The following is a 115,343-nucleotide window of genomic DNA, read 5'->3' as shown; positions in this document are numbered from 1 at the left end:
GGCCACGAACCAGCGGCTGAAGGTCAGCACCATCGGACTGACATGGCCGATGGCGATCTTGCCGGCCACGGCATTGCCGCCCCAGGCGAGGGTGGTGACGATCAGAAAAATATAGGATTTCAGGCGCAAGGGCCGGCTCCTTGGGGTCTCGAGCGACTGCCGTTGATACCGGAAATTTCCGTTCTGTGCGCCTAAATCGGTGCAATGTCACGCAAAAACCCGGATTGTGCGCTGATACGCGATAGCTTTCCCGGAAACAAAACAGTATAGATGCGCGGGTTTGGCGGGGCTTTGGCCCGCTTTTTGGTCTTTGAGGGTACTGAGATATGACGAATGTCGTGGTTGTCGGCTCGCAGTGGGGCGACGAGGGCAAGGGCAAGATCGTGGACTGGCTTTCCGAGCGCGCCGATGTGGTCGTGCGTTTCCAGGGCGGTCATAATGCCGGCCACACGCTTGTGATCGATGGCGTCAGCTACAAGCTCTCCCTCATGCCTTCCGGCGTCGTTCGTCCCGGCAAGCTGGCCGTCATCGGCAATGGCGTGGTGGTGGATCCGCATGCGCTTCTCACCGAAATCGACAAGCTCGCCGCCCAGGGCGTAAAGGTCACGCCGGAAAACCTGCGCATTGCCGACAATGCCACGCTCATTCTGTCCGTTCACCGCGAGCTCGACGGCATGCGCGAGGACGCGGCCGCCGCGACCGGCACCAAGATCGGCACCACCCGCCGCGGCATCGGCCCGGCCTATGAGGACAAGGTCGGCCGCCGCGCCATCCGCCTGATGGATCTCGCCGAACCGGAAGCGCTGGCCGCCAAGGTGGATCGGCTTCTCGCCCACCACAATGCGCTGCGGCGCGGCTTCGGCGTGGCCGAAATCGCCCATGACCAGCTGATGCAGGAACTGACCTCCATTGCCGACCGCGTGCTGCCCTTCCGGGACACGATCTGGCTGCTGCTCGACAAGGAGCGCCGCCGCGGTGCGCGCATCCTGTTCGAAGGCGCGCAGGGCTCGCTGCTCGATATCGATCACGGCACCTATCCCTTCGTCACCTCGTCCAACACGGTGGCCGGCCAGGCGGCGGCGGGTTCCGGCATGGGTCCGGGATCGCTCGGCTATATTCTCGGCATCACCAAGGCCTATACGACCCGCGTCGGCGAAGGCCCGTTCCCGACCGAACTTCACGACGAGGTCGGCCAGTTCCTGGGCGAGCGCGGCCATGAATTCGGCACCGTGACCGGGCGCAAGCGCCGTTGCGGCTGGTTCGATGCGGCGCTGGTGCGCCAGTCGGTTGCCACCAACGGCATCACCGGCATCGCGCTGACCAAGCTCGACGTTCTCGACGGTCTCGACGAGCTGAAAATCTGCGTCGGCTACATGCTGGATGGCGAGCGCATCGACCATCTGCCCGCCTCGCAGGCGCAGCAGGCCCGCGTCGAGCCGGTCTATGTCACGCTGGAAGGCTGGAAGGAATCGACCGTCGGCGCCCGGAAATGGGCGGATTTGCCGGCCCAGGCGATCAAATATGTGCGTCAGGTGGAGGAATTGATCGGTGCGCCGGTCGCTCTCCTGTCCACAAGTCCCGAACGGGACGACACCATACTTGTGACCGACCCGTTTGAGGACTAATGTCGCGGCTTGTTTTAGGTTAGCAAGGTGTAAACCGTGTTCACGAGAAAATACTGATGGCGGATTTTGTAGCAGTCATACGCAGGGCGGTGGACGGTTTGTCCGACAACACGCCGGAACTGCGCGCCAAGGTGTATGAAAAGGCCCGCGGTGCCGTTCTCCGACAGCTGGAGAGCATGAAGCCGCGTCCGCCCGAGGAAATGCTCCGCCGTCAGCTGGAAAAGCTCGAGACTGCCATTCGCGAGGTCGAGGCCGAGCATGCGGAGGCGCTGGCTGCGCCGGAAGAGGTGGAAACGCTGAGCCCCGAGCCGGTATACGAGGATGCCGCCCCGGCGCCCTCCGTTCCGGAACCGCAAGCCGAAGCCCCTTCCGCCGTGGAGCCTGTCCATGCCGCCGAGGCTGTGGTTGCTCCCGACATGGAACCGGTTTCCGCGCCCGCCTTTGAAGCCCCGGCGGCCGCGCCGCAGGACGTGGTGCCCGCTCCGGCCGCAGAGCCGGTCGTCGAGGCCAGCCCCGCGCCGCCGGTCTGGGATCAGGCTCCCGTCAGCGCGCCCGAATCGCCGTCCGTTCCTTCCGCGCCCGTTCCCGAGCCGCAACCCGTTCCCGTGCCTCAGCCCGCCCCCGTTGTCGCGTCGCCGGTCAAGGCGCCGACGCTCTGGGACGACGAGAGCTGGGCCGACGAGGACGTACCGCAGCCGGCCACGCCCGTTGCGCCTGCGCCTCTGCCCGCGGCATCGCCGGTAGCGCCCGAGCCGATCCCGGCCTTCCCGGCCGCCGTCGAGCCGGAGACGGCTCCCGTTCCGGTCGCAGACGAAAAACCGGTCCCGCCGCCCGCTTCGCCCGTCTGGGATGAGGCCGTTCCGGCTCCGGCGGCCGCTTCGCTTCCGGCAAGCACGGCGCTCGAAACCTATCCGGGCTTCGAGATCGAAGATCCCACCGAAAAATATGCCGCCATCGAGCCGGTCCCCGTGGTGGAGCCGCAGCCGGAGCCCCTGTCGCAGCCGGAATGGCCGACGGGTGGCGTGGATGTGGATGCCAATGCGCGCATCGACGCGGAAGAATGGGCGGCAACCGCCCAGTACGAACCGGTCGCCCATGCGGATGCGCCGACCATCGAGCAGGAAACCGGCCTTGCCGTGCTGCCCGATCAGCCCGTGGCCGATCCGCTGGCCTGGTCCGGCGATCTCGACCCGGTCCCGGCCGCGCCTGAAGCGCCGGAGCCCCTTCATGCGGATCTGTCCGCACCTGCGCAGGACTATTTCGACGCGCCCGTTCTGACGGCGCAGGCTGAAAGCACTGCCCCCGTCGAGCCCGAACCGTTGGCACCGGTCGTCCCCGCGACGGTCGCCCCCGTGGCGCAGCCTCCGGTATCCCAGCCCGCAACGGCAAAGCCCGTGGCCAGCCTCGACGACGACTGGGACCTGCTTGGGGCCGATCTGCCGCCGCTGAAGAGCCAGCCTGCGCCCGCCGCGCCCGCCGCCGCTTCGCAGGCCTGGGACGACGGGATCTTCGACGAGGTGCGTCCGGCCGCCCCGGCCGCCAAAAAGCCTGCGGTCGAGGAAGAGCAGTGGGAGCCCTTTGAGGATTTCGATGCCTATGAGGGGCCGGCCGACACATCCCGCGGGGATGAGGACGATACGGACGACCTGCTCTATACCAATGTGGAAAAGCCGGCGCGGTCCTACCGGATCGAGCCCAAGCGCCGCTTCGATTTCACCTCCATCGGGCTTGGTCTCCTGGGCCTTCTGCTCGTCGCCGGCTCCGGCTATGGCGCCTGGGTGTTTCGCGATACACTGAGCGGTCTGGTGACCGGGCTCGTCTCGTCGCCGCCGAACGAGGTGAAGCCGAAGACCGAGACCGGGAAGGCGGACACCGGCAAGACGCCGGCGACCAAGCCGGCCAGCGGCGAAAAGCCGGCGACCGGCAAGACCGCGCCGCAGGAAACCGCGACCGCCGAGCCGGAAATCCAGAAGTTTACCCAGCGTCTGCAGGCGGATGGCTCGGAAGTGGACGAGGGCAAGGCCGCGACGGCCGGAAACGGGGAAGGCAAATCGGTTGCGCAGCAGACCGTCGCCTCCGCAGAGCCGGCAGCGGCAAACGTGCCCGGTGCCGGAACGCCGGCCACCACGACGACGCCCGACGCGACCATTCCCGTCGGCGTGTCGCAGAAGATGTATCTCTATGAGGAGCGGGTGGGCCAGACCTCCCCGGTCGCCATCGAGGGCGCCGTCGTCTGGTCGCTGAAGAAGGAAGCCGGTGCGGACGGCAAGCCGGAAACCACGGTGGAAGCCCAGGTTTCGGCCCCGGAGCGCAATCTTTCGGCGCTGATCACCTTCAAGCGCAATCTCGATCCGTCGCTTCCGGCCAGCCATCTGGTGGAACTGGTCTTCTCGATTCCGAAGGATTTCGAGGGCGGCGCCATCGAGAGCGTGCAGCGCGTGGCGCTGAAGCAGACCGAGCAGGATCGCGGAGACCCGCTGATCGCCGTGCCGGCCAAGATCACTGACGATTTCCACATGATCGCGCTCAACGATTTTGCGGATGCCCGGGCGTTCAATCTCAAGCTTCTGGAAACCCGCGACTGGATCGACATTCCCGTGACCTATCGCAACGGCCGCCGCGCCCTGATCACCATGGAAAAGGGCTCCACCGGCAGCGAAGCGTTCAAGGCCGCGATCCGCGACTGGAATGCGCAGGACGGCACGTCCGCAGGCGGGCAGGCCCCGGCCCAGCCCTGATCGCGGGCGGCTGCGAAGACCCTACGAAAACGGCCCGGATGAACATCCGGGCCGTTTCTTTTTGTATCTCGGGTTTTCGGCGAAGGGGGCTCACGCCTCGACGAGGCGAAGGGCCTTCTGGCGTTCGGCGGCGTCCTTCTGGACCGCTTCCTGCACCTTCTCGAAGGCGCGGACCTCGATCTGGCGGACGCGCTCGCGGCTGATGTCGAACTCGGCGGAGAGATCTTCCAGGGTGGACGGATCTTCCGAGAGGCGACGCGCCTCGAAAATGCGACGTTCGCGATCGTTCAGCACACCCATGGCGCGCGCCAGCATGCTGCGGCGGCTTTCCAGCTCGTCCTGTTCGATCAGCACGGTTTCCTGGCTGTCGTGGTCATCGACCAGCCAGTCCTGCCACTGGCCGGATTCGCCTTCGGAGGCGCGGATCGGCGCGTTCAGCGAGGCGTCGCCCGACAGGCGGCGGTCCATGGAGACCACTTCCTCCGGCGTCACGTTCAGCTTGGTGGCGATCTGCTCGATCTGGTCGGGCTTCAGGTCCCCGTCGTCGATGGCCTGGATGCGGCCCTTGAGGCGGCGGAGGTTGAAGAACAGGCGCTTCTGGTTGGCGGTCGTGCCCATCTTCACCAGCGACCAGGACCGCAGCACATATTCCTGGATCGCGGCCTTGATCCACCACATGGCATAGGTGGCGAGGCGGAAGCCGCGGTCCGGATCGAATTTCTTCACGGCCTGCATCAGGCCGACATTGCCTTCGGAAACCACTTCGCCGATCGGCAGGCCATAGCCGCGATAGCCCATGGCAATCTTGGCCACGAGGCGCAGATGGCTGGTGACGAGCTTGTGGGCGGCGTCGCGGTCCTGATGTTCCTGGTAGCGCTTGGCGAGCATGTACTCTTCCTGCGGCTCCAGCATCGGGAACTTGCGGATTTCATCCAGATAACGGTTCAGACCGGCTTCACCGCCGGAAATGATAGGCATGGAACCACGGGCCATGGAGCACCCCCTCGTCGAGATCCCGGCTCCTGATGGGGATATCCCAAGGCGGCCGAGCGCAGCGGTCTGTTGGAAGCCCCGCCGCGACTTTTTCAGATAATAACCGGCTTATGGCCTTTCAAGGGCAGGACGGCGGAATTTGTTCCCGTTTTTTTCCGGTTACTTTCCGTGCCTAGTCCCGCAGGGCCTCCACGAGGGCTTCCATGTCCTCGAGCATGGGGGCTTCGAAATGCATGACTTCGCCGGTGGACGGGTGTTCGAAGGCGAGCAGGAAGGCGTGCAGCGCCTGGCGGTCGAAGCCGTTCACCACCGCCTTGGCGGCGTCCGGCAGGAGGTTCGCCTTGGTGCGGAAGGCCGAGCCGTAATCCGCATCGCCGATCAGGGGATTGCCCATATGGGCCATGTGCACGCGGATCTGGTGGGTGCGGCCCGTTTCGAGCTGGCATTCCACCAGCGAGGCGAGGCAGGAGGCGTCGGGCTTTTCGTGGAAGCGCTCCACTACCTCGTAATGGGTGATGGCCTCGCGCGCATCCTCGCTCTCCTCGCGCTTGACGCTGCGCTTGGTGCGGTCTCCAGCCCGGCCGAGCGGCGCATCGATGGTGCCGCGCAGCTGGCGCGGGCGGCCCCAGACCACGGCGAGATAGGCGCGCTCCAGCGGGCCGGAACGGCCGTGATCGGCAAATTGGGCGGCGAGATGCCGGTGGGCCTGATCGTTCTTGGCGACCACCATGACGCCCGTCGTGTCCTTGTCGAGCCGGTGGACGATGCCGGGACGGCGCACGCCGCCGATGCCGGACAGCGAACTGCCGCAATGGTGTATCAGCGCGTTGACCAGCGTTCCCGTCCAGTTGCCGGCGCCGGGATGCACGACGAGGCCCGCGGGCTTTACCAGCACGATCAGGTCGTCGTCCTCGTAGAGCACGTCGAGGGGAATATCCTCGCCCTGGGGCACGGGGTCTTCGGGCTCCGGCAGCAGGATCTCGATCCGGTCGCCGAAGCGGATCTTGCGTTTCGGCTCGGTGATGACCGCGCCATTGATCGTCACGGCACCCTGTTCGATGAGCTGCTTGATGCGGTTGCGGGAGAATTCCCCCTCCAGCGTTGCCGTCAGCCACTGGTCCAGCCGGCCTTCGGCGCTTTCGTCAGCCGTCAGCACTTTCCTATTGGCTTCGGCTTCGGTAAAGGGGTCAGTCATCACTCTCGTTCCCGTGCTTGTCAGAAGCATCATGCGAGGCCGGTCGAAACGCTCGATCCATGACGGATCGCCAGCCAGGAAATGCACCTATCATGTCTCATGTGGACGACGACGAACAGGAAGACAAGCCGCTTGATCCGGTGATGGAACGGGTCCGGCGCAAGATGGTGCGGCTCCAGCTGATCTCTGCCGGCGTCATGGTCGTCATGCTTATGGCTGTCCTCGGCACGATTGTCTACAAGCTCACGCGTCCCGATCCGAAAGCGGCCAGCCAGTCGGTGGCGGGGTCGGGCATTCCGGTCGGCGAGAAGATCAAGGCGGTGGCAAGCCTGCCGCCGGGCTTCATCGTGCGGTCTGTCTCGCTTTCGGGCGGGCAGCTGCTGATCCATGGTCTGGCGAACGGCGCCACGGAGCAGGCGCTGGTCTTCGATATCGCGTCGGGCCGGATCGTCGCCGAAATCACCCTGCGCTGAGCGAAAGCCATGGCCGTGCCCGAGCGGATCGATGATCCCGCCGATCCCCGCGTCGCCCCCTTCCGGGATATTCGCGAGCGCGACCTGACCGGCCGGCAGGGCCGGTTCATCGCCGAGGGCACGGTGGTCCTGCGCATGCTTGCGGCCCATCACGGCGGTCCGGAAGGCTTCCTCGCGGAAAGCCTGCTGCTGCTCGAAAACCGCGTCGCAGGCCTTTCCGACATCGTGTCCGCCTTTCCGGAGGAGGTTCCGGTCTACACCGTCTCGCAGGCGGTGATGGACGGGATTGCCGGTTTCCACATGCATCGCGGCGTGCTGGCGCTCGGGCAACGCCGGCCGCGGGCGGATCTCGGCCAAAGGCTGGCGGCCCTGCCCGAAAAGGCGCTGGTGCTGGTGGCCGCCGGTCTTTCCAACCACGACAATATGGGATCCATCTTCCGCAATGCGGCCGCCTTCGGCGTCTCGCTGATCGTGCTCGACGAGACGTGCTGCGATCCGCTCTATCGCAAGGCCCTGCGCGTTTCGGTGGGTTCGGTGCTGTCCGTGCCCTATGCCCGGGGTGGCGATGCGGCCGCCTGTCTGGCGCTGCTGCAGGAAAACGGCTTTGCCGTCTGGGGCCTTTCGCCCTCGGGCGGAGTGGAAATCGGCGCCATACCCGCTGCCGCCCGCATGGCGCTGGTGCTTGGCACGGAAGGGGAGGGCTTGCCTGCCCCCATCCTTCGCCGGTTCCAGACCGCGCGCATTGCGCAAAGCCCCGGTCTCGACAGTCTCAATGTCGCAACCGCGAGCGGCATCGCGCTCTATTCCATCGGCACGCGGGGTGGCTTTGTTCCGGGGGCGTAAGCCGCACTAGGGCATGATCGCGCGGATGCGCTCGGCCAGGCTGCGACCGGCACTGTCATTGGCGGGGGAGGGGGCAGGCTGATCCACCAGCGCGGGGATGGGCGAGGCTTCGCCTTCTTCCGTCGCGGTGATGGCGACCATGCGGGCGGCCAGAGAGGCCAGCTCGTCCCGCAGGGCCGCATCATTGGCCGTATTGCGCGATTTCTGGAACTGCTCGGCCAAGGCGGCGGCCTGATGCCGGGCCTCGTCCTTCATGTCCGCCACGCTTTCCGCCGTGACCGGCGGCTCATCGAGGGAGGCGGAAACCGCCGTGCCGGGCTTTTTGCCGGCCTTGCGCTCGGGAAGGCTCTTCATCTGCCGGCGGGCGTCGCGGCTTTCGGCTGAAATCGCCTTGATCTTGTCGCGCAGGCGCTGGATTTCGCTGGCGCGGCGCTCGATCAGCGTGTCGCGGTCGGCCAGACCCGCCTGCTCGCGCGCGAGACGGTCCGACAGGCGAATGTTCTTGTGCTCTTCCTGCTGCAGGCGCTGCTCGGCCTCCTTGGCGCGGGTGGTGAGCAGCTTGACCTCGCGGCGCAGGCTGTCCCGTTCCTCGCGCAGGGACTGCACGCGGTAGCGGTCGTTCTCGGCCTGGGTGTTGCGCGCGGCGAGGTCGATCTTGGCATTGTCCCTTTCGGCGGCCACGCGCAGCGACTGGCGCTGGATATCCTCGATGGCGGCGACCTGCTCCGCAAGCGAGAGCTCCAGCCCGGAAATCTTTTCCTGGGCCTCCAGCAACTGGTTTTCCTTCTGACGCAGGGCGGAGCGCAGGTCTCCGGCCTCCGTGTTCATCTGGTCCATCTGCATCTTCATGGCCGCATTTTCGGCCCGCAGTTTCTGGGCCTCGCCCGACAGGTTTTCCTGGGCCACCTGCAGGGTGACGCGGCGCTCGCGTTCCTGGTTGAGTTCCTGCTGCGTGCGGGACTGTTCTGCCGCAAAGGCCGCACGCGCCATGTCGCGCTGGGCGCGCACTTCCTGCGGCGAAAGGGGCATGGTCGCCTTCAGGCGGTTTTCCGCATAGATGACGATGCGCTTCTGGATGGCGGGCGCGACCAGCATGGCCAGAAGCGCGGCAGCGAGAAAACCCAGCCCGAAAAGAAGCACGTATTCGATCACGGAAACACCGAAACTTGGGGCGTGCCAGCCGAGGGGGAGCCGTCGGTCTGGCCTGTTGATGTCATTAAGCACTCCCGCCCGGCAACTTCAAGCGGTAACCGCCCGAAGGCCGGGGGTTCCCGGTGCTTCAGAAGGGGTTCCAGGTGGGCTGGGTGGAGAGCTTGAGATAGCCGACATTGATGCCGAGCCGAGCGCCGATGCCGGTGCGGATGGGCACGATGATGACATTGTGGCTCTTCAGCACCGTCATGCCGACGCCGGCCACCACATAGGCCGAGCCGCTGACGCCGCCATAGCGGTTATAGAGGGAATCCAGGTTCGGCAGGTCATAGACCAGCATCATCACCCGGCTGCCCTGACCGCCATAATCGAGGCCGAGCGAGGGGCCTTGCCAGAAGACATCGTGCTGGCCGACATTCTTCGTGTAAAGATTGCCTTCGCCATAGGTCAGGCCGGCGATAAAGGCGCCCGACCCTTCCTGGCCGAGAATATATCCGTTGGGCAGGCCATATTGCTGGAAGGCGTTTTCGACCACCTTGGCGAGGCCGCCGCTGGTGGAGCCGAAGAAATCATGGCCCGCATCGACGATTTCCTGCACGGTGTACTGGCTGGAGCTGGCCGCCCGGGCCTGTGGCCCGGCCAGAATCGCCACGGCCAGGGCCAGTGATGACAGATAAAGAACGCGGGCGAGGCGCGATGCCATCCGCCCGATCCCCGAAAGACGCCGTTTGTGGTGCATCCGTTCCTCCACTAGAAAGGGTTCGTGTCTTGCCGTCGCCCCGTAAATGCATTTTGCGCGGATCGGATTAACAATCGGTTTACCAAATATGGTGTCATTATGGCGGGTCAATTTACCGATCCGCTAAGGTCGCGGTCGGAGGCGGTTCCGGTTCTGCTGACCGAGGGGGAAGCGGGGCCTGAACCGATGTGTTATTTTTTTATCCATTCCGTATGAGGCGGACATCGCCGCGGCGATGCAGATTTCAGGAGGGCTGAATGTCCAGGAATCCCAATCTTACCCTGAGCGGCGCCGATCTCGCCGCCCTGCTGTGCAGCCGGGTCTGCCATGACGTGATCTCGCCGGTCGGTGCGATCAACAACGGCCTGGAGCTGCTGGACGAAAGCGGCAGCGACGCGGATGCGATGGATCTGATCCGCACCAGTGCGCTCAATGCTTCGGTGCGGCTGAAATTCGCCCGCCTTGCCTTCGGCGCGTCCGGCTCGGTCGGCGCCTCGATCGACACGGGCGAGGCGGAAAAGGCGGCCAAGGATTTTGCCGCCGCGGAAAAGAAGACCGAAGTCGTCTGGAACGGCCCGCGCGCCATCATTCCGAAGAACCGGGTCAAGCTGCTGCTCAACCTGTTCCTGGTCGCCTATGGCTCGATCCCGCGCGGCGGCGTCGTGACGGTCACGCTGGAAAATCCGGAATTCGACGCCCGTTTCACCCTGACCGCCAAGGGCCGGATGATGCGCGTGCCGCCGAAATTCATCGAAATCTATGCCGGTACCGTGGAAGAGGCCATCGATGCCCATTCCATCCAGCCCTATTATACGGTGCTGCTGGCAGACGAAACCGGCATGACGCTCAACCATACGGTGACGCCAGAGGAAATCACCTATACGGCAGTCGTTCCGGCCTGAGGCAACAAAGGCCCGATCTGACCCTGTTGCAGTAACGATTCCTTAGTCGCGCGCCGTTACGCTCCTGCATATTGTCGTAGACGCCCGCCATGGGCCGGGAGGCAAGACGATGCAACGTCTGATGATAGCAGACGGATCCGACGTGGTCCGAAAGGTCGGGAAACGGATCCTGACCGAACTGAACTTCATGGTCTTCGAAGCGGGATCTGCGGAGGAGGCTTTGCATCGTTGTGAAGCCGACATGCCGAATATCCTCATCGTCGATGCCGGTCTGGAAGGGGCGATCGAGCTGATCAGCACCCTTCGCACCCTGCCGAACGGCAAGGATGTGCGAATCTATTACTGCGTCGTCGAGGCGGATCTGAAGAAGATGATGATGGGCAAGCGGGCAGGGGCAAACGATTTCCTGCTGAAGCCCTTCGACCGCAAGATCCTGACCCAGGCTTTTGCCGGACTGTCCGTCGCGGCCTGACCGGACCTTCCCCCTTTCTCGCGCAACGAAATTCAGACCGCCGGTTCACCAGCCGGCGGTTTTCGTTTGCAAGGGTATCCCGGGGGAGGGATCGCGCTCGCGCGCGGCCTATGCCGCACAAGAAAATCCCGCCGGTCGGAGACGGGCGGGATCCTTGATCGTTGCAGCTTTTCAGGGAGGCAATCAGGCGGTTTCGAGATAATCCGAACCGTCGGGCTCGCGCAGCACATAGCCACGGCCCCAGACCGTTTCGATGTAGTTCGCACCGCCGGCCGCATTGGCCAGTTTCTTGCGCAGCTTGCAGATGAAGACGTCGATGATCTTCAGTTCGGGCTCGTCCATGCCGCCATAGAGGTGGTTCAGGAACATTTCCTTCGTGAGGGTGGTGCCCTTGCGGAGCGAGAGCAGCTCCAGCATCTGGTATTCCTTGCCGGTCAGGTGAACGCGCTGGCCGCCGACTTCGACCGTCTTGGCATCCAGGTTCACGATCAGGTCGCCGGTGGCAATAACCGACTGCGCATGACCCTTCGAACGGCGCACGATCGCATGAATGCGCGCCACCAGTTCGTCCTTGTGGAAAGGCTTGGTCATGTAATCGTCGGCGCCAAAACCGAGACCGCGGACCTTGTCCTCGATGCCAGCCATGCCGGAGAGGATCAGAATGGGTGTCTTTACCTTTGACAGGCGCAGTGTTCTCAGCACTTCGTAGCCCGACATGTCAGGAAGGTTCAGGTCAAGCAGGATGATGTCATAGTCATACAGCTTGCCGAGATCCACGCCCTCTTCACCGAGGTCTGTGGTATACACGTTGAAACTTTCAGACTTGAGCATCAATTCGATGCTCTGCGCGGTCGCGCTGTCGTCTTCGATGAGTAGAACCCGCATTTTTATCCCCTTTACCGCCGCATTAAGGTCGTCTTGGCCCCCTTACGCGATACGGATCCAGTCGTTGCCTGATTTGGAAGCTGCCACCAAATGGTTAACAAATTCTGATTCCCTCTGACAAGGTGTACCGAACTTATTAAATATTTTTAGCACTCCCCTGATTTCTCATAAGAATCTGACTTCAGGCTTGCTCACGTAAAACATGAGAAAAACCCGCTAACCGATTCTTCTGACTCACCTATGCAGATCATTGTTTTTCTGCATTCAGTGTTTACCTACCCTTAAAACCTCCCCCCTATCATTGACGATGCCCGTAAATGAAAGGTTACCAACGGTAGGTTTTTGTTAACGTCGCCCGATTTTTTTTAACGAAGACGGCGGCGGCAGGGCACTCGGGTTAATGAATTGAGTGGAGCCGGGGTCTCGTATCACGGGAGTATTGCGTATGAAGACGCGTGAGAGCCTAGTGCGCCTGAAAGAATTTCAGGTGAATGAAAAGCGCAGGCAGCTGCAGCAGCTGCAGGTGATGATGTCGGAATTCGAACGGATGGCGAAAGAGCTGGAAGCCCAGATCGCCCTCGAGGAGAAAAAGTCCGGTATTTCGGATCCGAACCATTTTGCCTATCCGACCTTTGCGAAGGCCGCCCGGCAGCGTGCAGACAATCTCCAGGTATCGATCCGGGAGCTGAAGGCACAGCAGGATGCGGCATCCGCAGCGCTGGAGGAAGTTCAGGCGGAATATAGCCGCGCTGCAGCCCTGGAAGAGCGTGACAGCGCGGTGCGTGCTCGCGCCTGACCAGAGGCAGGCAAGCCGTTAACCGGCGCCGGACAGACGAGGTCCGGCGGCAGGGAACCGATTGGTTTTTTTTGAAAGACCGCAGCGAACGGGGTGAGCCGTGCGCCTGCGGTTTTTTGCTTTTTCGGATCGGCGCGCCGCCTCCGGCAAAGACCGGTTCGTCAGGCGCGTTCCAGGCCTCGTCTTCAAGTTTCCGAACGAAGTCAGGTGGTTGCGCCTGTCACGGATAGCCTTCTGCCGGCGTTCAGGGGGCGGAAGACGGCAAACGAAAACCCGGCACGCCGAGGCGTCCGGGTTCTTTTCAGGCGCGGAATGCGGTCCCGATCAGTGACGGTATTGCTGAAGCCGCGTCGTCCGCAGGCCGGCCAGACCGTGATCGTTGATGGAGGCCTGCCAGGAAAGGAATTCCTCGACGGTCAGGGTATAACGCTCGCAGGCTTCTTCCAAGCTCAACAGGCCACCGCGCACCGCTGCAACCACCTCTGCCTTCCGGCGGATCACCCAACGGCGCGTATTGGCCGGGGGAAGATCCGCAATCGTCAGCGGGCTGCCATCGGGACCGATGACATATTTTACTCGGGGTCGAATCATTTCGGTCATTGGACTCTCTACACAAACTCAAGACCACATGAAGCGACTCTAGCCCTGCACCTTTAAAAATTGACTAAGCCGTTCGTGAAAATTTTCAGCATATTCATTGGCCTATGGGAAAACGTTCAAAACTTGATGCATGCCATTCCGTCTGCGTATAGAAAGCCCCGTTTCGCCCAACTGAATAATAATTATAACTGTTTTCAATAATAAACTTTTGTGCGCACCGATTTTTTCTTCCTCTCTCTTTCCCTTTTGTTGTTTTTGTTGAGAAAAAATTTCATCTGGAAGAGGGGACGGGGCCGGAACAGGGGAGAAGTTTGAGAAATTTCATCGCAATACAGTCCATGATGTCGATTATACTCGCGCGATAGCCATGCAAAAATGCAGGGGCATGCCCGGATTTCGCCGGTCCCTCAAAGAAAGTCCAGCATCAGTTCGGTTCTGTTCGGCCCAAAAGCAAGCTGGGCGGCGCCGGTATGCTGGAAATGCAGCGTATCGCCGGCATTCAGGCTGGCGATCGTGCTGAAGGACTGCGGAATGGAAATGAAACTGGCATTGCCCTTGGCGGTGAGTACCGTGATTCCGTCATTTTGTAGCAGCACGACGGCATGGCCTGTGGAGGTGTTGGCCAGCATGTTGACGGTGACGCGGTAAAGGCCGGTGACCGGGACGATGAGCTTCAGCCCCACCTGGGACGGCACGTCACCCCTCAGCACGAACTCACCCTGATTGATGCTAAAGGCTTGAAATCCCGAGAAAGCGCCGCTGGCGATCGACATGTTCTGGATGTTCATATGGGCGCGGCAGACGGGCTTTGCAGGCAGGCTGACCACGCCTTTCGGGTTCACCTGAATGGCGTTTTTCCAGCTTGTCCCGTCCGGAGACACCTTTAAGCCAATGTTAGCATTTCCGAGCAGCCCGAACTCGGCGCGCCCCGAAAAGCCGGTCTGGAAAAGCAGGGAGCCGGTTGCGGCGTCATCGGCCCGGTTGATCTTCATCTGGTGACCGGCGCCGCGATGGTTGAAGAGCGAAGCGGCGGCGCTGACGGCGAGGCGGTTGACGGTGTCGGGCGTTGCCCCCGCACCGATCATGTCCTGCACGAAGGGGGAGGGAAGCGGCAGCGGCTGCCAGCCGGTGCCGGTGAAATACACCGCCCTGCCGGTATCCGCCGCCCAGGCGAGCCAGCCGGTCGCGGGTGTCATGAAGATCCAGTCGCTATCCTGCAGGCAGGCAATATCGCCGGCATGGCCCTGCCAGAGACCGCTGGCCGGGGCGGTGACGGCATAGCATGCGCCCTCTTCGGGGTTGGCGGGCGGCGCGGCGAGCGCACCGGCCAGCACCAATTGCGCCAGCGCATCTAGACGCTGCAAGGCCTCGTTGTGGGTCACGTGTTTCTGCGCCTGATCGGGCATCAGGTAGGGCAGTTGCAGATTGGGGGAATTGTCGCTCATCGGGCACCTCCGGGTTCGGTCCGGATTATGGGTGCCTTTCGGGGGCAGGGGATGAAAAAGGCGGGCTGCCCTTGAAAACCCTGCCCTTTCCCGTTCGATTATCCCCCGTTTTGGCCGGGGTCCCGCTGGTATTGCGGGGGCAGGCGCCCCCAGGCGACGAAATAGGGATTGGCATAGCCCTCATCCGGACCGTCCGGCCTTTCGCCATAGAGAAGCGGGCGTCCGTCGAGTTCCAGCGTCACGCCGCCGGCGGCGCGAAGCACCGCGTCGCCGGCTGCCGTATCCCACTGCATGGTGCGGGTGAAGCGGGGATAGACATCCGCTCCGCCCTCCGCGAGCAGGCAGAATTTCAGCGAGCTGCCGATCGACTGGAAACAATCCGTCCCGAGGCCGCTCAGATATTCGCCGGTGCGCGGGCTGTTATGGGAGCGGCTGGCAATGGCGACCAGCGGCGTTTCCGGTGGGCGCGTGCGGATCGTCTGCCGCTCGAGGGCCTGTCCGTCCGTTCCCACGACGACCGCCTCGGCCTTTCCTCCTTCGGCAAGATAGAGCTTGCGATAGGCGGGGGCATAGACGACGCCGGCCACCGGAATGCCGTTTTCGATCAGGGCGATGTTGACGGTGTAATCGGCCTTGCCGCTGATGAATTCCTTGGTGCCGTCCAGCGCATCCACCAGAAAGAAGCGGCGGGCATGCACATGCGGTATCCGCCCTGCGGCGATTTCCTCTTCCGCGACCACCGGCACATCGGCAAAGGCTGCGGCCAGGTGGCGCAGAATCACCGCCTCGGCCTGCATGTCCGCATCGGTCACGGGGGAAAGGTCGGGCTTGATCGTCACGCCATGGCCGGCGGCGGCCACGTGGAGAATGGCGGCCCCTGCTTCCACGGCAGCCAGCTCGAACAGGCTCCGCATCAGGATTGTCCCGGCGGCAATCGTCCGCCGCATTCGAGCAGATCAGGCATGGAAACCCTTTGTCCTCGTGATTTTCCGCAAGTCTAACGGGGGCGCGGGCGGCTCGCAATCCGTGCTTTCGAAGGGCTTCGGCCAGGGCGCGTCGCCAGCGGAGCGGAGCGGCACTTTTTGTCGCATTTCGCTGATGACGGAACCTGACATAGTTGCGCATATGTATCAGCGGCAGGGCGTTCCGCAGCCATCCCGGGGGTGGTGCGCGGAGGGGCTTGCCGTTTTCCACGGCTGTGCGAATGTGCGGCCCGTTTCATTTTGCCCGGATTTCAAGTCATGCGCTATTCAGCCCTGTCGATCCTCAGGAACGCATTTTCCGGCAATCGCGACTGGCAGCCTGCCTGGCGCGAGCCGGAGCCGAAACCCCACTACGACGTGATCATCGTCGGCGGTGGCGGCCATGGTCTTTCCACCGCCTATTATCTTGCCAAGGAATTCGGCATCACCAATGTGGCGGTGCTGGAGAAATCCTATATCGGCTCGGGCAATGTCGGCCGTAATACGACGATCATCCGGTCCAATTACGTCCTCGAGGGCAATGAGCCCTTTTACGAGCTCTCCCTGAAGCTGTGGGAGGGCCTCGAGCAGGACTTCAACTTCAATGCCATGGTCTCCCAGCGCGGCATCATCAACCTGTTCCACGACGATTCCGGGCGTGACCACTATGCCCGGCGCGGCAATTCCATGATGATCCATGGCGTGGATGCGACGCTTCTGTCGCGGGATGAGGTCAAGGCGCTGGTGCCTTACCTGAATTACGACCATGCCCGCTTCCCCGTCATGGGTGCGCTCTACCAGAAGCGCGCCGGCACGGTGCGGCACGATGCGGTGGCCTGGGGCTATGCCCGCGGGGCCGACATGCGCGGCGTGGACATCATCCAGAATTGCGAAGTAACCGGCATTCGCCGCGATGCGTCGGGCCGGGTGACCGGCGTCGAGACTTCCAGAGGCTTTATCGGCTGCAACCGTCTGGCGCTGGCCGCGGCCGGCAACACGTCCACCGTCGGCCAGATGGCCGGGCTGGAGCTGCCGCTCGAAAGCCATGTCCTGCAGGCCTTCGTGTCCGAAGGGCTGAAGCCGGCGATCCACCACGTGCTCACCTATGGCGGCGGGCATTTCTACATTTCCCAGTCCGACAAGGGCGGTCTCGTCTTCGGGGCCAGCCTCGATTTCTTCGGGTCCTATGCCCAGCGCGGCAATCTCGCGACGGTGGAGGAAACCATCGAGGAGGGCGTGTCGCTGATCCCCGGGCTCTCGCGCTCCCGGGTGCTGCGTTCCTGGGGCGGGGTGATGGACATGTCCATGGACGGCTCGCCGATCATCGACCGCACGGGGATCGAGAACCTCTATCTCAATTGCGGCTGGTGCTATGGCGGTTTCAAGGCCACGCCTGCCTCGGGCTTCTGCTTCGCGCATCTGATCGCGAAGGGGGTGAGCCACGAGGTCAGCCGTTTCATGCGTCTCGACCGGTTCGAGCGCGGATATGCAATCGACGAGGCGGGCAAGGGCCCGCAGCCCAATCTTCATTGAGGCCCGAAACAGATGGCAAGCCTGATCACCTGTCCCCATTGCGGCTCCCGGCCGAAAGAGGAATTCTCCATTCGCGGCGAGGTGCGCAACCGCCCCGATGCCGCCGAAGGATTCGAAACCTGGTACCGTTATGTCTATGTGCGCGACAATCCCAAGGGTCGCCAGAGGGAATACTGGCATCACGTGCTCGGTTGCCGCCGCTGGCTGGTGGTGGAGCGCGATACGCTGACCCACGAGGTCTATGGCGTCACCGATGCGGCGGCCTACAAGGCCGGAGACGTGAAGGAGGCCGCGGAATGACGGCGTCGCGCCTTTCCACCGGCGGTCTCGTCGACCGCTCGAAGCCGGTGAGCTTCACCTTCGACGGCAAGACCCACCAGGGCTTTGCCGGCGATACGCTCGCCTCCGCCCTCATTGCCGAAGACCGGCTGCTGGTCGGCCGCTCCTTCAAGTATCACCGCCCGCGCGGCGTGCTGACGGCAGGCTCGTCCGAGCCCAACGCGCTCGTCACCATCGGCACCGGCGCGCGCTCCGAGCCAAACACGCGGGCGACCGTTGCCGAGCTTTACGACGGTCTCGTCGCGAAGAGCCAGAACCGCTGGCCGTCGCTGGATTACGACATCGGCTCTTTCAACAGCCTGTTGTCGCCCTTCCTCGGCGCGGGTTTCTACTACAAGACCTTCATGTGGCCGAAAGCCTTCTGGGAGAAGGTCTACGAGCCCTTCATCCGCATGGCGGCGGGCCTCGGCAAGCTGACCATGGAAGCCGATCCGGACCGCTACGAGAAGGCCTGGGCCCATTGCGACCTGCTGGTGGTCGGCGGTGGCGCGGCCGGTCTTTCCGCCGCGTTGACGGCGGGCCGGGCTGGACTGCGGGTCATCGTCGCGGACGAGGATTTCTTGCTCGGCGGCTCGCTCAATGCCTCGCGGGCTTCCGTCGGTGGTCAGAAGGCATCCGATTTCGCGGCGCATGCGGTCGCGGAACTCGCGGCCCTGCCGAATGTCACGCTGATGCCGCGCACGACAGTTTTCGGCTGGTTCGACGACATGGTCTTCGGGGCGGCGGAGAAGGTGCAGAAGCATGTGGCGGAGCCAAGCCACGACCGGCCGGTCGAACGCATGTGGCGCATCGTGGCGAAGCACGCGATCCTCGCCACCGGCGCGATCGAGCGGCCGCTCGTCTTCGGCGGCAACGACAAGCCGGGCATCCTGACCGCGAGCGCCGTTTCCACCTATGTGAACCGCTTCGGCGTGACGCCGGGCAGCCGCGTTGCGGTGTTCACCAGCGGCGGGACGGGCTACCGCACCGCGCATGACCTCAAGGCCGCCGGTATCGAGGTGGCTGCGATCATCGACACGCGGGACGCCTCCACCGACCGGGCACCACAGGGTGTGACGGTGCATTACAAGGGCGCGGTGGTCGATACCAAGGGCGGCAAGCGGCTTGGCGGCATCATCACGGAACGGTCCGGCTATGAGGATACCATCGGCTGCGACGCGCTCGCCATGTCGGGCGGCTGGTCGCCGGTCATCCATCTCGCCTGCCAGCGCGGCGCAAAACCCGTCTGGTCGGCGGAAAAGCAGGCTTTCCTGGCACCGGCCAGCGATCCGCGGCTGACGCTTGCGGGGGCGGCAGCGGGTCTGGAAACGCTTGCCGAGGCGGTTGCCGATGGGGTGGCCAAGGCCGGGGCCGTGCTCGCCGCGTTTGGCAGAACGGCTGCCATCGCCGCTGCGCCTGCCGTCGAGGAACAGGATTTCGCCGGCCACCAGCCCGTCTGGTATGTGGGCGGCGCCCGCTCCAAGGCCTTTGTCGATTACCAGAACGACGTGCATGTGAAGGATCTGGCACTCGCCCAGCGCGAGAACTACACGAGCATCGAGCTGACCAAGCGCTATACCACCTCGGGCATGGCGACGGATCAGGGCAAGATCGCCAATGTGAATGCCACGGGCATCGTCGCCTCCATGCGGGGCGTCGATCCGGCGCTCGTCGGCACCACCACCTTCCGGCCCTTCTATACGCCCGTTTCGCTCGGCACGATTGCCGGTACGTCCCGCGACGAGCATGGCCGTCCGGTGCGGCGCTCGCCGCTGCATGGCTGGGCGGAGAAGAACGGCGCGGTCTTCGTGGAAGCCGGGCTCTGGTATCGCTCCTCCTATTTCCCGAAGGGGGAGGAAAAGACCTGGCGCGAGGCCGCCCATCGCGAGGTGATGGCGGTGCGCAAGGCCGCCGGTCTCTGCGATGTCTCGACGCTCGGCAAGATCGAGGTCTTCGGCCCGGATGCGGCGGAATTCCTCAACCGGCTCTACTGCAATCCCATGCTGAAGCTGCCCGTCGGCAAGGCCCGCTATGGCCTGATGCTGCGCGAGGATGCGATGGTGCATGAAGATGGCACGGTGAGCCGTCTTGCGGAGAACCACTTCTTCATCACGACAACCACGGCCATGGCGGGCGAGGTGCTCTCCCACATGGAATTCTATCATCAGGCCCAGTGGCCCGACCTGAAGGTGCGCTTCGTCTCGGTCTCCGACCAGTGGGCGCAGATGGCCGTTGCCGGTCCGAAGGCGCGGGCGATCCTTTCGAAGGTGGTGGATGCGGATCTCTCGGACGAGGGCTTCCCATATCTCTCGGCCCGTGACGTGACGCTGAAGGGCGGGCTGCCGGCCCGGCTCTTCCGCATCTCGTTTTCGGGCGAGCTGGCCTACGAACTGTCGGTGCCCGCCGCCCATGGCGAGGCGGTGGCCGACTACCTCATGGAATGCGGGGCCGAACACGGCATCACGCCCTATGGTCTCGAAGCGCTCAATATCCTGCGCATCGAAAAGGGCTTCGTCACCCATGCGGAGCTGAACGGCACCGTGACGGCCGACGATGCCGGTTATGGCAAGATGATGTCCATGCAGAAGCCCGATTTCGTCGGCAAGCAGATGGCCACCCGCTATGGCCTGACGGCGGCGGACCGGATGCAGCTCGTCGGGCTGAAGCCCGTCGATCCGAAGAACGAGATCCGTGCCGGCGCGCATCTGCTGCGCGAGGGGGCGGAGCCCTCCATGGCGAACGACCAGGGTCTGGTCACGTCGAACTGCTTCTCGCCGGTGCTCGGCCATCCGATCGCCCTAGCGCTGCTGAAATCCGGCCGCGAGCGGATGGGCGAGACCATCATCGTCTTCGACCGCATCCGCGGCGACGAATTTGCGGCCGTGGTCTGCCCGCCGGTCTTTGTCGACCCGGAGAACGAGAGGCTCAAGGGGGAGGGGACAGTCCCGCCCGCGCCCAGAGAGGAGGTTTCCCGATGAACGGACCCTTCACGCATCGCCATCCGCTGGATGGCGCCATTTCCGCCAATCCCGGCCGTTCGGAAAACCATGTCACGGTGCTGCCCGATCCGATGGTGCTTTCGGTGGCGGCGCTGCCGGGCGAGGACGAGGCTGTAGCAGCCCTGCTTTCCGGCGTGGCCGCAACCGCGCTGAAGCCCATCGGCCCCGGCGAATGGCTGGTCGTTCTCGAAAGGCCGGATCAGGCGCTCCGCCGCGAGATCGCCGAGAAGGCCGGGGCGCTGGCGCTTGTGACCGACCAGTCCAGCGGACGGGCGGTGCTCAGGCTTTCCGGCCCGCGCAGCCGGGCGATCCTGGCGAAGATCGTGCCGCTCGATCTTCATCCTGATGTCTTCGCCATCGGTCAGTCCGGCAACACCATCTTCGCCCATGTCAGTGCCAATATCGGCCGCATCGGCGCGGATGAATTCGAGATCGTGCTGATGCGTTCCTTCGCGCTTTTCGCCTTTCAGGAACTCATGGAAATGGGTCTCGAATTCCAGCTGACTGCCGGATTTGCGACCTGAGCTTATGGCGCATCGAGAACAATCTCGATGTCGTAATTGGCTATAGTGCGCTTATCTAAAGCATGTCGCGAAACGGGGTGAAATCGTCCCTTCCGCGACGGCCAAGAAAAAACGGGGGGAACGAAGCGGCGGTCCGCGCGCGCAGTCCGGCGCTTCCTTCCACAACGCGAAATGAACATGCCAGCGCAGCGGCGGCGGAGGCCGGGCTGCGAACGGTTTCCTATTGTCTGTCTCATCCGGCGCGGGCCGGACCATTGCGGAGCGTCAACATGAAAAGTCATGCGCGGGTCGTCGTCATCGGAGGTGGTGTCGTCGGTTGCTCGGTTCTCTATCACCTGACCAAGTTCGGCTGGACCGATGTGGTGCTTCTGGAGCGTTCCGAACTGACCTCCGGCTCCACCTGGCACGCGGCCGGCGGCATGCACACGATCAACGGCGATCCGAACGTCGCCAAGCTGCAGAAATATACGGTCGAGCTCTACAAGGAAATCGAGGCGCAGTCGGGCCAGGATATCGGCCTGCATCTGACCTCCGGCCTGATGCTGGCCGCCACCCACGAGCGCTTCGACTGGCTGAAGTCCATCCTAGCCAAGGGCCGCTATAACGGTCTCGAAGCGCAGTTGCTGACGCCGAAGGAAGCGCATGAGATGATGCCGCTTCTCGATCCGGACCAGTTCGTCGGTGCGCTCTATGATCCGGTCGAAGGCCATCTCGATCCCTATGGCACGACCCATGCCTATGCGAAATCCGCCAAGATGAACGGCGGCGAAATCTATCTCCACACCAAGGTGGAAGAACTCGTCCAGCGCGAGGACGGCACCTGGCGCGTCATCACCGACAAGGGCGAAATCATTGCCGAGCATGTGGTGAACGCCGCCGGTCTCTGGGCTCGCGAAGTGGGCCGCATGGTCGGTCTGGAGCTTCCCGTGCTCGCCATGGAGCACATGTATCTGATCACCGAGGACATGCCCGAAGTCGCCGAGTTCAACCAGAAGACCGGCAAGGAACTGATGCATTGCGTGGATTTCGACGGCGAAATCTATCTGCGCCAGGAGCGCGGCGGCATGCTGATGGGCACCTATGAAAAGGCCTGCCGTCCGTGGTCGCCGATCAACACGCCGTGGAATTTCGGCCACGAGCTGCTGGCCGAAGACATCGAGCGCATCACGCCGGAACTGGAGGTCGGCTTCCGCCACTTCCCGGCCTTCAACAATGCCGGCATCAAGAAGATCATCAACGGCCCGTTCACCTTCTCGCCGGACGGCAATCCGCTGGTGGGTCCGGTGCGGGGCCTGCGCAATTACTGGTCGGCCTGCGCGGTCATGGCCGGCTTCAGCCAGGGCGGCGGCGTGGGCCTTGCGCTCGCCAACTGGATGATCCACGGCGATCCGGGTTTCGACGTCTTCGCGATGGACGTGTCCCGCTACGGCGACTACGCCACGCTCGCCTATACCAACGCCAAGGTGCGCGAAAACTATTCCCGCCGCTTCTCGATCCGCTATCCGAACGAGGAGCTGCCGGGCGCGCGTCCGCTGCTGACCACGCCGATCTATGACAAGCTCAAGGATGCGGGCGCGATCTTCGGCGCGTCCTATGGCCTCGAAGCGCCGCTGTGGTTTGCGCCGGAAGGCGTGACGGATGCCTTCTCCTGGCGGCGTTCCAACGACTTCGACGCCGTGGCGGCGGAATCGAAGGCCGTGCGCGACAGCGTCGGCCTGATGGAAACCTCCGGCTTTGCGAAATATTCCGTCACCGGCCCGGGTGCAGAAGCCTGGCTGGACAAAATGCTGACGCCGCGCATTCCCGCCACCGGCCGCATGACGCTGGCGCCCATGCTGAAGGACGACGGCAAGCTGATCGGCGATTTCACGCTGGCGAAGCTCGGCGAGGGCGATTTCCTCGTCATCGGTTCCGGCATTGCCGAGGACTATCACATGCGCTGGTTCGAGAGCCACCTGCCGAAGGACGGCTCGGTCAAGCTCGAAGCTCTGAACCTGCGCCTGACGGGTCTCGCCATTGCGGGTCCGAATTCCCGCAAGCTCATCAGCAAGCTCACCCATCTCGACATGTCGAACGAGGCCTTCCCCTTCATGTCGATCCGCCGGATGGATCTCGGCATGGCCAAGGCGATCGTCGGGCGCGTCTCCTATACGGGCGATCTCGGCTATGAAATCTGGATGAAGCCGGAATATCAGCGCTATGTCTACGACCTGCTGATGGCGGAAGGGGCGGAATTCGGCATCAAGCTCTTCGGCCTCCGGGCGCTGAATTCGCTCCGTCTCGAAAAGTCCTACGGCTCCTGGTCGCGCGAATATCGCCCGCTCTACGGGCCGTTCGAAGCCGGCCTCGGCCCCTTCGTGGCGCTCAAGAAGAACGCCGATTTCATCGGCAAGCAGGCGGCGGCGGACGAGAAGGCCTCCGGCGGCACGCTGCGCCTGGTGACGCTGATCATCGACGCCCGCGACGCCGATGTCATCGGTGACGAGCCCATCTTCTTCAAGGGCGAGGTGCGCGGCTGGGTGACGTCGGGCGGCTATGCCCATGCGTCCGGCAAGTCCGTGGCGCTCGGCTACGTGCCGAAGGAGATTGCCGGGGAAATGGAAGGCTTCGAAATCGAGCTGCTCGGCGAAATGTTGCCGGCCCGGCTGCAGTCGGCAGCCCTTTTCGACGGCAATGGCGAGCGCATGCGCGGCTGAGCCTCGGCGAGGCCAAGCCCACGCTTTAAACGGGAAAGCGCGGCAAAACCACGTGTAAAATACAGCCGGGGCTGCCACCTGTTGGCAGCCCCGTTACAATTGTCGAGCGGCGTTGCATTTGATAATCTGCGGCTGGTTTCAGCAAACAGCTGCGCCAGCGACGCCTGTTGAGGGGAAAACCCCCGTCCAGGCGTTCAAAAATCGCTTCCGGGTTGCTTCCATGCGAGCATGCGAAAAAAGTTATCCCCAGAGTGTTCTGCTAAAAAATCCGCTAAAGTTAGTGTATTGCACTAAAAAATCGTTTGAAAATCTTCTGTTGCGCGATAAAGCCCGGAAATTGTCCCAATTCCGGCTTTCATGCTTCACATTTATGGCGAAAGCGTTATGAAATCCCCTGATACGCAAGCCTCGTAAGGGGAAACAAGAGATGCGGCCCCCATTGGCGCGCATCCGGGGGAAAGCTAATGGAGTATTTCGTCCAGCAGCTCGTTAACGGGCTGACTCTCGGGTCGATCTATGGCCTCGTGGCTATCGGTTACACGATGGTCTATGGCATTATCGGCATGGTGAACTTCGCCCACGGCGACATTTTCATGCTCGGCGCCTTCGCAGCGCTCATCGTCTTTCTGGTTCTCTCGCCGATCATCGGCCTGGCAGGTGTAGCGGTTCTCGTGCTGCTTCTCGCCATGCTTGTCGTGGCGATGCTGGTCACCAGTCTCTGGAACTGGACCATCGAGCGGGTGGCCTACCGGCCGCTGCGCGGGTCGTTCCGCCTGGCGCCGCTGATCACCGCGATCGGCATGTCCATCTTCCTGTCCAACTTCATCCAGGTCGCCCAGGGGCCGCGCAACAAGCCGATCCCCGGTCTGGTGAACGATGTCTACAACATTGCCGGCATCTCGCTCTCGCTGAAGCAGATCGTGATCATGATCGTGACTGCGGTGCTGCTCGCCGTGTTCTGGTACATCGTCAACCACACGCCGCTCGGCCGTGCCCAGCGCGCGACCGAACAGGATCGCAAGATGGCCGCCCTGCTCGGCATCGACGTGGACCGCACGATCTCGATCACCTTCATCATGGGTGCCGCGCTCGCCGCTGTGGCCGGTTCGATGTATCTGATCTATTACGGGGTCGCCTCCTACAATGACGGCTTCGTGCCGGGCGTGAAGGCCTTTACCGCGGCCGTTCTCGGCGGCATCGGCTCGCTTCCGGGCGCCGTGCTCGGCGGGCTGCTGATCGGCCTGATCGAGAGCCTCTGGTCTGCCTATTTCACCATTGCATACAAGGACGTCGCGACCTTCGCGATCCTCGCCTTCGTGCTGATTTTCAAGCCGTCCGGTCTGCTTGGCCGTCCGGAAGTCGAAAAGGTCTGATCCGATGGCAGAAAACACCGTCTCTTCCGCCCGTCCGGACGACAACCTCTTCCAGAAGGGCATCAAGGAAGGCCTGTTTGCGGGCGCCGTCTCGCTGGGCATGTTCCTTCTCTATATCGGCATCGTGACCGAGCAGAACATCCACAACGAACTGGTCTACCGGTTCCGCTGGGTGGCTCTTGCCTCCTTCGTGCTGATCGCGGCCGTCGGCCGTTTCCTGATCGTCACCGTCGCACAGCCCTGGCTGGCCGCGCGCCGGGCACAGGCCAAGCCGAAGGTCGAGGAGAAGGGCTTCCTGTCGAAGCATTTCGCCAAGTTTGCCCTGATCTTCCTGATTCTCTATCCGATCCTCGCCATCACCCTTGCAGGTGCGCAGGGCTCGCTGAAATACGTGGACAATTTCGGCATCCAGATCCTCATCTACGTGATGCTTGCCTGGGGCCTGAACATCGTGGTGGGCCTCGCAGGCCTGCTCGACCTCGGATATGTGGCCTTCTATGCGGTGGGCGCCTATTCCTACGCGCTGCTCTCCAGCTATCTGGGTCTTTCCTTCTGGCTGCTGCTGCCGATCTCCGGCATCCTCGCCGCCTTCTGGGGGATGATCCTCGGCTTCCCGGTGCTGCGCCTGCGCGGTGACTACCTCGCCATCGTGACGCTCGCCTTCGGGGAAATTATCCGCCTGGTTTTGATCAACTGGACGGATGTGACCAAGGGCACCTTCGGGATTTCCTCCATTCCGAAGGCAACGCTGTTCGGCATCAAGTTCGATGCCTCCAAGGAAGGTTTCGCCGCGCTGATGGGCCTTGCCCCGTCTTCGGCCTATTACAAGGTCTTCCTGTTCTATCTCATCCTGGCGCTCTGCCTGCTCACGGCCTATGTGACCATCCGGCTTCGCCGCATGCCCATCGGCCGCGCCTGGGAAGCGCTGCGTGAAGACGAAATCGCCTGCCGTGCGCTCGGCATCAACACCGTGACGACCAAGCTGACCGCTTTCGCCATCGGCGCCATGTTCGGCGGCTTTGCGGGTTCGTTCTTCGCTGCCCGTCAGGGCTTCGTCTCGCCCGACAGCTTCATCTTCATGGAATCGGCCATCATCCTCGCCATCGTGGTTCTCGGCGGCATGGGTTCGCTCGGCGGCATCGCGATTGCGGCCGTTGTGATGATCGGCGGCACGGAACTGCTGCGCGAGATGGAATTCCTGAAGCATATCTTCGGCGACGATTTCACCCCGGAACTCTATCGTATGCTGCTCTTCGGCGCGGCCATGGTCCTCGTGATGCTGTTCAAGCCCCGCGGCTTTGTCGGCTCCCGTGAACCGACCGCCTTCCTGAAGGAAAGAAAGGCCGTATCCAGCAGCTTTACCAAGGAGGGCCACGGTTGATGGCGCCCGGGGACACGACGATGACGAACGACGACATCATTCTGAAGGTGGAACATCTGTCGATGAAGTTCGGCGGACTGATGGCCATCAACGACTTCTCCTTCGAAGCCAAGCGCGGCGAAATCACCGCACTGATCGGCCCGAACGGGGCAGGCAAGACCACGGTCTTCAACTGCATCACCGGCTTCTACAAGCCGACGATGGGCATGATCTCGCTGCGCCAGAAGAGCGGCAAGGAATATCTCCTGGAACGGCTGCCTGACCACGAGATCACCAAGACCGCCAAGGTGGCCCGCACCTTCCAGAACATCCGCCTGTTCTCGGGCATGACCGTTCTGGAAAACCTGCTGGTGGCCCAGCACAACAAGCTGATGAAGGCCTCGGGTTATACCGTGCTCGGCCTGCTCGGCATCGGTGGCTACAAGGCCGAGGCCAAGCGCGCCATCGAACGGGCCGAATACTGGCTGGAAATGGCCGATCTGATCGACCGTGCGGACGATCCGGCCGGCGACCTGTCCTATGGTGCCCAGCGGCGGCTCGAAATCGCCCGCGCCATGTGCACGGAGCCGGAATTCCTCTGCCTGGACGAGCCGGCCGCCGGTCTCAACCCGTCGGAATCGGCAACCCTCAACAAACTGCTGCGCTCCATCCGCGCCGACAGCGGCACGTCGATCATGCTGATCGAACATGACATGTCTGTCGTGATGGAAATCTCCGATCACGTGGTGGTTCTGGAATATGGCCGGAAGATTTCCGACGGCACGCCGGACCACGTGAAGAACGATCCGAAGGTCATTGCCGCCTATCTCGGCGTCGAGGACGAAGAGGTCGAAGAGGTAATCGCAGTGGTGGAATCCCTTGAGGGAGGCGAAAACGCATGAGTGGTGAACCGCTTCTCAAGGTTCGGGGTGTCGAGACCTTCTACGGGAACATCCGGGCGCTGAATGGCGTCGACGTGGAGGTCAACCAGGGCGAGATCGCCTGCCTGATCGGGGCCAACGGCGCCGGCAAGTCGACACTGATGATGACGATCTGCGGCAGCCCGCAGGCCCGCAACGGTCAGGTGATCTTCGACGGCAAGGACATCACGCGCCTGCCGACGCACGAGATCGCACGGCTGCGCATCGCCCAGTCGCCGGAAGGGCGCCGCATCTTCCCGCGCATGAGCGTGTTCGAAAATCTCCAGATGGGCGCGAGCCTCGACAATCTGAAGTATTTCAACGAAGACGTGAAGCGCATCTTCAAGCTCTTCCCGCGCCTGGAAGAACGCCAGTCGCAGCGCGGCGGCACGCTTTCGGGCGGCGAGCAGCAGATGCTCTCCATCGGCCGCGCGCTGATGGCGCGTCCGAAGCTGCTGCTGCTGGACGAGCCGTCTCTCGGCCTTGCTCCGCTGATCTCCAAGCAGATCTTCGAGGCGATCAAGGAGCTGAACAAGACCGAAGGCCTGACCGTGTTCCTGGTGGAGCAGAACGCCTTTGCGGCCCTGCGCCTCTCGGACCGGGCCTATGTGATGGTCAACGGCAACGTGACCATGCAGGGCTCCGGCAAGGAACTCCTGGCCAATCCGGAAGTCCGGGCGGCCTATCTGGAAGGCGGCCGCCACTAAAGGCGGGTGAGGGGAGATTAAGACATGGAAGGACTTTTCTTCGAAAGCGACGGCTCGAGCCGCGACGTCATCCGGTTCATCGTGATGCTCATCGGCTTCTGGACCGCCTGGCGGGCAGGCCGCGCTGCGGCCGAGGGCTGGTCGGACTATCCGATCGTGATCGTCTATTCGCTCCTGCTCGGCGTGATGATGCGTTTCCTGCATTATGCGCTGTTCCAGGGGCCGTTCCTCAGCCCGTTCTACTACATCCTTGATGTGGTTCCGCTTTTGGTATTCGCTTCGATCGGTTTCCGGATGAAGCGCACCAATCAGATGGTCAATAACTACTATTGGCTCTATGAGCGGACTTCTGCTTTTTCCTGGAAGAAGAAAGATTGACAGTCGCCTGAAAACTGTCTCAGATAATCCCAGAGGGAACTCTAATACCGCTGCAATGGAGATGGGTATTGCAGCGGGATCACTCCAAAAGACCCATCCAATAATTGGGAGTAACAGGATGAAGAAGTCTCTTCTGTCGGCAGTTGCGCTCACGGCTATGGTCGCATTCAGCGGCACCGCCTGGGCTGACCTGCTCGTAGGCGTCGCTGGTCCGCTGACCGGCCCGAACGCTGCTTTCGGTGCACAGCTCCAGAAAGGCGCTGAGCAGGCTGCAGCCGACATCAACGCGGCTGGCGGCATCAACGGCGAAATGGTCAAGATCGTTCTCGGCGACGACGTTTCCGACGCCAAGCAGGGCGTTTCGGTTGCCAACAAGTTCGCTGCCGATGGCGTGAAGTTCGTGGTCGGCCACTTCAACTCGGGCGTTTCCATCCCCGCTTCTGAAGTCTATGCCGAAAACGGCATTCTCGAAATCACCCCGGCTGCAACCAACCCGCAGTTCACCGAGCGCGGTCTCTGGAACACGTTCCGTACCTGCGGCCGTGACGACCAGCAGGGCGCAGTTGCCGGCGCTTACATCGCCGAGCACTTCAAGGATGGCAAGGTTGCCGTCGTTCACGACAAGACCCCCTATGGTCAGGGCCTTGCCGATGAAACCAAGAAGGCAATGAACGCTGCCGGCATCACCGAAGTTGTCTACGAAGGCATCACCCCCGGTGAAAAGGACTACTCCGCCCTCATCGCCAAGATGAAGGACGCTGGCGTCAACCTCGTCTACTTCGGCGGTCTGCACACCGAAGCCGGCCTGATCATCCGCCAGATGGCTGACCAGGGCATGAAGGCTACCCTGATGTCCGGCGACGGCATCACCTCGAACGAACTGGCTTCGATCGCAGGCGACGCAGTCAACGGCACCCTGATGACCTTCCCGCCGGATCCGCGTAACAACCCGAACGCTGCCGACGCCGTGAAGAAGTTCCGTGACGCCGGCTTCGAGCCGGAAGCCTACACGCTGTACTCCTACGCAGCTCTGCAGGTTATCGCTGAAGGCGCAAAGGCCGCTGGCGAAAACGACCCGCAGAAGGTGGCTGACGCCATCCGCGGCAAGGGCCCGTTCAAGACCGTTATCGGTGACCTCGGCTACAACGAGAAGGGTGACATCACCCGCGCCGACTACGTCATGTACACCTGGCAGAAGGGTGCCGACGGCAAGTACACCTACCTCGAAAACAAGTAAGGTCCTCGACCTTCCGGTTTTCGGAAACAAGGGAAACCCGGCCTCTGGCCGGGTTTTTCCGTTCCGGGACGCCCTTGCCCTCGGACGCCCTTTGCCCCCGCACGTCCTTTGCCCCCGGCGGGGCCTGGCGACCGATATTGGTCTTATCCCACACTTTTCCTCGGGCGCTTTCCCGTGTCACTATAGCCATCGGCAGGCCCTCGATGCCTGCTGCCACAAGACAGGGAGATCCCATGCGCCTTCATGCCCTTCTGTTTCTGTCCGCCACCTGGCTGATCGGTTCGAGCGCGGTTGCGCAGGATGCGGCGCCGGATTGCGACAATCCCGTTACCCAGGCGGATATGAATTCCTGTGCGGCCGACAGTGCGGCCGTGGCCGACAAGGCGCTGAATGCGCAGTACAAGAAGACGAAGGCCGCGGCGACGGCGTTCGACAAGCAGATGGACGGCTCGGGCGCGTCTGCCGTGGAGATGTTGACCGCTGCCCAGAAGGCCTGGATTCCCTTTCGCGATGCCACCTGCAACATCCAGCGGGCAATCAGCGGCGGCGGATCGATCGAGCCCACCCTGGTGGCCGGTTGCCTGGAGACCGAAACCAGGAAGCGCACCAAGGAGCTGAAGCAGCTGGAACAGGATTTCAGCCAGTAGGCCCCTGCCCAAGGGCGCGCTTCGAATCAGCGAACCTATCCCCCTGTTCCGGTGCGGATCCGGGGTGATCGCTACCCTGGCGGGGACCTGGACCCGGCGGTACAGGGTTGCGGTTGCGCCGGCCGACCCGGCGCCGCTGTTCATAATTGACACAACTCGAAATTGATTGTGTTTCAACCTGTGGGACTTGCGATTTTTTTAGGGCCAAGCCGCCGATGGTGGCAATTTTAGAGATTCGATTAAAGGAACGGGAAGGCTTCGGGTCTATCTCGGAACTGTCTTCCAAAGCCCGGAAAGATCGTTCTTATGAAGAGATGGAATGTGAAAGGGGACGGTGCCGATGACTTTCGCATCCGGCAGTCCCTCAAGAGCTTCGTGCTGAGGATGACCCTCCGCGCCTTGCTCCTTGGAATAGCCGCCGCCGCCTGCGTGCTTTTTGCTTCCCGGGGTATCGGTCTTATCGGTGCCGATGCGGGGCAGTTGCTGGCCCTGGGCGTCCTGATCGTGACCGTCACGACATCGATTGCCCTGTGGGTGTCGTATCGGACCGGCCGGCTCATCCTGCGCCTGGCGCGCTCCAATGCGCGGTTCGAGCAGCTGAGCCGTACCGATGCCCTGTCGGGCCTGCTGAACCGGCGTGCCTTCGGGGAGGCCCTCACCCATGCCCCGGCGGGAACCTCGCTTGTCATCATCGACGTCGATCGCTTCAAGGCGATCAACGATACCTATGGCCACAGCGTCGGGGACGACGTAATCCGGCGCGTGGCGGCCATCATCGCTTCTGAAACCAACAGTGCCGCCGGACGGCTCGGCGGCGAGGAATTCGGCGTCCTGCTGCGGCAGGGTTCGGTCGAACGGCGCATCGCGCTGGTGGAGGCGCTGCGGGCGCGGATCGAGGCCGAGGCGTTTCTGGCCGACGAGCAGGTGTTCGGCGTCACGATTTCCGCAGGCATTGCGGAAGTGGACGATACCCGCTCGACAGAAGCCAGCTATGCGGCCGCCGACAAGGCCCTTTATCTCGCAAAGGCCGGCGGTCGAAACCGGGTCGTGCATGATCGGGAAGGGCTGAACCTCATCCTCGATATCGTGGCTGCGGACCGGATCGATTTCAGCATCGATCAAGCCACAATACAGCGCACCGCCTAGGGCCCGGTTAACCGACCCCGGTCAAGGCGACCGATCCCGCTCTACGGCGCGGAAAAGCCCGGTCCTCGTGGGACCGGGCTTTTCTCCGTACCGAAGGGAAGGGGAGACCGTCAGATCTGCTTGAGGGCGTTGACGTCGTTGATCTGGATGAGGCGGCCACGGACGGTGACGCCGGCCCGGCGAAGGGCGGAGAAGGCGCGGGACAGCGCTTCCGGCGCAAGGCCGAGCTTGCCGGCCAGCAGGCTCTTCTGGAAGGGCAGGCGGATGGAGGCGGAGGTGCTTTCCTTCGGGCAGCTCGTCAGCAGGAAGTGGGCGACGCGCTGCGGAGCGGTCTGCAGACGATCATTCGCCACGCAATCCATCGTGGAGAGCAGGTGGCTGGCCAGCGATTGCATGATGGCGCGGGAAATATCCGTATCCTGCTCCGCGGCGGCGCGCACACGGGCGATCTCGAAACGGGCGAGGGTGACATTTTCCGCAGCCTGCGCATTGTAACGGTAATTGGGGCCGAGATAGAGCAGGCATTCGGCGAATGTATCCCCCGGGCCGCAGATGCGAATATCCGCTTCGCGACCGTCCTTGTTCAGGCGGTAAAGGCGGACATAACCGGAGAGGACACAGTAGAAGCTCTCGGCCGCCTCGCCTTCGCGGAAGAGGATGTCGCGGCTTTCGAAATTGATGGCGGTCGCCAGGTCCACCATCCTTTGCAGCGCCATCGTCCCCAGCGACGCCATGAAGGGCGTTTTCACCAGAATGGATTTTTCACGGCTGTTCAGTCTCAGAAGCTTGTTCACCGTCATCACTCCGCAACCGGCGGCCCGCGGGCCGCGTCCCTTTTCGCCTGATGAGCCCCTTGCTTCCAGGGCGCTCCCGTGCCCCTTGACATCCCTTTGTCCGCCAACCGGTCCGGGCTGCCTCACGGGCTGATATGACAGGGAAGATAGGATATTCCGCAGCGGACGGTTTGATTTCGATCAATCAGGGAATGACATGGGCGAGAATATTTGCGTTTCGTCATGTCCCGAGGACGGGCGCCAAAGAAAAAGGCCAGGCAATTGCCTGGCCTTTGTCATTTGCCGGGGGCCGGGCCTACTCGGCGGCGAGCGGGGGAAGGCGCACCACGTTGTTCTTGGGGGCCTTGCCGCCTTGCTCCAGGTCCTGGAGGCGCTTTTCGAGCGTTTCCAGCTTGTCCTGATTCTCGTTGGCGATGCGGGTCAGTTCCTCGTCCGTCATCGGCAGGTCTTCCTTCTCCTTCTTGCCCACGAAGCGGCCGAAGAGGCGGCCGAGCAGGCGGGACAGGTCGTCCATGATCAGGAAGAAGGACGGGACCACCACCAGCGACAGCACCGTCGAGACGATGATGCCACCGATCACGGCGATCGCCATGGGCGCCCGGAACGAGCCGCCTTCGCCGACGCCGAGCGCCGAGGGCAGCATGCCCGCCGACATAGCGATGGATGTCATGATGATCGGCCGGGCGCGCTTGCGGCCCGCCTCGATCATAGCCTGCTTGTGGTCCATGCCGCGATGGATCATCTCGATGGCGAAGTCCACCAGAAGGATGGCGTTCTTCGTCACGATGCCCATCAGCATGAGAATGCCGATCAAGACGGGCATGGAGAGCGCGTTGTTGGTCAGAATCAGCCCCGCCGCCACGCCGCCGATGGCGAGCGGAAGCGAGAACAGGATCGTGAAGGGCTGGATCACATCCTTGAACAGGAGGATCAGCACCATCAGCACCAGCAGCAGGCCGAGAAGCATGGCATTGCCGAAGCTCTGCATCATCTCGTTCTGGACCTTGGCATCGCCGCTTTCCGCCAGACGGACAGATTTCGGAATGCCGGCAGCCTCGACGCCCTTCTTGAAGTCGTCGGTGGCCGTGTTAAGGGCCACGCCGGCCGGCAGGTTGGCGCCGATGGAGACCACGCGGTTGCGGTTGTTGCGCTTGATCGAAGACACGCCTTCCGAATAGTCGATATCGGCGACGCTTGCGAGCGGCACGATCGCGCCGGTCGCGGTCTGGATCTTCAGCGCCCGGATGGCGGCGAGATCCTTGCGCATGTCCAGCGAGGCCTGGGCCCGGATGGGGATCAGGCGGCCATCCAGCGCAATCTTCGGCAAGGCCGCATCCACATCGCCGATGGTGGCGACGCGCACGGTCTGGGCGATCTGCGACGGCGTGATGCCGAGGCGGGCCGCTTCGTCCTTGCGGGGCCGGATCTGCAGTTCGGGACGGGGCAGCGAGCCTTCCGCGCTCACATTGGCAAGCGTGGGGATGGCGCGCAGCTTGGCTTCCAGAATGCCGACGGCCTTTTCCAGATCCTGCTCGTTCTTCGAGAGGAAGTTGAAGGACAGGTCGCGTTCGCCACGGTCGTTCAGCTTCAGCACGCGGATATCGGGCAGATCCCGCAGCTTGGCGAAGACTTCCGTTTCGATATCCCACTGCGGACGCTCGCGCCCGTGAGAGGTGACCTTCGGCAGATAGGCGCCGATGATCGGCAGATTGCCGGCCACGTCGTTGACGAGCTTCTTCACCAGCGAATGATCGAGCTTGTCGAGGTTCAGCGTCACGCTGGCGCGGCGCAGTTCCAGATCGCCCTTCGGCGAGGCGCCGCCGAGCACGAAGACCGTATCGACGCCGTCGATGTCCTTCAGGCGCTTGTAGATTTCGTCGGTCGCCTTTTCCGTATCGGCAAGCGATGCGTTCGGCGGCAGCTCGACCGAAAGCGTGATGCGCGAGGCATCTTCCGGCGGCATGAAGCTGCCGGGCACCTGGGCCAGGAAATAGAGCGAGCCGATGAGGAAGCCGATGGCGGCCAGCAGCGTGGTATAGCGCCAGCGCGTGGTGACGCGCACCAGCGTGGTATATTTCTTCAGGAGCGGGCTGTCATTGTCGTGGTGGTCGTCCACCGCGTCTTCCGCCCGCATCAGATAGGCGGCCATCAGCGGCGTGATGAGACGGGCGACCATCAGCGAGAAGAAGACCGAGAACGCCACCGTCAGGCCGAACTGGATGAAGTACTGGCCCGCTATGCCCGGCATGAAGGAAACCGGCACGAAGACGGCGATGATCGTGAACGTGGTGGCGATAACCGCCAGACCGATTTCGTCCGCCGCGTCGATGGCTGCCTTGTACGGCGTCTTGCCCATCTTGATGTGGCGGGCGATGTTCTCGATCTCCACGATGGCGTCGTCGACGAGAATACCGGTCGCCAGTGTGAGCGCCAGGAAGCTGACGAGGTTCAGCGAGAAGCCCATCAGGTCCATGATCCAGAAGGTCGGGATCGCGGACAGCGGCAGGGCCACCGCCGAGATCAGCGTGGCGCGCCAGTTCCGGAGGAACAGCCAGACCACGATGACGGCGAGGATCGCGCCTTCCAGCAGCGTGTGCATGGCGGATTCATAGTTGCCATAGGTGAAGTAGACCGAGTCATCGATCTTCTCGATGGCAATCTGCGGGTTTTCCGCTTCCACCTGGTTGAGCTGCTTCTCGATGGTCTCGGCCGCAGACACTTCCGATGCGCCCTTCGACCGGAAGACGGCGAAGGTCACGACCGGATTGCCGTTGAGCCGCGAGAAGGACTTCAGCTCCTGATAGGTGTCCTTGATCGTGCCGAGTTCCGACAGCTTCACGAAGCGGCCGCCCGAGAGCGAAATGGTGGTATCGGCAAGGCGGGCCACGTCGCGGGCATCGCCCAGCGTGCGGATCGCCTGTTCCGAGCCGGCAATCTGGCCACGGCCGGAACCGGCATCGGCATTCACGCCGCGCAACTGGTTGTTGATGTCCGAGGCGGTGATGCCGAGCGACGCCATCTTGTCCGGGTTCAGCTCGATGCGGATTTCCCGGTCGGCGCCGCCGTAACGGTCGACGCGGCCGATGCCGGGCTGGCCCTGCAATGCGCGCTTGACGGAATCGTCCACGAACCAAGACAGCTCTTCGAGCGACAGGTTGGGAGACGAGACGGCGAAGGTCTGGATCGCCTGGCCTTCCACGTCGATCTTCGTCACGACAGGGGCTTCGGCCGAGGCCGGCAGATCGCTGCGGATGCGGTCGATGGCGTCCTTGACGTCCTGGAGAGCCTGATTGGTCGGCACTTCCAGACGGAACATCACGACGGTCTGGGAATTGCCGTCGGTGACCGTGGAATTGATTTCATCGACGCCGTTGATGCCGGCGACGGCATCTTCGATCTCCTTGGTGACCTGCATTTCCAGCTCGGCAGGCGAGGCTCCGCTCTGCGAGACGCTGATGGCAACCAGCGGCACGTCGATGTTCGGGAAGCGGGTGATCGGCAGCTTGTTGAAGGAGTTGATCCCCACATACATCAGCAGGAAGAACACCAGAAGCGGCGCGATCGGATTTCGGATGGACCATGCGGAAAAGTTCATCTTGCCGTTCCTCAGTTCGATGCAGCCGTTTGGGCCCGCACGGGCTGGATGCGGTCGCCGTCGCGCACATAGGCACCGGCCTTGGCCACGACCTCGTCGCCGGCCTTCAGGCCCTTGCGAATTTCGATGCGGTCGCCGTCCTGAATGCCGGTTTCCACCTGCACCAGCTTCACCACGCTATCCTCGACCTTGCGAACGGTGGTGCCATCCTCCGCGGTGGTGATGGCGGTCAGCGGCAGGGCGACGCCCGTTCCTTCCGCCGTGATGATGGAGGCGCTGCCATACATGCCCGACCGCGCCTGGGTATCGTCGTCAATCGCCACGTGCACCGTGCCCAGACGGGTCTGCGGGTCGATGGTGGGCGAGACGAGACGGACCGTGCCCGGAACCTGCTTGCGCGATCCTGCAAGAGCGATCGTCGCCTTCTGGCCGTTCTTCACGGGAAGAATATCGCTTTCCGAGACATCGGCCACCAGTTCCAGCGCGCCATCCTGCTCGATGGTGAAGAGCGGCTGGCCGGCGCCCGAGGCAATGGCCCCGACCTTGGCATTGCGGACGGAAATGAGGCCGGAAACCGGAGCCTTCACATTGGTGCGGGCAAGCTTCAGATCGATATCGGCAATCTGCGCATCGATGACCTTCAGATCCGCCTCGCTGACGCCGATGCCCTGCTTGGCCGAGGTGACACGGGCTTCCGCACCCACGGCGGCGGCTTCGAGCTGGTCTGCCTGGGCGCTCGAGATCGTGCCCTTGCCGGACAGCGTGCGGGCGCGGTCGGCCTGGCGACGGGCCTCGGCGGCATTGGCCTCCGCCTCCGCCAGCTGTGCCTTGACCTGCATCAGACCGGCTTCGGCCTTGGCGCGGGTGGCGATCAACTGGCTCTTCGACAGAAGCAGGGCATCGTCGTTGAGGGTCGCGAGCACATCGCCTTCCTTGATCCGGTCACCCACATCGGCCTTCAGTTCGCGGATCGACAGACCCTCGACCTGCGGCTGCACGAGCACTTCATTGACCGGCCGGATGGTGCCGGACGCGACGATTTTCGCGGTCAGCTTTTCTTCCGTTGCCTTGATGACCACGATGGCGGGCAATTGCTGTGCGGCCGGCGCGGGGGCGGCCGCGTCCTCCGCCCCGGCGTAACCTGCCGTCGAAGCAAGAAGAAGCGCTGCGGTCATTCCGATAAGGCGAAATCTGTTGCGAGCCATACCCGTCATTCTAAATCCTGTTGGCCAAACCCTGTTGGACGGTCCCCGGCCAGGTGCGCATGGGGTTCAGCGGCATCCTGCAGGACCGGTCATTTTTCCTCTGGCAGGAAAAAGAGCCCGCGATCCGACCGGATCGTCCGCTGCCGTTCCTGCGCCATGCAATGCTTCAACCGTGAAAGGGCGAAACTGGGATTGTTGCCCGTTACCGGCTGTGGCCGATCCGTCTTTTTCCCCTCCTGCAATAAGGAGGCGGGCGGATGGCTGTCGTGCTGCCGTTATACTTCCCTGTGGTTGCGCTTGAAATGCGCGGGCAATCTCCCGAAACTGGCAAAAATCAGAAACCAGTCCTATGTGGGGACGACCGTGTCAATCCGCAAGGCATTTTCCGGCGATGTGGTGAATGAGTGCAAAATTTCACCTAACGGGCTGCAAACCCGTTTTCGCCTTGCTTCTGTCTAATAACGAACATTTGTTAAATCAATGACCTAAAGGCCACAGTGGGGCACGGAACGCATCAATAGTTTTGATTTTTACATGACAGCCGCGCAATCCTGAGGTTGCGCGGCCGTTCTTCATGCGTTCACGTCGGCCTATTTCAGGGCAGCGTCGGTGATCTCGTGGGTGAAGGCGCCGGTCGGCTCCTTGGAAATGACCGGGTCAGAACCGCCGCCGAGCAGGGTGGCGACCGTGCGCTTGTAGTCGGCCTCGTCGAGCGCGCCGTTGGAACCGGCGGTCAGCTTGGCCACTTCGCCCATCATGCGCTTCTGGTGCTTTTCGGTCTGGGCGCCGGAGGCGTCGTTGTCGAGCACGATGCCGGCGGCTTCGTCCGGGTTCTGCTCGGCATATTTCCAGCCCTTCATGGAGGCGCGGACGAACTTGACCATCTTGTCCTTGAAGGCCTGGTCCTTCAGCTTGTCTTCCAGCACGTAGAGGCCGTCTTCCAGCGTCGCGACGCCCTGGTCCTCATACTTGAAGGTGACGAGGTCTTCCGGCTTGATGCCCGCGTCGATGACCTGCCAGTATTCGTTGTAGGTCATGGTGGAGATGCAGGCTGCCTGCTTCTGGATGAGCGGATCCACGTTGAAGCCCTGCTTCAGCACGGTCACGCCATCGGCGCCGCCCTGCGTGGAGAAGCCGAGCTTTGCCATCCAGGAGAGGAAGGGATATTCGTTGCCGAAGAACCAGACGCCGAGCGTCTTGCCCTTCAGGTCTTCCGGCTTGGAAACGCCGGTTTCCTTCAGGCAGGTCAGCATCATGCCCGAGGTCTTGAAGGGCTGGGCGATGTTGACGAGGTTGAGGCCCTTTTCGCGGTTGGCCAGCGCGTCCGGCATCCAGTCGACCACGACATCGGCGCCACCGCCGGCCAGCACCTGCACCGGCGAAATGTCCGGGCCGCCCGGCTTGATATCGACGTCGAGGCCTTCCTCTTCGTAATAGCCCTTGTCCTTTGCCACGTAGTAACCGGCGAACTGGGCCTGGGTGACCCACTTCAGCTGAAGGGTCACCTTGTCCGCCGCCATGGCCTGCATGGCCATCAGCGACACGGCGCCGGCGAGTATCAGCGATGTCAGCTTGTTTTTCATTCCTTGGTTCCCTCTTTTCTTGTTTACGCCCGTCCACCGCGGACAGACGGATGCCAGAACGTGACGGCGCGTTCCACCAGCGCAACCACGCCATAGAATGCGGAGCCGGCAAGCGCCGCGACCGCTATTTCGGCCCAGACCATGTCGATATTGGCGCGGCCCACCTCGGTGGAAATGCGGAAGCCCATGCCGACGATCGGGGTACCGAAAAACTCCGCCACGATGGCCCCGATGAGCGCCAGCGTGGAATTGATCTTGAGTGCATTGAATATGAAAGGCGCAGCCGCGGGAAGCCTCAATTTTGTCAGCGTCTGCCACCAGCTTGCGGCATAGGTGCGCATCAGGTCCCGTTCCATGTGGCTGGCGGCGGCAAGGCCCTGCACCGTGTTCACCAGCATGGGGAAGAAGGTCATGATCACGACCACGGCCACCTTGGACGGCCAGTCGAAGCCGAACCACATGACCATGATCGGCGCCACGCCGACGATGGGCAGGGCCGAGACGAAATTGCCGATCGGGAGCAGGCCCTTCTGCAGGAAGGGCGAGCGGTCGATGAGGAGGGCGACCAGAAAACCGAGGCCCGATCCGGCGACGAAACCGGTCAGCACCGCCTTCAGGAAGGTCTGGCGGAAGTCGGCGGCGAGGATCGCCAGCGAATTGACCAGCTTCGTCCAGATGGCGGACGGCGCCGGCAGCAGGATCGCCGGGATCTGGAAACCCCGCACGATGCATTCCCAGACGACGAGCAGGGTAACGCCGAAGAGAAGCGGGACCGCAAGGTTCACCAGCCGGGCGGCCATCCGGTTTTCCGGCTTCAGCCGCACGAGCCATTCATTCAGGGCCCAGGTCGCCATCCAGAAGATCATGGCGAAGACGAGGTAGCCGCTGTTCCATTCCGCGCCGTTCATGGCTTTACCCCCATCCGCTTCAGCACCATGGTGTGGGCCACCCCGACGATGCCCACCAGCACGGCGGCAAGGCCTGCCGCCATGAAGAGCGCCGCCCAGATCTGTACCGTCTGGCCGTAATAGGAGCCGGAGAGCAGGCGTGCGCCGAGACCGGCGACCGCACCCGTCGGCAGTTCGCCCACGATGGCGCCCACCAGCGAAATCGCAATCGCCACCTTCAGCGAGGTGAAGAGATAGGGCATGGAAGCGGGCCAGCGCAGCTTCCAGAACAGCTGCGAGCGCGAGGCATTATAGGTGCGCATCAGGTCGAGATGCATGACCTCGGGGCTTCTGAGACCCTTCACCATGCCGACGACGACGGGGAAGAAGGACAGATAGGTCGAGATCAGCGCCTTCGGCAGCAGGCCGGAAATGCCGATGGAGTTGAGCACCACGATCACCATCGGGGCGACCGCGATGATCGGCACGGTCTGGCTGGCGATGACCCAGGGCATCAGCGAGCGGTCGATGGCGCGGTTGTGCACGATGCCGATGGCGAGCAGGATGCCGAGCAGGGTGCCGATGCCGAAGCCGGCCAGCGTGGCCGACAGCGTGACCCAGGAATGGTAGAAGAGGCTGCGCTTCGAGGTAATCGGCTTGTTGATGGTCGTATCCCAGAGTTCCGCAATGATCTGGTGCGGGGCAGGGAGGACGGGCCGCTCCTGGTTGAAGACTTTCGGCAGCAGCTCCGAGAAGGTGATGGATGTGCCTGCGCGGGCGGCCTGGTCCCGCTCGAAGGGGGCGTTCAGCACCACCACAAAGACGTGCCAGACGATCAGGATCGCGATCACGACCGTGGTGATCGGGATGATGCTGTCCTTGAAGATATTCGGTTTTTCCATGGATCAGGCCCCTCCCTGGCTGGGCCAGAGCATCAACGCGATGGCGAGCGTGCCGAGCGCGATGCCGGAAAGCTGGGTCGGGCTGATCTTTTCCCCGTAGAAGAGGAAGGCAATGACATTGACCAGCAGCAACTGGGTGACGGACAGGATGGAGACGGTGACGCCGAGGCCGGATTCGCGCATCAGCGGCACCACAAGCACATTGCCCGTGACGTAAAGCGCAAGCGCCGCCAGGAGCATGTAGAAAGGCGCGCCGCCGGCATAGAGCTTCAGTGTCGAGGCGGCCGCGATGAAGATGCCGGTGGTGAGCCCCAGCATCAAAATGACCCAGAGTTTCAAGTGCGCCTCCTATTCGTCATAGGAGTGGCCGGCCCGCAGGCCTTCGCGCACGCGGTGGGCGATTTCGAGGAATTGCGGCGTCTCGCGAATGTCGAGCGGCCGCTCCTTCGGCAGGGGGCTGTCGATCACGTCCGTGACGCGGCCGGGCCGCGGGCTCATGACCACGATCTTGGTGGAGAGGTAAACCGCTTCCGGGATGGAATGGGTGACGAAGCAGATCGTCTTCTCGGTGCGGGCCCAGAGTTTCAGCAGCTGTTCGTTCAGGTGATCGCGGACGATTTCGTCGAGCGCGCCGAAGGGCTCGTCCATCAGCAGCAGGTCCGCATCGAAGGCGAGCGCGCGGGCAATCGAGGCGCGCTGCTGCATGCCGCCGGAGAGCTGCCAGGGGAATTTCTTGCCGAAGCCGGTGAGGTTCACGAGCTCCATCGTCTCGGAAATGCGCTTCTGCATTTCCGCCGACGAATAGCCCATGATCTCCAGCGGGAGGGCAATGTTCTTTTCGATGGTGCGCCACGGATAGAGGGCGGCAGCCTGGAAGACATAGCCATAGGCCCGCGCCTTGCGGGCTTGTTCCGGCGACATGCCGTTGACGGTGATGGAACCCGACGTCTTTTGCTCGAGATCGGCAATCACCCTCAGAAAGGTCGTCTTGCCGCAGCCGGACGGTCCGATAAAGGAGACGAAGTCGCCCTTCTCGATGTTGAGGTTGACGTTCGTGAGCGCATTGACGGGTCCGTCATTGGTCTCGAAGGTCAGACAGAGATCCCTGGCGGATACGACGGTCTTCTTGTTTTCACTCATGTCGTGGCGTCCCACATTGCCCTTATCATCCGCCTGCCTTGCGGCGCGGATTTCCCCCTTAAACGAAAACCGTCCCTCGCCGCATTCGTGCGAGGGACGGAAACTGTTCCATTCAGACGCCTGTCGCCGGAATGCCGCTGCGCTGAACCTTGCGCGGCGCGGTGATTTCCTTCCAGGTCGAGAGCGCCCTGTTGACCGGTGTGACCGGCGGGCGCTTGACGAATTCGCCATGGCCCTCGCGGGTATCCACCTTGCCGTCATTGATGGCAAGATGGCCGCGCGTGAGCGTGAAGCGCGGCAGGCCGGTTACTTCCTTGCCTTCGAACACGTTGTAATCGATGGAGGATTGCTGGCTTGCGGCCGATATCGTCTTCTTCTTCGCCGGATCCCACACGACGATATCCGCATCCGCGCCGACCAGGATCGCGCCCTTCTTCGGATACATGTTGAGGATCTTGGCGATGTTGGTGGAGGTGATCGCCACGAACTCGTTCATGGTGATGCGGCCGGTGTTGACGCCATGGGTCCAGAGCATCGGCATGCGGTCTTCGAGCCCGCCCGTGCCGTTGGGGATCTTGGTGAAATCGCCGATGCCGAAGCGCTTCTGCTCGGAGGTGAAGGCGCAGTGATCGGTTGCCACCACCTGCAGCGAGCCCGAGGAGAGGCCGGCCCAGAGGCTGTCCTGGTGGGTCCTGTTGCGGAAGGGCGGCGACATCACGCGGCGGGCTGCATGATCCCAGTCGGGATTGGCATATTCGCTCTCGTCCAGCGTCAGGTGCTGGATCAGGGGCTCGCCATAGACGCGCATGCCCTTGGCCCGGGCCCGGCGGATCGCCTCATGGGCCTGCTCGCAGGATGTGTGCACCACATAGAGCGGCACGCCCGCCATGTCGGCGATCATGATCGCGCGGTTGGTCGCCTCGCCCTCCACCTCGGCGGGGCGGGAATAGGCATGCGCCTCCGGGCCGTTATTGCCTTCGGCAAGCAGCTTCGCCTGCATCTGCGCGACCACGTCGCCGTTCTCGGCATGGACCATGGCCAGCGCCCCCAGTTCGCCGACGCGCTGGAAGGACGAGAACATCTCGTCATCGTCAACCATCAGCGCGCCCTTGTAGGCCATGAAATGCTTGAAGGAGTTGATGCCCTTCTCGTTGACGATGGTCGCCATGTCGTTGAAGACCTGCTCGCCCCACCAGGTCACCGCCATGTGGAAGGAGAAATCGGCCGTCGCCCGGCTCGTCTTGTTGTGCCACATGTTGAGCGCATCGACGAGCGACTGACCCGGCGAGGGCAGCGCGAAATCCACCACCATCGTGGTGCCCCCGGCGAGACCCGCCCGCGTGCCGCTTTCGAAATCGTCGGCGGAATAGGTGCCCATGAAGGGCATTTCGAGATGGGTATGCGGATCGATGCCGCCCGGCATGATAAAGCATCCCGTCGCATCCAGCTCCTTGCCGCCGGAGAGGTTCTGCCCGATCTCGACGATCTTTCCACCCTCGACCTTCACATCCGCCTTGTAGGTCAGATCCGCCGTGACGATCGTGCCGTTCTTGATCACTGTGCTCATGGATGTTCCCTCATTTTTCTTTTCCCGTTCTGACCCCACCCTAGGCCATCCCCGTAGGGGGAAGAAGGCTTACTCCCCATTCTCCTCCGCCTTGCGAAGGGAAAGCATGGATGAGGGTATGTCTGACCGCTCAGTCTGTCTTTGACAATTCCTCTTCATCCATCAGACCGAGCGCCCGCATGATTTCCTCGATGCAACCGTCGAAGGCCTGTTCCAGGTCTCCCGTGCTGATCCTGATCACGTAATAGCCTTGGCCCCGAAGCCAGCTATCGCGCTTTTCATCCCGAATCATGCGCTCTGGGTGTTGATGAAACTCGCCATCAACCTCGATCACCAGCTTCTTCGAATGGATCGCGAAATCCGCAATGTATGGACCGATCGGCACCTGCCGTCGGACATGGATGTCGAAATGATGACGGAATTCCCGGAGTTCCGACCAGAGCCTTCTTTCGCCATCCGTCATCTCGCGTCGCAGCTTCCGTGCGAAACGTATGGTTGACGGTTGGATCGTGGAAGGTGTCATCGTTCCGGATACCCCCACCCCTAACCCCTCCCCACAAGGGGGAGGGGGACTTTCAGACGCCGCCAGTTTCCCGTCAATCCGGGCGAACGGAAGAAATGGGCACGTTCCCCTCCCCCTTGTGGGGAGGGGTTAGGGGTGGGGGTCTGCCAGAACGCCACCATCCCCTTACTCCACCACGCCCGCCGTCTCGACCACGGCATGCAGCAGCACGTCGGCGCCGGCGGCGGCCCATTCTTTCGAGATGTCTTCGGCTTCGTTGTGCGAGAGGCCGTCGACGCAGGGGCAGAAGATCATGGCGGTGGGGGCGACCTTGTTCATCCAGCAGGCGTCGTGGCCGGCGCCGGAGATGATGTCGCGGTGGGAGTAGCCGAGCCGTTCGGCGGCGTTGCGGATGGTGGTGGTGAGTTCCGGGCTGAAGGTCACCGGATCGAAATGGCCGACCGGCTCGATCGCGATGCCGACGCCCATGGGTTCGACGATCTTCGGGGCTTCCGCCTCGAAGCGGGCCTTCATGGCGTCGAGCGTCGCCTGGTTCGGCGAGCGGAAGTCGACCGTGAAGACCACCTTGCCGGGCAGCACGTTGCGGGAGCCCGGCGAGACCTCGATATGGCCGACGCCGCCGACGGCGGAGGGCTGGTTGTCCATGGCGATGGTGTTGACCAGTTCCAGGATGCGGCCCATGGCCAGCGAGGCATTCTTGCGCATCGGCATGGGCGTGGAGCCGGTATGGGCTTCCTTGCCCGTCAGCGTCACCTGCAGCCACCACAGGCCCTGGCCATGGGTAACGACGCCGATATCCTTGCCTTCGGCCTCGAGGATCGGGCCCTGCTCGATGTGATATTCGAGAAAGGCCTTCATCTTGCGGCTGCCGACGGGCTCGGTGCCTTCCCAGCCGATCCGCTTCAGTTCCTCGCCGAATTTCTTGCCCTTGGCATCGGTGCGCTCCTTCGCCCAGGCCTCGTCATGCACGCCGGCAAAGACGCCGGACGCCAGCATGGCGGGTGCGAAGCGGGCGCCTTCCTCGTTCGTCCAGTTGGTGACGACGATGGGAGACTTGGTCTTGATGCCGAGATCGTTCATGGAACGCACGACTTCGAGGCCGGCCAGAACGCCGAGAACGCCGTCGAACTTGCCGCCGGTCGGCTGCGTGTCGAGATGGGAGCCCACATAGACGGGAAGCGCATCCGGATCGGTGCCCGGGCGGGTGAAGAACATGTTGCCCATGGTGTCGACGCCCATGGAGAGGCCGGATGCCTCGCACCAGCGCTGGAAGAGCTTGCGCCCCTCGCCATCCTCGTCGGTCAATGTCTGGCGGTTGTTGCCGCCGGCAATGCCGGGGCCAATCTGGGCCATCTCCATGAGCATGTCCCAGAGACGGTCGCCGTTTACGCGCATGTTTTCGCCGGGTGCTGCCACCATGCGTTCATCCTCACCTTTTTTCAGCGGAGCAATGATCCGCGCTTCGTTCCCGTGTGGTCCTTTGCCTCCCCGTTCAGGGAAGGTCCGGCTGGCTGCCTTTTTAGGCTTGTCTCATCCAGAATTTGACCGATTGGTAAACATTACAACTTCCGCCGCTGCACTCAAGACCCTATTGAAAAAAGATCGCGGAAGAGATGCGCCCGACTGTTGCAGGCCTCTGCCGCGGGGAGGCGCGGCGCGCCGCGTCCGGGGATGGTTTAGCATCCGCCCTGTCTTTCTTTCAATGGTTTCCGCAATTTGATCTTGAACAGTTCGGCGTTTGCTGAATGATAAGGGTACAGGAAGAGGAATGGGCGGGCATGGAAGATACCGGGATTGTCGCGCCGCGCGCCGCACGTACGCTGCGCCGCACGCGCATTCAGGAAGAGAAGGAGGAGCAGATCCTCTCGGCGGCTCTGGATGTGTTTTCCCAGCACGGGTTCCGGGGCACGACGATCGATCAGATCGCCGAAGTGGCCGGCATGTCGAAGCCGAACCTGCTCTATTATTTTCGCACCAAGGAAGCGATCCACAGGGCGCTGATCGACCGGGTTCTGCAAACCTGGCTCGATCCCTTGCGCGCTTTCGATCCGGACGGCGATCCGGAGCAGGAAATTCGCTCCTACATTCGCCGGAAGCTGGAGATGGCGCGCGATTTCCCCCGGGAAAGCCGGCTGTTTGCCAATGAAATCCTGCAGGGAGCCCCGCATATCGAGGACGAGCTGAAGGGGCCGCTGAAAACCCTGGTGGATGAAAAGGCCGAGGTGATTCGCACCTGGGCGAGGGCCGGAAAGATCGCCAAGTGCGATCCCTATCACCTGATCTTCTCGATCTGGTCCACCACGCAGCACTATGCCGACTTCGACGTGCAGGTGCGGGCGGTGCTGGGGCAGGATCAGGCGGGCGAGGGCCGTTTCGACGATGCCGCCCGGCATCTCGAACAGCTTTTCCTCAGCGGGCTTGCCGTCAAGCGGAAGGGCTAGGGGCTACCCCGGAAAAGCCTGATCGCGCTCGCTGTCCGGAAATGCTGGAAGACAAAGGCGCGGACCGCGTCCGGCGAAGCGGGGCCTGCCGGACGGGCTCTTGAGCGTCTCAGTCCTTGAGCGCCGCCATCCAGGCCAGGCCGAGCGCGGTCACGAAAGCACCCGCGACCACCGTCATCGTCACCCAGCCATGGCCGAGGATCCCTTCCAGCAGGATGATGAAGGACGGCGTGAGATACCCGTAGGCAAGCACTTTCGGGGCTGGCAGCCGCATCGAGGCGAATTGCAGGAGCATGAAGGTAATCGCCGTCGTCACCACCGAAAGATAGGCCAGCGACCACCAGACCAGCGCGGGCGTGCCGGCATAATCCACATCCGCCAGGAACGGCCCGGCCCGCACCGCGAGGAAAAGGGTCGCGAAAATCGTGACCCAGAAACCGAAGACCACGGGATGCTCGCCGCGATCGAAGGTGCGGATCAGCGGCACATAGAGCGCATGGGCGACCACGCCGGTGAAAAAGATCATCTCGCCGCGGCCGACGTCGAAAGCGAGGATTGCGTCCACATTGCCCCGGAAGATCACCCAGATGGCGCCGGCGGCGGCGATGACCAGACTGACGAGCACCGGCGCGCCGGTTTTCCTGCGATTGATCAACAGGGCAAAGCCTGCACTCATCAGGGGCATGAGCGTGAAGACGGCACCGGTCGATACGGGGCTGGTGAATTCCAGCGCCTTGAACATGGTCAGCATGTAGAAACTGATGAGGCCGCCGAGAATCGCGAAACGCCAGGCCTGCTTCGGCCAGGCGAAGGGCTGGCGGAAGACGCCATAGGCCAGGAACCCCATCACCAGACAGGTCAGCACATAGCGCAGGAAGGTGAGGACGCCCGTATCCATGGCGCGCGCGGCCAGACCGCCGAAGGAAAAGGAGCCGGCAATCAGGGCGGCGAACAGAAGCATGGCGAGATGGGCGAGAACCCGGCCGCGCTTGACGTCCGAGGGAGAACTGACCTGTTGCATGAGGCACCTTCGGGGAACAGGACCGTCCGGCAGGACGGGCCGGCCATCAGCGCTATCCGGTTCGCCGCAGGAAGTCCAGACTCCGGCACGGGCCTGATCAGTCCGTCAGGGCAGCCTGCCGGTCGGTGTCTGCCCGCTCGGCGGCCGTCGTGTGCCCCAGCCTTTGTTCCTCGTCCTCGACGAAACGCCGGATTGCCTCCACCATGAGCCAGTGGTTGCTGCAGTTCAACTGTCTGGCCAGCGCTCGCAGGCGCTGGTCGATTTTCGCGCAGAGCTTGACGGAAACGGCCATGTTCTTTTCCTTTGTCGAATTCGAAAATAAACTAAATCTAAATTACCATTTTGCAAATAGGCATTTGCCGATTAGTACAATTTTGGTCCAACCGCCGCATCCCGTGCCCCGTTCACGCGCTTATGAATGCAGCATCTGCCTGATTCCGGTAGCTTTTCCACCGAATCGACAGGACAGGACAAGGACGGGTTTCATGCATATTCTGGCGCTCTGCGGCAGCCTCAGGACGTCTTCTCTCAATATGGCGCTACTGGAGGCGGCGAAATCTCTCGTGCCCCGAGATCACGATTTCGTTATTTTTCGCGGAATAGGGGGCCTGCCGCCCTTCACGCCGGATCTCGATTCGGCCTTGCCGGCTGACGTCATCGCCTTTCGGCGGCAGGCGGCATCGGCCGATGTGCTTGTCATGGCCTGTCCGGAATATGCGGGCGGCATTCCCGGCATGTTCAAGAATGCGCTGGACTGGCTGGTGGGCTGCGAGGACTTCAACAGCCGTCCGGTTGTGCTGCTCAATTGCTCGCCCCGGGCGGTGGAGGCGGAGAACGCCCTGCGGCTGGTGCTCAGGACGATGTCGGCGCCGGTGATCGAACCGGCGTCCCGTCGTATCCCCGTGCGTGACCGGCAGGCGACCGCTAACAGCCTCGTGGCGGACCCGGAAATCCGCGCCGCGCTTCAGGATGTCTTCGCCAGCCTGGAGACAGGTCTCGCGGCGCTTGCTGTGTGAGGGGGGAGGGCGTGGCCTGGCGGCGAAGCCCTTCCCTTGGAAAGATCGTATTCCCGCGTCAGGCGCCGAGGCGGCTATATTCCCGGAAGGAATTCACCGGGAAGCGCAAAGCGGCGGCAATGCGCACCAGATAGGGGACGGCGACCACATCACCGGCTTCGATGCGGGCAATTTCCTGCTCCGTCAGGCCGCAAGTCTCGGCCAGATCGGTGATGGAATAGCCGCGCTGACGGCGCAGCTCGGCAGCGGTCAGAAGGCACTCGTCGGTCTTGTTCAGCGAAAGGCTCATGGTCTGCTCCTGTTTGCCGGCCGCTTCGGGACGGCCGTTCTTGTTCTTGTTTTTCTGGAAACATCGCATCGCGCGGCGGTCATCCTGTCCGCCACCGGGCCGGGCCACTTAAGGGCCCGCCGACGGGTCTTCCCCGTATCTCGCTATAAAGGAAGCTAACATAACTGTTTTAACAGCCTGCAAAGTGCTTGGGTAAGCGTCCGGTTGAGATCTGTGCTTACCGAACAGCTAATGTGTTCCAGGATGAATTCCAAAAGAAAGGGCCGGACCCCTGATAGGGCCGGCCCTTGCGGAGTTGCCGGAGGGAAGGCTTATTCGGCCGCCTGACGCTGCGCCATCGGGTTGTTGGGATGGGTCGTCCAGTTGGCATAGGTCGGATCGACCGTCTTGCCGGTGCGCTGGTCAAGCACGCCTGCGGCGAGCGGCACCATGGTGATGCAGTTCTCGACCGGGCAGACATTGACGCAGAGATTGCAGCCGACGCATTCGTCTTCCTTCACCTCGAAATGGCGGACGCCGTCCACCAGATGGGTGATAGCCTGGTGGGACGTATCCTCGCAGGCGATGTGGCAGCGGCCGCACTTGATGCAGGCATCCTGATCGATGTGCGCCTTGGCGATGTAGTTGAGGTTCAGGTACTTCCAGTCGGTGACATTGGGCACGGCGCGGCCGGTAATGTCATCAAGATTGCGATGACCCTTCTCGTCCATCCAGTCGGACAGACCGGTGATCATTTCCTGCACGATCTTGAAGCCATAGGTCATGGCAGCGGTGCAGACCTGCACATTGCCCGCGCCGAGCGCCAGGAATTCCGCCGCATCGCGCCAGGTGGTCACGCCGCCGATGCCGGAGATCGGCAGGCCGTGGGTTTCCGGATCGCGGGCGATTTCGGCCACCATGTTGAGCGCAATCGGCTTCACGGCCGGGCCGCAATAGCCGCCATGGGTGCCCTTGCCATCGACGGTCGGGCTCGGCGCGAAGGTGTCGAGATCGACGGAGACGATGGAATTGATCGTGTTGATCAGCGAGACCGCATCCGTGCCGCCGGCCTTGGCTGCGCGGGCGGGCTTGCGGATATCGGTGATGTTCGGCGTCAGCTTGGTGATGACGGGCATGCGGGTATATTGCTTGCACCACCGCACGACCATTTCGATATATTCCGGCACCTGCCCGACGGCGGCGCCCATGCCGCGTTCGGACATGCCGTGGGGACAGCCGAAGTTCAGCTCGATACCGTCGGCGCCGGTTTCCTCGACGAGCGGGAGAATGGCCTTCCACTCCTCCTCGACGCAGGGCACCATGATCGAGGCGATCAGGGCGCGGTCCGGCCAGTTCATCTTGACCTGCTTCATTTCCTGCAGGTTGATCTGCAGCGGACGGTCGGTGATGAGCTCGATATTGTTGAGGCCGAGCAGGCGACGATCGGCGCCCCAGATCGCGCCGTAGCGCGGACCGTTGACGTTGACGACCGGCGGTCCTTCCGAGCCCAGCGTTTTCCAGACCACGCCGCCCCAGCCCGCCTTGAAGGCGCGCTCGACGTTATAGGCCTTGTCGGTGGGCGGCGCGGAGGCCAGCCAGAACGGGTTCGGCGATTTGATGCCTACGAAATTATTGCGAAGATCAGCCATGGTGAAGTCCTCTCAAATCCTCGGGCGGCTCAGGCGACGGCGCTGGAAAGCGCAGCACTGGCGAGCGCGCGGTTGATGCTGTCTGCGGCGTCGCGACCCTGGGCGACGGAGGTCACGGTGAGGTCCTCACCGAGCTTCACGCAGTCGCCGCCGGCCCAGACCTTGGGCAGCGAGGTGCGGCCTTCCGCATCGATGACGATGCGTCCGCCCTTCACTTCCAGGCCGCCGATGCCATCGGCGCGGAAGGTCTGGCCGATGGCCTTGAGGATGTGGTCGGCCTTGACGACCACGGTTTCGCCGGTTCCGGCAAGACCGTTCGCGGTCGGCGCCGTATATTCCAGCTCGATGCCGGTGGCCTTGCCGCCTTCGCCGAGCACCCGTTTCGGCTGCAGCCAGTGGCGGATGTTGACGCCCTTGGAGGCGGCGAGATCCTGCTCGAACTCGGAGGCGTTCATGTTTTCCTTGCCGCGGCGATAGGCGATGGTCACCTCTTCGGCGCCGAGCAGCTTGGCCTGCACGGCTGCATCGATGGCGGTCATGCCGCCGCCGAGAACCACGACCGAGCGGCCGACGGCGACGGTCGACTTGTCCTTGGCCTGGCGCAGGGTGGCGATGAAATCCACCGCATCCTCGACGCCGGCGAAGTCCTCGCCTTCCACACCCAGACCGTTGACGCCGGCCAGGCCGATGCCGAGGAAAATCGCGTCATACTGGCCTTCCAGATGGGCGAGCGTGAAATCGCGACCCAGCTTCTGGCCGTGGCGCACCGTGATGCCGCCGATGGAGAGAATGTAGTTCACCTCGTCCTGGGCGAAATCGCCGGTCGATTTGTAGGTGGCGATCCCATATTCGTTGAGGCCGCCCGACTTTTCGCGGGCTTCGAAAATGGTGACCTCATGACCGGCAAGGGCCAGACGGTGGGCGGCCGCAAGGCCCGCCGGGCCGGCACCGATCACGGCCACCTTCTTGCCGGTTGCGGCGGCGCGCTGGTAGAACTGCACGCCCCGCTCCATGGCGGTGTCGGTCGCGTAGCGCTGCAGGCGGCCGATCTCGACCGGGCGCTCCTCGGCGGTGTTGCGCACGCAGGCCTGCTCGCAGAGCGTTTCGGTGGGACAGACGCGGGCGCACATGCCGCCCAGAATGTTCTGGTCGAAAATGGTGCGCGCGGCCCCCAGAGGGTTGCTCGTCGAGATCTGCCGGATGAACAGCGGAATGTCGATGGATGTCGGACAGGCCGTCATGCACGGCGCATCGTGACAGAAGTAGCAGCGATCCGACGCCACAAGCGCTTCATGCTTGTCCAGCGGCGGGTGAAGATCGGAAAAGTTGGCGTCGTAGTCTGCGGCGCTGAGGCGGCCAGAAGTAATGCCGGGTGCCAGTCGTCCCATGTCGGTTCCCCATTATTGTGTAACGCACTGTGGGCAAACGGTAGCGCAAAAAATTTATTTATCAAACGGTAAAATTTCCGCGGAGCCAGTTTTTTGCGTTTCATCTGAGGGGTTTAGCGAGGGCTCGGCGTGCACATCGCCCGGCGTGCAGTGCAGCATTTCCGGATTATTCCATTCAATCAATATCTTGTAAATCACTACTCAAACGGTCGTCTCACGGTCTCCTGTGCATTGCGGAATTGCGGTCTGCGCGGGGGAAAAACGGCCGAAAACGGCTGCCCTGGCCATCAAGACAGGCCCGGAACCGTGGATGAAAACATGAGTTGAAAATTCATCTTTATACTTTACTCTGAAACTCATGTTTTGTAGCGTGCCGCAACGCTCAACAGGAGAACGGTATCGTGGCAGCGAAGCGCAAGGGCAATTGCGGGAAGTCGGGGCAGGGTGGGGAAACCCAGCCGACAGAGGAGCGGGCACGGCCGATCCGCAGCTTTCTCTATGTGGGCGGCAGGGATTGCCAGGTCGCGCATCTCCGGCAGATCGCCAGCGCCCACGGCGCCGAACTGATCCATCATGACGGGGGACTGCGGGAAGCGGTTTCGCGGATCGACACGGTTCTGCCGTCGGTCGATTGCGTCTTCTGCCCGATCGACTGTATCAGCCACGATGCCTGCCTGCGCGTGAAGACCGGCTGCAAGAAATTCGGCAAGACCTTCGTGCCGCTGCGCAACGGGTCGAAATCCAGCCTCGACCGGGCGCTTCAGGAAATCCGCGACCGGGAGGCGCGCTGAAGGGATCAGGCGCTGCGGCGCGGCAGGAGTGCGCCGGCGGCAACCGACAGCCAGCCGGCCATGATCAGGGTTCCCCCGGTGGGCGCGGCGCGGGGAAAGAGTGCATGGCCGACAAATTCCCGCATCAGCATGTCCCCGGTGAAGAGTGCCACCCCCGCCACCATCAGGGCAGCGGCAAGACGGCCGAGCCGGAGCGGAAAGCCGCAGATCGCCAGCAGCGCCGGACCATGGGCGAGGCAGAGCAGGCCGGCCTGGGCCAGGAAGCGCGGATCCTCCGCATGGGCCGCCGCTGCCGAAAGGGCCACGCCGGCCAGACCGATAAGGCCTGCGGCCACGAGCGTCAGGCGCTGTCCGATGCTGTTTCTTTCGATCATCGCCCTATTCCCGGTTCTGCATGTGGAAGGCCAGCCGCTCGATGGGCTGCCAGATGATGTCCCGAAGCTTTTCGTGGCTGATCGTCTCGTTCAGCGCCTGGCGGAAGCAGAGGATCCAGCCATCCCGTTCTTCCGGACCGATCTCGGCCATGAAATGGCGGGACCGCAGGCGGGGGTGACCATATTTCTGCACATAGACGGGCGGGCCACCGAGATAGCCGATCAGATATTCGGTGAGCTTTTCTTCCGATCCGCTCATGTCCGCCGGGTGCACCGCGCGGCAGGCGGCGGCCTCGGGAAGCGTGTCCATCAGTTCATAGAACCGTTTCGTCAGCGCCTTGATGGTGTGCACGCCGCCAATGGCCTCGAACAGGGTGATCGTATCATCCGCCATGCGAATCTCCTTCCGCAATGCGGTTCGAGATGTGATCCCCCTCCACCGTTTCCGCAAGGACCAAATGCAGACTGCGGCGATTGGCCGGGTCCGGGAGCCGGTCGAATGCTTCAGGGCAGCAAAAGGACGTCATACTGTCCGATGTCGAGCGGCAATGTCCCCGTCTCCCTCTCGCGGACCGGCTGATCCTCCAGGAATTGGAAGGCACGCGGATAGGCGGCGGCGAGGCTGTCGCGGAAGGCTTGTGCCTCCTCGCCATAGAAATCCGGCGAAAACTCCATGTAGATCGGAACGCCCGCCTGCATCAGCCCGCGCATGGACCGACAGGCGACGGGCTCGTAGCCCTCGATGTCCATCCAGACGAGACCGATCTCCCGAGCGGCAATCCCCAGATCCGCGATGATGCGATCCACCGGCCGGACGGGCACGACGAGATGGCGATCGCGGGCCGACAGGCGCAGCGCCGAACTCTTGCCGTGATTGTCCGGGTTCTGGAAGAAATCGATCTCGCCTTCGGCTTCACCCGCCGCCACCTGCAAAAGCGTGACGAGGTCGGCGAGGCCGTTCTGCCTGATATTGCGCTCCAGCCGGGCGAAATTGCGGGGATCGGGTTCCACCGATACGATCTTCGAGAACAGGCCTTCCTTCGCCCAATAGACGGTCTGCGTGCCGATATTGCCGCCGAGCTCCAGAAGCACCGTTCCCGACAGGGGATGGCCGAGCGTTTCCAGCAGCCCGCGCAACCGCTTCACCGACCCCCGTTCGAAGTGTCCCTTCCGGTAGATCTTGCGGCCGATATAGTCATGCGGCGAGAAGGTCATGCGGTGGTCGCCGCAATCGGTGGTCATGTCCAGAACGCGGGCGGGCAGCGACTGGACGAGCAGTTCCCGTCCGTAGCGGGTTTCGAAAAACCGCCGGGCCAGCCCGTTGCGCAGCTTTCGGATGCGCTTTTTCCATCTCTTCCAGAATGCCATGGCGCCTCTCAAACCTTGCTCCCCCCCGAATTGACAGGGAGCCCGGGCGGGAAATAGGTATCCAATATGAAAATTGCATTCTATGCGCCACTGAAATCCCCCCACCATCCCGTTCCCTCGGGAGACCGGATGATGGCGCGGCTTGTCCTGCGGGCTCTGGAAGCGGCAGGCCATACGGTCACGCTGGTTTCGGAATTCCGCAGCTTTTCCCGCGATCCGCAGGGGCATGCCGGCATGGCGTCCGCCATCGAAGCGGAACGGGCCCGCATCCGGACCGGTTGGGGGGATGGGGGAAGGCCCGATCTCTGGTTGACCTACCATGTCTACTACAAGGCGCCGGATTATCTGGGACCCGTTCTCTCCGCCGAGGCGGGGATTGCCTATGTGACCATGGAAGCGTCCTGGTCGGCCCGTCGGGAAGGGCAGGGCTGGCAGGCGGCGCAGGCGGTGGTGCTGCAGGCGGTGCGGGGCGCGGCCCTCAATATTTGCCTGACCGGACGGGACGAGCGGGGGCTTGCCGAAGCTGCGCCCGAGGCACGAACCGTGCGGCTGAAGCCCTTTCTGGATGCCACGGATTTCCTTGCCGTCGAACCTTTGCCGGAACCGGGCCGGCTGCTGACCATCGCCATGATGCGCTTCGGCGACAAGCTGGAGAGCTATCGGGCGCTCGCGGCTGCCCTTCAGGGCATCGACCGGCCTTTCGTCCTCGACATTGTCGGCAACGGCCCGTGCCGATCGGACGTGGAGGCCCTGTTTCGGCCCTTGGCCCCGGGACGGGTGGTGTTTCATGGCGAGCTCGCCAGGCCGCAATTGCTCGAACGGCTGCGTCGGGCCTCGGTCTATGTGTGGCCGGGAGTCGGCGAAGCCTATGGCATGGCCTATCTGGAAGCAGCCGCCTCGGGCCTTCCGGCGGTCGCCTTCCGCACCGGTGGCGTGCCGGAGGTGGTGGAGGACGGACGGAGCGGCCTGCTTGTTCCGTCGGGCGATGCCGGCGCATTCCGCGACGCGGTCTCGCATCTCCTGCAGGACGGATCGCTGCGACAGAGGCTTGCAACACAAGCGCGCGCCATGATCGTGGCCGAGCGGACGCTGGACGAGGCCTCCGCCCGGCTCGACGGCTGGTTGACGACAATCGGGAAAGGAACGACATGACCGAACAGGCAGGCCGTGACCGGCTGATGGCGGTGCTGGAGCGCCGGGCGGCCATGCTTTCGCCGGCCCCCTTCTGGCTGCGCGATGACGATGCGGTGGAACCGACCGACGCGCTTGCCCGCTTTCTCTCGCTGACCGGGGAGCATGCGATTCCGGTGACGCTTGCGGTCATTCCCGAGGGGACGGGCGTGGCGCTCGAAGCCTATCTTTCCGGCCGGGACCTGATCAGCATCGCCTTGCATGGCTGGTCGCACCGCAATTACGCGCCGCCCACGGAAAAGAAGCAGGAACTCGGCGCTCATCGCCCGGCAGCCCTTGTTCTCGCCGAGCTTTCGGCCGGCATGGATCGCCTTTCCGCGCTGCATGGGGAGGCGATGCTTCCCATGCTGGTTCCGCCATGGAACCGCATTTCGCCTGAACTCCTGCCGCGTCTTCAAAAGATCGGCATTACCTGTCTTTCGGTCTTCGGCCCGGAAAAGACGCGCGGCATTCGTGAACTCAACACCCATGTGGATGTGATGGATTGGCATGGCACCCGTGGCGGCAGGCCTGCGGACCTGCTGTTTCACGAGATTGCGGCGCGGGTGGAGACCCTGGAGGACGGGAAGGCCATGGGGCTTCTGACCCATCATCTGGTGCATGATTCGGCGGTCGATGATTTTCTCGAGGCGCTGTTCGGGATCACCGCCGGTCATCCGGGTTGCCGGTGGGTCAAGGCGGGCGATCTGCTCAGAGGCTGACGGTCTGGAGATCGCGGGCGAAGAACAGGCTCGGCAGTTCGGCGCGGGCGCGGCTTTCCATGGCTTCCAGTTCGCTGTCGATCCGGGTGGGCGAGTGGTGGAAAATCGCGGTCTGCTTCACACCCGCGGCCCTTGCCAGCCGGGCGGCCTGCTGCCAGGTGGAATGGCCGAAGCCCTTGAACTTCTCCATCTCGCCATCTTCAAAGGCACCGTCATAGATGAAGAGGTCAGCCCCCTCGATCAGCCCCAGCACCGTTTCGTCAAGCGTGCCCGGCTCGTGCTCGGTATCGGTGATCAGCGCGATCACCCGGCCGTTCCATTCGATGCGGTAGCCGATCGAACCGCCGGGATGGTTAAGCATGCCGGTCTTCAGCCGGGCGCCGGAAATCGGCTCCAGCACGTCGCCCGCCTGGAAATCCAGGCAGCGCACGCGGGCCGCGCAAATATCCGGGCTGACCGGGAAGAAGGGCGGACGCATGATTTCCTTCAGCGTCTGCTGCGTGGTCTGCAAGCCGTGCAGGTTGCCGGACCAGAGCGAGACCGTCGCCCGCGGATTGAAAAGCGGGCAGAAGAAGGGCAGTCCGATGATATGATCGTAGTGGAAATGCGACATGAACAGATGGGTCGTCTGCCGCCGATCCGGCGCCAGGGCCCGGCCGGCCTGCGGCAGGCCCGAACCGGCATCGAAGAACAGGGTTTCGTCGCCGGCGGAAACTTCGACCGCAATCGTGTTGCCGCCAAAACGTGCATAGTCGGCGCCCGACACCGGCAAGCTGCCGCGCGTTCCCCAGAACTTCACCCGAATCCCGCTACCGTCCACGCTTCTCGTACTGCCCCTGTTGGAACCGGCCAACCTTGCGGCCGGACAGGTCCTGTTCCTCATTCCGGCACCCGAACCCGAGAAGGTTCCAAGGGTTTCCCTGGTGCCGCTTTTATACCATGCTAGCGAAACTCTGCCGGAGTGGCGAGAGCTTTCGCAGCTTGGCCAAAGGCATATTGGCAGTTATGTCTGAAAAGAATCCGAAAGCCCCAGGATTTGCCGATTGAAAAGACAGCCCCACCACCGTTTCGCCGTGATTGCCGATGCCCATTTTCACGATCCGGGCGCGGATTTCGGCTTCGATGCCTTCACTGCTGAGGGTATCCCGCTGGCGTTGCGCCTGCCGGGCGACGTGGCGCGGGCGCCGCGCATCTACAACGAAGCGGGTTCGATCCTTGCCGCCACGCTCGAGACACTGGCGGCAGACGGCATTCAGGATGTCGTGCTGCTCGGCGATTATTCCGATGACGGACAGGCAGTCACGCTTGCAGCGCTGGCGCGCCTGCTCGACCGTTTCCGGGCGAAGCACGCGATGCGGTTTTTCGCGCTGCCGGGAAATCACGATATTTTCGGCGAGAACGGGCGGCACCGTCGCAAGCGCTACGCGGATGCGGCCGGCGAGAGCGTGCTTCTGACCAGCGATCCCGGCTATGCCGATCCCCGCGGCGGCAAGCGGGTGGTGAATGCCAATCTTTTCTGCGGCGGCTATCCGGCCAATCTGCCGGGTGGATGCGGCTTCTTCCACGATACGGATTGTCTCTACTGGGAGACGCCCTTCGGCACCGATCCCGATCCGGAAGGGCGGCGGTATCCCGTCGTCGACGGAGACGGTCTGGACCGGCGATGGCTGATGGATGCGAGCTATCTCGTCGAGCCGGTCGAGGGTCTCTGGCTCGTCATGATCGACGCCAATGTCTTTGCGCTCGATGCGACTGGCGATGACGGGCTCGGGGACAGCACGGCGGCCGGCTGGAACGCCCTTTTGCGCGAGAAATCCTTCCTGATCGACTGGCTGAGCGATATCCGCGGGCGGGCGGAGGCCGGGGGCAAGCAGGTCATCCATTTCTCGCACTATCCGGTCCTCGAAACATTGAACGGCACGCTCGAGGCGGAACTGGCCATGATGGGGACCCATTCCTTCCAGCGGCGCATGCCGCAGCCCCTTGTCGGAGGCACCGTCGGCCAGGCGGGCATGCGGCTGCATTTCAGCGGGCATGTGCATGTGCATGATGTTGCGCTGCTCAGCGGCGGTCAGGGAGAAACCCTGGTCAACGTGGCCGTGCCGGCGCTTGTCGCCTTTCCAGCGGCCGTCCGGATCGTCACCGTGTCGGAGGGCGTGGCGGAGATCGACACGCTGAGCCTCGATCACCTGCCGCTCGATCCGCTCATCACCCGGGCCAGCCAAAAATTGGCGGCGATCACGGGCGTCGAGACGGGCAGGATGCTGGAAGCGGAAACGCTGGGCGCGTTTCTCGATGCCCATCTGCAGCATGTGACCGCCCGCCGCTTCCTGAAGCGCGAATGGCCGGAGGATCTGGCCGCGTTCTTCCGTCAGGCGACGATGCCGGAGCTGCTGCACGCGGCGGGCTTTCAAGGCGCGGTCCCGCACGGCCTGTCGTCCCTGACGGCCGTGGATTTTCTGGCGGACTGGTACCGGCTTCGCGCCGGTGGCGACCTTGCCCATGTCTGGCTCGGCGGAGAGCGACTGGCGGCCTATCGCGCGCTGGTAGCCGGCGGGCCAACAGGGGCCGGCGGCGACCGCCGTCTCGGGCTCCTCCTGGAAACGCTTGGCCAACACCTTCACGGGGTGCCGGCAAACCGGCTTTCCGTCGAACTCGCAACCGGTCGTGTCCGGTTTGGCTGACCGCGAAGCGGTTTATTCGCTGGCCTTCAGCTGGCTGCGGGCGAGGGTGAGCTCCTGGGTGGTGTGGCTGAGGCGGTCGGCAAGCACGCGCATCACCTCGATGGTGATTTCGGGGAAATCGACCAGCAGCTTCAGGAACTGGTCCTTCTTGATCCGGAGCACATCCAGCGGGGAGGCGGCCCGGACCGTTGCCGTGCGCGAGACTTCGCACAGAATGGCGATTTCGCCGACGATCGAGGAATATTCGGCTTCCGCAACCTTGATCTCTCCCGCCGGCGTATCGACGAGGATATCCGCCGTGCCGTTCAGGATGACATAGGCCGCGTCTCCGGAATCGCCCTGATGGAAGATTTCCTCGCCTGCGGCATAGTTTACCCGGTCCGATGTGAATGCCAGAAGCTTCAGCTTGGCAGGCGCCACGCCGGCAAACAACGGCACCCGCCGCAACAGTTCCACTTCGTCCTTCAGCAACATGGCTTCGCTTCTTCCCACTCTTTCGGTCCGCGGCTTTCTAGCGTTTGCCGCTTGTCTGTTTGATGACAGTTCATAGCATCATGACACAAGCTGGCGGAACGTGTCATTGCTCTCGCGCAACTCGGCATGCTTGCCGTCGCCCACCAGCATGCCGCGGTCGAAGACCATGACCCGGTCGAAGAGCGGCGAAAGGCTGGCATTGGACAGGACCCAGATGACCGCAGGTTTCGCGTCGCCGCGGTCGAGCAGGTGCAGCACATTGCGCACAATTTCGTCCTGCAGCCGGTGATCGAGGCCGGGCAGGGGGCGGTTGAGGATGTAGTAGTCGGAATGGCGGATGAGCGCCCGGGCGAGGTTTAGCTTCTGGCGCTGGGTAGAGGTGAGGCGCCGGCCGCCGGGACCCACGTCGAATTCGAGGCCGATTTCCAGCACGTCGTCATAGAGTTCGCGGCTTTTCAGCATGCCGGCGACGATGGTGCGGATACGGTTTGCGCCATCGGGATGGCGGTGGCTGATCCGGCCGAAGAGAATGTTGTCCAGCAGCGTGGCCGATCCGGAATAGCGGTCGGGATCGTAGGTTTCGAGCGCGCTTTTCAGCTCTTCCGGCAGGCCTTCGTGGAACTGGCGGCGGGCTTCGACGATTTCGGCCATCCGCTCTTCGGTCAGAAGGCCGAAGCGGTGGCGAGGCTCGATATAGAGGAAGCTCAGGCGGATGATGGCCAGGCGCTCCTCCCGGGTGGCCTCGGCAAAACCGCGCCCTTTCAGCTTCTGCAACATCACCTGATAGACCGGCAGGTCGTCGGAGGTCATGAAGGTCAGCTGCTGGAAGAAGGGATGATCGGGCGGCAGGTCGCTGAACAGCTCGACGGCGTTTGCGGCAATCTCGCGGCCCATCTCGAACAGCGTGTTGGAAAGGCCCGTCTCGGTCATCACGGACCGGAAATAGGCATTGTTGGCAATGGCGGTGCCGGCCAGTTCCGGCCCGGTGGCGGTGCCGAAAAGCAGGTTCTCGCCCACCGTCGCCTCGGTGTTGTAGCGGCCGGGTTCGAAGGGCACGACAAGGCCGCTGACCCCTTCGGCGGCCAGCACACCGCCGAGGGCATGGCGCAACTCGACGATGCGTTCGGCGAGACCCGGACGCTTGCCGGGATCCATGGTGGAACGAAGCGCCAGATCCAGGATATCGCCGGAGAGCTGGACCGAATCGAGCACTTCCAGAATGGCATCGAAGAAGGTGTCCGGGCCGCTTGCATTGGCGGCCGTGTAATCGATCCAGTCGCTGTGAATGTCGAGGTCCGGATTGCCCGCAAGCCGCGCCTCGTTGATTTCCCAGCGTCGCCCCTTGAGTGCCTGCTCCTCGTAGACGGCCGGGCGGAGGGGCATGTGCTTCAGGCCATAGGTGAGGTTATCCCGCAGGCTGCCGTAGAAGAAATAGGCCTCGGACGACACATAGGAAATGCGGCGCCCCGAAATCGCCTCGGGCAGTTCGAGCAGATCCTCGCCGCCCGCCGTGATCCGCCCGCTTTCGGGCCAGATGATCCGGCCGAAGGCATCCGCCAGCGCATCGCCGCCCGCCGCCGTGCGACCGACGACGGCCACCGTCTCGCCGGGATTGATCTGCACGGACACCCGCTCCAGCAGCTTGGCACCGCTGTCGTCGACCAGCGAGAGATTGACCGCGGCCAGCGGATGGGAAAGCGGTGCCGGCAAGTCGGCATTGGGGGCCTGGATCTTGGGATCCATCACGCCATCGACGGTAAACTGCTCCACCACCTGCACATATTTCACCTGCACATCCTGACGGATCTGGTCCCAGTCGATCAGGTCCTTGAGGGGGCCGGGCAGGTCCTTGTAGGCGCTGATGACGGCGACGAGCTGCCCGATATCCAGCTTGCCCTTCAGGGCCAGATAGCCGCCGATGCAATAGAACAGGAAGGGCGTGAGCTGGGCGAGGAAGTTGTTGATGAATTTCACCATGAACTTCCACTGATAGAGATCGTAGCGGATCTTGAAGATCGTGCCGAGCCGGTGCGCGATGTCGGCGCGCTCGTAATTGGACGTATCATAGGCGTGGATGGTGCCGATGCCGTCGACGATCTCGCTGACACGGCCGGCGAGCTCGCGGGCGGTGAGCTGGCGCTGGCGACCGAGGATCAGCAGGCGGCGGCGCATGCGCGGGATCACCAGCGCCTGGATCGCCACCATCAGCGCGGCAATCATGCCCAGCCAGAAATTCTGCATCAGGATGAAGAAAAGCGCCGTCAGCGCCTGTCCGCCCAGAAGCGCCGGCTGAACGAAGGCATCGCCGGTAAAGCCGCCGAGCGGCTCGATCTCGTCCTTCACCATGCTGGCGACTTCGGCGCCCTTGATGCGTTTGAACTGCTGCGGCGGGAAGCGGAGGATGCGATCCACCAGTTCGAACCGGATGCGGCGCAACAACCGCTCGCCCAACCGGCCCTTGTAGGTGTTGATGTAGAGCTTGAAGAGGCCGTTCACGACCACCAGAAGCAGGAAAACCATGCTGAGCGCGAACAGCATCTGCATGCGGTCGAGCTCGAGGCCGTCGAAAAGCTGCACCGTTCCGAAATAGGGAAGGTCGAAGGAAATCGGCATGAAGAGCTGCGTCGCGCCGGGACCGTCGAAACCCTTGCCCTGGATCGGCCCGTTGACGATCTGCTTCGGCAGATCGAAGGACAGGAAATAGGGCACCATGGACAGCGCAACGACCAGCAGAATGTAAAGCTGCTGTCGCTTGGTATGTTTCCAGATGTAGCGGGTCAGTCGCGATTCCATGCATGCTCCTGAAGTGGCGCCCGGGGGCGGACCGGAGGCGAGACTATATTCCGGGAATAACAGATTCTACAGGATAATCATTGGGTGTTTCAGACCCGGGCCGTCGACGCTTTCCGGTCGAGCATCTCGCGCAGGACATGGGCCGTCCGGGCGGCTCCGTTGCGGTCGAGGGCGAGGGATGCGGGGTCCGGCAGGGCAATGGCACGGGTAACGGCCTTTGCCAGCATGTCCGGCCCGATTGCGGCTTCTTCCACCGTTACGGCGCGTCCGCGCCTTTCCAGTTTGTCTGCCCGCGCCTCCTGTTCTGTTTCGCCCCCCGCCGTGAAGGGAACGAGAATGGAACGGCAGCCGGCCAGCAGAATGTCGCCGATCGTATTGTAGCCGGCCTGGGAGATGGAGAGCCGTGCATTGGCGAGCAGGCCGGTGAAATCCCGGCGGAACCGGGCCAGTGTCACGTTCGGGCCTGCGGCCGCCTCCAGTGCGGCGTAATCGGGAGCCGGAAGGTTGGGGCCGGCGATGAGCAGCCAGGACAGGGCGGGATCGAGCAGGCGGGCCGCACCGAGCGCTGCCTCCATGACCTTGCGACCGACCGCACCGCCCCCGGCCGACACGACCACATCATGCCGGTCCGGGGCGGGAACCAGCCTGTCGGGCGCGACCAGCCCGGTATAGATCACCTTTCCGGCGATTTTGGAGGCGAGGGCGAAGCTGTCTTCCAGCCGGGCGAAGTCGGGATCGCCATGCACGAGCACGGCGTCGAAATGATTGCGCACGAGATCGGCGGTTTCCCGGTCGCGCCCGGGCTTTGTCCGGGCCTGGAGCAGATCCCGCACCGAAGACAGAAGCAGCGGCCGGGGCTGGCTCGCCTCGATCCGGTCGATCAGGGGCAGGAGCTCGAAGCGCACCTGCCGCCTGCCGAACGGGAAGGCTTCGAGGAGCACGGCATGGGGTTGGAAATCGTCATAAAGCGCAAGGAGACGGTCGCGGCGCGCGGCTTTATAGGCTTCCGTGGCCGGCTTTCCATCACAGTCATTGAGGGTGGAAAAGCCGTCGTCGCCGACGACGAGGGGTGGAAGCCGGACTTCCCGCACGCCCTGTGCGACGAAGCCGTCCACCGGCAATCCGCCGGTCACCAGCATCACATCGAAGCCATCGCGGACGAGAGCTTCGGCAATGCGCCCGGCGCGGGCCAGATGGCCGATGCCGAGGAGGTGCTGCACATAGAAGAGAACGCGGGGGCACTCCGTCATCGACGAGCCTCCGCATAGGCCCTTTCGAAGTAGCGGGAGAGATCGGCGATGCTGGTATGATAATCGAAATGCGCCCGCACTTTCGCCTCGGCACGCGCTCCATAGGCATGTCGGAGCGCGGGGTCGCGGATCGCTTTTTCGAGCGCCCCGGCGAAGGCGTCCGGGTTTTCCGGTTCCACCAGGAAGCCGTTTTCGCCATCGGTCAGCAGCTCCGGGATGCCCGAAATATGGGTGGAGACGGTGGCCAGACCCTGGCTCGACGCTTCGACGATCACATTCGGCAGACCGTCGCGGTCGCCATCGGCCGTGATGCGGCAGGCAAGCGCGAAGAGATCCGACTGGCGGTAGAGTTCCAGCACGTCGAGCTGGTCGAGCGCGCCCTTCCAGGCAATGCGTCCGGCAATGCCCAGCTGTTCCGCGAGCGGCTTCAGACGGGCCAGTTCGCCGCCTCCGCCCACGTGGTCGAAGCGCCAGTGAAGGTCCGCAGGCAACTGGCTGAGCGCCTTGAGTAGAATGTCGTATCCCTTCTTTTCCACCGCCCGGCCGACGCTGACGATCCGGACGGGATCGGCGGGATCGGACCCGTCCCGCAGGGACCGTGTTCCGGAAAAGGGCGAGAAGCGGGAGAGGTCGAGGCCGTGATAGCTCAGATGCACGGTGCCCTGGCCGGCGGCGAGATGCTTCAGATGGTCGTAACCGGAGGCGGTGCAGGTAACGGTCCAGCGGGCATGCTTGAGCTTTTCGGCCAGCTCCCAGTCCGGCGAGGTCCAGATATCCTTCGCATGCGCGGAGACGGTATAGGGAATGGCGGTCATCGCGCTGGCATAGGCGGCGACCGAGCAGGGCGTATGGATGAAATGGGCGTGCAGCCACGCGCCGCCCTGCGGCCATTCGGCGACCAGCACGGCCGCCTGGCCCAGCCGCCGGAACCGGTTGCGGCTGACATCCCGGCCGAGGTCTTTCAGGAACCGGGGCAGAAGTCGCCAGAAGCCGGGATTGAAAAGGGCTTTTCCGAGCGCTTTTGCGACCCGCAGGGGCTCTTCATGCAGGTATTCCGGCAGATAGAGCACGGGTGCCCGGATCTCGTCATGGACGGGATGGCGCTTCTTGTCCGTCGGGTGGCGAAGCGAGACCAGCGACAGGCGGAAGCCTGCCTTTTCCAGTCCCAGCAGCTCCTGGGCGATGAAGGTTTCGGAAAGCCGCGGATAGCCCTTCAGCAGGACAACGAGATTCGGTTTGTCGGTCATCGGCCTTCCTTCAGGATGCGGCGGTCTTTTCCGCCGCACGGGCCTGCTCGCGTTCCTCGATCCAGGGCAGGACCTCGGCCGAGATCTTGGCCAGCCCTTCGAGCCGCAGGTTGGACGCGCAGGTGGAGGGGAGCGGACGGCTCCAGAGCGCCTTCAGCGCGGCGGACATGCGGACCGGATCCTCCGCCTCGTCGGGCAGGAGCATGTCGATCAGCCCCAGCTCGCTGGCGCGGGTGGCGCGGATCAGCTGTTCCTCGCGCGGCACGACGCGGGGCACGATCAGCGCCCGCTTGTCGAAGGAGAGGATCTCGCAATAGGTGTTGTATCCGCCCATGGCGACGACGGCGGTGGCGCCGGCGATCAGCTCTTCCATGCGGTTGTCGAATTCGATCACCTCGATCGTCGGCACCTTCTTGGCCTTGCGCATCAGCTTTTCCCGCTGGCGGGCCGGCATGTAGGGACCCAGCACGATCAGCGCCCGGCAGGTGAGGGACGGATCGGCCCGGTAGGCATCGATGACCTGGTGGACCAGTTCCGCGCCGTCGCCCCCGCCGCCGGTCGTGACGAGCAGGTAATCGCCTTCCGGGCGACTGCGATTGTCATCGCGCGAGACGCTGCGCTGGAGGAAGCCGACGAAGCTCATCTTGTCGCGCACTCCCGGCGGTACCTCGAGGCCGGTGAGCGGATCGTAGAAATCCGGTGGGCCATAGACCCAGATGCGGTCAAAATAGTGGTCGATCTTGGGCAGGATGTTGCTGCGCTTCCATTCGGCATCCAGCAACTCCGGCGAATCCATCACCTCGCGCAGGCCGAGCACCAGTTTGGTCCCGCGCTCCTTCAGGAACTCCAGCGTCGGCTCCACCTCGCCGCGCAGGCCCATGGGTTCCTTGTCGACGATGAAGATGTCCGGCTTGAAGGTCTCTGCCGTGTGCTGGATGATCGACCGCCGGATCGACAGGGTATCCTGCAGGTCGATGTGCCGGTCGAGCGACTGGTATTCGCCATTGCGCAGCTTGATCACGCTCGGGATCTTCACGAAATCCACGCGGGCCCGGTAATCGAAGGCGCCTGCGATGGTGGCGCCGGAGACGATCAGAATGGAAAGGCCGCGATAATCCTCCACCAGCGAGTGGGCTATGGTGCGGCAGCGGCGCAGGTGCCCGAGGCCGAATGTATCATGGCTGTACATGAGGATGCGTGCATCTTCAAAACGGCGAAGCATACGTCTTCCACTTCACTTGTAGGGATCGGCGGCATCGCGCAAACCATCGCCCAGGAAGTTGAAGGCGAGGATGACGAGGATGACGGGAATGGTCGGAAAAAGGAGCCAGGGATAGAAGGCGATCACGCTCACCGAGCGCGCCTCCGTGAGCAGGATGCCCCAGCTGGTGATGGGCGGGCGCAGGCCGAGACCGAGGAAGCTGAGCGCCGTTTCTCCAAGGATCATGCCGGGAATGGCGAGCGTCGCCGTGGCGATCAGGTGCGACATGAAGCCCGGCACCAGGTGGCGGCCGATGATGCGGGCCGGACCCGCTCCCATCAGCTGCGCGGCCAGGACGTAGTCTTCCTCGCGCAGCGAGAGCAGCTTGGAGCGCACCGCTCGGGCCAGACCCGTCCAGTCGAGCAGGCCAAGGATGACGGTAATGCCGATATAGATGAGTATCGGGCTCCAGGTGACGGGCATGATGGCAGCGAGCGCCATCCAGAGCGGGATGCTGGGAATGGATTGCAGAACTTCGATGATGCGCTGCACCAGCAGGTCGAACCAGCCTCCGTGATAGCCGGCAAGGCCGCCGATCACGATTCCGAGCGTGAAGGAGATGGCGATGCCCAGAAGGCCGATCGTCAGCGAAATGCGTGCCCCGTAGAGGATGCGGGAAAGCACATCGCGGCCGAGCCGGTCGGTGCCGAGCAGGAAGAGCGTCCCGCCCTCGGCGGGGCAGGCGAGATGCAGGCTCGTCTGCTTCAGACCCCAGAAGCGATAGCTGTCGCCGCTGCAGAAAAAGCGGATCGGCTGCACATCCGCGCGGTTATCGGCATAGACCCGCTGCAGCGTGTCCATGTCGAGCGTCATGGTTCGCCCGTAGACGAAAGGCCCGACAAATTGGCCCTCGTGGAAGAGATGCACCCGCTGCGGCGGCTCGTAAATGTGCTCCATGTGCCGGCTGTGCAGATTGTAGGGCGCCAGGAATTCCACCATCGCGATCATGGCGTAGAGAATGCCGAGGAACCAGGCGGAGGCCAGCGCCAGCTTGTGGCGGCGGAATTTCCACCACATCAGCTGCTTTTGCGAGGCGCGGGCGAATTTCTTCTGCTTGGGCGTCGCTTCGTCCAGGTGATCGGGATCGAAGGGCGCGTCCGAGACATAATGCGCGAGCGGCGCGCCGGGTGCGGGCAGGGGAGACGTCATCTTGTCGGCGCTCACTTGGTGCTCCTCCCGGCCAGACGGATGCGGGGATCGAGCAGCGCCAGCGCGATATCGGAAATCAGCATGCCGATGACGGTCAGGAAGGCGAGGAACATCAGGAACGAACCCGCCAGATACATGTCCTGGCTCTGGAGCGCCTTCACGAGCATCGGCCCGGTGGTTTCGAGCGAAAGCACGATGGCGGTGATTTCCGCGCCCGAAATGATCGCCGGCAGGATCGAGCCGATATCGGCCACGAAGAAGTTCAGCGCCATGCGCAGCGGATATTTCACCAGCGTGCGGGTGGGCGACAGGCCCTTGGCGCGGGCGGTCACGACATATTGCTTCTGCAGCTCGTCGAGCAGGTTGGCGCGCAGGCGCCGGATCATGCCCGCGGTTCCGGCTGTGCCGACGATCAGCACGGGGATCCAGATATGGGAGAGGATCGATCGCGCCTTTTCCCAGCTCATCGGTTCTGCCAGATATTTCTGGTCCATCAGGTGGCCGATGGAGACGCCGAACCAGCGGTTGGCAAAGAACATCAGGATCAGGGCCAGCATGAAGTTCGGCACGGCAATGCCGAGCAGGCCCAGCAGCGTCAGTCCGTAATCGCCCCAGCTATACTGGTGCGTGGCGGAATAGATGCCGATGGGGAAGGCGATGAGCCAGGTGACGATGATGGTGCAGAAAGAGACCAGTATGGTCAGCCACATGCGATCGCCGACCACTTCGCTGACCGGCAGCTGATATTCGAACGAATAGCCGAAATCGCCGTGCAGCATGGCCCCGACCCAGTGGAAATAGCGCATGACCGGCGGCTGATCGAAGCCGTATTGCTGGCGCAGCTCCTCGATTTCGGCCATGTCCACATCCTCGCCCATGGCGGTGAGTTCGGAAACATAGCTTTCGAAATAGTCGCCGGGGGGCAGCTCGATGATGGTGAAGACCAGCATGGAGATGACCGCAAGCGTGGGGATCATCGAAAGAAGGCGCAGGATGATATAGCGCAGCATGGTCAGCCCTCCTCCCTGAGGAAGAACGTGTCTGGCTTGTAGACGCCAAGATAGGCGGTGGGCTCGAAGCCGAAGAGGCCCTTGTCCGGCACGTTGACGAGGCGTGCGGCATGCACCATCGGCTGGAGCCCGCCATTGACGATGCCGATGGAAAAGACCTGATCCGTGTAGATATCGAGCATTCTGGCCCAGACGTCGGCGCGGCCTTCAGTGGTGGCGGAGGCTTCCCATTCGCCGAGCAGGTCGACGAGCTTCTGCGCCTCGGGAAGTTCCGGGGGCTTGCCCTTCTTGCCGACGGACAGGTAGTGCATGCCCCAGACCGGCCATTGCAGCTGGTCATCGGCGGTGGGTGCAATCTGCGAGGGGTTCATGTCGGCGGTCGGAACGCCATTGTCCATGCCCATCCACATCGACATCATGATCTCGCCGCCCATGGCGCGGCTGCGGAACACGTCGCGCTGGGACGTTCGCACGAAGAGAGACAGGCCGACGTCGCGCCAGTGATCCGTCACCAGTTCGAGCACGTCGGTCTCGAGCGTGCTTTCGCCTGCGGTCTCCACCACGATTTCGGCCTTGCGACCATCGGGAAGCAGCCGGATGCCGTCGCTGTTGCGGGCCGTCAGGCCCAGCTCGTCCAGCAGGCGGTTCGCCTGTTCCGGATCATGCGTGCTCCAGGCCTTCGCAAGGGATTCCCGGTAAAGCGGGCTTTCCGGCAGCACGGTATCGGCGCTTTCGCGGGCAAGCCCGTAGAAGGCGGCGAGATTGATCTCGCGCCGGTCGATGGCGAGCGAAAGCGCGCGGCGCATCCGCACGTCGCGGAACAGGCCACGCCAAACCTCGTCGCCGCAATTCAGGTTCGGCAGAAGCGCGACGCGGGAACCCTGCGTGCGCTTCCAGAGGCTGACCTTGACCGGGAACAGCTTCTCGCTGTCCTTCAGGAAGGTATAATCGGCAAAGTCGAGGCTGTTGATCTGGAGATCGGATTCGCCCGTGCCCGCCTTGGCGGCGATGATATCAGGGGTGCTCAGCGACAGGACAACCCGGTCCACATAGGGGAGTTGCAACCCGTTCTCATCCACCCGGTGGAAATAGGGGTTCCGCTCGAAGACGAACTGCTCTGCGGGCGGCGCCACTGTGTTGCGCCAGGGATCGAGCGTCGGCAGATCGGGATTTTCCGGCCGGTAGCTGCGGGACATCTTGATGTGCAGGTCTGCCCATTTCTTGACCCGGTACTCCTTCATCAGCGCCGAAAGGCGGAAGGCATCCTGATAATCCTTGTGGAACTGCCGCATGTAGCCGGAGGGCATGAGAATGACGAGCGGCTGCGGCGCGGCGAGCTTCGGCAGGAAATTCGGGTTCGGCGCATCCCAGCTGTAGCGGACCGTATAGTGATCAAGGATCTCGAAACGCGGCGGCTTGCCGTTGGCCAGCAGCTCGCGCGGCAGCCCGCCCTTGCGCAGGTCGTCGTTGAGGATCACATCTTCCCAGCAATAGCGGAAATCTTCCGCCGTGAGCAGCGATCCATCCGACCAGCGATGCCCCTTGCGCAGATGGAAGGTGAAGATGCGGTCGCCCTCGTTGTCCACCTTTTCCAGCACGTCCGGCTGCAACTGGAGGGTTTCGTCATAGCCGACCAGCCGGGCATAACCGTTGATCGTCATCAGGCGGATGTCCTTCTGGCTGCCGATCAGCATGCGCACCGTGCCGCCGTGGCGCCCGGGTTCGCGACCCATGGCCTTCACATTGATCACGCGGGGATTTTCCGGCAGTCGGGTGGCCGCATCGGGCAGGAGCCCGCTGGCGACCAGATCGTCCAGAATGGGGCTGCCGGTAAAGCCCGCAGCGCGGGCCGCGCCGGGAAGGGCAAGGGCTGCCAGAATCTTGAGGGCTGTGCGGCGGCCGATCATGCGCGTAGCTCCGCAACGGAGATGGAGGGTCGGGCGAGCACGAGATGGCCTCCGCCGAGATCGGCGGCCGCCAGCGCTCCAGCTTCTTCCGCGGGGCGGAAGGCTTCCGGCCAGCGGCCGACATCGGAGGCGCCGCCTGCAGAAATCGCCTCGAAATCCAGGGGGCGGTCGAGGTCCGGAAAGGGCACGGCTGCCAGCAGCGCCCGCGTGTAGGGATGAACCGGCGCGCGCATGAGCACGTCGCGGGGGGCGATTTCCACGATGCGGCCGTTGCACATGACGGCGATACGGTCCGCCATGTAATCCACCACGGCGAGATTGTGGGAGATGAAGATGGTCGTGAGCCCCAGGTCCTTCTTCAGATCCTTGAGCAGGTTGAGGATCTGCGCCTGTACGGATACGTCGAGCGCCGAAACCGGCTCGTCGCAGATGATCAGTTCCGGGCCGAGCGCGAGGGCTCGGGCAATCCCGATGCGCTGGCGCTGGCCGCCGGAGAAGGCGTGCGGGTAGCGGTTGAGGGCGGTCTCGTCGAGCCCGATGGCCGAGAGCAGGCGTCGAACCGTTTCCAGACGGGAGCGGGCATCGCCGCGCCCGTGAATTTCCAGCGGCTCCATCAGGATGTTCTGCACGGTCATGCGCGGAGAGAGCGATGAAACGGGATCCTGGAAGATCATCTGGATGCGGGTGCGGAGCCGGTTGAGTTCCGCGCCGCCCGCCTTGCCGATGTCGATGTCGCCCTCGGCGCTGTGCAGCACGATGCTGCCTTCATCCGGGGTGATCGCCCGCATCAGGATCTTGCTGAGTGTGGTCTTGCCGCAGCCGCTTTCCCCGACCAGGCCCAGGCACTCGCCCCGCTCGACCGTGAAGCTCACATCCGAGACCGCCCGGTGCAGCCGCTTTTCGCCGGAGCGGAGGAAACCGCCCTTGCGGGTCGCGAAGGTCTTGCTGACATGGCTGACCGAGAGCAGCGGTCCCGGTCGCGAGGCCGTGCTGCCGGCACGCGCAGGCGATGCGATATGGCCGGACAGTCCGGCGCCGCCCGCAGCGATCGCCCGGAGCGGCTTCAGCCGCTCGCCGGCCGGCATGTCGAAATGGGGAACAGCCTCCAGCAGGCCCTTCAGGTAGGGATGCCGCGGATTGCGGAAGATGGCGTCGACGGGACCTGCTTCCATGATCTCGCCGCGATAGATCACCACCACCTCGTCCGCCACATTGGCAACGACGCCAAGATCGTGGGTGATCAGCAGCATGGCCATGCCGAGCTTCTGCTGAAGGTCGCGCAACAGTTTCAGGATCTGCGCCTGGATCGTGACGTCGAGCGCGGTGGTCGGCTCGTCGGCGATCAGCAGGGCCGGCCGGCAGATCAGCGCCATGGCAATCATGGCGCGCTGGCGCATGCCGCCCGACAGTTCGAAGGGATACATGTCGAAGGCGCGCTTCGGCTCATGGAAGCCGACGAGACCCAGCATTTCCTCCGTCTTGGCCCGGCGCTCCGCGGCGGTATCGGCCGTGTGGATCGCCAGAACCTCGCTGATCTGGTCGCCGATCGTGTGCAGCGGCGAAAGCGAGGTCATGGGCTCCTGGAAGATCTTGCCCATGCGGCGGCCGCGAAGGGCACGGATTTCCCGGCCGTCCAGCGGCATGCGGACAATATCCACAGTCTCGCCCGGGCGGGCCGGATCGCTGAAATAGATATGGCCTTCCGCCGAGGCGATCCGCGGCAGGATGCCCATGATGGCCTGGCTGATCACCGATTTGCCGGAACCCGATTCCCCCACGAGCGCGGTGACCTTGCCGGGCAGCACCCGCAGGCTCGCATTCTTCACGGCCGGAATGACACCACTCGGCACATGGAAGGATATTTTCAGATTCTCGACCCTGAGCAAGTCGTTTGCCGGTGCGGTCATCTCGTTGTCCTCCCCTCAAGGCACCGAGATCCGGCTGTGTCCTGTACTGTCATGCCTGTCCCTGCTGGTCCGGGTTGATCCCGGGCCATTCATGCGCAGGACCGACCGTATGGTTCCGGTTCTTCTATCCTGGCACGTTTCCATAGAAACGATTTAACAGCATAACTGTTTTGCGTAATCAACTGTTATGCGGACAGACTGTCGCGATCTGAACAGATCGATTATGGGCCTATTCAGGGGATGGCCGGGCAGAGGGACTTGTCCTTCAGCACGTCGGCGCAGTCGGGGGAGCGGCGATATTCGTCGTAAAACAGCGTCCACACGCCTTCACCAGCGGCTCGGTAGGGGCCGAACTTGAAATACTGGTTCTCTAGCAGGCCCGGGTCGTTATGGCCGATCGCGCCCCGGATCGTCACGATGGGCTTGTTGTTGGCAAAGATCTCGATACGGCCGGAACCGTCCGCACCGGGTTTGGTGTAAATGGCGAAATCGATCCACCCCGTAGCAGGCGAGGGCAGGGGATTGCCATGGTTTTCCACCGAGATGGCCTTGGTACAGGCGGTGAATTCGGCCCCGTCACGCGGGGTGAAAGCCGCATCCGTGCCGACGAGCGCCCGCATCTGGTTGGTCTCCGGGCGGGGCCAGACCGGCGTTTCACCGGGCCCGCAGGCGGCGACCTCGTCCTTGGCGACCTGGTCCCGGTCAGGCTTGTGATAATTGGTCTCGACGGTGGCAAACAGCTTGCCGTTGCGCAGGCGCAGCGCCAGGAACGGGCTGAAATCGCCTTCGGCATCCGGACCGATCTCGCGCTTCCACTGGGCGATCAGATAGCGGTGATCGTTCTGCGGGATGGGCTCGGCCAGCTTGACGGCGAACCCGACCCATACGCCCTTGTCGTAGGGCACGCGCAGGTCGGGCTTTTCCCAGATTTCCGCCCGTTCGCTGCAGTTTTCCGCGCCGGCTTCGCAGTTTTCGCGCACCGACAGCTTGAGGCTCCGATGCCCGGCGAAGGCGTCTTCGGACTGGAAGACGAAGCTTCCGGCCGCCTGTTCGTCGTTCTTCTTGTAGTAGAGCCCGCCGTTGGGGGCGAAATCCTCTCCCTCGAAACCGTCGTAAAGCCGGGTGCCAAGCGCATCGGCCCCTTGGGCGGGAGCGGCGAGGAGAAGGACGAGCGGCAGGAAGAGCGAGGCGGCGCGCAACGATTTGTTCATGGCAGGAGACGGTTCCAGGGGGATTTCTGTTCGGTCGTTCGACCGGCGTTCTGGTAGAGCAGCATCACCTGCTCCGCTTCGGACCGGGCTTCCAGCGAGCGGCTTTCGATGACCTCGTAATGGTCGAGCTGCATGTGGTCGCCGGTCGGTTCGAGGACCTTCACCTTGGAACGCACGCCCCGCAGCTCTTCCTCGGCCACGTTCAGCCAGTTGCCGCCGCAGTAATTCACGAAGGCACCGCTGGCCAGCACCGGCTTCGAATATTTCTTGGTCAGGCCCTGGAGGCGGTGGACCTCGTTGACCGAGGCACCGAAGGCGGAAAAGGTCAGCCGGTCCTTCAGCCCCACATTGCCGAACATCACGTTGCCCATATGCAGACCGATGCCGTAGCGCACGGCACCCAGCGATTGCTGGGTTCGGCTCCGATTCATTTCATGCATGCGGCTCACGGCCTGCCGGGCGGCCGTCATGGCCGACTGAGCGGCAAATTCCGAAGGCTCGCGGTGCCGGCCGCAGGGATAGATGGCCAGGAAGCCGTCGCCGACGAAGCTCAGGATTTCGCCGCCATTGCGATTGAAGGGAAGGGCCACCGCATCGAAGAACTGGTTGAGGGTATCGATATAGACCTGCCGGCCTTCCTTCTCGGCAAGAAGCGTGGAATCGCGCATGTCCACCATGACAAGCGCCGCCCGGATGCTCTCGCCATCCCCGCGCCGGATCTGGCCGGACAGCACCCGCTGGCCCGCATTGCCCCCCAGATAGGTGGTGAGCATGTTGTTGGCGAGCTTGCCCAGCACGGCCATCTTGGCGGCAACCGCGAGATGGGTCTGGATGCGCAGCAATGCGGCGATCACCGCATCGTCGAAACCGCCCGGGGCATCGGTTGCCCAGGACCCGATCATGCCCTGCTTGGAATCGCTGCCGAAGGACTGGACAAAGGCGAGATAGTCGGTCACGCCGATGCGCTTCAGATCCGCAAAGACCGGAAATTCGTCCGGCGTTTCCGCCGTCAGGTGACGGCGGATATGGCTGAGATTGTGACTGAGCAGATGATAGTAGGGGCTTTTCAGGAAGCGGTCATTGTCATCGCTGGTCCGCTGGGCCCGGTAGCCCTCCACCGTAATGCCTTCGCCCCGCATCCAGGTGAAGCCGACCGCATCATAAAGCGGATGGAGCACCGAGAAGGACAGATGCACCCGCAGCAGCGGAAGACCCGACGCGGCCAGCCGCTCGCAAAAACCCTGGACCAGGACTTCCAGCCCTTCGCCATTCAAGGCTGCCTGTTGCAGCCAGGTGGAAACACCCTCGAGGAGGGTGTCGGAGACGGGGGCGCGATGGGCGATCTTCATGGAATACGGGTTCCGCAGCAAGCAGGAGACAAAGGCCCAAATCCCGCGAACCGGGGCGAGGCGTAAGACTCATGTAGAAAAGCAAGTATTCTCTATCAAGGTCACGAATGACAACTAGTCGTTTTTCAACGGCTGTCGATGAAGGGGTCAGGCGGACGTTTTCTTGATCCGGGCAGCGGCCATGGCGTAGCCGCCGGACCCGCCATCGATGAAATGCATGTGGTCCCGGCTGAGCGGGGTGGGCACGAGGCAGGTGACGAGGGCGGTTTCCTGCTCGTGGATGCCGTACTGGCATATGCCGGCGCGTTCGGCCTCCTCCAGCCGCGCGCGGATCGCATCCAGCCGGCGGCGGTCGATGTCGACCGTCATTTTCAGCCCGTCGTCATATTTGCGGAAATCGCTGTTGGCGGAGACATCCTCGCGATAGCGGCGCGGATCGAAGGAGCCTGCCGTCCGGTTGAACCGCGACAGGAGGGCAATCATGATGACTTCAAAGGCAACGCGCATGGCCTTTCTGAGGCGCGGGAGGCCCGGCGGCGCGGCCCGGATTTCCACCCGGCAGGCGCCGGGGGAGAGATTGACCGGCGGCCCTTCCACCGGCAGCGGATGGCCCCCGCGCTCGCCTTCTCCCGATATGGCCACCACATCGCTCACCAGCATGCGGAAAGCGTCCGCATGGGCGTCGTCCGTCGGCAGGGCGATGATCGAGACAATCAGCCCGTTGCGGGATCGAACCGGGTTCCAGCGGCAGGAAAGACCGGTCAGATCGGGCTGTCCGGTCGAGAGGCTGGCATCCAGCCCGTACCGGCCCGCCTTCATCTGTTGTTCGGCCCAGTGCACGCCTCCGCCGGAGAACATGGCGTAGCTCACCTGTTCGCTGGGCTTGTAGCGGCCGACGCGAACATCGTGACCTGCCGCGCGGATGTCGGCCAGCGGCACGAGCGCGACGCGCAAATCCAGCTCCATGTTGGTCTTCACCCAGTCTCTGGTCGAGGCCAGCGCCCGGCGGGCGGGCTCCGCCTGATCGGGCGGGATCGCAACCGCGGCGCCGTCTCCGCCGAAAACGAAGGGAAGATCATGCTCTCCCACTGCATTCATGATGGCGGAGATCACGCTTGCGCCGGCCATGTTGACCGACTTGTACCGGCCGTTCGCGATGGCCTTCGTGGAGTTCACGATATCCGCGGTGGCAAGCCACCAGTCCGCCGGAAGCGGCGTGTAATTGCCGTCGCGGGTCACCCCGTCGAAATCGGCAAAGACGGGCAGGCCTTGAAAGAACGAATCCGTAGTGACTGTCTCCATGGCCTCATCCTATCCTATTCATTCTCCGTGGCCAGCGGGTGCGGCAATTTGAAGACGAAGCGTACCGATTAGGACGGAATGACGGTTTTCACCGGCATCGCGGCGCGATAGAAGAGAAACGGTTCGCCGCGTGCTTTGCACGCGCAGATCCCTTCTTCGATCCCATCGCCAGACACAGAGCCTTCCATGAACAGCGCGCGCTCTTCCGTCGCCGACAGGCGACTTCCCCTTGTTGCCCTCTTTGCGGGCGGAATCGCCATCGGGGGCTCGCCGATCTTCGTGCGTCTTTCGGAAGTGGACCCGATGGCGACCGCCTTCTGGCGTACGGCGCTGAGCCTCATCCCCTTCATCCTTTTCGCCCTGGTGCGGCAGCGGGAGGCGCTGCGGCTGCCGAAGTCGGGGGCCGATCTGGCGCGGCTGGCGCTGCCGGGCCTGTTCCTCGCCACCGACCTGTCCTTCTGGCATCTCTCCATCGAGATGACGAGCGTGGCCAATGCAACGCTGCTGGTCAACCTTTCGCCCGTGTTCGTCACCCTGGCGTCCTGGGCCTTTTTCGGAGCGGTGATTACCCGTCGCTTCCTCGTCGGTCTGGGGATCGCGATCCTCGGCGTCATCGTGCTGAAAAGCGGCGGCGCCAACAGTTTCGGCGGCGGACACTGGCTTGGCGATCTCTTCGCCATCTTGGGCGCCCTGTTTTATGCGGGCTACATGCTGACCCTCGGTGCGGCGCGCAACCGGTTCACCACCCTGCAGGTGATGATCTGGAACAGCGGCGTTGCGGCTGTCTCCATCCTTCCCGTGGCGCTGCTGACGGAACAGGCCATCGTGCCCCATTCTGTCGCGGGCTGGGCGACCGTTACCGGCTTGTCGATGATCAGCCATGTGGGCGGTCAGGCGTCGATCATCTATGCTCTGGCCTATCTGCCGACGGCCTTCTCGTCGCTGACCCTTCTGCTTCAGCCGGTCGTGGCGGCGATTCTCGGCGTGTTCCTGTTGCACGAGCCCCTGGGCTGGAACGGCATTCTGGGCGGTGCGGGCGTTCTTGCCGGCATACTCATCGCCCGCAAGGCGGTCTGAGGCGGCATTTGCTGTCGCAATCAGGTGTGGTCGGTCCGCAGCCCCGGTTTAGTCTCGCAGTCCGAAGCGGACCGGTGCCCTTGCGGGGCGCGGCCGGAAAAGCGGCAAAACGGGGAGGGTGCAATGGCGGTGATGTTGGATGAGGGGCTCGGCTGGCGCGCGGTGGCCCGGGTGGCCATGGGCGAACCGCTCGCGCTGACAGAGGCTGCCTGGACACGCGTGCGCCATGCCGCCGACATCGTCCAGCGGATTGTCGAAAGCGGCGTTCGGGCCTATGGCATCACCACGGGCGTCGGGGCACTTTCCGATACGGTCGTCAGCCGCGCGGCGCAGGCCAAGCTCTCGCATACCATCCTGCTCAGCCATGCGGCCAGTGTGGGACCGCTGATGCCCGAGGATCAGGTACGCGCGATTATCGCCGCGCAGATCGCCAATTTCGCCCATGGGCATTCCGGGGTGCGTCCAGAAATCCTGACGGCCTATCTTGCCTTTCTCGAGCAGGGGCTGGTGCCCGATGTCCCCATGCGCGGCTCGGTCGGGTATCTCGTGCATAATGCGGCCATCGCCCTTCTGCTGATCGGGGAGGGCAGTGCGCGGGTCAAGGGCATGCCGTTGGAAGGAGGCGAAGCCTTGCAGGCCATCGGCCTCGCGCCGCTGACGCTCCGGGCCAAGGAAGGGTTGAGCCTGGTGAACGGGTCGGCCTGCGCCACGGGCCTCGCGGCGCTTGCGCTCCACCGGGCGCATCATCTCCTCGACTGGGCGGATGCCATCGCGGCGCTCAGCGCCGAAGCCGCCGGATGCCAGATGGCGGCTTTCGGCCCCGAGGTGACGGCCCTGCGCCCCTCTCCTGGCATGGCACAGGTGGCGGCCTCGCTCCGCAGTCGCTTGCAGGGCAGCGGGCTGATCGCCGCTGCCGAGGGACGGCGGACGCAGGATGCGCTGAGCCTGCGCTCCATCCCCCACATGCACGGCGCGGCGCGCGATCTTGTGGCCGAATGCGGGCGGGTGGTGGATCAGGAACTGGCTTCGGTCACCGACAATCCGGCGCTTTCGGGAACGCCGGAGCGCCCCGTCGTCACTTCGGAAGCCCATGCGGTGGCGCCGGCGCTCGGGCTTTCCATGGACAGTCTGGGCCTCGCCATGGCCCAGCTTTCGCAATTAAGCGAACGGCGCATGGACCGGCTGGTCAATCCGCTGGTCAGCGGCCTTCCGCCCTTTCTTGCGACCGATGCCGGCAGCCATTCGGGCTTCATGATCGCCCAGTATACCGCCGTCGGTCTGGCAAGCGAGAATCGCCGTCTCGCCCAACCCGTCGCGCTGGATGGCGGTGTGACCTCCGGATTGCAGGAGGATTTCCTCGCCCACCCGACCTCTGCCGCACAGAAATGCCTCTCCATTCTCGACAATACGGCCTATATCCTCGCCATCGAGCTGATGGCGGCAGCGCAAGCCGTGGAAATGGCGGGCGATGCTGCAGCCATGGCGCCGGGGACCGCCTGCCTGCATCGGCGCGTGCGGGCGCTTGTCGCGCCCTATGGCGACGACAGGCCCCTCAACCGGGACATGGAAAAACTGAAGCGCCTGATCGACACGGAATTGCCGCCCCCGGTGGACGGCTAAGTCGCTTCAGCCGCCGTTGACGAGGGTGAGCACCAGTTTTTCGATCGTGCCGCCGGGCGCCATCTCGGTGCGGTCGAAGGCGTTGCTGGCCTCCTGCTGTTCGCGGGAGAGGGCGCCGAGCCGTTCCTGGAGCGCCGGATAAATCTTCTTGCATCCGGGATCGTTCTCCAGGGTGAAGCCGACCGTCGCCGCCTCGATCTTGCGGGCCATGGCCTCGATCTGCTCGCCATGCACCCGCTCATGCGCGGCAATGCCCTCCCGGAAGGCCTTCCAGCGGGCGGCAAGGGCGGGGTCAAGTGTCTCCGTGGCTTTCGGCAGCGTGTAGGTGATCACCAGTTTCGGAACGGCGGAGGCCAGCACGCAGGCCGTTCCGCGCTGCTGGTAGTCCCGTTTCCAGGTCAGCCGGAAATTCGTGTGGGCGATGGCCCGCACCGACTTGCCGACGATGGGACCGCGATGGCCGATGGATTGGTAGAGATCGATGCCGGTGCGACCCGTAACGGGGTAAGTCGCGATCTTTTCGATGGGCTTCCAGTCCGCCTGCGCCGGGGTGGCAGCCAGCGAGACCAGAACGGCCAGAACGGCCAGAAGGGCATCAGGCCGCATCCGCATGAGAGTCTCCGAGCGTGAGGATCCGCACCCCGGGCACGACGGTGCGGGCGATGTCGCAGAGATGACGGTGATGGGTGAAGTAAATGACCTGGCCGATCCGGGCCATGTCGCCGAAGAGGCGGAAGACCTCTTCCGAGCGCGGTTCGTCGAAGGTTTCCATGATGTCGTCGGCGATAAAGGGCACGGGCGGGCGGATACGGGCAAATTCTTCGTAACCGGCAAGGCGCAGCGCCAGAAAAAGCTGGTACCGGGTCCCGGTGGACATGGCGTCGGTGAGCTTCGAGCCGCCTTCGCGCGTCAGGCCGATCAGGGTTTCCCGGTCCTTGTCGGCGCGGGCGGTCAGGCCCGTATAGTCTCCGCGGGTGATCTGGCTGAAGGCTGCCGAGGCACGGCGCATCATGCCGCTTCGGTGCTTTTCCCGATAGAGTTCCAGTGCGCTTCCTGCCGCCAGCACCCCTGTCTTGAGTTTCAGGTAGCGGTAGCCCAGGTCCTCGATGGTCAGCAGCAAGGTCGCGCGACTGGCTTCGAGAGCGGCCACCGCGCCGTCGCCGCCAACGGCCTCCAGCCGGTCGCGCGCCAGCGTCCATTCGCCATAGAGCTCGCGGCTGCGGTCGCTGAGGAGCGCAACGCGATCTGCCTCGCGCCGATGCGCCTGTTCTGTCGCCTCGGCATCCACATCCGCCAGAAGCGCGATGGCAGTCTCGGCATCGGTCGTGCGAAGGGTCTCGGTGAGCTGCCGGGAGAAGGCGGCGGCCCGTTCCTCCAGCCGGTCCCGTTCCGAAAGGCGGTCGTTCAGCCGGATCGCCTCATCGAGGTCGGCGGCTTCGAAGGCTGCAAGAAGGCGGGCGCGGCGCAGGAGATGGAGATTCCAAGCCTCGCTGCGCTCGCGCTCTTCACGCTCCAGGGCGTCGATTTCCCGGGCGAGCCGGCTTCTTTCATCGGCCCGCCGCCGACGATCGGCATGGGCATCCGCCAGACTCTGCTCCCGCTCCTCGACCGTGCCCACATGAGGCAGACCGGCCAGCGTTACAAGCGCGTCGAGCTCGACCACATAGTCTCTCTGGTCTGCCTCCATGGTCCGGATGCGCTGTTCAAGCTGGGCGACGGCCTGAATACGGGCGGGAAGATCGGCAAGCGCATCGATCAATGCGCGGACTTCGGCGGGAGAGGTCTCCGGGCCGAACCAGGTTTTCGAAAGGGCGTCGCTCCAGTCCGCAGCGAAGCGTTGCCCGTGCTTTTCCGCCTCGGCAAGGTCGCGGCGGCGTTCGGCGTGCTCCGCCTTGAGTTCGGCTTCCCGTCTGGACAGATTTGCGGCGGCGGTTTCCTGGCGGCGGTGCCTGTCGAGCAGGGCCTCCGCCCGAGAACGAAGGTTGGCGTCGGCGGACTGTCCCGGCTGATCCTCACCCGCTTCCTGCAGGCTGTCGGCAAGGCGCTCCCGGGCCTTTTCGGAGTCCTTCCGGTACAGATCCAGGCGCCCCCGTGCCTCCTCAAGGGCATCCCGGGTCAGCCGCGCTTCTGCAATCCGCTCCGTCAGCAGCGATGCCGCAGCCAGGGCATCCGCAAGAGGCAGGTCGTCTCTCCATAGCCCTTCCGGAAGAAGCGCCCGGATGACAGCGGACAAGCACTCTTCCTCCCGGGCGAGTTGCTCGATTGCCTGTCTTTCCCGAGCGAGGATGTGCCTGTCCGCCGCAATAGCCCGACGAATTTCGCGCATTTCGGCCAGGTCGGCAGAACGGGCGAAGCGACGCTCGTTCACGGCGTCGTGGCGGGCCAGCAGCTGTTCGAACCGCTCTGCCGTCGTCGCCTGGAGATCGTGTCGGTGGGCGGCCCAGGCCTGATCCCGTTCCGCGCGGAGGTTCGCCGCCGCATCGTCATCCGGGACCTCCTCCGGGGAGAAGCCGGCCAGACGGGCTTCCGCCGTCGCGATCCTGGCTTCGAGGGAGCGACATTCTCCCTCATGGCGAGCCCGGTCGGCCTTGAGGGTTGCGGCGGTCTCCCGCCAGCCATCCATCTGTCGCCGGTCCGGCAGGAGAAGGGAGGCAAGCGCCTCCGGGCTGGCGAGCAGGCGGGCAAGCGGCGCCCATTGTTCGGCAAGTTGCCGCTCAAATTTCTCGACCTGCCGCTCCTCCGTCTCCAGTCGGGCCCGATCGGCCCGATCGCCCAGAGCCTCCAGCGCCGCGGAAAGTCGCGATGCGAGGGCGGGCGCCAGGGGTTTTCCAAGGGACTGCTTTTCCTCCTCCAGAGCGGCAAGCGCACGTTCCGTGCGCTCCAGTTCCCGGCTGGCCTGCAGCAGGCCCGTGTCGAGCCCGGATTTCTGGCTCAGCAAATCCCGGATACGGGCGGCAAGCGAGGCCTCCATGACCAGGCTTTCCGGCGTCGGATGGTCCGGCTTTCCGAGACTGCGCAGCAAAAGGCCGAGCGCCGCTTCCTCGGCTGCCAGGGCCTGGCGCCGGCGCGGCAGGTCGGACAGGGCGGTTCGGTATCGGGCCTGCAGGTCCTCGAGCATTTTCATGCGCTGATCGAGATCCCCGAGCGGGGTCTCGGCACCCAGCTCGCCCATCTGCTCGCGGAGCAGGGCGAGCCGGCCGCGCAGGGCTTCCAGCCGGGTCTGAATCTGCGCTTCGTCCCGGAGGAGCGGCGGCAGATCCTCTATGGCGGAACGGGAGGGCCGGGGCAGGCCGGCAAAGGGCTGGAGCGCGTCCTGCGTCTGGCGGACGTCGCGGGCAAGCGGGAGCGCTGCCAGCAGTCTTGCAAGCCGGGTCTCCTCCGCGCGGGCCTCGCCGAGGTCTTTCTCGGCCTCCCGGTAGGCACTTTCCGCCTGGCGCGCGCCGTCGACGAGCCGGGAGAAGGCAAGCGCCTGGATGTCGATTTCGGTGCGTCGTTCCTTCAGGGCGTCGAGTTCGCGCTTCAGTCGGGCAAGCTCCGTCTTCTGGCCGCGATGCCGATGCAGGCTGTCCGCCTCTTCCTGCATGGTCGCGAGCGCCCGGCCGAGATCGGCAAGGCCGGAACTCGCGGAAAAGAGCAGTGCGCCCAGATCGCCCTCGCTTTGCAGGATGGACCGCCCCCCTTCGCGCAACGACTGGTCGTCGAGAGAGAACATGGTCCGGTAAGCATCCCGCCCGATGCCGCCCAGCGCCGCCGTGAGGAGCGCCTCGTTGACAGGATGGCCGGACAGATCGACCAGAGACTGGCTTCTTTTCTTCAGGCGGGTGAGTTCATGGGTGGAACCGTCAAAGTCCAGGCTGCCGCCGACCTGAAGGGCGCTGTAGGTGTGAAGGAACCCATAATCGCTGCGCTCGGGTATACCGAACAGCAGGTCGAGAAAGCCGGAAAAGGCGGTGGATTTGCCGGCCTCGTTGAGCCCGTAGATGACGGTGAGGTCGGGATCCCCCGGTTTCGGCCGGCCGAAATCCAGTGAGACGTCGGTAAATTTGCCGTAACGCGTCAGGTCGAGCCGGTTGAGCCTCATGATGCGGCGCCCCCGGCCAGCCGGGCAATCACATCCTCGCCGCTGTCGCGCATCAGGCGATCCAGAAAGGCGTCGAATTCCGCCTCCGATGCGCCGGCGAAGCGACGGCTTTCGGGCGGAAGATCATCGAGCAGGTCGCGCACCATCTCCCTGACATCGTCGCGGAAAGAGGGGCGGGACAGCACCTCGCCGCGCATCAGGCCGGCGAGTTCGGCGACCGGATCGCTTCCGTCTTCGCGGGTGGCCGCGCCGGCGCCTTCGACCGCCAGCTCGATGCGGTCTATCCAGGCGGAGCCCAGGCCCTCGGCGCGGTGTTCCATCTCGGTGCGAAACAGATCCGCATCGCGCCGCAGGGCAAAGGCAAGGGAGGAGCGCCCCTCCAGCCGCAGACGCAAGACCGCATGGCGCGACTTCGTCGCGGCGCGCGCCTGTTCCAGCGCGGCCGTTGCCAGATCCACCAGGTGCCGCCAGTCGCGGGCACCCGAGACATCGAGCCCGACCCGGGAGAATTCCGCAAGGCTGGTCAGTCGCTCCTCGACCGATAGGGTGCCGTCATCCGCAACCGTCACCAGGCTGACCGTCTTCGGCCCGGCTTCGTTGATGTCACGCCCCTGTGGCATGCCCGGCATGATCACGGTGGCCGGGCCCGCATGGGCGCTGCGCTGGTGAATGTGGCCCAGCCCCCAATAGGCAAAGCCGGTGCGCTGCAGATCGGCCAGCGCGCAGGGCGCATAGGGATCGTGCCCCGGCGCACCATCGAGGCTCGTATGCATGAGGCCGATGTTGACGGCGCCGGCGACAGGCGCGCGAAATTTTCCCAGCAGGCTTTCCGGCGCATGCGGACGGGAAAAACTGAGGCCATGCACGGCCAGTTTCAATCCGCCCGCGTCAAGCTCCACCGCTTCGGCGCGCCCGCCGAAGATCTTGACCGATGGCGGCAGGACGAGTTCCTGCGTGATGCGGGAGAGGGCATCGTGATTGCCGCGAATCTTGAAGGTGCGGATGCCGGCCTGATCCAGGCGCGCCATCTGGCTGGCCAGAAACCGGGCCGTCTTCATGGATGTCTGGTCGCCATCGTAGAGATCGCCGGCAATCATCAGCGCGTCCACGCCTTCCTCCAGGCACAGATCGACGATGGCGATGAGGGCCTGTCGGGTCGCATCGCCGATCAGGGCCGCCAGATCCGCATTGCGGAGCGACAGCGACTTCAGCGGCGAGTCGAGATGCAGGTCGGCGGTGTGGACGAAGCGAAAAGCCATGCCTTCTAGTTAAGGACATGCGCCGCACACGGCAAGGCGGCGCGGGCCATTCTCCACCGGGCCGGCATGCTATGCGCTCTATTCGCAGGCACCCGGAATTTCGATTTCATAGGTCGTCATGCCCGGGCCGTCCGGCAGGATTGGCTTGAGATAGACCTTGAGATCGCATTCCTGAACGCGCACCGTCCATTCCTTGGCGCCATCCTCGCGGGTGCCGGTGTTGGAAATCGAGCCGATGGGCGCTTGCCGGACCGCATTGCCCACGGCCTCGCTGCCGAGAATCATGCCGATCTGTTCGCCACTGTCATAAAAACCCGAGAGAGCCGCCTGCGCCGGCAGGCTGGACAAGGCAAGAAGGGCAAAGGGCAGGGCAAGCGCGCGACGCATCCAGAACTCCTATCGGTACCGTCAATGGGACCAGGAGCCTATCGCGCCAGTGACCACGACGAGAAGCGCTTTTTTTGTTCCGATCTCGCCTTGGGCGCTGTGGCTTTAGAAACGCTGCGACGAGAATGGCGACAGATCGATCGGCAGCGGGCGCCCCGTCAGAAGATCGGCAACCAGGCGGGCGGTGCCCGCCGATTGGGTCAGCCCCAGATGGCCATGGCCGAAGGCATAGATGACACGTTTCGATGCCTTCGACGGTCCGATCACGGGAAGACTGTCCGGCAGGGAGGGGCGGAAGCCCATCCATTGCACGCCGCCTTCGGTCTTCAGACCCGGAAGGAAGCTCTTGGCGCGCGTGAGCATAGCTTCGGACCGCCTGTAGTTCGGCGGAAGCGAGAGCCCGCCCAGCTCCACCGCACCGCCGACGCGGATGCCGGTCGACAGGCGGGTGATCACGAAGCCGTGGCCGCCAAAGGTGATCTGCGTGCGCAAGTCAAAGGCGTCCGGGGGAAGCGTGGTGTTGTAGCCCCGCTCGGTTTCCAGGGGAATGCGCTCACCCAGGGAGCGGGCGATTCGGTGCGAGAAGGCGCCTGCGCAGAGCGCCACCTGCCTGGCGGAGAGGCGACGCCCATCCGCCAGAAGAAGGTCTACCCGATCGGAGGAGGGTTCGAGAGCGACCACCTCGCCACGCTCCAGCTTGCCACCATGGTGGGTGAAATGCTCGGCAAGCGCCAGCGTATAGAGTTTGGGGTCGGCAATGGAATGCCAACCGGGGGTGAAGGTGCCGCGGATGAAGCGGGGGGACAGCCCGGGCTGAATGTCGGCCATGGCCGCCGGATCCAGATGGCGGAACTCGATGCCGTGCCTCTCGCGCGCCTTCCAGCCGGGCATGGAGGCCTGAAACTCGGCTTCGCTTTCGTAGACCTGAAGATTTCCCTCCTTGCGCAGCATGGAGAGGGTGCCCGTGGCGGCAAGAAAACCCTCGAGCTCGTTGCGGGAGAGATCCATGATCGACGTCTGCGCTGCGGTCGAATGGGCCACGAGGCTGGGTGAGCAGGCCCGCCAGAAACGGTACATCCACGGCAGGATCTGGAAAGCATAGGCCGGCGGCACGCTTAACGGTCCGAGGGGATCGAGCAGCCACTTCGGTGCCTTTCGAACAATTCCGGGGGATGCAAGCGGCAGAATATCCGTAAAGGCAAAGGCCCCCGCATTGCCCGCCGACGCGCCCGCGGCCGGTCCCTCGCGCTCGACGACCGTCACGGCCAAACCCCGCGCCTGCGCCGCTATCGCCGCCGAAAGACCAACGACACCAGCCCCGATGATGATGATGTTCTGTTGGTCCAATGCATGTCTCCCTATCCGATCGCATCATCATGCGCGGCCAAGCGCATAATGATGGGGCGTTGTCACCGTCTCATCGGCGGGTAAAATACATGTTGTACGCAAAACGTATAGAGAAAAATGGGAGCAGAATGACGCATCAAGGGAGGGGCTTTCTCGATAGCCTTTCCATGCGCCGGTGGGGCAAAACAGCTTGTATGTTTGTAAGCTTAAGCGAACTCCCCCCCTCCGCGAATGACCCGTGGAAGGGGAAGTGTTGACGCGGAAGAGGTTTCTCGAGCGAATTTTCCGTATTTTGGCTGTGTTAAGATAAGAAATCACAAGATTCACGCTTCAGCTTGGCCTCTCTATATACTCTGAGACACTGCCTGCGAGGCTGTGAAGCAAGCAGGGCTCATTACACCCGAGTGTATCAGAAGTGATTTAGAGAGAAACATATTCGCACTATAAAATCGATAATTTCAACTACCTCCCTCGGAAAGCTAGCAGCAGATATCCATCCGAAGTCTAAAGCTTCTGCTATACAAGCGTACAGTATCCGGAAGACGATCCAAGTCATGTCTTGAAGGTCTCCGATGGAATCGAAGAGGTCTATATTTCCCTATCTTCGCAAGAATGCGATTTATACACAAAAAATCAAGAATAGAACGCGACGCGCCGCCCCAATATCCTTGACAAGAGCGCTTGGCCTTTCTTAGCCAAGCGTTGTTTGTTATCCCAAGTCGCAAAATCAGTATGAAGGCGGTTGGGGGCCGCCATGAGAGCATCGAATTCACTTCGAGTGATGCGAAGTTTTTTGCAGAAGTATTCGATATCTGTATCCAGTTCAAAATCGTCGTAGAGAGGCTCCTGTAGCTTTTCCAAGGCCACTTCGCGTGTCATCTGTCCAGAAACGATCAAGCTTGAGTAATGGGGTAGCCGTTTATCGTAACCGAACTTCCGCGGTAGATAATAATTCTGGAAAAGCTTGGTGAATAAAGACTCTCCATGCTTTCGTTCGTATGGCTTATAGCCAAATGTCAATTCCATTTCTTTAATGGCGTCCGCCTTGATATAGTTCATAAAGTTGAGCGGTCGCGCAGTCCGCATTTTCTTTATGACAGGATACCAGAAATAGTACTTGAAGAAGCTGATTGTGGGATAGGTCTTGAGAGGTCGGGTTCCGAAACGGGCGTGGATGGCTTTCAGGTTGACTGCGTCCATGGCGCTTCCATGCCATGCCTTGGGAAAGATGCCTTCCGTAGCAAGATTTCCGCCCGAGATGATGACGCGGATCTTGTTGGCAGTCGCAAAGTGATAAAGACTCGCGAAAAATGCATGATCCTGCGGCACATCCTGGTTGGGAATGCCGGCTTTCAGATATGCAAGGTGAAGGTCGCGCATCTCTTCCCAGTCAATCACGTGGGTATGTAGATCATAACCGCAATGTTTTACCACTCGCTCGATATTCGCCACGGCGAGTTCGCTGTTCCAGCCTGCATCGACATGAACAACCAATGGGCGAAGGCCCCAGTCTTTCATTTTCAGCGCAAGATATGTGCTGTCCGCACCTCCGGAAAGACCTAATATGCAGTCATATTCCTTGCCTTTTCCCTCCGCCTTGATCCGGTTGAGCATTTGTTGAAGTTTGGCCTCGCCTTCTGGGCCAGGGAACCATTGAGTCTGCCTCAATGCATCAAAGGAATGACAATGGTTGCATACCCCCGATGCGTCGAATCTTATATCTGGGTCGGTGGTGTCCATCACGCAACGCGAACATCTTTGATATTTCAGGGTAGTCATGTGGCAAAAAAATTCCCTGCAATTGAGCGATTGTCACTCGGAGTGATAGTGCAAAAGGTTCAGATGGACAAGTTGCTTGGATGCAGCACAACCGCAACAATTCCCTACAGCGATATCAGGGCGATTTTACCGACTCGCTCGTTAGTTGCTCTATCTTAAATTTAAGAGCCCTACCCTATCTGAGATGTCATATTTATGACGTACGCCCATTCTCGATATGAAGGTTTAATTTTGGGCTGCTATGATAAAGCCGTCTAATGTGTTCGCTTGAAAATCGAACCCTCTCCAGGGGATACTATTTCGAAATTTACACCACAACGGATATAAGATTGCTTCTTCAAAAAGAAGAATATACATTTAACTTTTTAAATATTGATAACTGAATCGATTTTTAAAGACTGCCATCAGGATTGCACCAATTCATGGGGGTTGTAGTTTATAAGAACGGCGCGGTGCTTCCCATGAAACACGAACATGCTGCCTGCAGCGACCGCCGATGCGCGCCCGATATCCAGAGCACTGCGCAGGTGCTCAATGGTTCCGGCACCTCCGCAGGCCACGACAGGCACAGTCACGCTGTCGGACACCAGCTTGATCAATTTCGTGTCAAAGCCGGCCATTGTTCCGTCGGCATCGATGTTGTTTATGAATATTTCTCCGGCGCCAGCTGCCACCAGCGCTCGCGCATGTTCCTGAAGATTGAGGCCGGTATCGACGGTGCCAGATTTTGCGGCCACCCGGTATCCCCGCAGCATCGAATGCCGGACATCGATTGCGCCCACAACAGCCTGACTTCCGAATGCATCGGCGGACTTTGTGATCACGTCCATGTTGCCGGAGGCTGCCGCGCTATTGATGACCACTTTTTCCACGCCGGAGCGGATCAATTGACGGACTTCCTCATAGCTGGTGATGCCACCTCCATAGGCCATGGGCATGAGGCACTCGCCTGCTATTTCCTGTATGAGATCAAAGTTCGGCGCCCGTCCTTCACGGGAAGCATCAATATCCAGAATCACGATCTCATCCGCTTCTTTTTCGGAAAAGATTCTGACGGCGTTCACAGGGTCGCCCACATAGACGGAATCTTTGAACTTCTTCGTTTTGACGAGTCCATGGCCGCGCAGGAGCAGGACCGGGATGACGCGAGGACGAAACATCAGAGGGTGCCTCCCGCAAAATTTCCAAGCAAGGTCTTGCCGAACCGGTGACTTTTTTCCGGATGGAACTGAACCCCTGCGATGTTGCCGGCTGCGACGCCTGCGGCGAAGGAAAGGCCATAATGGGCGTTTAGGATGCTGATGGAAGGGTCCGCAGGCATGAGGTAATAGCTGTGAACAAAATAGAAGCGCGCATCTTCCTTGAGCCCCTGAACCAACGGGTGCTCGGGTTGCGGCCTCTCTACCTCAGTCCAACCCATGTGGGGAATGCGGAGTCCTTCCAGCGAGGGAAACCGTTTTACCTTCATGTCCAGCCATCCAAGGCCAGGCTCGTTTCCTTCCTCGCTCTCTTTGCCCAGCATCTGCGCTCCCACGCATATACCGAGGAGGGGTGTTCCCTGAGCGATCTTTTCCTCCAGCAGAGGGACAAGGCCACTGGCTCGTATATTGCGCATGCAGGTGTCGAAATGGCCGTTCCCGGGAAGAATGATCTTGTCGGCTTCTGCAATCACATTCGGGTTGGCGGTAATGACACTTGCGTGGCCTATCCTTCGCAGCATGTTCGCCACGGCGCCCAAATTGCCGATGTCGTAGTCGATGATTGCGATCATGCTGTCCTGCTATTGCTGAAGCGGTAGGAAAGGAAAATGTAAACCACGTAAAGAAGGCTATACCCGATTGCATAAGATGCAAGCGAGTCCTGGTATGTCGAGAAAGCAAGCAAGGAGATGAGCGTCATCGCAAAAAGGCAAATTTGCCACACCAGATCAGCGGACTGCTTTTGTGCAATATAGAACGTATAGCTCAGAGGGCTGGCCACAAAGCGCAACGCAAAGAGAGGCAGGAGGATTATTGCGGCCCGACCGGCTTCGATCCAGCGTGGCCCGAAGGCAAAGACAAACAAATCTTCGCCAAAGAACCAGAATACGCAGGTCGCGAGCAACGAGCCTGCGGCGAGGACAGTAAAGGTTTCCAGGTAGGCTGCTCTGCAATTGCCGATCGTTCTGAAGCTTTCCGAAGCCCGTCGCTTGAACACGTCCAGAACCGCTGAGCCGAGCAGGGATATGGGGGCGCCCAGCATGCGAAACGCCATCGCAACATATCCCGCGCTTTCTGCGCCAAAGCGGTGCGCGATGATGGTGAGGGGCAGTTGTGCCGCAGCGGTGTTAATCGTATCGGCTGGCAACGCAAAGAGGGGAAAACGGCGATACTTCCGCCAGAAGGCAGTGAGGTTTGTCCATCCCCCAGACAGGCGCGGGGGCCTGAACAAGGAAATCATCACTGCGAGACCCGCTGTCACGCCGAGCAACTGAGCCGTGGCGAGGCTGGCCGTCGAGGGCATTGCAAAGCCCACGCCAATCTGTAGCGCTGTGACCAGGGCAGCCTGGGTGATACGCATCATCGAAAGCGCCTTGAAACGCCCTTCTGCGGCCGCCCAAGCCTGGAAAATCAGCACGCCGGCCGCCGCAGCCACCGCAGGCACATAAAGCACAATCAGATAGGCCGGAGCGGCGGGCAAATAATGTCTGAAGGCGAAATAGAGCAGAATGCCGGGAAGCGATACCGCAGAGAGAATAAGGCCGAGGGTCGTCAGGGCCATCGTCGCCGCTTGCGCCCGTTCCTCTCCGTCCGGCTCGAGGGCAAGGGTCATTTCAAAGCGCCCCGTTGCAAACACGGCCCCAAGGGAAACCAGTCCGAACCAAGCCATGAAGATGCCGAAGTCCGAGGGGGTATAAATCCGGGCAATAACGAGCGAGCCGAGAACCGGAATCATCTGTGCCGTCGCCGTACCGGAAAAGACCAACGCAACGGCACGCCAATAGGCTTTCCGACCTGTCAAAACAGCAATCCTTCTCCGTTTATGACCGCCCGGCCCTGGCAACTGTGTCCCGCATTGGATCCCTCTGCCGCCTTGGCGAAGAAGCCTTGCTGCGCATGGCATTGAGCACGCACGTTACGAATTCGTTTGTGTGATTTGCAGGATCGCTTTATCCGACGGACCAATGAACTGTAAAGGATCTAGTCCCGCTTCCAGGGACATCTGTCCTGCGCTTCCATCGATTTGCCCTTTGACACATGCCTGTTTCATCTGCGCAAAATAGCCCCTTACAAGTGCTCCGCGATAGCCTTATAGCAAGTCAACCTTTATCAAAACAACCTAGGGTGAGTAGAAATTTCGTGCGTATCCGCAGTGCGCTCGGAAGCCTGATCCCACAAAGTTACGTCAGAAAGCCGGCACCGAGAAAGCGATTTTTCTTGGAAAAGGCTACTGAACACATCCACGGTACCTGTTTAGCCATTTGCTCTCTCAAAGCATAAGCGCGTCTAACCTGCGCCCTAAGGTTTCAGCCAAAAGCTTCGTATCATGATGTTCCAACAAGTAGGCCCGACCATTCTTGCCCATATTGTGGAGGCGATCGGATGGCATCGCGGCAAGTTCCAGCATTGCGTCAGCAAGCTTTTCCGGGTCGTCGGGTTCTACCGTTATTCCGGCGTTGGCGTCCTTGACCGGATTGTTTCCCGCCAAACAGGCGAAAACGATAGGTCGTCCCGCTGCCATATAATCAAAAAGCTTGTTGGAGCTTATCCCATACTTGAACACGGGTGTATCAGCAAGATTGAATACAAAGGCGTCCGCCTCGGATGCTATATTGGGTATCTGCGACTTGGGCACCGGATCCTCAAAAGATACGTTTGTCAAATTCAGGCCGGCAGCCTTTTCGCGCAATTTCATCTTTTGGGGGCCATCGCCGATAAAGCGGCAGAATATCGGTCTATCCGCATGACGCGATTGGATAATCACCATCGCATCAAGTATATTATCAAGATTATTGGCGAGTCCATGGGCGCCAAAATACATAAAGGTGAATTTTTTATTTTGTGTGAGCGGTAAAGGTTCAGGCCCTGGGTCGGCACCGTTCGGCAACCAAAGAATTTTGCTTCTGTCTATTCCACGAGAAGCAATGTAATCAATGGAATAAGGTAGCAAAGTTATTACCATTGCTGCCTTGCGGTACAGATATTTCTCAAGAATGAACATCATCCAGGAAGCGGGATGATTTTTCCCCAATCGCCCGATATCGATCAGCGTCTGTGGCCAAAGATCGCGTACCTCAAACACAAAAGGTACACCGAATTTTTTGGCAAGGCGTAGTCCTGCCCATGCGGCGAGCGGATGCACACTCGAGCCTATTACGACATCAGGTCGGGGCAGGCCTGATTGTTCACCGGGTCGCAGCCCAAGCGCCTTGATCGTATAGTCCAGCATGTTGCCGACGCGATCAAAGCCGTTTGCTGCATATGTCCGGCATTTCAGCCATAGGAAATGAACTCCATCAATGGTCTGGAGCCTGCTTGTTTCCTGATCTTGGAGGCGTTGTCGCCCGGTGCCATGTTCCACGCTCGACGCTACGAGATAAGCATCCCAACCTTGTTCCCTGAGATTTTTGGCCAACGAGAAATGCCTCGTGCCACCAGGGCCACCTGGTTCCTGTGCGTAATGGTTGAGAACCCATACTACTTTCATCTGGCGAGAACCCCTGCAATCCGGTCGGCTGCGGTTCCGTCGCCGTATGGCGCGATTTCAGCACCCTTACTCCCGATTCGTGCGCGGATCCGGGCGGCGACATCAGACGTTCCGGGTTGCAGGAGAATGTTCCAGCCTGACTGGACCAACTCTACCCATTCCGTCTCATCCCGCAACGTGACGCAGGGAACCTTGAAAAAGAAGGCTTCCTTTTGAACACCTCCGGAGTCGGTGGCGATCAGGGAAGCGCGTGATTCGAGGGAAATCATATCGAGATAACCGACTGGGTCTATCACGGTCACTTTTCGGAATGTAAATTCCAGCTGTGCCAGTTTCTGCTTGGTCCGCGGATGAAGCGGCAGCACGACGGGAATGGATTCCGCAATCTCATCCAATCCTTTCACGATGCTGAGAAGTCGCTCGGGTACATCCGTGTTTTCTGCGCGATGAATGGTCGACAGCACAAAAGGACGGCTTTCGAGGCCAAGGCGTGCCAAGATGTTGCTCCGTTCGGCCGCAACCTTTGCAAAGCGCAGGGAGGCATCATACATGACGTCGCCCGTTTCGTGGATCAAAGAGGCATCAATCCCCTCGTGCAGCAGGTTTTCCCGCGCAACATCCGTCGAAGCGAAAAGAAGCTGAGATACGTGGTCGGTGAGAATCCGGTTGATCTCTTCCGGCATTTTCTTGTTGAACGACCTTAGCCCCGCTTCGACATGCGCAACTGGTATGTGAAGCTTTGCAGCGGCGAGGGCGCCCGCCAGAGTGGAGTTGGTATCTCCGTAGACCAGCACATAGTCCGGCTTGAGTTCGATCATAAGAGGTTCGATCTGCTGGAGCATTGCGCCCGTCATGGCGCCATGTCCTCCTCCATGAATATCCAGATTATAGGCAGGGGGGGCAATTCCAAGCTCGTCGAAAAATATGTCGGACATTCCAGCATCAAAATGCTGGCCAGTATGGACAAGTACTTCTTGCACTACCCCAGTCTTCTTCAAGGCGATACTGACTGGTGCAACCTTTATGAATTGCGGCCGAGCGCCGACAACCGTCATGATCTTTTTCATATTCTACTGCCTTTAGCTTGTAAGATTAGGTGGTGCGGGGCTTATGCAAAGTGCTGATAAAAGGCGACTAGCTTTCTCGCTTCCGCCGGCCAGTTGTAAATCTGATGCACCGCATTTTTGCCCCGCTCTCCCATAGCTTTTGCAAGCGCGGGATTCTGAGCAATCTTATCGATCGCTTCGGCTATTTCTTTCGGGTTTTGGGGATCGACGCAAATTCCACAATCAACCCCTTCTATTATTTCGCGCCATAGAGGAAAATTCGACGCAATTACGGGGAGGCCCGCCGACATATACTCAAACATTTTGTTCGGCTGAGAATCCAAGTGGTTTGGAGCTGGCAGAAATGTAACAAGACCGGCGATAGAGCGAGCCATGACTCTTCCGACCTCCTCGCGACTGATCACTCCCAAGTCGTTCACAGTCGACCATCCCGCCATCGCTTCTAGCGTTGAATGAAGATTTCTTTCCGACATGGGGCCGGCCAGGTTCAGGCGCAGGCCGCCAGAGACCAGGCTCATGGCCGTAACTATTTCTCGAGCCCCTCTTATCGTGGAGACTCCGCCAATGTAACAAACTTCAGGGGTTTTGATGAGCCCTTCGACAGCAATTTCCAATTCTCCTGGTAAAGGGAAATTGTTGACCGTCTCGGCGTGGGCGTTCATTCCCTTTAACTTAAGGCCGATGCTTGGCGTTGCTGCGACCACGCCGCTGAAATAAGGGAAAGCTAGGCGTTCGCCGATTTCGGCTAAAATCGATACGCAGCGGCGCAAAACAGCTGGAATGTAGGCCTTTGATAAAATTTGCTTAGGCAAATCCTCATGGGCGTCAAAAACAACCTTTTTTCCCCGCATTCGCAATCTTAGACCGATTGGGATGAGCTCAGGATCATGCATGTGGTAAATGTCTGCATCCAGTAGCAATGCTTGTTTCAGTATTTTCCTGGTGGATTCGGTCATGCGACGTAGTCGGCCAGAGGCACGTCCTACATCCAAAATACGAATGCCTTCTTTAACTTCTTCACCTTTTCCGTCTGCGACAATCAGGGAAACGTCGTGGCCGGCTTCCTTCAAGCTGCGGCACTGTTTCAGATAGATCCTGACATCATAGCGACTATGCGCAGACGTAAGGTGAACAACTTTCATGCTTTATCCAATTCCTTATTGTGCAGTCCAGTTATGTTACGGTGCAAAATTATCCCTAGAGTAGAGATACAATACGTTCCTGATCGTCCGAGGACAGATAGGGGTGCATGGGCAAGCTGAATACGCTATCGGCGAGGTATTCGGTATTTGCCAAGTCTCCCGATATACGGCAGAGATCCGCATAGGCTGGCTGGCGGTGCAATGGCGTCGGATAATGAATTGCCGTCGGAATGTCAGCGGCCTTCAACGTTGCCAGCAATTGCTCCCGCTGGTCCGAAATCACCGTGAATTGCGCCCATACCGACGTGCGCCCGGGCCTTACGGCAACGGTCCTCACAGAATTCTTACCCGAGAGCAAGGCGATGTAACGGTCGCCGATGGCAATACGCTGCGCCACTTCCCAGTCGAAGCGCTCCAGCTTGGCCAGCACGACCGCGCATTGCAGGGTGTCCATGCGGCCACCCACGCCGATGCGGGTGTGATAGTAGCGGCGTTCCTGACCGTGTACGCGAATTTCGCGCATCGCTTTCGCAAGTTCGGCATCGTCCGTGAAGATCGCGCCGCCATCGCCGTAGCAGCCCAAGGGCTTGCTGGGGAAGAAGCTGGTGCAGCCAATGCGCGACACGTTGCAAGATTTGCGGCCATGATAATCAGCGCCAAAACTTTGTGCAGCATCTTCGATCACGGCTATATTGCCGTGGCGCGCAGCGATGTCGTTGATGGCATCCATATCAGCCGTCTGACCATACAGCGAGACGGGAATAATGGCGCGTGTGCGTTCGGTAATTGCGGCCTCGATGCGGGAAGCATCAATGTTGCAGGTGTCCCGTTCCACATCCACGAAAACCGGAACGGCGCCGACAAGCGCAATCACTTCGGCGGTTGCGATGAAGGTGAAGGCGGTCGTGATCACTTCATCTCCCGGCTTCACACCCAGTGCCATAAGGGCGATAAGCAGCGCTTCGGTGCCCGAAGAGACAGTGATGCAATGGGAGGAGCCGGTATAGGTTTCGAGCTTTTCCTCCAACTCCCTTACTTCCGGACCCATGATGTACTGGCCATGATCCAGCACTTTTTGTATGCGGCTATCAACCGCGTGCTTGAGCTCTGCATACTGCGACTTGAGGTCGATGAAATCCAGGCGTCTGGCGGTCATAGGGGTTTGCACTCCGTGGCAGAAATTTCATAACGGGCACCGCATTCACAGGTGACAGTCCCTGTGCCTTTGAGTTGCGACCCACAAAGACACATCCAGCCTTTACGCTTGGCGGGCACGCCAAGCATAAGGGCAAAGGCTGGAACGTCCGTGTTCACGACCGCGCCCGCACCGATGAAGGCATGATCGCCGATCGTGTTTCCGCAGACAATCGTGCAGTTTGCGCCGAGCGTAGCGCCTTTGCCCACCACGGTCTGCCGATATTCCGCTTTACGGTTGATCGCGGAGCGAGGATTGTAGACGTTCGTGAAGACCATACTCGGACCGCAGAAAACGTCGTCGCCCAGTCGCACCGCATCATAGACCGAAACGTTGTTCTGGATCTTCACATTGTTGCCGATGACAACATCGTTGCCAACGAAAACATTCTGACCAAAGGAACATCCGGTGCCAATCCTGGCGCCGCCGCAAATATGCGCCCAGTGCCAGACTCTGCTGCCGTCGCCGATTTGCGCGCCTTCATCGACGATGGCCGTGGGGTGTATAGAGACGGCCATGTCAGTAATCCAGCGGCAGGGCGATACGCTTACCGTCACGCGCCGAGAGGTAGGCCGCGATCAGGGTTTCCAGGGAGCGCAGCCCTTCGCGACCGTCGGTCTCCGGCGTATCTTCTCCCCGGAGTACGTTGATCACATTGTCATAATACAGGGGATGTCCAAATCCGTAGACGGACGTCGTCGAATAGGATGCATTCTTGACTTCAGCATCGTCAGGATGCGGTTCGGCAAATTCCCAGTGCTGAATTTCGTTGACGGCAACGCCGCCCACACGCACCGTGCCTTTTTCACCGATGATGGTGATGCTGCCTTCCAGATTCTTCGGGTAGGTCAGCATCGTTACATTCATCGAACCCAGCGCGCCAGAGCGCCAGCGAACGCTCATGACAGCGGTATCTTCCGTCTCGATGTTTCTGGCAAGCGTCGCAGTGTAGGCTTGAAGGCTCTCGATCGGTCCGATCATCCAGTCCAGCAGGTCAACGTAGTGGCTTGCCTGGTTCATCAACGCGCCGCCATCGAATTCCCAGGTCCCGCGCCACGCAGCACTATCATAATAGTCCTGGGGGCGGGTCCAGAAGACATTGAGGTTGACCATGTAGATCCGACCGAAGCGCTTCTGGTCGATTGCCCGCTTCAAAAGCTGGAGCGTTGCATTGCGGCGATTCTGCTTGACAACGAAAAGGCGCACATTGGCATCATCGCAAGCCTTCACCATACGAAGACCATCTTGCCAGCGCGTTGCCATGGGCTTCTCGGTCATCACATGTCTGCCGGTCGCAGCCACTTCCACAGCCTGTTCGGCATGAAGGCCGCTCGGGGTGGTCAACACGACAATGTCCGCATCAGTGTGGCTCAGAAGATCTGAAAGCTTGGCGTGGGGACGCGCGCCGGTCAGCGCCGCAGCCTTTTCAAGAGCGGCAGCGTCGATGTCGCAAACATCGACAATCTCGCAACGGTTTCCATGCTGCTGCATGGCAGCGAAATGATTCTGCGCGATACGGCCACAGCCAACGAGGGCGAATTTGATCTTTCGATCAGTAATTCCGGGAGCGAAGCTACGCATGGATCAGGCCTTTGTTATATGGTCGGTGGGCTCGAGATAACGGCCTCGCGCATCCACGATCAACTTGGAGTGTTCACGGATCAGGTCGTAGTCGAACCGGTCATGGTCGGTGGCAAGCAGCACGCAGTCGTAGCTTGCCAGCACGTCCGCGTTCAGCGGTACGCTGGAAAGATCGAAGTGATGTTCGCGCATCTTCGGGAATGTCGGAATATGGGGGTCCGAGTAAGCAATCTCCGCTCCCATATCCCGGAGCTTTTCCATCAACATGACGGAGGGCGATTCCCGCATGTCGTCCACATTCTTCTTGTAAGCGATCCCAAGAACCAGAATGCGGCTGCCGGCAACCGATTTGCGGGCCGTGTTGAGGGACGACATGATCTTCGAGATCACATAGTCCGGCATCGACGAGTTGATTTCGCCGGCCAGTTCAATGAAGCGGGTGTGAACCCCGTATTCGCGCGCTTTCCAGGTCAGGTAGAAAGGATCGATCGGGATGCAGTGTCCGCCGAGGCCGGGACCCGGATAATAGGGAACGAAGCCGAAAGGCTTGGTCGCCGCCGCACGGATGACCTCATGAATATCTATACCCATCCGGTCTGCCACAATCTTCATTTCGTTGACCAAGCCGATATTGACCGCCCGGTGAATGTTCTCGAGCAGTTTTGTGAGTTCGGCGGCGCGGGTCGAGCTCACGGGCACGACACGGTCGATGACCTGGCCATACAGCGCCAAGCCGACTTCAAGGCATTCCGGCGTGCAGCCACCGCAAACTTTTGGAATCGTGCGCGTGGTGAAGTTCGGGTTGCCCGGATCCTCGCGTTCCGGCGAGAACACGAGATAATAGTCTTTGCCGATGGTGAAACCAGCCCGCTCGATACGCGGCTGCAATTCTTCTTCCGTCGTGCCGGGGTAGGTTGTGCTTTCCAGCGACATGACCTGTCCGGCCCGAAGATGAGGAACAAGGCTCTCGACGGTATTGAGCACAAAGCTCAGGTCAGGCTCCCGGTAGCGGTTCAGAGGGGTCGGCACGCACAGGATCAGTGCGTCGACCTCTTGGGCGCGGGCGAAATTGGTCGTCGCTTCGAAGCCGCGCTCCCGAGCCGAGCGGATGGCATTGCCGTCGATATGTTCGATGTAGGATTCACCGGCATTCAGGCGGGCAACCTTGGTCTCCTCGATATCAAATCCGAGAACTTTGTACCCGACTTCCGAGTAGCGCAGCATCAGGGGCAGCCCTACATAGCCGAGGCCCACGATGCCGATGACCGCGTCTTTGCTGTTCAATTTCTGCACGAGATCGGATGCCATGTTTGCCTTTCCTCGGGTACCGCCTGTGGCTATCGTGTCCACAGGGTATCATTACCTAATCGTATTTGCCTGCGGGAGATGTAGACGCTCATGAAATCCGCGCCAAAACACCGATCCGCAATCTAGACCTGCACCGACAGTCAGGTGCGTCATATCGAGTTGGATTGTATTTTTCAACGGATCTAGAGCATCTTGAAACAGGTTATTTTGGTCGCATCCTTCTATATTGGACGACATATGCCGGCCAGAGCATGCGTGGTCTCCCCTTTTGTTCTTGCAACCTTCGGTGAGCTCATGCGTATGACGCGCGTGGTTCATATATGTAGAATGGCGGAACGGGACGACCTGTGATTCTTTTATTTGGCTCACCAAGCGTGTAGAGGCTGTAAGAATCTGTTCCCTTGTCAGCAGGGGAACCGAGAATTATGGTGCCGCCGGTTCAGGGAAACAGGTCCCTGCGACAAAGGCAGTGCGGATCGTACGGGCAAGAAATTGAAACGGCTTATCGATATTCTCCTGAGCCTTGTTGCTCTTTTTTTGTTTTTACCGGTCATCGTAGTGCTCGCCTTGCTCGTGAGGGTCAAGCTCGGCTCTCCGGTGTTCTTCACGCAGGTTCGGGCCGGTCAGAACTGCAAGCCCTTCCGCATGATCAAGTTTCGCAGCATGACGAACGCTGTGGGTGCAGATGGACAGCTTTTGCCGGACGACATGCGCCTTACCCGTTTTGGCCGCTTTCTGCGTTCTTCGAGCATGGACGAGCTTCCTGAGCTGATCAACGTTCTCAAAGGCGATATGAGCCTTGTCGGTCCGAGGCCTTTGCTGATGGACTATGTTCCGCTGTATTCCACCGAGCAATTGCGCAGGCAAGAGGTGAAACCCGGTGTGACTGGATGGGCGCAGGTGAATGGGCGCAATGCCTTGTCGTGGGAAGAGCGCTTCAAGATGGATGTCTGGTATGTGGATCATGTAAACCCCTTGCTCGACCTGAAAATTCTTTACCTGACAGTTGTGACGGTGCTGTCGCGCAAAGGCGTAAGCCAAGAAGGCCAGGCGACCATGAGCCGTTTCACCGGTACGGCCGGCCTCGGCAAGGCAGAGTAACGGACATTCGATCGCCAGCTGGTGACCAGAACCAGGGCAGAGGCTTCCTGCGCCACGTGTTGAAACGGCACCTGGGGGACGCCTGACGGCAGCATGAAAGGTAAGATTGATGGTTATGCAGGTTCCTTGGTGTCGGGCCAGACGGTAGCTGATCGGATCATGAGCGGATGGGGTGTGATCACGGGCACGCGTGCTTTTCCAACCCCGAATAGACTTGAAGGCGTGTCGTGGTAGCCATCCCGCGCGCCCTACAACAGGAAAGCGACAAATTATGCTGAACACGCCCTTTTCGCCTTGGCCGAGTTTTACCGAAGAAGAAGGTGATGCCGTTCGCAACGTGCTTCTGTCCAACCGCGTCAATTACTGGACGGGCGAAGAGTGCCGGCAATTCGAAGCGGAATTCGCGAGCTGGTGCGGCACCGCCCACGCGATCTCGCTGGCAAACGGAACGCTTGCCCTGGATGTTGCCTTGAAGGCCCTCGATGTCGGCCCGGGAGACGAGGTGGTGGTGACCCCTCGCACCTTCCTTGCCTCCGTATCCTGTGTTGTCAATGCAGGCGCCAAGCCGGTCTTTGCTGAAGTGGACCGGGAGAGCGGAAACATAACCGCCGATACGATATCTGCCGTTCTTTCCCCGCGGACCAAGGCCGTCATCTGTGTCCATATCGGTGGCTGGCCCTGCGATATGGATCCGATCATGGCTCTCGCCGACCAGCATGGCTTCCGTGTTATCGAGGACTGCGCCCAAGCGCACGGCGCTCTTTATAAAGGGCGGAGCGTCGGTTCCATCGGCCATATCGGTGCCTGGTCTTTCTGTCAGGACAAGATCATGACCACCGGCGGGGAAGGGGGCATGGTAACGACGCAGAACAGCGAATGGTGGTCCAGAATGTGGTCGTACAAGGATCACGGCAAGTCCTATGATGCGGTCTACAATCGGCAGCACCCGCCAGGCTTCAGATGGCTCCACGAAAGTTTTGGCACCAATTGGCGCATGCTGGAAATGCAGGCTGTACTCGGCCGTTATCAGTTGAAGCGCATGGAGGACTGGACGACAATCCGCAACAGGAATGCGATGATGATCGCGGAAGGATTGTACCCTTTCTCCGGCGAGAAAGGTCCTGTTCGCTTGCCGACGCTGCCTCATGAGGATGAAGGCAGCAAGCATGCCTTTTACAAATTCTACTTCTACGTACAGCAGGAAAATCTTGCCGCCGGCTGGAACCGGGATCGCATTATCGAGAGTGTAAACGCACGCGGCGTGCCCTGCTATCAAGGCTCCTGCTCGGAAGTTTATCTGGAGAAAGCCTTTGACGGAACCGGATTCAGGCCGGCGAACCGTCTGCCGATCGCCCGTGAGTTGGGAGAGACGAGTGTGATGCTGCTTGTGCATCCAACCTTGACGCAAGGCGAGATCGGGAAAACCAGGGAAGCACTGCAGGATGTGCTTTCAGAGGCGATGGCCGCCTAAGCGGCTTGGTCGCCTGTAACGGGATGCGCCCGCTTGCACGAAGCGGGTGCCGTAGCCAGGGTTTTATGTTCAGCCGGTGCCCGGCAATGCCGGCACGTATGTTTTTGCAGAACGTCTTATTCATCCATAATCGACATCAAGCAGCTCGAACCGCCCTATGGTGTTCCGGTGACTTTCCAGGCAGTTGGACTGGATCAGGAATTTTCTTTCCGTCAGCCGCTTCGGCAACGCAAATCCGCTGGTGAGCCGGACAGCGTTGTTCCAGCCCGCGTATAAAAAGGCGCTACGCCCTGATGCGTGGCAAAGGCGCCTTATCAAGGCGCCGAAGGGCCTTGCTGGTTTTCTGTGCTCCGCTCCAAAGGTAGCGCAGATAACCAGAGCGGGTATGGAACGAATATTGCGCGGCGATGCCAGAATAGCTGTCTCGCCATCGGTCGCGCAGAGATAGCTATGGATGGGTGAACTGATCCGGTCGTGTAGCTGTTGCCGGGAAAGCTGCACGCCTCCCATATCGGCTCCTTCCTCGCAGCGGACGCACGCCTCCGCGATTTGCGTCATGTCATTCAGCACGACTATAGGTCGACCTCCGCCTCCCAAGGTCAGGGGGGCAGCAAATCCAAGACGAGCGGGCAATGCGGTTACTTCATTCATGCCAAAAAAGCGGCGGTTCAGGACCGAGGCACCCTGATTGGCATAGGCAAAAATATGGGAAGTTCCTTCGGCGGATATGATCTTTTTCATTTCCTTGTACAGGCTGCTTGCCACCTTAGCGCCGCGGTATTCCGGAGAAACGAAAAGATCGACCAGTTCCGCAGCCGTGCTCAAGGTGCCGTTGACGCGAAAAGGCTTGAAAAAGCACGCCAACTGGCCGACTTTCAGGTCACCCGAAAAGGCTGAAACGATTGTGGCCCTGTCATACCCCTTGCTGTAGCTCCACGAAAATCTTTCGGGAGAAAGCTCGGGGCTATGTTTTTGAAAGGCAGCGCAGGCGATGTTCGATGTCAGTTTTGGGTCAAGCTCGCTTGCATTTTCTATGCGTACCTGGATCTCCATGGGGATGCCTTTACTGACAGATGGCGACAGCGACCGACCGGGAGAGATGTCTTGGCGGCAAAAATCTTCCCGCAGATGCCGTCGCCTTGAAAGAATGCAGCGTCGAATATCGTATCGACATCCTTCATTTTCCTTACGATCCTGTCGTCATAGTTGCAGTCAGTGGCCATTCGGCCTGACAGAAGCGGAATTCCCGCAAATATGGGTATCGAGTCTCCTTCTGTTTCCTGAGAAAGCGGGCGAGAATATCTTGGCACCGGCATGCTGGTGTTTTCTTCATAAAAAACCTTCGACTATTCGGAAGCTATCCTCTGCGCTTCGCGGGAATTTTTGAGATTTCCTTCTTAAATTACGCCTGTAGGCGATCAATTTTCACTTGTCCTGGTTGTCGGGGTTGGTTCAACCTTTTCACCGGTTGACCGTCTCCGCGGATGGTCTGACACCGAGTGAAGCGACACATCGTCCGCGCCGAAAACCGGAGACGGCACGAGCCATGAAAGCCAGATGGGGTTTTATCGCGGGCAAAAGGCGGTGCTGCTCCTTCTGGGGTGCTGCGATTCCAGGTGTTGCGAGCGAGCTTCCTGTATCACGGCTCGAGATTAACGGTCCGGCGTTGGGCAACTACAGGGCTTCGGTGAAATGGCGCGCCGCGCCGGGTGAAGACGAGAACTATATCTACGCTATAGCCCTCCTTTAAGCGTGGTTCGAATTCTCCCCGCGTCACCGCAGTAGGTCTCCTCCTCGGCAAGGCACGAGGAAGAGGACCAAGATCGTTACGGGACGCGGAACCCAGAATAGCGACTTAACGCCTTGCGTTAAGTCGCGTTGACGACATCACGCGACTCAGCTATGGTCTGCCCAATGGAGATCGAGTTCGCAGACCAGCAGTTAGCCCTGATTGAAACGGAACGTGCAGCAGACACGAAGCTGCCGGTTGCCGTTATTCAATCTGCCCGGCAGCGGTTGAGCATAATCCGAGCCGCCCCTGATGTTCGCACCATGCAGAACTGGCGGAGCCTCGGCCTAAAAGCGCGAGCAGCAGACTCTCCAGAACATTTGATGATTTTAGCCCCGCAGTGGGCAATGGTCTTGCGAATTGAGGAAAAGAATAGTGCTATGACAGTGATCATAAGGGCGATGGAAGAGCAAACAAGGGGTGCGGCATAATGGCCAGCGCTAACGCCGTCGCTATTGATCCACCTGGAGTCTTCATCAAGCTCGAACTGGAGGTTCGTGGCTGGTCGCAGCGCGATCTCGCCTTCATTCTCGGGCAGACCGAGCAGCAACTTAATCCCTTGTTGTCAGGAAAGCGCGCGATCACGCCGGATATGGCACGTTTGCTTGGGGATGCCTTTGACGCGTCCCCTCAATTCTTCTTGAATCTTCAAAGTCAGTACGATTTGCAGAATGCGAAGGAACCTGATCCGGCTGTTAAAACAAGGGCTGAACTGCAAAGCTTGTATCCTGTACGCGATATGATCCGTCGGGGGTGGATTCAGGACGGGGAGTCATCCCTGCTTCAGCTTCAGATGGACAGGTTTTTCGAGGTCGCCAACGATCAAGGGGCTGGCGCGATCGCTTTTGCCGCCAAAAGGACGCATTACGACGAAACTCCCCCTCATCAATTGGCGTGGGTTTTTCGGGTTCGGCAACTCGCAAGCAATATGTCGGTGCAAACTTTTTCATCGGACAAGCTCCGCAGCGCGCTCCCAAAACTTCGGGCTTTGATGATTGATCCTGAAGCGGTTGAGACCGTTCCAGCATTGCTCGCAGACTGCGGTGTACGGTTTGTCGTTGTTGAGGTTCTACCCAACGCGAAGATCGATGGCGTGTGTACCTGGCTCGATGACCAGTCCCCCGTCATTGGAATGTCGACGCTGTACGATCGCCTTGATAACTTCTGGTTTGTTCTGCGACATGAAATCGAGCACGTCCTTCAGGGGCACGGAAAGCACTCAATCGGAATGGTCGACCACCTAACAGGTGATAACGCGTCAGATGACAAGAATGAAAGCGATGAAGAGCGTGTCGCAAATTTAGCCGCCGCTGATTTCTGCGTTCCAAGTCAAAAGATGGATTCATTCTATACTCGAAAGCATCCATATTTCTCCGAACGGGATGTTATCGGATTTGCGTCGCTGATGGGCGTCCACCCAGGGATCGTAGTGGGACAGCTCCAAAAGCGGATGAAGAGGTATGATTACCTTCGTAAATATCAGGTGCCCGTGAGGCGTTATGTAGTGAATTCGGCGGTAACCGACGGCTGGGGCAATGTTGCCGAAGCGCATCTCTAGATTTCAATGATGGTGATGAATGGCAAAGTTTTCTGAGCAAATGCAGGCGATTTTCGATCGCTATACCGAAGAGGTAGATTCCTCTCCGGTATCGCTCGACAACGTTGCTGCGTGGGCGATCGAACAAGGGCTTTACCGCCCGCAACCGCGCGACGTGGTAAAGCTTTGCCGTGAGGCGCTGGCCGAAAGCCTACGGCAAGAGAAACGGATCGACGCCCAGGGCAGGAAGTACAGAGCCAAACACTCTGTACGAACCAATATCGGCGGCGTTCAATTGAGCCTTTGGGCGGACATCGACAATGCTCCCCGCTCATTCATGGAAAAATCCTTTAGTCAGCGTCGAAAGGCCATCGCGGACGACTGTTTCCAGGTTAAGCAGGATGTTGATCACTTCAACGACGAGAACCCCACTGAATTGCCTATTCAGATAGTGCTCGATTTCACTGATGACGTTGCCGAAATGGAAGCTGCCGCACGCCGCGACAGAGACGACGACGAAGCCGCTTGATCACCCGATCTCCATATCGGGAGAGTTGGCGATAAAGCCGTCAATTCAAGTCACTGGGAATGTTCGGACGCCTGCCTTCGCCAGCAGATCGTACAGCGTGGCTATCTTGCTTCGTGCGCCCTTACGAGCGCAGTAGGTGAAAACAACCCGTTGCTTCGCGCGCGTGAAGGCGACGAAGAAGCCTGCGGTAGCCTCGATCTGGTCGTTGGCAAAACTCCACCATGCGCCATCATCAAGACCGACGAAAATGACGCTGTGGTATTCGAGCCCCTTGCTCTTGTGGATCGTCATTAACGGGACCGCGTGGACGCCTTCATATGCGTCTAGCGTCGTTGACCAGTCGCCGTCGCTGGATGACGATCCAGATAGATGCACGGCGGCTGCATCCAGCACCTTTTCCAACCAACCTCCCTGACCATAGGCGGGATGAACTGCGATCAGCCGATCTCGACCCAAGAATGCTACGATGTCGTCAATGATCGCCCGCGCCGCCGCTTTCGACTTTGGCGGAGCAAGATGATTTTTGGAAAGATTGACCGTGTAGGCGTCTAACTCGTGGGCCAGTTTGGACTGCGCCCCCTCGTCATCAGGTGCGATGCCTCGCAGGGCCGCAAGCGCTTCTTGGCATTCGGTCCAATAACGACCAGCGCGCTTGGTCATGGCGAGGCGCAAAATGACCATCGGCAGTTGAGACGCTTCTTCCGCGAGCAACTCTTGCAGCATAACCGCCCCAACGGTTCCGGCCTCGTTGCGCAGTGGAATGCCGGCGGCATTGAAGGCTGGCTCAAGGACGGCCGCATAATCAGCAGCCTTCTGGCGAACCAACAAAACGAAATCACGCGGGCCGAGGTTGTGTGTTTTCATCTCGGCAGTGACGAACGCAGCCAAGCGATCCGCCTCGACCTCCGGCGTAGCGAAATCCCATATCGCACAACTTTCCCCGCCGATCGTACCGGTGGTCTTTGAGATTGGCGCTACGGCGCGAGCATCCAGAGCCTGTGCAAGGACATGCTGGATGCGTACCAGCTCCGGCGAAGAGCGATAATTGTTATAAAGCGGTGTTCGCTTGCCAGCGAAGTCAGCATCAAAGGCGGCGAACGGATCGTCCATCGCCATTGCCCAGCGCATGATCTGCTGCTTGTTGTCACCAACGGCCGTGATAACCGTATCGGTGCCGAGGAAGATCGTGCGGACCAGATCATATTGGATCTGGGTCGTATCTTGAAACTCGTCCATGAACAGATGCGAATAGGTCAGACGGAGCGCATCGCGCGCCATCGGATTGACGCGCAAAAGGAGTTCGGCGAGCCTCCCGATCATTGGAAATGAAAGGACACATTTTTTGCCTTCGTGGAGCGACATTTGCCAGAAGCGATCTGCCGCCCATTGGCTGACGGATGGATTTACCCAGCCATCCACGGGCAAGGGCGAGCCAACCAGATGGCGGCGCTCGAATGTTTTCGTCGCTATTGCTTGTATGTCCGCATAACTCCCGACCGAAGATGGAGGCGAACCGACTTGCCGATATAGAAAGTTAGCAAAAAATTGCCCACGATACATCGGGTCATACGGATTCAATATTTCGTAGTCTGGCCTTGGCCGCCAGCGTTCAGGCAACGCCTGACCAAAGCGATCGATCAATCCCTTGGCAAAGGCATCAAAGGTCATCGAGTCGAAGCGCCCTGCATGATTGCGATGGCAACGCTGACGGACGCGCGCGGCGAGGTTGGTCGCCGCGTCTCGCTTGAAGCTGATGGCGAGAATGCGCCTTGGCGCGGGTGCGGCGCCTGTCTGGAGGAGGTAGGCGGCGCGTTGCGCCAGCAATTCCGTCTTGCCCGCGCCGGGGCCAGCGATAACGGACCGATTGTCCGTCGAACGCACAACCTTCAACGCATTCGCTTCGAGCGCATCCACCCCCACGGGCTTCCAATCATCCGGTCGTACACGTCGCGAGAGCACCGCCATGACTAATCCCGCCGCAACGACTTGGCGATGTGATTGAGGACCTCGGCCAAAACCGGAGGCATTTTCTCAGCCAAGTCCTTTTTCTTGATGTGGGTCAGAGCTGCGAGATGCGTTGCAGGCTTGCTGTTGGTGAGGAAGTGATAACGGTAGGCTGGCAGAAGCGCCGGATAGTCCTTGAACGGACCGGTGTAGAGCGTGAGCCCCGGTCCCGCTGTCCCGAGCACCACTTCCGCCGCCTTGTCGGCGGCCATCTTCGGACCGCCACCCTTCGGGATGATCGCTTTATAGGCGTCCGGGAAAGCTCCGAGCATGGCCAGATCGAGGTCGAGAGGCGCTGAAAAGTAGACGCCATGCGGCTTCAGGCAATCGACCCAACCCTGCAGAATTTTACGATCCTCTGGGTCCTGCCAAGTGTGCATCGTGGCAAACCGTTCGTCGGACAACACGCCCCCATCGATCTTCAGAAGCGTGGCCTTTGGCACGCCGAATTCGATGAGGTTCTCGATCGCCGTCTTCACGCGACCAAAGCCACCGCCGTCGCGACCCAGATCGAGATCGAGAAGGGTCGCGTGCGGAATGCCCAGATGTTTCAGCAATCGCCAGAAATGCTGCACATGCCGCCCGCCCAAGGGCACGATGGCGACGAAGGCAGGATCGATCAGGAGATCGAGCGCATCGGCCAAGGGCGGCAGGACGATCCGTTCCGAGTCGCCTTCGACCAGCAGAACGAACCGGGCGAAGTAGAGTTCAGGATAGGCGAGCATCGCGCCACGGACGAACTTGGACGCCTCGTCAATGCCCGGCGGCATCTTGATTTTCTTGACCGTCGAGACCCGCGTCTTCGGGTCGCACCGGCAGTAGCGGACCTCTCGCGGATTGACGCGGCTCAGCACCGCCGGCGAATGGCTGGTGATGATCGCCTGCGCGCCGCCGGCGTCGGTCAGCGACCGGACCTGGCGGATGATGCGCGCGAGGAAGTATGGGGAGAGATGGTTTTCCGGCTCTTCCAGCGCGAACAGCGTGAGCGCCGGGATACGCAGGGTATCGTTACGGAAGCCGTCCACGGTGCCGGCGACAACCTGACGCTCCAGATCGAAAACGGCTGCGGCCAGCGCGAAATAGAAGAGCGATTGCTGACCATCGCTCAGGGCGTCGAGGCCGCGTTCCTGGCCATCCGGTCCCTGCTCAAAGATCACGGCAATCTTGTTGACCACCTCCTCAAACCGGCGACTGACCAGACTAAGCCGTGGTTTTGTATCGACGACATCGTCGTGGAGCCCTGACCAGCGCGCCTGCAAGGCTTTGCCGATCGCGGCGATCGCCGACTCCCCCTCGAATGCGGTAGCCAGATTTTCAGTTGCCGTTTGAACAGCCTTCTCCGTTTTGGATGACCATTCGATAGCGCGAAGAAGGCGAGCGGCGAGCGCGCCGGTCGTTGCCTTAATCTGGGCCGCCGCGTCCCGGCTGGCAGGCGTGTAATAGAGTTGGATGAGACCGCGATCCGCCGCCGAGACCGGATGGCATTTGTCCTCGGCGGGATCGTCATCGAGCGTATCGACCCAGAACAGTTCCTGCGAAACCTCGCCTTCGACGGTCCCGTCATCTTCCCATCGCGCTTCGAGACGCAACCGGCAGACTGGCGATTTTCCCTCCCGCTCGATCTGCATGTGCCGGAACGACGGTGCGATGGTCTCCGGTGTCGCGGTGCCATCGGCCAGCTCGGGCAAGCCGATCAGCACGTCGATGAACATATCCCTTGGTTCACGGTCCTCGGGATCGTCATCTGCGCCAAGATGAAAATCGGATCGTTGAACGGTGCGCTGCGCCCGCGACACGCCGAACAGCTTCGACAGAGCATGGAGCAGCGCGGTCTTGCCCGCCGCATTCGGACCGACAACCGCCGTGATCTCTGACGAGATCGGAACCGTGATTGGATCTGGACCGAAGCAGCGGAAGCCGGACAGGGTTACAGATTCTATACGCACAGACTTCCTCCCGTCAGGCCGTAGTGGGGAGCGGGTCGGTTCCCTCGCTCAGGATGGCGAGATACCGCCGGTAACTGAACACGCGCCCCCGTTTGCGCCCGGTGATTTCCTCAACAATATCGAACCGTTCCAGATCGGCGAGCGCCGCATTGACGGTTGGGGCCGAGAGGCCAGTCTTTTGAACGAGCTGGTTGGCGGTCAGGAACGGATTCTGCTGAAACAGGTCATGAACACGCAACGCGGAGCCGGCGCGATCGCTCTGCGTCGTGATCCGTTCACGGTCCTCCTTGAACAAATCGACGATCCGGGTGGCCGCATCGAACGCCTGATTGGCTGTATCCGCCACGCCCGTCAGAAAGAAATCGAGCCAGGCTTCCCATGCACCGTGTTCACGCACCTCCTGAAGGAGGCGGTAATAGTCGGCGCGATGGGCTTTCAGATAAAGGCTCAGGTAGAGCAGCGGCTTGCGCAGCACGCCGTTGACACAGAGATACAGCGTGACCAGCAAGCGGCCGATCCTGCCGTTGCCGTCCAAGAACGGGTGGATAGTCTCGAATTGAACGTGCAGCAAGCCCGCCTTAATCAAGGCGGGCAGTCGCGAGCCTTCCTCGTGCATGAACCGCTCAAGCGCATTGAGGCAGCCTTCCATCTCGGTCGGCGGGGGCGGCACGAACAGCGCGTTGCCTGGGCGCGTGCCGCCGATCCAGTTTTGCGACCGGCGGAATTCGCCGGGATTTTTCGTACCGCCCCGCCCGCTTTGCAACAGCCGCGCGTGCATCTCGCGGATCAGCCGCAAAGACAAAGGCAGTTCTTCCAGTCGCTCCAATCCATGCATCATGGCATCGACGTAGTTCGAGACTTCGCGAATTTCGTCGATCGGCTGGCCGGCCTGCGCCTCGGTCTCGAAGCGGAGCAGGTCCGAAAGGGTTGATTGGGTGCCCTCGATCTGGGACGAGAGGACCGCTTCCTTCCGCACGTACATGTAGAGGAACAGCTCTTGACGCGGCAGCAGCATGGTGATGCCGTCCAGCCGACCCAACGCCCGCTCTGCCAAGCTCAGCTTCTCAAGCAGGGCCAGCACGTCGATCGATGGTTCCGGCGGCAATGGGGGCGGCACGAAAGCGCGCACGATCTCACCCGCGACCGGGGTCTCGACAAAACGGCCTAGACGGAGGTTGGGAGCTGATTCGGACATGCCCCATTATGGGGCCCGTCGTTATTTAAGCAATGACCGTTTGGTTTAAATAGGAGTTCAGCCAAGTTAAGCGGCCTTAAATAGCGGAGCGATAACATCATGGGCGGGTAGCTTCGTCAGCCGAATGGCTTCTTCGGCTTAGCGGACGATTGCTCATCCACCGATATGAAGGCACGGAGCTGTCATACAAAGCTCCAAACGCGAGGCCTTCGCAGGAACCGAAGACGATTCGAACTTTGTTACCGTCAAACGCCGCTGTTTCTACGCTTTTTTGCACATAGGCCGCCCGCTACCCGATGCAAAGGGGTACGTTCGGCGGTTATAGCGTAGTGTAGAGGGCATTCGGCGTAAAGTGGCGCGCCGCGCCGGGTGAAGAGGAGAACTATGTCTACGCCATAGCCCTCCATAGTTCTTCATAATGTGAGTTTGGAATGCAGGCGTCAGAACGCTACTCCCCCTGCGCAATCAGACGCCCACTCCACTGGCACTTCACGTGCCGATGCCCCAATGAGCACCTGTTCGCCAGTTGCCGCCATGCTGTGCCCGGTCCAATCCCCACATATCACCTGGTGGACGAGCGATGCCATGCGCACTGACGCACTTCATCCAATCCGACGGCCATAAATGAAATTCGGTAGAATATACCGTCTTCCCGGTTGCCAAAGCGCACTGATAGTTGTGTGATAATTATGGCAGGGGGATCAAAATGCAGCAAATTATGGTGAAGCTCGAGCATTGTTACGGCATCAAAAAATTAGATGCAGCATTCAATTTCTCCAATGGGAATGCAGTAGCGATCTACGCTCCCAATGGGGCAATGAAATCATCGCTCGCGAAAACCTTTCAGGACGTAGCCGAAGGTGCGGCGTCCAAAGACCGAATATTCACGACTCGGACGACGACCCGCGACATTAAGGATGAGACTGGTAAGGACCTAGCCGCAACTGACGTGCTTGTGGTGCAGCCATATGATGAAGTCTTGGGACATTCAGCGAAGACATCGACGTTGTTGGTGAATGCGACACTTCGCAGAGAATATGAGGAACTCTACGCCGAGATTGATAAAGCCAAAGACTCGTTCCTGGCAGCGATGAAAACGCAGTCGGGGTCAAAGAAGGACTTGGTCGCCGAGATATCGTTGACCTACACGAGCCGCGCGGACGATCTTATGACCGCCCTCGTTCGTATACGCGAAGAGATGAAATCTCAAAAAGAAACACCTTATGCAAATTTGAAATACGATGTGATTTTTGACGAAAACGTGTTGAATTTTCTAGCAACAAAAGATTTTAAAACGACGATCGAGGAGTACGTAAAGAAGTATAATGAGCTTCTCGCCAACTCAAAATATTTCAAAAAGGGAACTTTTAACTACTACAATGCTGCGACTATTGCGAAAAGCTTGGCTGATAATGGGTTCTTCCGCGCAAAACATACGCTAAGACTAAACGCTGGTTCTATAACGGATATCGCCGACGAAAAAGAACTTGAAGCGCTTGTTAAAGCGGAAAAAGACGCAATAACAAATGATGAAGCTCTTAAAAAGAAATTCGCTGAAATCGAAAAGCTACTGCAAAAGAACGCTGGGATGCGAGGCTTTGAAGCATATTTGAGTGAGAACGAGGACGTGCTTCCGCGACTCTCGAATGTCGCCGCCTTCAAGGAGGACGTCTGGAAGTCTTATATCGCATCGAACTATGAGCTTTACGAAGACTTGCTCGTCAAATATCAATCCGCTGAAAAAAGGCGGCAAGAGATCGAAGCTCAGGCATCGAGGGAGAGAACGCAGTGGGAAGATGTTATTGATATCTTCAATGACAGGTTTTTTGTGCCCTTCACGTTGATCGCCAAAAACCGGACATCCGTCATACTTGGACAAGAACCGATGCTCAGCCTCGGATTCACGTTCGACGACGGCAGCGATAGCGCCCCTGTTGATCGAACGGCGCTGATAGCCGCTTTGAGCACTGGTGAGAAGAAAGCGCTGTACATCTTGAATATCATCTTCGAGATCGAAGCAAGACGGGCAGCAGGGCAAAACACATTATTGGTCGTCGATGATGTCGCTGACTCCTTTGACTACCGAAATAAATATGCGATCATTCAATATCTTAAAGATATATCCGACGGCCCGAATTTCAACCAAATAATATTAACACACAACTTTGATTTTTTCCGAACTCTCAATAGCAGATTCGTAAAATACTCAAATTGCTTCATGATATCAAAGACGAATACGGAAATTCAACTTGGAGTCGCCTCCGGTATCAAGAATATTTTTGTCAATGATTGGAAGCCAGGCTTTGCTGCCGATCCGAAAAAACGAATAGCTACTATCCCTTTCATGAGGAACCTCGTCGAGTTCACCAAGGGCGAAGATGATCCAGACTTTATAAAGCTGACGTCATTATTGCATTGGAAGATCGACACGCCCGCCCTTACGGAAGCCGATCTATATGACGTTTACAATCGGTTGTTTGGAACTGCGCTAGTGGCCGCCAACGCGACAGCTTCGGTGCTGACGATGATGGAGAGCGAGGCAACTGCTTGCCGGTTGGCCGCCGGAGGTGTGAATTTCGAGAATAAGATCGTCCTAGCGATCGTAACTCGTGTACTCGCCGAGAAATATATGGCCAATATAATCTCTGACCCGGGGTATGTGGCTGGCATCAAGGCCAATCAAACTGCAGCACTGCTGAAGCGCTATCGAACCGACTTTCCTGGTCATCGCGACAAAATTAAAGTGTTGGAGAAGGTCTTGCTGATGACACCGGAGAATATTCACCTCAACTCATTTATGTACGAGCCGATCTTGGATATGTCTGACGAGCATCTGAGAAAGCTTCATGAAGAAGTAGAAAAACTCTAGCGATCTTAGATCGTGCCTTTAACAGCTAAGTCACACAGCTTCTCTTTAATCATAAGAATAAGTTGGTCGGTATCGGTAAGCGCTCGCAAATCGTCGGCATCCAAGACTATCAGTCGGCGCCGTTCGGCCTGCGCGCCGGCGATCAAGCTATGGGCGGCCGTTAAATCATCTGCAACGCCCGTAATTCCATTCGGCGCGAGCAAAATTCCGAAATCTTGTCCGCGATTTCGCATCTTTGTCAAAAACCAGCTCACTTCGTTGCTGCTGACTCGAGCACTCCAGTTCTTGCATTCGACTAGGATGATGTTCGGTAGAAAAGGGAGTCCAAGGGGGTCTGTATCGTTCCATAGAGCGACGTCGATTTCCTCGGTGTGGAAAGCATTCATTTGATTGCGTCGCGTCACTGCAATTCCCGGTACAAGTCCGAAGATGTAGCAGATCAAATCTTCGAGTGCCCGACCCTTTTCAGTCGTGGTGGCCCCATCAGCCCCCGTCGCCAAGTGCGCTTCGATAACAGCGACGTCAATTGGAGGCATCGCGACCTCTATTATGAACCCTGTCATGCCTCAGATCGGTGATGATGCGCGCGAATGACCGACTTTCCAGCTTTTTGAAGAGCAATTCCAACGAAATCGTTAAGATGGTGGGGGCGAGGGACGTCAGTACCTTACGTGGAATCTCGCTGCCTCCATGAATAAGCAGACCCCATTGTGCACCAGCCGCCAAAGTATGGAGCTGGAAAGATCGTAACATGGATTTTTCGCGTTCCGTATCTCGCCATTGTCCCCTTACTTCAATCAGCAATGGGTTCCCGACAAATGGCTGGAGTTCATCTGACCACACGGCGATATCGAACCGATGATCTTTGTGCTTGGACTCTGACAAAGCTTCGAGGCCACTTTCGCGAAGAGCGTCGGCGACAACACGCTCGACGGCGGCATACTCACGGTCATCGATATGGCGATTGACCTGGGTAAGATAGAAACTTGCCCGTTGACCGAGGGCGGTTGTCTGCTGAACTGGAGAGGGAGAGGATTTCGGAGTGGGGGCAGGCGCTGCCAGCAGCTGCTCGAGGGTGAACCCGAGCGCCTCCTTGTTATTCAGCGGTATACGCAGAATCAGAGCGCCTTGAAGGGGTAAAGGCACAAAGCTTTTCGGAGGGGCGATAAGTATGGTCTGTTTCTTTAGGCCGATTGCCATACCGAGTTCGAGCAAAACCCATTGCGAGCGACGTTCGTTCGTTAGCACGCCAATCACAAGGTCCGCCTGCTCTATAAGAGAGGAGGTATGGGTTGCCAGAACGGTCGACTGAGCAAAATCATCAGGCGTCAGGATATCGATACCTTTTTCGGTCAAAGCTGAACGAATAGCGTCGAGGTTGGCACCTGGAGGTGCCGAGATATAGCAGGTCGTAATTTTCTTAGTCACGCGCCTCTCAACTCCCGAGCGTTTTCATTCACACCGTATACGAGCGAAAATTCCTTGCCAATAAGTCGTTGTAGTTGAGCTAAATAAGAATCCGTTCGACCTTGTTCAGGCTCACATCATCGCTGCGGCGGTCATAGAGTTGGATCGTACGCGTCGAGGAATTGTTGACCATTTGGGCCGCCTTTTCCAACGTTGCGTCATTTCTGAGATAGGTCGTGATGCCCGTGCCGGGCATGGAATGGTTTCCGACCTTCGTGCCGATCGCTGCGGAAAGGCCGTGACGGCGGACACGCTCATATGCGTCGGACTGGTTCAGGGGTGCGCGCTTCAATTCACCCGCGCCGCGTCCCGATCCCCGCCGGATGGTCGGAAACAAAGGTGCCTTCGGTTCGCCCTTGAGGCCGCAGGCTTCAAGCCATTTACATAGCACTCGATCGTGTGGTGGCGTGGCAGGGTAGTATGTTGCGTTCCACTTTTTCGTGCAAGCGAATCCAGTGGCGGCGCTGCTGGATGAACACATCCTCCGCGTTCATGCCGGGTGACTGCGTATCGCGAATATCATCAATATTTTCAGGGATTTAAAATTCTCGCCCATGAAGCCCTGTCAGACTCTGTTGCAGTCCTGGAGGCGACGCTGCGCGCGGCCACTTGCCGTTAGTCGGTGAAACATGTGAAAAATATTACACATAATTCTGAAATATTATTGACATGTTTGCGATCAGGCTAAATATTGGAAGAATAAGAAATTCAGGTGATGTGCATGACTAAAAAAAGAGAAAAGTTTGTAGAACTTGCTGAGGCGAGGGTTAATCGCGCGATAAAAGATCTTCAACTTATCGGAAATCTGTCAAACACATCCGCTTACGAATTTACCGAAGCTGACATCCGAAAGATGTTTTCCGCCATCCAGAAAGCGATGGAAGTCGCGAAGGCGCGGTTTGCCCGTGATGGTGATACGGGTGGTGGAGAATTCAAACTTTAAATACGGTGAGGTAGGGAGGTGGGGGATGGCGGGGATACGCTTTCTAACGAACGAGGCTAGTAAGGTTGAGGGTCTTGCATACGCAGGCTTCGAAACCTTCCGAGGTTCACCGTACACAAGCTGTGCTCGTGAGACCGGGCAGAACAGCCGCGACGCAATGCGGGGATCCGGTCCTGTCCGCGTCAGCTTCGACATGCTGTTGGTAAAGCGGCAGGACATCCCTTTTGCGGATGAGCTCCAGCATTCCATTCAATGCTGTCTCAAGGCGCCACAGAACGAAAAAACGAAAGCTCACCTTGAACGCGCGCTCGCTGCAATATCGGCGCCGATGGTCAAGATCCTGCGGATATCTGACAT

100 protein-coding genes (2 of these 100 only partly in view) are annotated in these 115,343 nt (G+C 61.1%); 36 read left to right on the top strand and 64 right to left on the bottom strand.

Translation table 11 applies throughout. The features are described 5' to 3' along the window. Positions 1–129 carry the 5' portion of a DMT family transporter gene (locus ACT54B_RS03965; RefSeq protein ID WP_476042987.1) on the bottom strand. Its footprint begins 756 nt before the window's first position, so the window shows 129 of its 885 coding nt (coding positions 1–129); it begins with the start codon at positions 127–129; its stop codon lies off the left edge, out of view. 197 nt (positions 130–326) lie between these two features. On the opposite strand from ACT54B_RS03965, the gene ACT54B_RS03960 reads away from it, so the two are divergent. Continuing rightward, positions 327–1,625, top strand: coding sequence for an adenylosuccinate synthase (locus ACT54B_RS03960; protein ID WP_476042986.1), 1,299 nt, complete (start codon positions 327–329; stop codon positions 1,623–1,625). A 56-nt stretch (positions 1,626–1,681) separates the two neighbouring features. Beyond that, positions 1,682–4,363, top strand: a complete 2,682-nt coding sequence (locus ACT54B_RS03955) for a DNA polymerase III subunit gamma/tau domain-containing protein (protein WP_476042985.1) — start codon at positions 1,682–1,684, stop codon at positions 4,361–4,363. Positions 4,364–4,453: 90 nt separating this feature from the next. Here the strand turns inward: ACT54B_RS03955 and rpoH are convergent, their stop codons facing one another. Both rpoH and ACT54B_RS03945 read right to left on the bottom strand, forming a co-directional pair. Next, positions 4,454–5,356 carry an RNA polymerase sigma factor RpoH gene (rpoH, locus tag ACT54B_RS03950; RefSeq protein WP_476042984.1) on the bottom strand — a complete coding sequence of 301 codons (903 nt, stop codon included), beginning with the start codon at positions 5,354–5,356 and terminating at the stop codon, positions 4,454–4,456. Positions 5,357–5,528: 172 nt separating this feature from the next. Further along, a complete protein-coding gene (locus ACT54B_RS03945; RefSeq protein WP_476042983.1) occupies positions 5,529–6,551 on the bottom strand; it encodes an RluA family pseudouridine synthase in 1,023 nt (340 codons plus the stop codon). Between the two features lie 92 nt (positions 6,552–6,643). Between ACT54B_RS03945 and ACT54B_RS03940 the strand changes: the two genes are divergently transcribed. Beyond that, positions 6,644–7,024, top strand: coding sequence for a hypothetical protein (locus tag ACT54B_RS03940; protein WP_476042981.1), 381 nt, complete (start codon positions 6,644–6,646; stop codon positions 7,022–7,024). 9 nt (positions 7,025–7,033) lie between these two features. Beyond that, positions 7,034–7,867: a TrmH family RNA methyltransferase gene (locus tag ACT54B_RS03935; RefSeq protein WP_476042980.1), complete on the top strand. Its 834-nt coding sequence runs from the start codon at positions 7,034–7,036 to the stop codon at positions 7,865–7,867. A gap of 6 nt (positions 7,868–7,873) precedes the next feature. Here the strand turns inward: ACT54B_RS03935 and ACT54B_RS03930 are convergent, their stop codons facing one another. After that, on the bottom strand, positions 7,874–9,019 hold the full coding sequence (locus ACT54B_RS03930; RefSeq protein WP_476042979.1) for a hypothetical protein: 1,146 nt from the start codon (positions 9,017–9,019) through the stop codon (positions 7,874–7,876). 127 nt (positions 9,020–9,146) lie between these two features. Beyond that, positions 9,147–9,722, bottom strand: coding sequence for a DUF1134 domain-containing protein (locus ACT54B_RS03925; RefSeq protein WP_476042978.1), 576 nt, complete (start codon positions 9,720–9,722; stop codon positions 9,147–9,149). A 293-nt stretch (positions 9,723–10,015) separates the two neighbouring features. Between ACT54B_RS03925 and chpT the strand changes: the two genes are divergently transcribed. After that, positions 10,016–10,660 carry a histidine phosphotransferase ChpT gene (gene chpT / locus ACT54B_RS03920; RefSeq protein ID WP_476042977.1) on the top strand — a complete coding sequence of 215 codons (645 nt, stop codon included), beginning with the start codon at positions 10,016–10,018 and terminating at the stop codon, positions 10,658–10,660. A gap of 109 nt (positions 10,661–10,769) precedes the next feature. Then, positions 10,770–11,132 (top strand): response regulator, encoded by a 363-nt coding sequence (locus ACT54B_RS03915; protein WP_476042976.1) that lies wholly within the window; start codon positions 10,770–10,772, stop codon positions 11,130–11,132. Between the two features lie 183 nt (positions 11,133–11,315). Here the strand turns inward: ACT54B_RS03915 and ctrA are convergent, their stop codons facing one another. Beyond that, positions 11,316–12,017 (bottom strand): response regulator transcription factor CtrA, encoded by a 702-nt coding sequence (ctrA, locus tag ACT54B_RS03910; protein WP_183364403.1) that lies wholly within the window; start codon positions 12,015–12,017, stop codon positions 11,316–11,318. Between the two features lie 445 nt (positions 12,018–12,462). Here ctrA and ACT54B_RS03905 point away from each other — a divergent pair, with 445 nt between their 5' ends. After that, a complete protein-coding gene (locus ACT54B_RS03905) occupies positions 12,463–12,813 on the top strand; it encodes a flagellar export protein FliJ (RefSeq protein WP_476042975.1) in 351 nt (116 codons plus the stop codon). A gap of 324 nt (positions 12,814–13,137) precedes the next feature. Here ACT54B_RS03905 and sciP read toward each other — a convergent pair whose 3' ends face one another. The 3 genes from sciP to cysQ all read right to left on the bottom strand — a co-directional run bounded on the left by sciP (position 13,138) and on the right by cysQ (position 15,772). Then, complete coding sequence (sciP, locus tag ACT54B_RS03900) at positions 13,138–13,413, bottom strand: CtrA inhibitor SciP (RefSeq protein WP_476042974.1); 276 nt, start codon at positions 13,411–13,413, stop codon at positions 13,138–13,140. A gap of 407 nt (positions 13,414–13,820) precedes the next feature. After that, positions 13,821–14,858, bottom strand: coding sequence for a DUF2793 domain-containing protein (locus tag ACT54B_RS03895; protein WP_476042972.1), 1,038 nt, complete (start codon positions 14,856–14,858; stop codon positions 13,821–13,823). Positions 14,859–14,956: 98 nt separating this feature from the next. Next, positions 14,957–15,772 (bottom strand): 3'(2'),5'-bisphosphate nucleotidase CysQ, encoded by an 816-nt coding sequence (gene cysQ, locus ACT54B_RS03890; protein WP_476042970.1) that lies wholly within the window; start codon positions 15,770–15,772, stop codon positions 14,957–14,959. Between the two features lie 327 nt (positions 15,773–16,099). On the opposite strand from cysQ, the gene ACT54B_RS03885 reads away from it, so the two are divergent. From ACT54B_RS03885 to ACT54B_RS03825, 13 genes are all read left to right on the top strand, one after another. Continuing rightward, positions 16,100–17,353, top strand: coding sequence for a sarcosine oxidase subunit beta family protein (locus ACT54B_RS03885; RefSeq protein ID WP_476042968.1), 1,254 nt, complete (start codon positions 16,100–16,102; stop codon positions 17,351–17,353). Between the two features lie 12 nt (positions 17,354–17,365). Continuing rightward, positions 17,366–17,653: a sarcosine oxidase subunit delta gene (locus ACT54B_RS03880; RefSeq protein WP_476042967.1), complete on the top strand. Its 288-nt coding sequence runs from the start codon at positions 17,366–17,368 to the stop codon at positions 17,651–17,653. Then, positions 17,650–20,649 (top strand): sarcosine oxidase subunit alpha family protein, encoded by a 3,000-nt coding sequence (locus ACT54B_RS03875; protein WP_476042966.1) that lies wholly within the window; start codon positions 17,650–17,652, stop codon positions 20,647–20,649. Before ACT54B_RS03880 ends, ACT54B_RS03875 begins: the two co-directional genes overlap by 4 nt. Continuing rightward, entirely contained in the window at positions 20,646–21,194 is a 549-nt protein-coding gene (locus ACT54B_RS03870; protein ID WP_476042965.1) for a sarcosine oxidase subunit gamma, read from the top strand. The genes ACT54B_RS03875 and ACT54B_RS03870 overlap by 4 nt, the downstream gene beginning before the upstream one ends. 269 nt (positions 21,195–21,463) lie before the next feature. Further along, entirely contained in the window at positions 21,464–23,890 is a 2,427-nt protein-coding gene (locus ACT54B_RS03865; RefSeq protein WP_476042964.1) for a GcvT family protein, read from the top strand. 464 nt (positions 23,891–24,354) lie between these two features. Continuing rightward, positions 24,355–25,263, top strand: a complete 909-nt coding sequence (locus tag ACT54B_RS03860; RefSeq protein ID WP_476042963.1) for a branched-chain amino acid ABC transporter permease — start codon at positions 24,355–24,357, stop codon at positions 25,261–25,263. Positions 25,264–25,363: 100 nt separating this feature from the next. Continuing rightward, positions 25,364–26,644, top strand: a complete 1,281-nt coding sequence (gene livM, locus ACT54B_RS03855) for a high-affinity branched-chain amino acid ABC transporter permease LivM (RefSeq protein ID WP_476043504.1) — start codon at positions 25,364–25,366, stop codon at positions 26,642–26,644. After that, complete coding sequence (locus ACT54B_RS03850) at positions 26,644–27,525, top strand: ABC transporter ATP-binding protein (RefSeq protein ID WP_476042961.1); 882 nt, start codon at positions 26,644–26,646, stop codon at positions 27,523–27,525. The genes livM and ACT54B_RS03850 overlap by 1 nt, the downstream gene beginning before the upstream one ends. Beyond that, positions 27,522–28,250: an ABC transporter ATP-binding protein gene (locus tag ACT54B_RS03845; RefSeq protein WP_476042959.1), complete on the top strand. Its 729-nt coding sequence runs from the start codon at positions 27,522–27,524 to the stop codon at positions 28,248–28,250. Before ACT54B_RS03850 ends, ACT54B_RS03845 begins: the two co-directional genes overlap by 4 nt. A 24-nt stretch (positions 28,251–28,274) precedes the next feature. After that, positions 28,275–28,628 (top strand): DUF6867 family protein, encoded by a 354-nt coding sequence (locus ACT54B_RS03840; RefSeq protein WP_476042957.1) that lies wholly within the window; start codon positions 28,275–28,277, stop codon positions 28,626–28,628. A 118-nt stretch (positions 28,629–28,746) separates the two neighbouring features. Beyond that, on the top strand, positions 28,747–29,865 hold the full coding sequence (locus tag ACT54B_RS03835) for a branched-chain amino acid ABC transporter substrate-binding protein (protein ID WP_476042955.1): 1,119 nt from the start codon (positions 28,747–28,749) through the stop codon (positions 29,863–29,865). Between the two features lie 233 nt (positions 29,866–30,098). Further along, positions 30,099–30,512, top strand: a complete 414-nt coding sequence (locus ACT54B_RS03830) for a lysozyme inhibitor LprI family protein (protein WP_476042953.1) — start codon at positions 30,099–30,101, stop codon at positions 30,510–30,512. A gap of 306 nt (positions 30,513–30,818) precedes the next feature. After that, positions 30,819–31,658 (top strand): GGDEF domain-containing protein, encoded by an 840-nt coding sequence (locus ACT54B_RS03825; protein WP_476042951.1) that lies wholly within the window; start codon positions 30,819–30,821, stop codon positions 31,656–31,658. 110 nt (positions 31,659–31,768) lie between these two features. Here the strand turns inward: ACT54B_RS03825 and ACT54B_RS03820 are convergent, their stop codons facing one another. The 11 genes from ACT54B_RS03820 to ACT54B_RS03770 form a co-directional block, all read right to left on the bottom strand. Next, positions 31,769–32,458, bottom strand: a complete 690-nt coding sequence (locus tag ACT54B_RS03820) for a Crp/Fnr family transcriptional regulator (protein ID WP_476042950.1) — start codon at positions 32,456–32,458, stop codon at positions 31,769–31,771. 289 nt (positions 32,459–32,747) lie between these two features. Continuing rightward, complete coding sequence (locus tag ACT54B_RS03815; protein WP_476042948.1) at positions 32,748–36,047, bottom strand: efflux RND transporter permease subunit; 3,300 nt, start codon at positions 36,045–36,047, stop codon at positions 32,748–32,750. An 11-nt stretch (positions 36,048–36,058) separates the two neighbouring features. Further along, the gene (locus ACT54B_RS03810) at positions 36,059–37,252 is read right to left on the bottom strand and encodes an efflux RND transporter periplasmic adaptor subunit (RefSeq protein ID WP_476043502.1); all 1,194 of its coding nucleotides are present in this window, start codon (positions 37,250–37,252) and stop codon (positions 36,059–36,061) included. A 590-nt stretch (positions 37,253–37,842) separates the two neighbouring features. After that, the gene (locus tag ACT54B_RS03805) at positions 37,843–38,835 is read right to left on the bottom strand and encodes an ABC transporter substrate-binding protein (RefSeq protein WP_476042947.1); all 993 of its coding nucleotides are present in this window, start codon (positions 38,833–38,835) and stop codon (positions 37,843–37,845) included. A gap of 23 nt (positions 38,836–38,858) precedes the next feature. Then, the gene (locus ACT54B_RS03800) at positions 38,859–39,743 is read right to left on the bottom strand and encodes an ABC transporter permease (RefSeq protein ID WP_476042945.1); all 885 of its coding nucleotides are present in this window, start codon (positions 39,741–39,743) and stop codon (positions 38,859–38,861) included. Next, positions 39,740–40,624: an ABC transporter permease gene (locus ACT54B_RS03795; protein ID WP_476042943.1), complete on the bottom strand. Its 885-nt coding sequence runs from the start codon at positions 40,622–40,624 to the stop codon at positions 39,740–39,742. The genes ACT54B_RS03800 and ACT54B_RS03795 overlap by 4 nt, the downstream gene beginning before the upstream one ends. Positions 40,625–40,627: 3 nt before the next feature. After that, the gene (locus tag ACT54B_RS03790; RefSeq protein WP_476042941.1) at positions 40,628–40,963 is read right to left on the bottom strand and encodes a hypothetical protein; all 336 of its coding nucleotides are present in this window, start codon (positions 40,961–40,963) and stop codon (positions 40,628–40,630) included. 9 nt (positions 40,964–40,972) lie between these two features. Next, positions 40,973–41,764 carry an ABC transporter ATP-binding protein gene (locus tag ACT54B_RS03785; protein ID WP_476042939.1) on the bottom strand — a complete coding sequence of 264 codons (792 nt, stop codon included), beginning with the start codon at positions 41,762–41,764 and terminating at the stop codon, positions 40,973–40,975. Positions 41,765–41,876: 112 nt separating this feature from the next. Beyond that, the gene (hydA, locus tag ACT54B_RS03780) at positions 41,877–43,331 is read right to left on the bottom strand and encodes a dihydropyrimidinase (RefSeq protein ID WP_476042937.1); all 1,455 of its coding nucleotides are present in this window, start codon (positions 43,329–43,331) and stop codon (positions 41,877–41,879) included. Positions 43,332–43,461: 130 nt separating this feature from the next. Further along, positions 43,462–43,854, bottom strand: coding sequence for an endonuclease domain-containing protein (locus ACT54B_RS03775; RefSeq protein ID WP_476042935.1), 393 nt, complete (start codon positions 43,852–43,854; stop codon positions 43,462–43,464). A 165-nt stretch (positions 43,855–44,019) separates the two neighbouring features. Next, positions 44,020–45,273, bottom strand: coding sequence for a Zn-dependent hydrolase (locus tag ACT54B_RS03770; RefSeq protein WP_476042933.1), 1,254 nt, complete (start codon positions 45,271–45,273; stop codon positions 44,020–44,022). Positions 45,274–45,632: 359 nt separating this feature from the next. Here ACT54B_RS03770 and ACT54B_RS03765 point away from each other — a divergent pair, with 359 nt between their 5' ends. Continuing rightward, positions 45,633–46,295, top strand: coding sequence for a TetR family transcriptional regulator C-terminal domain-containing protein (locus ACT54B_RS03765; protein WP_476042931.1), 663 nt, complete (start codon positions 45,633–45,635; stop codon positions 46,293–46,295). A gap of 109 nt (positions 46,296–46,404) precedes the next feature. Here ACT54B_RS03765 and ACT54B_RS03760 read toward each other — a convergent pair whose 3' ends face one another. After that, positions 46,405–47,316, bottom strand: coding sequence for a DMT family transporter (locus ACT54B_RS03760; RefSeq protein WP_476042929.1), 912 nt, complete (start codon positions 47,314–47,316; stop codon positions 46,405–46,407). A gap of 97 nt (positions 47,317–47,413) precedes the next feature. After that, complete coding sequence (locus ACT54B_RS03755; protein WP_476042928.1) at positions 47,414–47,608, bottom strand: CopG family ribbon-helix-helix protein; 195 nt, start codon at positions 47,606–47,608, stop codon at positions 47,414–47,416. A gap of 193 nt (positions 47,609–47,801) precedes the next feature. On the opposite strand from ACT54B_RS03755, the gene ACT54B_RS03750 reads away from it, so the two are divergent. Further along, entirely contained in the window at positions 47,802–48,332 is a 531-nt protein-coding gene (locus tag ACT54B_RS03750; RefSeq protein WP_476042926.1) for an NADPH-dependent FMN reductase, read from the top strand. Between the two features lie 58 nt (positions 48,333–48,390). Here the strand turns inward: ACT54B_RS03750 and ACT54B_RS03745 are convergent, their stop codons facing one another. The 3 genes from ACT54B_RS03745 to ACT54B_RS03735 form a co-directional block, all read right to left on the bottom strand. Beyond that, complete coding sequence (locus ACT54B_RS03745) at positions 48,391–48,621, bottom strand: helix-turn-helix domain-containing protein (RefSeq protein WP_476042924.1); 231 nt, start codon at positions 48,619–48,621, stop codon at positions 48,391–48,393. Between the two features lie 311 nt (positions 48,622–48,932). Continuing rightward, complete coding sequence (preA, locus tag ACT54B_RS03740; RefSeq protein ID WP_476042922.1) at positions 48,933–50,249, bottom strand: NAD-dependent dihydropyrimidine dehydrogenase subunit PreA; 1,317 nt, start codon at positions 50,247–50,249, stop codon at positions 48,933–48,935. Positions 50,250–50,278: 29 nt separating this feature from the next. Further along, on the bottom strand, positions 50,279–51,637 hold the full coding sequence (locus ACT54B_RS03735) for an NAD(P)-dependent oxidoreductase (protein WP_476042920.1): 1,359 nt from the start codon (positions 51,635–51,637) through the stop codon (positions 50,279–50,281). Positions 51,638–52,038: 401 nt separating this feature from the next. Between ACT54B_RS03735 and ACT54B_RS03730 the strand changes: the two genes are divergently transcribed. Next, positions 52,039–52,428: a DUF2325 domain-containing protein gene (locus ACT54B_RS03730; RefSeq protein WP_476042918.1), complete on the top strand. Its 390-nt coding sequence runs from the start codon at positions 52,039–52,041 to the stop codon at positions 52,426–52,428. A 5-nt stretch (positions 52,429–52,433) separates the two neighbouring features. Here ACT54B_RS03730 and ACT54B_RS03725 read toward each other — a convergent pair whose 3' ends face one another. From ACT54B_RS03725 to ACT54B_RS03715, 3 genes are all read right to left on the bottom strand, one after another. After that, complete coding sequence (locus tag ACT54B_RS03725; protein WP_476042916.1) at positions 52,434–52,802, bottom strand: DUF423 domain-containing protein; 369 nt, start codon at positions 52,800–52,802, stop codon at positions 52,434–52,436. A 4-nt stretch (positions 52,803–52,806) separates the two neighbouring features. Continuing rightward, a complete protein-coding gene (locus ACT54B_RS03720) occupies positions 52,807–53,196 on the bottom strand; it encodes a group II truncated hemoglobin (RefSeq protein ID WP_476042914.1) in 390 nt (129 codons plus the stop codon). A 110-nt stretch (positions 53,197–53,306) separates the two neighbouring features. Next, entirely contained in the window at positions 53,307–54,170 is an 864-nt protein-coding gene (locus ACT54B_RS03715; RefSeq protein ID WP_476042912.1) for an FkbM family methyltransferase, read from the bottom strand. A gap of 66 nt (positions 54,171–54,236) precedes the next feature. Between ACT54B_RS03715 and ACT54B_RS03710 the strand changes: the two genes are divergently transcribed. Both ACT54B_RS03710 and ACT54B_RS03705 read left to right on the top strand, forming a co-directional pair. After that, positions 54,237–55,322 (top strand): glycosyltransferase family 4 protein, encoded by a 1,086-nt coding sequence (locus ACT54B_RS03710; protein WP_476042910.1) that lies wholly within the window; start codon positions 54,237–54,239, stop codon positions 55,320–55,322. Then, positions 55,319–56,062: a polysaccharide deacetylase family protein gene (locus ACT54B_RS03705; protein WP_476042908.1), complete on the top strand. Its 744-nt coding sequence runs from the start codon at positions 55,319–55,321 to the stop codon at positions 56,060–56,062. The genes ACT54B_RS03710 and ACT54B_RS03705 overlap by 4 nt, the downstream gene beginning before the upstream one ends. Here ACT54B_RS03705 and ACT54B_RS03700 read toward each other — a convergent pair. Next, on the bottom strand, positions 56,052–56,882 hold the full coding sequence (locus ACT54B_RS03700) for an MBL fold metallo-hydrolase (RefSeq protein WP_476042906.1): 831 nt from the start codon (positions 56,880–56,882) through the stop codon (positions 56,052–56,054). The two genes, ACT54B_RS03705 and ACT54B_RS03700, sit on opposite strands and share 11 nt — an antisense overlap. A 223-nt stretch (positions 56,883–57,105) precedes the next feature. Between ACT54B_RS03700 and ACT54B_RS03695 the strand changes: the two genes are divergently transcribed. Continuing rightward, on the top strand, positions 57,106–58,746 hold the full coding sequence (locus ACT54B_RS03695; RefSeq protein ID WP_476042905.1) for a metallophosphoesterase: 1,641 nt from the start codon (positions 57,106–57,108) through the stop codon (positions 58,744–58,746). Between the two features lie 12 nt (positions 58,747–58,758). On the opposite strand, the gene ACT54B_RS03690 is transcribed toward ACT54B_RS03695, so the two are convergent. The 12 genes from ACT54B_RS03690 to ACT54B_RS03635 form a co-directional block, all read right to left on the bottom strand. After that, positions 58,759–59,220 (bottom strand): cyclic nucleotide-binding domain-containing protein, encoded by a 462-nt coding sequence (locus ACT54B_RS03690; RefSeq protein WP_476042903.1) that lies wholly within the window; start codon positions 59,218–59,220, stop codon positions 58,759–58,761. A gap of 78 nt (positions 59,221–59,298) precedes the next feature. Further along, positions 59,299–62,013, bottom strand: a complete 2,715-nt coding sequence (locus ACT54B_RS03685) for an ABC transporter transmembrane domain-containing protein (protein WP_476042902.1) — start codon at positions 62,011–62,013, stop codon at positions 59,299–59,301. Positions 62,014–62,102: 89 nt separating this feature from the next. Next, a complete protein-coding gene (locus ACT54B_RS03680; protein WP_476042901.1) occupies positions 62,103–63,263 on the bottom strand; it encodes a glycosyltransferase family protein in 1,161 nt (386 codons plus the stop codon). Beyond that, positions 63,260–64,510: a glycosyltransferase family 4 protein gene (locus ACT54B_RS03675; RefSeq protein ID WP_476042900.1), complete on the bottom strand. Its 1,251-nt coding sequence runs from the start codon at positions 64,508–64,510 to the stop codon at positions 63,260–63,262. Before ACT54B_RS03675 ends, ACT54B_RS03680 begins: the two co-directional genes overlap by 4 nt. Before the next feature lie 10 nt (positions 64,511–64,520). Next, positions 64,521–65,732, bottom strand: coding sequence for a glycosyltransferase family protein (locus ACT54B_RS03670; RefSeq protein ID WP_476042899.1), 1,212 nt, complete (start codon positions 65,730–65,732; stop codon positions 64,521–64,523). Between the two features lie 12 nt (positions 65,733–65,744). After that, positions 65,745–66,920: an ABC transporter permease gene (locus tag ACT54B_RS03665; RefSeq protein ID WP_476043500.1), complete on the bottom strand. Its 1,176-nt coding sequence runs from the start codon at positions 66,918–66,920 to the stop codon at positions 65,745–65,747. Between the two features lie 11 nt (positions 66,921–66,931). After that, positions 66,932–67,930, bottom strand: a complete 999-nt coding sequence (locus ACT54B_RS03660; protein ID WP_476042898.1) for an ABC transporter permease — start codon at positions 67,928–67,930, stop codon at positions 66,932–66,934. Between the two features lie 2 nt (positions 67,931–67,932). After that, entirely contained in the window at positions 67,933–69,837 is a 1,905-nt protein-coding gene (locus tag ACT54B_RS03655; RefSeq protein ID WP_476042897.1) for an ABC transporter substrate-binding protein, read from the bottom strand. Then, positions 69,834–71,744, bottom strand: coding sequence for an ABC transporter ATP-binding protein (locus ACT54B_RS03650; RefSeq protein WP_476042896.1), 1,911 nt, complete (start codon positions 71,742–71,744; stop codon positions 69,834–69,836). Before ACT54B_RS03650 ends, ACT54B_RS03655 begins: the two co-directional genes overlap by 4 nt. A 233-nt stretch (positions 71,745–71,977) precedes the next feature. Further along, the gene (locus ACT54B_RS03645) at positions 71,978–72,955 is read right to left on the bottom strand and encodes a polysaccharide lyase family 20 protein (protein WP_476042895.1); all 978 of its coding nucleotides are present in this window, start codon (positions 72,953–72,955) and stop codon (positions 71,978–71,980) included. After that, positions 72,952–74,304 (bottom strand): adenylate/guanylate cyclase domain-containing protein, encoded by a 1,353-nt coding sequence (locus ACT54B_RS03640; protein WP_476042894.1) that lies wholly within the window; start codon positions 74,302–74,304, stop codon positions 72,952–72,954. The genes ACT54B_RS03645 and ACT54B_RS03640 overlap by 4 nt, the downstream gene beginning before the upstream one ends. A 147-nt stretch (positions 74,305–74,451) precedes the next feature. Beyond that, positions 74,452–75,606, bottom strand: coding sequence for a DUF3095 domain-containing protein (locus ACT54B_RS03635; protein WP_476042893.1), 1,155 nt, complete (start codon positions 75,604–75,606; stop codon positions 74,452–74,454). A 186-nt stretch (positions 75,607–75,792) separates the two neighbouring features. Here ACT54B_RS03635 and ACT54B_RS03630 point away from each other — a divergent pair, with 186 nt between their 5' ends. Further along, on the top strand, positions 75,793–76,683 hold the full coding sequence (locus ACT54B_RS03630; protein ID WP_476042892.1) for a DMT family transporter: 891 nt from the start codon (positions 75,793–75,795) through the stop codon (positions 76,681–76,683). 123 nt (positions 76,684–76,806) lie between these two features. Then, the gene (locus ACT54B_RS03625; RefSeq protein ID WP_476042891.1) at positions 76,807–78,303 is read left to right on the top strand and encodes an HAL/PAL/TAL family ammonia-lyase; all 1,497 of its coding nucleotides are present in this window, start codon (positions 76,807–76,809) and stop codon (positions 78,301–78,303) included. Positions 78,304–78,309: 6 nt separating this feature from the next. On the opposite strand, the gene ACT54B_RS03620 is transcribed toward ACT54B_RS03625, so the two are convergent. From ACT54B_RS03620 to ACT54B_RS03545, 16 genes are all read right to left on the bottom strand, one after another. Further along, complete coding sequence (locus tag ACT54B_RS03620; RefSeq protein ID WP_476042890.1) at positions 78,310–78,915, bottom strand: DUF922 domain-containing Zn-dependent protease; 606 nt, start codon at positions 78,913–78,915, stop codon at positions 78,310–78,312. Further along, on the bottom strand, positions 78,899–82,384 hold the full coding sequence (locus ACT54B_RS03615) for an ATP-binding protein (RefSeq protein WP_476042889.1): 3,486 nt from the start codon (positions 82,382–82,384) through the stop codon (positions 78,899–78,901). Before ACT54B_RS03615 ends, ACT54B_RS03620 begins: the two co-directional genes overlap by 17 nt. Then, positions 82,381–83,643: a metallophosphoesterase family protein gene (locus tag ACT54B_RS03610; protein ID WP_476042888.1), complete on the bottom strand. Its 1,263-nt coding sequence runs from the start codon at positions 83,641–83,643 to the stop codon at positions 82,381–82,383. Before ACT54B_RS03610 ends, ACT54B_RS03615 begins: the two co-directional genes overlap by 4 nt. A 78-nt stretch (positions 83,644–83,721) precedes the next feature. Continuing rightward, complete coding sequence (locus tag ACT54B_RS03605) at positions 83,722–84,030, bottom strand: hypothetical protein (RefSeq protein ID WP_476042887.1); 309 nt, start codon at positions 84,028–84,030, stop codon at positions 83,722–83,724. Between the two features lie 105 nt (positions 84,031–84,135). Next, positions 84,136–85,377 (bottom strand): NAD(P)/FAD-dependent oxidoreductase, encoded by a 1,242-nt coding sequence (locus ACT54B_RS03600; RefSeq protein ID WP_476042886.1) that lies wholly within the window; start codon positions 85,375–85,377, stop codon positions 84,136–84,138. Between the two features lie 633 nt (positions 85,378–86,010). Continuing rightward, on the bottom strand, positions 86,011–87,156 hold the full coding sequence (locus ACT54B_RS03595) for an N-acetyl sugar amidotransferase (protein ID WP_476042885.1): 1,146 nt from the start codon (positions 87,154–87,156) through the stop codon (positions 86,011–86,013). Positions 87,157–87,560: 404 nt separating this feature from the next. Further along, a complete protein-coding gene (locus tag ACT54B_RS03590; RefSeq protein ID WP_476042884.1) occupies positions 87,561–88,316 on the bottom strand; it encodes an AglZ/HisF2 family acetamidino modification protein in 756 nt (251 codons plus the stop codon). Beyond that, on the bottom strand, positions 88,316–88,927 hold the full coding sequence (gene hisH / locus ACT54B_RS03585) for an imidazole glycerol phosphate synthase subunit HisH (protein ID WP_476042883.1): 612 nt from the start codon (positions 88,925–88,927) through the stop codon (positions 88,316–88,318). Before hisH ends, ACT54B_RS03590 begins: the two co-directional genes overlap by 1 nt. Beyond that, the gene (locus tag ACT54B_RS03580) at positions 88,924–90,156 is read right to left on the bottom strand and encodes an oligosaccharide flippase family protein (protein ID WP_476042882.1); all 1,233 of its coding nucleotides are present in this window, start codon (positions 90,154–90,156) and stop codon (positions 88,924–88,926) included. The genes hisH and ACT54B_RS03580 overlap by 4 nt, the downstream gene beginning before the upstream one ends. A 468-nt stretch (positions 90,157–90,624) precedes the next feature. Further along, on the bottom strand, positions 90,625–91,842 hold the full coding sequence (locus ACT54B_RS03575) for a glycosyltransferase family 4 protein (protein WP_476042881.1): 1,218 nt from the start codon (positions 91,840–91,842) through the stop codon (positions 90,625–90,627). Beyond that, on the bottom strand, positions 91,839–92,909 hold the full coding sequence (wecB, locus tag ACT54B_RS03570; RefSeq protein WP_476042880.1) for a non-hydrolyzing UDP-N-acetylglucosamine 2-epimerase: 1,071 nt from the start codon (positions 92,907–92,909) through the stop codon (positions 91,839–91,841). Before wecB ends, ACT54B_RS03575 begins: the two co-directional genes overlap by 4 nt. Positions 92,910–92,950: 41 nt before the next feature. Further along, the gene (locus tag ACT54B_RS03565) at positions 92,951–94,051 is read right to left on the bottom strand and encodes a glycosyltransferase family 4 protein (protein ID WP_476042879.1); all 1,101 of its coding nucleotides are present in this window, start codon (positions 94,049–94,051) and stop codon (positions 92,951–92,953) included. A gap of 55 nt (positions 94,052–94,106) precedes the next feature. Beyond that, on the bottom strand, positions 94,107–95,207 hold the full coding sequence (locus ACT54B_RS03560; RefSeq protein WP_476042878.1) for a DegT/DnrJ/EryC1/StrS family aminotransferase: 1,101 nt from the start codon (positions 95,205–95,207) through the stop codon (positions 94,107–94,109). After that, positions 95,204–95,764, bottom strand: a complete 561-nt coding sequence (locus tag ACT54B_RS03555) for an acyltransferase (protein WP_476042877.1) — start codon at positions 95,762–95,764, stop codon at positions 95,204–95,206. The genes ACT54B_RS03560 and ACT54B_RS03555 overlap by 4 nt, the downstream gene beginning before the upstream one ends. A gap of 1 nt (position 95,765) precedes the next feature. After that, positions 95,766–96,827, bottom strand: coding sequence for a Gfo/Idh/MocA family protein (locus ACT54B_RS03550; RefSeq protein WP_476042876.1), 1,062 nt, complete (start codon positions 96,825–96,827; stop codon positions 95,766–95,768). Positions 96,828–96,830: 3 nt separating this feature from the next. Further along, positions 96,831–98,135 carry a nucleotide sugar dehydrogenase gene (locus ACT54B_RS03545; protein ID WP_476042875.1) on the bottom strand — a complete coding sequence of 435 codons (1,305 nt, stop codon included), beginning with the start codon at positions 98,133–98,135 and terminating at the stop codon, positions 96,831–96,833. A gap of 492 nt (positions 98,136–98,627) precedes the next feature. On the opposite strand from ACT54B_RS03545, the gene ACT54B_RS03540 reads away from it, so the two are divergent. Together ACT54B_RS03540 and ACT54B_RS03535 are read left to right on the top strand one after the other, a co-directional pair. Next, complete coding sequence (locus tag ACT54B_RS03540; protein WP_476042874.1) at positions 98,628–99,236, top strand: sugar transferase; 609 nt, start codon at positions 98,628–98,630, stop codon at positions 99,234–99,236. Positions 99,237–99,507: 271 nt separating this feature from the next. Continuing rightward, positions 99,508–100,707, top strand: coding sequence for a DegT/DnrJ/EryC1/StrS family aminotransferase (locus ACT54B_RS03535; protein WP_476043499.1), 1,200 nt, complete (start codon positions 99,508–99,510; stop codon positions 100,705–100,707). A 120-nt stretch (positions 100,708–100,827) separates the two neighbouring features. Here ACT54B_RS03535 and ACT54B_RS03530 read toward each other — a convergent pair whose 3' ends face one another. Next, positions 100,828–101,760 carry a GNAT family N-acetyltransferase gene (locus ACT54B_RS03530; protein ID WP_476042873.1) on the bottom strand — a complete coding sequence of 311 codons (933 nt, stop codon included), beginning with the start codon at positions 101,758–101,760 and terminating at the stop codon, positions 100,828–100,830. A gap of 861 nt (positions 101,761–102,621) precedes the next feature. On the opposite strand from ACT54B_RS03530, the gene ACT54B_RS03525 reads away from it, so the two are divergent. Genes ACT54B_RS03525 through ACT54B_RS03515 form a run of 3 tightly spaced genes read left to right on the top strand, consistent with a single transcriptional unit; the run spans position 102,622 to position 104,562 of the window. Beyond that, positions 102,622–102,927, top strand: coding sequence for a hypothetical protein (locus ACT54B_RS03525; RefSeq protein WP_476042872.1), 306 nt, complete (start codon positions 102,622–102,624; stop codon positions 102,925–102,927). Beyond that, the gene (locus ACT54B_RS03520; RefSeq protein ID WP_476042871.1) at positions 102,927–104,054 is read left to right on the top strand and encodes a HigA family addiction module antitoxin; all 1,128 of its coding nucleotides are present in this window, start codon (positions 102,927–102,929) and stop codon (positions 104,052–104,054) included. The genes ACT54B_RS03525 and ACT54B_RS03520 overlap by 1 nt, the downstream gene beginning before the upstream one ends. 19 nt (positions 104,055–104,073) lie before the next feature. Further along, entirely contained in the window at positions 104,074–104,562 is a 489-nt protein-coding gene (locus tag ACT54B_RS03515) for a hypothetical protein (RefSeq protein WP_476042870.1), read from the top strand. Between the two features lie 45 nt (positions 104,563–104,607). On the opposite strand, the gene ACT54B_RS03510 is transcribed toward ACT54B_RS03515, so the two are convergent. The 3 genes from ACT54B_RS03510 to ACT54B_RS03500 are packed head-to-tail and all read right to left on the bottom strand — an operon-like array spanning position 104,608 to position 109,707. Further along, positions 104,608–106,527: a UvrD-helicase domain-containing protein gene (locus tag ACT54B_RS03510; RefSeq protein WP_476042869.1), complete on the bottom strand. Its 1,920-nt coding sequence runs from the start codon at positions 106,525–106,527 to the stop codon at positions 104,608–104,610. Between the two features lie 2 nt (positions 106,528–106,529). Continuing rightward, positions 106,530–108,512 carry an ATP-dependent nuclease gene (locus ACT54B_RS03505; RefSeq protein WP_476042868.1) on the bottom strand — a complete coding sequence of 661 codons (1,983 nt, stop codon included), beginning with the start codon at positions 108,510–108,512 and terminating at the stop codon, positions 106,530–106,532. 13 nt (positions 108,513–108,525) lie between these two features. Then, positions 108,526–109,707, bottom strand: a complete 1,182-nt coding sequence (locus tag ACT54B_RS03500; protein ID WP_476042867.1) for a Fic family protein — start codon at positions 109,705–109,707, stop codon at positions 108,526–108,528. Between the two features lie 706 nt (positions 109,708–110,413). On the opposite strand from ACT54B_RS03500, the gene ACT54B_RS03495 reads away from it, so the two are divergent. Beyond that, positions 110,414–112,576, top strand: coding sequence for a phage infection protein (locus ACT54B_RS03495; protein WP_476042866.1), 2,163 nt, complete (start codon positions 110,414–110,416; stop codon positions 112,574–112,576). A gap of 5 nt (positions 112,577–112,581) precedes the next feature. Here ACT54B_RS03495 and ACT54B_RS03490 read toward each other — a convergent pair whose 3' ends face one another. From ACT54B_RS03490 to ACT54B_RS03480, 3 genes are all read right to left on the bottom strand, one after another. Continuing rightward, entirely contained in the window at positions 112,582–113,112 is a 531-nt protein-coding gene (locus ACT54B_RS03490; protein ID WP_476042865.1) for a restriction endonuclease, read from the bottom strand. Beyond that, a complete protein-coding gene (locus ACT54B_RS03485; RefSeq protein ID WP_476042864.1) occupies positions 113,099–114,004 on the bottom strand; it encodes a hypothetical protein in 906 nt (301 codons plus the stop codon). Before ACT54B_RS03485 ends, ACT54B_RS03490 begins: the two co-directional genes overlap by 14 nt. Before the next feature lie 79 nt (positions 114,005–114,083). Continuing rightward, a complete protein-coding gene (locus tag ACT54B_RS03480; protein WP_476042863.1) occupies positions 114,084–114,380 on the bottom strand; it encodes a site-specific integrase in 297 nt (98 codons plus the stop codon). 384 nt (positions 114,381–114,764) lie between these two features. Between ACT54B_RS03480 and ACT54B_RS03475 the strand changes: the two genes are divergently transcribed. Together ACT54B_RS03475 and ACT54B_RS03470 are read left to right on the top strand one after the other, a co-directional pair. Next, on the top strand, positions 114,765–114,986 hold the full coding sequence (locus tag ACT54B_RS03475) for a hypothetical protein (protein WP_476042862.1): 222 nt from the start codon (positions 114,765–114,767) through the stop codon (positions 114,984–114,986). Positions 114,987–115,011: 25 nt separating this feature from the next. Further along, positions 115,012–115,343 carry the start of a hypothetical protein gene (locus tag ACT54B_RS03470; RefSeq protein ID WP_476042861.1) on the top strand. The gene runs 1,537 nt beyond the window's last position, so the window shows 332 of its 1,869 coding nt (coding positions 1–332); it begins with the start codon at positions 115,012–115,014; its stop codon lies beyond the right edge, outside the window.

This window comes from Gellertiella sp. DMC107 (genome assembly GCF_056313605.1).
Note: the sequence above shows the minus strand (reverse complement) of the source record. Positions and strands in the feature narration are given on the sequence as shown.

Coding starts and splice junctions, on each gene's coding strand:
- ACT54B_RS03960 (WP_476042986.1), top strand. CDS start 327: ATGACGAATGTCGTGGTTGTCGGCTCGCAGTGGGGCGACGAGGGCAAG.
- ACT54B_RS03955 (WP_476042985.1), top strand. CDS start 1,682: ATGGCGGATTTTGTAGCAGTCATACGCAGGGCGGTGGACGGTTTGTCC.
- rpoH (WP_476042984.1), bottom strand. CDS start 5,356: ATGGCCCGTGGTTCCATGCCTATCATTTCCGGCGGTGAAGCCGGTCTG.
- ACT54B_RS03945 (WP_476042983.1), bottom strand. CDS start 6,551: ATGACTGACCCCTTTACCGAAGCCGAAGCCAATAGGAAAGTGCTGACG.
- ACT54B_RS03940 (WP_476042981.1), top strand. CDS start 6,644: ATGTCTCATGTGGACGACGACGAACAGGAAGACAAGCCGCTTGATCCG.
- ACT54B_RS03935 (WP_476042980.1), top strand. CDS start 7,034: ATGGCCGTGCCCGAGCGGATCGATGATCCCGCCGATCCCCGCGTCGCC.
- ACT54B_RS03925 (WP_476042978.1), bottom strand. CDS start 9,722: ATGGCATCGCGCCTCGCCCGCGTTCTTTATCTGTCATCACTGGCCCTG.
- chpT (WP_476042977.1), top strand. CDS start 10,016: ATGTCCAGGAATCCCAATCTTACCCTGAGCGGCGCCGATCTCGCCGCC.
- ACT54B_RS03915 (WP_476042976.1), top strand. CDS start 10,770: ATGCAACGTCTGATGATAGCAGACGGATCCGACGTGGTCCGAAAGGTC.
- ctrA (WP_183364403.1), bottom strand. CDS start 12,017: ATGCGGGTTCTACTCATCGAAGACGACAGCGCGACCGCGCAGAGCATC.
- ACT54B_RS03905 (WP_476042975.1), top strand. CDS start 12,463: ATGAAGACGCGTGAGAGCCTAGTGCGCCTGAAAGAATTTCAGGTGAAT.
- sciP (WP_476042974.1), bottom strand. CDS start 13,413: ATGACCGAAATGATTCGACCCCGAGTAAAATATGTCATCGGTCCCGAT.
- ACT54B_RS03895 (WP_476042972.1), bottom strand. CDS start 14,858: ATGAGCGACAATTCCCCCAATCTGCAACTGCCCTACCTGATGCCCGAT.
- cysQ (WP_476042970.1), bottom strand. CDS start 15,772: ATGCGGAGCCTGTTCGAGCTGGCTGCCGTGGAAGCAGGGGCCGCCATT.
- ACT54B_RS03885 (WP_476042968.1), top strand. CDS start 16,100: ATGCGCTATTCAGCCCTGTCGATCCTCAGGAACGCATTTTCCGGCAAT.
- ACT54B_RS03880 (WP_476042967.1), top strand. CDS start 17,366: ATGGCAAGCCTGATCACCTGTCCCCATTGCGGCTCCCGGCCGAAAGAG.
- ACT54B_RS03875 (WP_476042966.1), top strand. CDS start 17,650: ATGACGGCGTCGCGCCTTTCCACCGGCGGTCTCGTCGACCGCTCGAAG.
- ACT54B_RS03870 (WP_476042965.1), top strand. CDS start 20,646: ATGAACGGACCCTTCACGCATCGCCATCCGCTGGATGGCGCCATTTCC.
- ACT54B_RS03865 (WP_476042964.1), top strand. CDS start 21,464: ATGAAAAGTCATGCGCGGGTCGTCGTCATCGGAGGTGGTGTCGTCGGT.
- ACT54B_RS03860 (WP_476042963.1), top strand. CDS start 24,355: ATGGAGTATTTCGTCCAGCAGCTCGTTAACGGGCTGACTCTCGGGTCG.
- livM (WP_476043504.1), top strand. CDS start 25,364: ATGTTCCTTCTCTATATCGGCATCGTGACCGAGCAGAACATCCACAAC.
- ACT54B_RS03850 (WP_476042961.1), top strand. CDS start 26,644: ATGGCGCCCGGGGACACGACGATGACGAACGACGACATCATTCTGAAG.
- ACT54B_RS03845 (WP_476042959.1), top strand. CDS start 27,522: ATGAGTGGTGAACCGCTTCTCAAGGTTCGGGGTGTCGAGACCTTCTAC.
- ACT54B_RS03840 (WP_476042957.1), top strand. CDS start 28,275: ATGGAAGGACTTTTCTTCGAAAGCGACGGCTCGAGCCGCGACGTCATC.
- ACT54B_RS03835 (WP_476042955.1), top strand. CDS start 28,747: ATGAAGAAGTCTCTTCTGTCGGCAGTTGCGCTCACGGCTATGGTCGCA.
- ACT54B_RS03830 (WP_476042953.1), top strand. CDS start 30,099: ATGCGCCTTCATGCCCTTCTGTTTCTGTCCGCCACCTGGCTGATCGGT.
- ACT54B_RS03825 (WP_476042951.1), top strand. CDS start 30,819: ATGAAGAGATGGAATGTGAAAGGGGACGGTGCCGATGACTTTCGCATC.
- ACT54B_RS03820 (WP_476042950.1), bottom strand. CDS start 32,458: ATGACGGTGAACAAGCTTCTGAGACTGAACAGCCGTGAAAAATCCATT.
- ACT54B_RS03815 (WP_476042948.1), bottom strand. CDS start 36,047: ATGAACTTTTCCGCATGGTCCATCCGAAATCCGATCGCGCCGCTTCTG.
- ACT54B_RS03810 (WP_476043502.1), bottom strand. CDS start 37,252: ATGGCTCGCAACAGATTTCGCCTTATCGGAATGACCGCAGCGCTTCTT.
- ACT54B_RS03805 (WP_476042947.1), bottom strand. CDS start 38,835: ATGAAAAACAAGCTGACATCGCTGATACTCGCCGGCGCCGTGTCGCTG.
- ACT54B_RS03800 (WP_476042945.1), bottom strand. CDS start 39,743: ATGAACGGCGCGGAATGGAACAGCGGCTACCTCGTCTTCGCCATGATC.
- ACT54B_RS03795 (WP_476042943.1), bottom strand. CDS start 40,624: ATGGAAAAACCGAATATCTTCAAGGACAGCATCATCCCGATCACCACG.
- ACT54B_RS03785 (WP_476042939.1), bottom strand. CDS start 41,764: ATGAGTGAAAACAAGAAGACCGTCGTATCCGCCAGGGATCTCTGTCTG.
- hydA (WP_476042937.1), bottom strand. CDS start 43,331: ATGAGCACAGTGATCAAGAACGGCACGATCGTCACGGCGGATCTGACC.
- ACT54B_RS03775 (WP_476042935.1), bottom strand. CDS start 43,854: ATGACACCTTCCACGATCCAACCGTCAACCATACGTTTCGCACGGAAG.
- ACT54B_RS03770 (WP_476042933.1), bottom strand. CDS start 45,273: ATGGTGGCAGCACCCGGCGAAAACATGCGCGTAAACGGCGACCGTCTC.
- ACT54B_RS03765 (WP_476042931.1), top strand. CDS start 45,633: ATGGAAGATACCGGGATTGTCGCGCCGCGCGCCGCACGTACGCTGCGC.
- ACT54B_RS03760 (WP_476042929.1), bottom strand. CDS start 47,316: ATGCAACAGGTCAGTTCTCCCTCGGACGTCAAGCGCGGCCGGGTTCTC.
- ACT54B_RS03755 (WP_476042928.1), bottom strand. CDS start 47,608: ATGGCCGTTTCCGTCAAGCTCTGCGCGAAAATCGACCAGCGCCTGCGA.
- ACT54B_RS03750 (WP_476042926.1), top strand. CDS start 47,802: ATGCATATTCTGGCGCTCTGCGGCAGCCTCAGGACGTCTTCTCTCAAT.
- ACT54B_RS03745 (WP_476042924.1), bottom strand. CDS start 48,621: ATGAGCCTTTCGCTGAACAAGACCGACGAGTGCCTTCTGACCGCTGCC.
- preA (WP_476042922.1), bottom strand. CDS start 50,249: ATGGCTGATCTTCGCAATAATTTCGTAGGCATCAAATCGCCGAACCCG.
- ACT54B_RS03735 (WP_476042920.1), bottom strand. CDS start 51,637: ATGGGACGACTGGCACCCGGCATTACTTCTGGCCGCCTCAGCGCCGCA.
- ACT54B_RS03725 (WP_476042916.1), bottom strand. CDS start 52,802: ATGATCGAAAGAAACAGCATCGGACAGCGCCTGACGCTCGTGGCCGCA.
- ACT54B_RS03720 (WP_476042914.1), bottom strand. CDS start 53,196: ATGGCGGATGATACGATCACCCTGTTCGAGGCCATTGGCGGCGTGCAC.
- ACT54B_RS03715 (WP_476042912.1), bottom strand. CDS start 54,170: ATGGCATTCTGGAAGAGATGGAAAAAGCGCATCCGAAAGCTGCGCAAC.
- ACT54B_RS03710 (WP_476042910.1), top strand. CDS start 54,237: ATGAAAATTGCATTCTATGCGCCACTGAAATCCCCCCACCATCCCGTT.
- ACT54B_RS03705 (WP_476042908.1), top strand. CDS start 55,319: ATGACCGAACAGGCAGGCCGTGACCGGCTGATGGCGGTGCTGGAGCGC.
- ACT54B_RS03690 (WP_476042903.1), bottom strand. CDS start 59,220: ATGTTGCTGAAGGACGAAGTGGAACTGTTGCGGCGGGTGCCGTTGTTT.
- ACT54B_RS03685 (WP_476042902.1), bottom strand. CDS start 62,013: ATGGAATCGCGACTGACCCGCTACATCTGGAAACATACCAAGCGACAG.
- ACT54B_RS03680 (WP_476042901.1), bottom strand. CDS start 63,263: ATGACGGAGTGCCCCCGCGTTCTCTTCTATGTGCAGCACCTCCTCGGC.
- ACT54B_RS03675 (WP_476042900.1), bottom strand. CDS start 64,510: ATGACCGACAAACCGAATCTCGTTGTCCTGCTGAAGGGCTATCCGCGG.
- ACT54B_RS03670 (WP_476042899.1), bottom strand. CDS start 65,732: ATGCTTCGCCGTTTTGAAGATGCACGCATCCTCATGTACAGCCATGAT.
- ACT54B_RS03665 (WP_476043500.1), bottom strand. CDS start 66,920: ATGACGTCTCCCCTGCCCGCACCCGGCGCGCCGCTCGCGCATTATGTC.
- ACT54B_RS03660 (WP_476042898.1), bottom strand. CDS start 67,930: ATGCTGCGCTATATCATCCTGCGCCTTCTTTCGATGATCCCCACGCTT.
- ACT54B_RS03655 (WP_476042897.1), bottom strand. CDS start 69,837: ATGATCGGCCGCCGCACAGCCCTCAAGATTCTGGCAGCCCTTGCCCTT.
- ACT54B_RS03650 (WP_476042896.1), bottom strand. CDS start 71,744: ATGACCGCACCGGCAAACGACTTGCTCAGGGTCGAGAATCTGAAAATA.
- ACT54B_RS03645 (WP_476042895.1), bottom strand. CDS start 72,955: ATGAACAAATCGTTGCGCGCCGCCTCGCTCTTCCTGCCGCTCGTCCTT.
- ACT54B_RS03640 (WP_476042894.1), bottom strand. CDS start 74,304: ATGAAGATCGCCCATCGCGCCCCCGTCTCCGACACCCTCCTCGAGGGT.
- ACT54B_RS03635 (WP_476042893.1), bottom strand. CDS start 75,606: ATGGAGACAGTCACTACGGATTCGTTCTTTCAAGGCCTGCCCGTCTTT.
- ACT54B_RS03630 (WP_476042892.1), top strand. CDS start 75,793: ATGAACAGCGCGCGCTCTTCCGTCGCCGACAGGCGACTTCCCCTTGTT.
- ACT54B_RS03625 (WP_476042891.1), top strand. CDS start 76,807: ATGGCGGTGATGTTGGATGAGGGGCTCGGCTGGCGCGCGGTGGCCCGG.
- ACT54B_RS03620 (WP_476042890.1), bottom strand. CDS start 78,915: ATGCGGATGCGGCCTGATGCCCTTCTGGCCGTTCTGGCCGTTCTGGTC.
- ACT54B_RS03615 (WP_476042889.1), bottom strand. CDS start 82,384: ATGAGGCTCAACCGGCTCGACCTGACGCGTTACGGCAAATTTACCGAC.
- ACT54B_RS03610 (WP_476042888.1), bottom strand. CDS start 83,643: ATGGCTTTTCGCTTCGTCCACACCGCCGACCTGCATCTCGACTCGCCG.
- ACT54B_RS03605 (WP_476042887.1), bottom strand. CDS start 84,030: ATGCGTCGCGCGCTTGCCCTGCCCTTTGCCCTTCTTGCCTTGTCCAGC.
- ACT54B_RS03595 (WP_476042885.1), bottom strand. CDS start 87,156: ATGACTACCCTGAAATATCAAAGATGTTCGCGTTGCGTGATGGACACC.
- ACT54B_RS03590 (WP_476042884.1), bottom strand. CDS start 88,316: ATGTTTCGTCCTCGCGTCATCCCGGTCCTGCTCCTGCGCGGCCATGGA.
- hisH (WP_476042883.1), bottom strand. CDS start 88,927: ATGATCGCAATCATCGACTACGACATCGGCAATTTGGGCGCCGTGGCG.
- ACT54B_RS03575 (WP_476042881.1), bottom strand. CDS start 91,842: ATGAAAGTAGTATGGGTTCTCAACCATTACGCACAGGAACCAGGTGGC.
- wecB (WP_476042880.1), bottom strand. CDS start 92,909: ATGAAAAAGATCATGACGGTTGTCGGCGCTCGGCCGCAATTCATAAAG.
- ACT54B_RS03565 (WP_476042879.1), bottom strand. CDS start 94,051: ATGAAAGTTGTTCACCTTACGTCTGCGCATAGTCGCTATGATGTCAGG.
- ACT54B_RS03560 (WP_476042878.1), bottom strand. CDS start 95,207: ATGACCGCCAGACGCCTGGATTTCATCGACCTCAAGTCGCAGTATGCA.
- ACT54B_RS03555 (WP_476042877.1), bottom strand. CDS start 95,764: ATGGCCGTCTCTATACACCCCACGGCCATCGTCGATGAAGGCGCGCAA.
- ACT54B_RS03550 (WP_476042876.1), bottom strand. CDS start 96,827: ATGCGTAGCTTCGCTCCCGGAATTACTGATCGAAAGATCAAATTCGCC.
- ACT54B_RS03545 (WP_476042875.1), bottom strand. CDS start 98,135: ATGGCATCCGATCTCGTGCAGAAATTGAACAGCAAAGACGCGGTCATC.
- ACT54B_RS03535 (WP_476043499.1), top strand. CDS start 99,508: ATGCTGAACACGCCCTTTTCGCCTTGGCCGAGTTTTACCGAAGAAGAA.
- ACT54B_RS03530 (WP_476042873.1), bottom strand. CDS start 101,760: ATGGAGATCCAGGTACGCATAGAAAATGCAAGCGAGCTTGACCCAAAA.
- ACT54B_RS03525 (WP_476042872.1), top strand. CDS start 102,622: ATGGAGATCGAGTTCGCAGACCAGCAGTTAGCCCTGATTGAAACGGAA.
- ACT54B_RS03520 (WP_476042871.1), top strand. CDS start 102,927: ATGGCCAGCGCTAACGCCGTCGCTATTGATCCACCTGGAGTCTTCATC.
- ACT54B_RS03515 (WP_476042870.1), top strand. CDS start 104,074: ATGGCAAAGTTTTCTGAGCAAATGCAGGCGATTTTCGATCGCTATACC.
- ACT54B_RS03510 (WP_476042869.1), bottom strand. CDS start 106,527: ATGGCGGTGCTCTCGCGACGTGTACGACCGGATGATTGGAAGCCCGTG.
- ACT54B_RS03500 (WP_476042867.1), bottom strand. CDS start 109,707: ATGTCCGAATCAGCTCCCAACCTCCGTCTAGGCCGTTTTGTCGAGACC.
- ACT54B_RS03495 (WP_476042866.1), top strand. CDS start 110,414: ATGCAGCAAATTATGGTGAAGCTCGAGCATTGTTACGGCATCAAAAAA.
- ACT54B_RS03490 (WP_476042865.1), bottom strand. CDS start 113,112: ATGCCTCCAATTGACGTCGCTGTTATCGAAGCGCACTTGGCGACGGGG.
- ACT54B_RS03475 (WP_476042862.1), top strand. CDS start 114,765: ATGACTAAAAAAAGAGAAAAGTTTGTAGAACTTGCTGAGGCGAGGGTT.